This window comes from Sediminitomix flava (assembly GCF_003149185.1).
Lineage (GTDB): Bacteria > Bacteroidota > Bacteroidia > Cytophagales > Flammeovirgaceae > Sediminitomix > Sediminitomix flava.
This window is the reverse complement of the sequence record NZ_QGDO01000005.1, coordinates 173,015-288,357: the sequence shown is the minus strand read 5'-3', so window position 1 is coordinate 288,357 and position 115,343 is coordinate 173,015. Positions and strand designations below refer to the sequence as shown.

Genomic DNA, 115,343 nt, shown 5'->3' with positions numbered 1-115,343 from the left:
TAAACGGACAAGATTTATTGAACAGTAGAAAAAGTAGTCCATTCACCTATGTTTATAAACTTAAAGAGGCTGAGGCTAGAGAAGTATATACTAACACCTCTACTGAAATTGATCAATCATTTCTCCACACCTTAGTTGATTCATTTCCTACAGAAAATCCTAAGAGCCTAGAATTAGAGAAAGGACACTATATTAAAACTTATGCACGACAGGATATTCAGTTTTTTGATATCGCCTCTGTATTAGATTTTCACATAGAAGTATTCGGTAATGAGACAGATTTAATGATCAAAGTACTTGATCTAGAAGGCAATTCAATCAAACAAGTTACAGTAACTGTAGATGGGAAAAAGCTAAAATATGATGCAAAAACTAAGACTTTTACCGATAAAAAATCTAACAAAAAAGGATTACTTGAAGTCAGTTACAATAATATCACTTCATTTACCCAATTAAATAGAACTTATAAAAACTCAGCTTTCAAACGTTTTTATCAGCCTATCATCTACCGAACTCCAATAAAATACATCTGGCTGCCAATAGACTATGTGATACACTTACCGATTGATGGTGTAAAATCTATTTCGAATGGTTATCTCATTGGATCAATCTACAACACTAAACAATTCTTTGTTGATCTTTATGAAAAAACCGTGTGCCTATTCGATCCTGACTATTGTAATGGTGGGTGGCAAGATCATGCAAAAGGTTATCTAGTTTTAAACAAGCCCAAATTTAAGCCTAATAATACGATAAAACTGAAAGCTTTTCTGACCAATGAGAAAGGAAATCCTATCAATAAAAAAGTTAAAGTAGCAATTAAGAAAGGATACAATAATTATAAATATATCTCTACAATTCGTCCATATCAAAAAGGTGCATACGAATATGAATTTGAAATTGCTGACTCACTAAAACTTCAATTAGATAGAAACTATCAACTTGTTCTTCTTTCAGATGATAAGCAAGAAGATATCTATAAGTCTACTGCTTTTAGATATGAAGAATACGAACTAAAATCGATAAACCTCATCCTTAGGACAGCTCAGAAAAACCATTATAAAAAGGATTCTATTCTTTTTTATGTAAGTGGGAAAGACGAGAATGATTTGAATATTTATGATGGGAAACTAGATATTGTGGTCTTATCAAAGTCGCCTAAAGCTACTTTCGACGATCATGTCTTTGTACCGGATACATTGATGTCTTTTTCAAAAGAATTGAAAAAAACAGGAGAAACGAAAATCAACATATCCGACAAAGAATTTCCAAAAGCAAACTTCGATTATACAGTCAATGTCACATTAAGAACCTCTGACAATGAAAAATTAGAGAAGAAAAAGCAATTCTCTTATTTCTATTCCTTAAAAGAAATTCTGATTGAAGAGCAGCAAGATTCTTTATCTTTTACTTACGCTGAAAATGGAAGTGAAATACCGAAAGAAATTGATATTTATAAAGTTGACCATTTCCAAAATGAAATTTTAATTGAGACCTCGGAAACACCTTATCGATTAAAACTAGATCCTTATGCTTTTAAGTACATCGCAAAAACAGAACATTTAAATACTGAGAAGAAAATATCTGATTTAAACTCAAATTTCAATTGTTTTACCGAGCGAACTGCTGATTCGATTAGCATACAGATTCAAAACCCAAGAGAAATTCCTTTTAGTTACCATATCTATAAAGTCAATCAATTGATTGATAAAGGCTATGGTACAACTCTTGAGTTTAAACAAAAAGAATCTTCGAAAGCGAATTATTTTATTTCTGCGTCATTCATATGGGCTGGTAAAGTTGAAAATAAAATGTATTCAGTAGACGTAAATGACAGGATACTGAATTTAAATGTTGAACAACCCAATATTATTTTCCCAGGCCAAGAAACAGAAATTGAAGTAAGTGTTACAGATTACAAAGGTGAGCCAGTTGAAAATGTAGACCTTACAGCCTACGGACTGACTCAAAAGTTTAAATATACCGCACCGCAAGTCCCTACATTTGCAAAACAGCGAAAACAGAAAAAGGTCATAAATTCATTCAGAAAAGAGGATTTAAATACGCATTTCAAAGCTCCTATCAATTATACAAAATGGCAATCCAATCATTCATTAGATAGTATTGCATACTATCAATTCACATTTCCTCAAGACAGTATTTATAGGTTTGAGTATGAAACTTCAGATTCAAAAACTCAATTTGCTCCATTTGTCGTAAAAGATGGAAAATTCAAAAACATATACATTATTTATGTGGATGAAACTCCTATCTACTTTAGTTGGGCTACGGTAAAATCACCATATTCCTTTTCCATAAAACCGGGAAAACATCAAATAAAACTCCGAACATCAGAAAGGGAAATCACACTAGATAGTGTCGATTTTAAGAAGGGTAAAAAACTAATCCTTAGTTTGGATGAATCTATTAGAGGTGAAAACATCAAAAACAAGCCAAAAGGTGATCAATTAGACTACAAAGAGAAAAGACTTGCCAGCTTATATAACTTCAGATTCCGTGATAATTTTGGAGGTAAATACACACATATCACTTCAAATGGACAGACCTACTTATTAAACTCTAGAAAAAATGGACCTAACATTGCAGGACCTGTAAAGGCTTTAGTTCAACTAGAACAAATAGATGGTATTTCTCACAGTTTCTTCCACGAATCAGGTTTTGAATATGAATTCTCAGGGAAAAAAATAAAGATGAGATCAATCGATAAACCTCATTTCCCAAACAAGCTATATGAATTTGATCATACACCAGAATCTCTGTATGATGAAATTTTATACAAAGAGAAAATTGAAGCTCAATGGCAAGCTTATTTAGATGCCCTTAAAAAATCTAAATCTAAGTATTCAAACCCGAATTATACACAAAAAGGCAAAGCCAAAATAGCTTTTGAGATCTATAGTCCGACAAAAGACACCTTCAAAAAAGAGCCTACAAATATAGTTCTTCTGCGAAATGACACACCTTACTTCACTAAAATATATAGAGGTAAAGACAGAGTTCTTCACAACTTAAATGAAGGACTCTACAAAATGATATTCTTTTACCCAAACCAAGAGTATCATATCGAGGACTCTATTTTTGTGAAAGAAAAAGGACAGACAATTCTTAAGGTTTATCAACCTCAACAACTCGAAAAAGATGAGTTTAGTAAAGAAGTGAGTGACATCATTGAAAGACACTTATTTACGAATGAAGATTTTTATGTAAAAGAAGAAAAAGTTTTCAAGGAACTGAGACAATCTTATTTTGAAAACTTTGAATATACAGGTTCAGGTTATTTGGTCAGTGGTGTAGTCAGAGATTCACAAGGAGTTCTACCGGGAGTTTCAGTCATCGTAAAAGGAACTAACTTTGGTACAGTTACAAATATTGAGGGAGAATTTACGATTAATGTTCCTAAAGACTACAACACTTTACAAATAAGCTATATAGGTTTTGAAACAAGAGAAATTTTCATTGATTCTGATTTCTTTGATATATCCTTATCAGAAAACTTTGAACAACTAGAAGAAGTTGTTGTAATTGGATATGGTTCTTCAACAAGAAAATCACTTACAGGTGCTGTAGCTGGTGTATCTATAAATAGGCGAAAAGGTTCTAATATTCGAATCAGAGGACTTAGTAGTATCAACACCAACAATCAGCCATTAGTGGTGATTGACGGGAAAGTGTATGCTGGAAATATTAATAACTTCCCTCAAAGCTCTATCAAAGAAATGATGGTATTGAAAGATACTGAAGCAATAGCTATTTATGGTTCAAGAGCTTCAAATGGTGTCATTATAATTTCAACTAAAGGCCCCATTCAGTTACAAGCTACAAATGAAAATAATACCGAACTTGAAAGTGATTTTCCAGATTTATCTTCTCAATCCAATTCTCTCAGACAAAACTTTTCTGATGAAGCATTTTGGGAGCCAAAACTGATCACAAATAAAGAAGGAAAAGCCAAATTCAAAGTTAAGTTTCCAGATGATGTCACGAAATGGAATACATTCTTCTTAGCGGCAAATACTAAAAAACAGACAGGTCAAACGCAAAGTAGCATAAAGTCATATAAACCATTATTGGCTCAAACTTCTATTCCAAAATTCTTAGTAGAAGGAGATACATTAGAAGCTATTGGAAAGGTCAAAAACTACCTTCCCGATACCATGAGAGTTTCTAAGAAATTCTATGTCAATGAACATCTCGTTAATGATGAGGTTGAATTATGTGCAAAATCTTCGATCGAAAAACTTCCTGTAATAGCTAAGGGAGATAGCTTAAGTATCAAATACGAAATCTATCAAGATGATTTAGAATATTATGATGGAGAGAAAAAGAAAATCCCTGTACTCCCACTCGGACTAGAAGAGACGGAAGGCGAGTTTTTTGTTCTTAACAAAGACACAACCCTTGATTTAAGTTTTGATGAGCGCTTAGGAGAAGTAAATATTTATGCGCAATCCGACTTGATTGATCTTGTTCAAGAAGAGATAAAACATGTAGTTTCTTATCGATACCTCTGTAATGAACAGCTATCCTCTAAACTTAAAATGTTGGTCAGCCAAAAGAGAATTGATGAAGCTATAGGTAAAAAGTTTAGTCAAGATAAAGCCATCAAAAAAATTATCAGATTACTTAATAAACGAAGAAACGATCAACTGACTTGGGGATGGTGGGAAAACTCTACTTCAATCAATTGGATCTCAAATTATGCGATTGAAGCTCTTTTAGAAGCTGAGGAATCAGGCTTCAAAACTTTTATAGATAAAGAGTCGCTAAAAGACTTATACATTTGGGAGCTTGACTATGCCGCAAACATTGATAAAAGATTAAATCAATTAGAAATACTTCATAAACTAGATGCTTCAATTGACTATATATCCGAATTGGAAAAACTAGAGAAACAATTTAATGACTCTCTAAATCAGCAAAAACATTCATTGCATAGTTACCTTCGAGTTCAACGACTTAAACAAGAAGTTGATTTAGAAGTCAACTTAGATACACTCAATCAGTATCAGAAAGAAACAATCTTTGGAAATATATTCTACGAAGGAGGTCATCAATTTAATCTCTTAAATAATAATATTCAGACTACTCTTTTAGCCTATCAGATGATTAAACATCATGACAAAGACGATCAACGATTGCCTAAAATCATCAATTATTTATTAGAAAATAGAAAGAATGGTTTCTGGACTAATACTTACGAGTCTTCAAAAATAGTTGAAACAATATTAGACGGTCTTTTAGAAGATAAGGAGGAATATCATTCAGCTAAACTTAGGATTTCGGGCGGTATCAAAGAGGAAATTGAAAGCTTCCCTTACGCTACTACTATTTCCCCGAATGAGTCTATTCAAATTCAGAAAGAAGGTGATGAGCCTGTATACTTCACATTCTATCAACGTTATTGGAACAACGCTCCAGAAGCTAGAAACAATGATTTTGAGATCGTGACTTATGTTAAAGAGGCACGTAATAACCAACTTATTGCAGGGAAAGACATAAAATTGATTGCATATGTCACTGTCCATAAAGATGCAGAATACGTAATGATTAATGTGCCTATCCCTGCCGGATGTTCATATTCCTCTAAAAATATAAATAGAAGTATTGAAACACATAGAGAATTCTTCAAGAATGAGACTGCTATTTATTGCTCTAAATTGAAGGCTGGAGAATATAGATTTGAAATTGATTTGACAGCAAGATTTACAGGAAGCTTTAATCTAAATCCCGCAAAAGTAGAACTGATGTACTTCCCAACTTTCTATGCAAATGATAAAATGAAAAAGGTAATCATAAACGATGAAAATCGTCCTAATTTATAATTGAACACACCTTATTCAATTCTTCGAGCCTTACTCATTTAAATGGGTAAGGCTTTTTTATATCGAAAAGATCATCCTATCAGGGTAATCATTTCAGAGCTAAATCACGAAAAACAAACCTTTAAATATTTACAAATCAATAGCATTTAGCAAACATCTATTTGTAAATAATTCACTCTATTTCAATTAGATGTAAACGTAACATTCATTACCATTCGATTTAACATCAAATTAGGAAAATAAATCTTAAGCGAGTGATACCATTTTACTGTTTTGTGCGTCTTTCCTGTACTAATTGTACATCATAAAACCGCATAAATATTTTTAACACGCAAAAGGTATGAGTAAAAAAGACTTCAACTTACCTGCTATGACTTCTTTAGTCGGAAGCCATTACCCTAATTTGAAAAAAGTGATTGAAAACAGAGAAGTTAGCCCTTCTTTGAAAAACAGACTCCCAAGAACAAAACTAGTCAGCCTTATCGCACAACCATTTACTTGGCTAGAAAACAAAACGTACAATCAAAAAATAGATGAATTAAAAATAGATAAAGCACCAGTCTTCATTCTTGGACATTGGAGAAGTGGCACCACGCACCTTCACAATATCATGAGCCAAGACAAGCAATTTGCTTATGTAGATACTTATCATGGTGTGTTCCCAAATATTCTTTTTTCAGGATCAGCGATTTTTAAAAACTTCATGAAAGTTGCTATGCCTAAAAAACGTGCAACAGATAATGTTGAGCTTGGGGTAAACTATCCTCAAGAAGAAGAATTTGCCATAGGAAACATGTGTCCGCATAGTTTTTACAACTTTTGGTACTTTCCAAATGATGCGATTGAGTATTACAAAAAATATTTAATGTTTGAAGGAATTTCCGAAACTGAATTTGAGGAATGGAAAACGACTTATCAGAAGTTAGTTAAGAAAGCAGTTCTGAACACTGGAGGGCAACGTTTTATTTCAAAAAATCCGCCTCATACAAGCCGTGTAAAAGAACTATTGGAAATTTATCCTGATGCAAAATTCATTTTCCTAACAAGGAATCCATATACTGTTTTTGAATCAACTAGAAAGTTTTTTAGAGGAACTTTAGAGGGTATTAGCCTACAAGAAATTTCTGATGAAAAACTAGAAAACAATATTCTTGAAGTCTACAAAGGAGTACACGAAAAATATGAAGCCGAAAAGCATCTTATTCCATCAGGAAACTTGATAGAATTAAGGTTTGAAGACTTTGAAGAAGACAATTTTGGTAATCTCGAAAAGATATACAAAGAGCTAGGACTTGAAGGCTATAATGAAGCACTACCGAACTTCAAGGCTTATATCGGGGAGAAGAAAGGCTATAAGAAAAACGCTTATAACTACGCTCCTGAGACTATCGAAAAAGTAGAAAAACACTGGGGATTTGCCCTAGACCGTTGGAACTACAGACTTCAAAAATAACATCAAACTCGAATTCATCATGCTAACAAATAAATTTTACTTACCCACTTTACTCCTTTTATTTGCCGTAAATCTAGGTTTTTCTCAAGAGAAAAAAACCGTTGAAGTAGGAGATAAAATAGAAAATGTAAAAATCAGAGACTCAAAAGATAAACCTGTTGACATTCCATTTTTTGGAGAAAAAGTCTTGATGGTTTATTACTCTGACCCAGACAAACCAAGCCGAAATTCTTTTTTGACCGAAAGAATGAAAGAGGAAGAACTAAATGGAGAAGACTTCTATGGCTTTGGTATTGTGAACCTAAAAGACGCACCCTTTTTCCCAAATGGTGTAGTCAGATTTATGATCAGACAGGAAGAAAAAAAGAACGCAAAGCATAATGTTAAAATCTACACAGACCCTGATCATATTCTAAAGAAAGCTTGGAACCTTGGAGATGTAAATGACCAGTTTGCGATTATCGTAGTCAGCAAAGAAGGTGAAGTTCTTTTTTACCAAGAAGAAGAACTGAGCGAACCTCAAACGGAACGTTTCATCACATGGCTTAAAGGATATTTAGAGCAAGATAAAAGCAATTCTGCAACAATATCTACCCAACAAAAGAATACGAACAAAACCAAGAAAGGTGCTTAAACAGTCAAAATCACGAACACGATCTGTTTAAGATGACTTAACGACAAACAAATGAAAAATCTATTTTCAATTTTCTTACTCACGTTTATAGCCTTAAACGTGAGTACTTCTTATGCACAAAAAAGAGTCATTGAAGTTCCTGAGCCATTTATCGAGAAAGGAACTTGGCTTATCGGGGGTGACTTTGCATACAATACAAAATCTTACCATAATTTCGATGCCCTCTTAGGCCTGATGGGGAATACCACATCTGAGAATTACAATTTTAAAGTAAGTCCATTTGCCGCTTACTTTATCAAAGATGATATGGCGATTGGTGGGCGTTTTGTGTACCAAAGAAAGAAAAGTTTAGGCTCTAGCGAAATATTATCTGATACACCTACATCATACGATGATATTTCTCAACGATTCAGTACCAAAATATTCATGAGAAATTATTTGAGACTTGGTACCTCAAATCGTTTTGCCTTATTCAATGAAACAAGTATTGGACATTCATACGAAGAGAAACAATCAATTGCGACAATTGATGGGGAAACAAATGGTTCATTCTCAAGAATTAATGCACTAGAAATCGGTGTTAGTCCTGGTTTAGTAGCATTTATCAATGACTTTACTGCGGTAGAAGTCTCACTAAATGTTCTTGGGTTCTCAACCGAATGGGAAACTAAAACAGAAAATCAAGTGGATACTTCAACACGAACTTCAAGTAGTGCCGACTTTATGATCGACCTATTAAGCTTGAACATTGGTGTTTCTTTCTACTTCTAATCTTCAACGACTAAATAAATGAACAGAACATATTCAAAATTTTTAATCCTTACACTTTTTTTAGGTGTTATATCATCTTGTATTGAAGATAGAGTTCCTTATCCAGTTGTACTCGGAGAATTTCTAGTGTTTAATGTTGAAGGGCAAACAGAGCCAACAATTATTGATACTGAAAACCGAATTGTAACTGTTGAGGTAGCAGATGAGATTGATCTTTCACAAATTAAAGTGCTAGAATACCAAATCACTGAAGGAGCAGAAATGACTCCTGAAATAGAAGAAATCGAAGACTTTACAACTGAAAGACTGTATACAATTACCACTTACCAAGACTATGACTGGACCGTTCAAGTGGTATACGGACAAGCGTCAATCACAGCTATTGCCATTGAACACCAATATGGAGATGCGATTTTTGATGAAAGAAATCAGACTGTAAATCTATTGGTTGGTGATGAAGCTGATCTAACTAATATCAGATTAACTCAATTTGAAATTTCAGACGGAGCAACAGCTGACCCTGACCCAATGGAGATTTCTGATTTCTCAGAGCCGGTCAAAACTACGCTAACGTCTAAGTTTGGTGATGAGAGTGAATGGACGATCAATGTGAGTTATGAACCTGCTATAAAAAGTGTAGAGGTTGAAGGTGCCATAAGTGATTCTATCTATGTTGATCATCAGTTGGTAGAAATTACAATGCCAGAAGGTACAGATTTATCAAGCTTGAATGTTACAGAGGTTATTCTTCAAGAGGGAGCATCATCAAATCCTGAAATTAGCACTATCACAGACTTTAGTGAGCCTCAAAAAGTAATTATCACTACTGCATCTGGAAATACGCAAGAATGGACTATCCGAGTACAAGAAGCTATTCAAGTAGAGTTTTCTATGATGAATGATTGGTACGATACTGAAGTGAAAAACTTTATTGGCGGTCATGCAGGTTATTACCATTTACCAGGTCACGATGAAAATTCTGTATGGGGTAGCGGTGATATTGGAGCAGCAATGAATAAAATAGCAGCAAACACTATAACGCCTAAAACAGAAGGTTCTGATACTTATGCACATCTTGAATCTAAGAGTGTAATGGGGGTATTGGCTGCAGGATCTTTATTTACAGGTACAATGGAAGCGAACGGGATTATTCCAAAAACAAACTTTGGAATGCCTTTCACTACAAGACCTAGTTCCTTTGAAGTAGATTTCAAATCAGAAATGAAATCGAAAGATAATTATCAAGATGGATTCGACATCTACATAATTCTTCAGGTGAGGGAAGGTACAGGTGAAAATGAAAAACGCTACCGCTTAGGAACAGCTTGGTATCGTTCCTTCGAATCATTCTCTGACTGGCAACATTTGGACATTCCAATTCATTATGGAGAACTTCCAAACCTTCCAGACTACGCTCACATGCAGCCAAAAGTAGGTGATGAGTTTAGCCCTGAAGAAGGCTATTGGGCAGACCCGACTGCTACTCCAACTCATGCAATTGTAGTATTCAGTTCTAGCTATGATGGCGACAATATGAATGGTGTAATTGGGAGTAATATAGAAATCAATAACGTAAAGCTGAAGTACTAAATTAATTCATCAGCTCTTTGAAAACCTTGTCGACTGTTTTTTCAGCTCACAGGGTTTTCTTTTTTCATACTTATTCCATGTAACTTAAGTTACAGCATGTCATTTCTAAAAACTCGACCTTTGTTTTATCATTAATCATAAAAAGATAAAACACATGAATTTCTTTAAAGCACTATTCGGAAACAGTACTGACGTAGATATCAAAGCTCTTCTTGATGAAGGTGCTCAGATTGTAGACGTTCGTTCAAAACAAGAATTTGAGTCTGGTCATGCAAAAGGTTCGATTAATATTCCTCTTGTAGCACTTCCAAATTTTATGAATAAGTTGAAAGGGAAAGATCATCCAATCATCTTGGTCTGTGCATCTGGAATGAGGGCTTCCCAAGCAAAAGGGCAACTAGAAAGAGAAGGGTATCAAAAAGTTTATAATGCTGGAAATTGGCAAAATGCGAATGCCTAATTTTTATAGCAAACTCAAAAACAACTAAAATTCTCATTCCTTAAAGTTATTAAACTAAAAAATCGCTATCTGTTGAAGTTCTGTTATCAATTCAATCAAGTAATTCTTCTATTTTTGGACTTCAATAAAAAATAGCTTTATGAAATTAGAATATTTAATCAGCGATTGCGACGGTGTTATAGTAGACACAGAATATCTTGCAGCCTTTGTAATGGTTGATTACCTAAAAGAATTCGGTGTAGATATTTCAGTAGATTACTATTTCAATACTTGGTCAGGCACTACATTCTCAGGAATTTTAAATCATTATTCAAATGAAAGAGGATTCAAGCTTCCAGAAGGCTACATAGAGGAAATATCAAATCGTTTTGAAAAAGCAGTAGACGGAGAACTACGACCTATACAAGATATAAAAGAAGCATATACTTCAGTTCCTCTTACGAAAGCTGTTGTTTCTAATAGTTATAAATTTCAAGTAGAGCATTCTATCAAACTAGCCGATGTTGATTCTCTTTTTGAAGATCGAATTTTCTCATCGGATATGGTTGAAAACCCAAAACCAGCTCCTGACCTTTACTTGTATGCTATGGATAAAATTGGTGCTACAACCGAAAATTCAATTGTAGTAGAAGATAGCATTAGTGGTGCAAAAGCTGCTTTAGCTGCAGGTCTTACAGTGATTGGCTTTGTTGGAGCAAGACACATTCAAAAAGGTCATGACGAAAAACTGAGAGCCTTAGGTGTAAAATATATTATTGATAAAATGAAAGACCTTCCTCCTCTTATCGAACAGATACAGAAAGGTGAAGAAGTTTTAGAAGCATAAAAAATTTAACCCCATCTTTCAAAATTAAGATGGGGTTTCTTTTTAGCGCTTAGGAGATAAAGTCAAGAACTTAACTAACTCTTGAAAGTCACTTGACAACATTTTATTTTTTTCAATCCATTTCTGAAAACTATCATACTCTAAAACAGGAATTCCATTCTTTTGCGTTGATAATGGCAGTGCATAAGGTCTTTCAGAAAAAATAGCATAGACTTTATGCAGTTCTTGAGTTGAAGAAGAAAGCTCTAATCCAATTTCATCTACTTGATGGGAAGAAACTTGAAAATCTTTGGCAGAATTCAGGTCGAAAAGTAAATAGTCCTTGTTGGCATTTAAAACGGGAACTTCACCATTCTCTCCCTTCATTTTTTGATAAGGAAATAGCTGATAAACTGTCTCTCCTTCTTTGTAGAAAATCGTCAGATGTCCTTTCTTGGGTGATTTGTAATTAAGGTAAAGGTGATCTCCATCGAAGAACTGGTTAGATATACACTGCTCCTTTTTAGGACATTTCAAAGTTTCTAGCGTAAAATCTACTTTCTGAGTATTAATTTCTCTTGCCTTCCCTTTTACCTCACAAACTAAGTATAATACCTTTCTCTGGCCTTCAACTTCGACTAACCATTCAAAACTTTTTTTAATCGTTTTAACCCACTCTCCTTTCACTTCTGAATTTGTGGATTGTGTAAGTTTATGATCTTCTCGAAATTCTGAATCTCCTTTTGCTTGAATTTGGTAATGTGTATGTTGTTGAACATTTGTTCCAAAAGCCTTTGCCATGGCTTCAGACTTAGCTTTTTGCAACATATTTTCTTTTAGTTGACCAATATGGTGTTCATCCTCAATAGCTCTAATAATTTTAGAAGATACAATTTTAGTTTTCTGCGAGAAACTACTTTCCACGAAAAAAAAGTGCAGAAAAACAGTGATTAGGATTAATTTCAAAGGCATATCTCTAGATTTTGGATTTAAAGTATTCTCTATCTAAGTTATTCTATTCAGAGAAAAAGAATATTTCGTTTTCTCATCAATGAACTTCCAAACAAACTGACAATTAAGTAGTATGACTTGTCTATCATTCACAAGCTAAAAGTGTTAATAACCCATTTACTATGAAGACATTACAAAAAATACTTCTTATCGCTACTCTTCTTTATTTTGGTTGTTCCCCAAAAACGCCAAGAGCACTTTACGAAAAGGAAAAACAAGCAGCTCTTGATGAAGCAACCAGCAAAACAATGAGAGAAGCTAAAAAAGAAGCAAGACGAATCCGTAAACAAGGCTATGCAAATATGGGGGGAGATGGCCCAATTGAAAAGCAAGTAGAAGATACATGGGCGGCTAGATATACACTAGATGATACGGGTGAGAAAAAGTTTTATGTAACGACCCAAGAAGCAAAATCAAGAACTTTTGCTGCTGCGAAAGAGCAGGCTAAACAGCTTTGTTTGGCTGACTTCGCTAATCAAATTGGGAGTAACATTGTGGGGCGTATCAAATCTAACATTGCAAATGCCGAAGATTTGAAGGATGCAGCCACTGTCACTGAAGTAGTTTCTGCGTACCAAAATACAGTTTCTGCAAAACTAGGTAGAACAGACATCACTATGCTACTAAAGAAAGTAGACAAAGCTACAGGCTTAACCTATGTGATGATGTCGATGAAATACAATAAGGATGCCGCAACTAACATTGTTCGTGAGTCACTCACTCGTGAACTCAAAGAGAAAGCTGAGATGCAGCAAGAAGAAATAAACAAAATCATGGACTTCTAAAAATGAAAAGACCATTTGGATTATCATATATCCAAATGGTCTTTATTATTTATAAAAAGCTTGAAGATTATTCTACAATTTCAGCATTAGCTTCTTCTACAGGTACTTCTTCAGTAGCTTCCATTTCAGTTTCAGCCGCAGTACTAGCCAATTCTTCTGGAGCTTCACTCATATTTACTGCTTCAACTTTTTCTTGAATCAGTTGATTGATGTGTTGCCCAAAGAATGTTTCTTTAAATTGAAAACCTTCTAAGTAAGATTTCAATGTTTCTACATCGGCGTTTTCTAGTTTAGCAACTGAACCAAATTTCTTGTTGATCAAGATGGCTGCAGCAACTTCTTCAGATTCTTCTTTGATGCCTTGGTTTTTAATCCAACCCGATTTTTTACCTTCAGCACCAACAACTTCAACCCAACCTGTTTTGATATCTTTTACTGCAATAAATTCACCTAGATTGAATGATTTAGTTGATGCAGTAAGTGCATCTGGCCTTTTGTGAATGATTGATTCTTCAACAAGAACTCCTGGTTTTGCATTAAGAGCAATCCCGTAAATTGATGACCAACCTTCTTTACCATCAGAAAGTCTGACTTTATAGTATGATCTTTTCTTTTTTGATAGAGTATCTACTTCCTCTAGTCCAAGATAAGTTACAGACTCTCCCAAACTAATTGAACCTAACCATTTAGAATCTGCAGATGCGCCTTCACGAAGTGAAATCCCATCCCAAATACAAACCGCTGGAGCTTCAGTTACTTGATTTTCAGTCTGTGCTTTTTCTTCTTTCTGTACTCCACATGAAATTAGAGTGATAAAAGCGAAGAAGGGTAAGAGAAACTTTTTCATGCTAAAAAATATATTAAAGATAAAAATGATAGTGTGATTCAACTGAATCTAGTACTTATTAGCTCAAAAATAAGAAGTATTTAAGCCATTCAAAAGTAAACTTTAATTTGCTGATGATTTTAAGCTTTGTTTTAAAACTCAACTTATTTTCTAATTACCATATTTAGAATCCAAAACTACTATTCTACTCCACTTCAATTACACCTTTCATTACTACTGAAATCTTAAACGTAGAACTTAAGCCCTCAAATATCTCTTATTCCAATAGTACTTAGAATTTCATCTCAATTTAAAGAAAACTCTATGTCAGTTGAAATTAACACTATTCTAACTATTAAAAGATTCATATCATGTCTGAAAAACCATTAGTAGTAATTACGGGGGCGAGTTCTGGTATTGGGGAAGCTACAGCAAAACTCTTTTCTGAAAAAGGATATCCATTACTTCTATTAGCAAGAAGAATAGACAAAATGGAAGCCTTAAACTTACCAAATACTCTTTGTAGAAAATTAGATGTTACAGATCGAGATGCATTCAAGCTTGTCATAAAAGAAGCCGAAGATAAATTTGGCCCTGTAGATTGTTTGGTAAACAATGCTGGTCTCATGCAACTAAGTCCATTTGTCGCACAAAACCCGACTGAATGGGATAACATGATTGATGTAAATGTCAAAGGTTTGTTGAACGGCATGCATGCGGTTCTAGAAAGTATGTATGAGAGGAAGCATGGTTCAATTTATAATGTCAGCTCTGTTGCAGGAATTAAGATTTTCCCTAACCACTCTGTTTACTGTGGTACAAAGTTCTCTGTACATGCTATCTCTGATGCAGTAAGAGAAGAAGCTGGTGCAAACAATGTAAGAGTTGCAGTTATTGCTCCTGGTGCTGTCGAGACAGAACTACTTGGACATACGACTAATAATGATATTATTGAAGGCTATGAGGAATGGAAAAAGCAGATTGGTGGAGCCCTTATACCGGAAGACATTGCCCACTCAATACTCTATGCCTATGAGCAACCACAAAGGGTAAATATTAGAGAAATTGTGATTACTTGTACAGGACAAGAAGCGTAAAATAAAAAACGGGTTTAGTAACTAGGAATACTAAACCCCTTTTCCATTGATCAAAATCCTAAGCCAAATGACTAAGGATTTATCTGTAATTTTATCGAAGATTTATTCCCATTTTGAGTCTGAACGTTTAAAATATAAAGTCCACTACTTCCGATATTTAAATCTATTTTTTCTTGATTAGTCCCTTTCTCTAAAAATACATCCCTTAGAAAAACTAGTTTTCCATTCATATCATATATAGAAATCGAAGACTCTTGAGGAACGGATGAATGAATGCCTAAAATGACTTGATTATTTCTGACAGGGTTTTCAGATAATAATTCCACCTCAAAAGAAGTATCAAAACTTGCTCCTACAGAGGTATAATAATATTTATAGTCTTTAGACATATCAACCTGTTTCAATCTATAATAAATTGTTGATCTAGGTGGTTTTATATCATCATAATGATATTCCAATATTACATTGCTCTCTATTTGTCCATCTTGCTTGTTCAACATGCTGTAATTCACGCCATCAATAGATCGCTGTAATTCGAAATAATCATTGTTAAACTCTGAAAAAGTAGTCCAACTTACTTCTACATTATGCCCTTTCCTCTTTGCGCCAAAGAAGCCTAAAGTCACAGGCAGAATGCTTTCATAATTCAAGAATTCATAGCTACTGATCAATACATTACTACTTACATCATAACTAGCTCCTGGCATTTGCCCTTGTACTTCAACCCATAATTGTCTAGCTGCTTCTAAATAGATTTCATCTCTTTCTTCAGCTAGTGTCAATTTAATCTTTGAAAGTAAATCAAATAGCTCCGAAGCATTTTGGATTGAGGAACCATCTTTAAATCCTATTTCAAAGCCTTTTTCATATTCTATTGCTACAAGATTTGATGAATTTGTTGTGATTTCATGAACTTTAACTTCATTACCTATTAAGTACTTAAGGCTATTGTCGTAGCTATCAGTATTTGACTTATCTACATAAATATCTAAGACTGTCCCGTCTATATTCAGAGAATCCTTTTCATTTAATTTCCCAGTATAAACCAAAACTGACTTCATGGAAATATTAGTCCCATAGTTCTGATAAAAGCCCAATTGAAGTGGTGTGTGTAAAAATAAACCAATCGGATTATCATACTGATACCCTTCATCATTTATATCAATCGATGTAAAAGTATCATACTGCCAAATATCAGAAGTTGAAGTCAATCGAACTTTAGGAAAACCAATACTTACAATAGTTTTTGCTGAAGTTAATAACCCTCCTCCAAAATCTATTTGCACACCAATTTCTCGATCATTTCCAGTAGGATTTGCAAAAGAATTTGAGTACTTAATTTTTTCAATTGCACCTTTAAAATTAGCCCAAGATGTATTTGTAATAGATGACAAAGTTATTTTAGTAAAATCACTATTAAACAGATACTGAATATGTCCTCCTATAAGATCACCACTTAACTTTTGATCATCTTCACCATCAATAAACAATCTCTCATATCCAATGTCAAATACATGAGAAAGTTGAAGATTTATGCTCTGTATTGGAGTAGACTCGGGTGTTAAAGAAGTATTATTACTGATAGCTAGCTGCTCTGATATAAAATCAATCTGAGTTTGGTAGTCATTTCCTATCGACGAATCATCCAAATCAAGTCTATGAAAATAATACCTCGAATAGGTGTACTTTATTTCCGCTCCATTGGAAAGTAACATTGAGGTTTTCAACTCACGATCTTCAGAAATAGAATACTCTATATTATGAGTTACAGCTTTTAAAGCATTTTCGAAATCTTGTTTAGAAGCAGTTCCTTTATTACTAAAAGTCAAGCTTGAAGAAGAATTAGTTCTTGTAATTCTATTTCTACCTGAATAATTGCTTACACTAAAACTATCACCCGTTTTATAATTCAAGGTTTCTATGGTAATAGATTCAATATCCAATCCATCAAAAATATTAATGTAAAGGTCGCTACTTCCAAGAGGGACAGCTGATTTTGCCACTTCACTATAATCATTCTCTGTTACTCCTAAACCATTCAAATTGATAAAAGGGGTATTGATTTTAGCAAAAGATGCTGGACTGTAGATGATATCTCCTATCTCAAAATCATCTACTTCTTCAATAATTTCTCCTTTTATAGTTACGGATATTTCCCGAATATCAGGTGACAAAGTGCTTTCAATAGACTTATATCGAATATCATCAATAGCGCTCTCCAACTCTTGTAAACTAATATCTGTTTTAGCATTCAATTCAAGAGTTCCATTTACATTATCAAATACGAAATCGAACTTTGATTGGTCTCCATTAAAAACAAGTTCTTCAAGAAGTTTACCATCGGCATCTCTGATAGGCTTTGAAATTTCAAGATAAGCACCTTTTAAAGCTTGAAATTCTGGGTCATAAATGATTTTTGAAGAATTACTGATAGCAACCTCAAATTGTGGTTGAGTAAAAGAGTTATAAAAATCATTGATACCACTACCATCAAGTTTAATACTCAAATCTGAATAATCAACTTGAAGTTCTTTAAACTTATGTTCATTAGTACTACCTCCCGTTGAGGCTGTAAAACCTGCTACAATTTCTCCATTCCAAATTTCTCCACTCCGAGTAAAAATATCTTCAATAGAATTATTTCCCAATTGATTGTTTAGTGATTCAATTTCTCTTAAATAATAATCTAAAATTGCATATTTTTCTACCTTCGATATATCATTAATCAATCTTGTTTTTGAAAAAGAATCACTGCTATTAGCCCACCAACCAAAAAAACCAAAATCGACATAATATTGATAATTAACATCAATATTTTCAACATTTGAATGGAATGAGTCTAGAAATCCATCATCTTTAGTATCTACTAATTCTCTAAAAAAAATGTCTTTACTATTAATCCAATAATTTCTCCTATTCTGACTATTCTCTATATACTCTCTATCATATTCAGTTGCTAATTCTCTATCTAAATTATTTAAAACATTCAAGGCACTAGTCTGATCAATAATACTAGGATCCACTTCATTTAGATATTCCTCTATTAACTTAATTTCCTCAATGATATTTTCATCTTCTTGAAATGTATATGAAAAAGTTTGAAAATCCCCTAGTTCATTCATCATATTCACTGACAATAGACGGTCATTATAATTCCAGATCAAATGGATATCATACCAAGTACCATCTTCAATATCATTGGGAGTATTAGTACCAATAGTTATTTCAGTATTATTACCTAATCTATTAACCACTTCAAAACGACCATTCTTGTAAAATGCAACATGATCACCTGCGGGGTCTCCAATCTCTCCATTTTGATAAGTATCAAATTCAATAATAACCGAGTGACTTATGTTAGAAGCACCCATTGCACTTCCTCCTTGATTATTATCTCCTTCAGCAGCTGTTCCCCTCACGTCATTATGAAGTACTAACGCCATACCGTCTGCACCGCTATCTTTGTTTCCGAAGTATGCTTTCAAACGCATCTCAAAATTTCGGAACATATTCATTTTATCAGCCTTCCAAACAGCCGAACGTTGATCTCTTTGATCTTTTGTTACGATCAGTTCTTTCCCTGCTTTGTATCCACCTTGATTTTCAGAATAAATTGCAGCATCTCCCATCGTTTCCCATTGTGCACTAACCTTGGTCTTAGTCATCAAAAGTATAAAACAGGATACGACTAGTATCCTAATAAAAAATACTTTATTAGAGGTCTCTTTTCTAAAAAATAGAGTCATGTTGATAGTTTTAGTTTGTTTGTAGTTGAAGTCCTTAGAATAGGTTTTTAAATATATTTTAGCTCATAAAACCCATTCTCCACCTATTTCAAATGGTGAAATTGTATTTGTAATCTTTTTAAGATTGATTTTAGTTATTGATTAATAAATAGCTGAAATAAATTGTCTTCTTGTAAAATTCTAGAGCAACTATTTGAATGCTCAATGTTATATGGCGAAATTCGAAAAGAGTTTTAAACTTACAATAGGAATCTTCTCGCTCCCTCATGTTAAATCACATTTATTTGGTTAACACTAGATAACACCCTACGTCATATTGTTGATTTACGAACACTCATCCAGTTAAAAACTATTGAACGATTTAAACTGAATTTTATCTCATCAAATTTCAGTTAAACATTCAAGAATTATTTATATTTTTGCCAATTAGGTGATTTAGGACACTTAAATTGCATGAATGAGTGATCAAATTCTTATCATTCATGTTTTAGTAAATGAGATCAATTTCTTAAAAAATAAAGAGATAATAAATAATGGAAAAAGTAAGGGTAAGATTTGCTCCTAGTCCTACAGGACCTTTGCATATCGGAGGTGTTAGAACAGCGCTATTCAACTATCTTTTTGCGAAAAAAAATAATGGTGACTTTATTCTTCGCATTGAAGACACAGACCAAACTCGTTTTGTTGAGGGTGCAGAAGACTACATCAAAGAATCTTTAGCTTGGGTTGGTATGGAACCAGATGAAAGCCCTTGGAAGCCTGGTGAGTACGGTCCTTATCGTCAGTCTGAACGTAAAGGCATGTACATGCAATACGCTCAACAACTCGTAGACGAAGGCAAAGCTTACTATGCATTTGATACTCCAGAAGAATTGGATGCCATGCGTAAAAGATTGGAGGAAGCGAAAGTAGCTAACCAACAATACAACGCAATCACGCGTCTTCAGATGAAAAACTCTCTGACACTTTCTGAAGAAGAAGTAAAAGAGCGCATCGAATCTGGGGATCCTTATGTTATCCGTTTGAAAGTTCCTTTAAAAGAAGAAATCAGGCTAAACGATATGGTAAGAGGTTGGGTAATGGTTCACTCACATACCATTGATGATAAAATCTTGATGAAATCTGATGGAATGCCAACTTACCACTTGGCCAATGTAGTTGATGATCATTTAATGAAAATCACACATGTTATTCGTGGTGAAGAATGGTTGCCATCTGCTCCACTTCACGTTCTACTTTATCAATATTTAGGATGGGAAGATACAATGCCTAGATTTGCACACCTTCCATTACTTTTAAAACCTAATGGTAACGGAAAATTGAGTAAACGTGACGGTGATAAGCTTGGATTCTCAGTTTTCCCATTGAAGTGGACGGATCCTAATTCAGGTGATATCTCTACTGGTTACAGAGAAGACGGATTCTTACCAGATGCTTTTGTAAACTTCCTTGCATTCTTAGGTTGGTCTCCAGGTACTGAGGAAGAACTTTTCACAAAAGAGCAATTGATTGAAAAATTCTCTATTGAAAAAGTAGGTAAAGCTGGTACTAAGTTCGATTTCGACAAAGCAAAATGGTACAACCAACAGTATTTGAAAGAGAAATCTGACGAAGTTCTTGCTCCTGTTTTGAAAGCTCAACTTGATGAAGCTGGTATTTCATACGATGAAAGCTTACTTCCATTGATCTGTAGTCAATTAAAAGAGCGTATTACTTTCCAAAATGAATTCCTTTCTGCTGGTAGATTTTTCTTTGAAGCTCCTACTGAGTATGATGAAAAAGTTATTCGTAAAAAGTGGAATGATGATGCGAAAGCTGTACTTGAAGAATATGCTGAACGTTGTCCTTCTGCTGAAAAATTTGATGCAGATTCAGCGAAAAAACTATTTAGCGAAGTTCTAGAGGAGAAAGGTGTAGGAATGGGTAAAGTTATGCCTGTTTTACGAGTAGCTCTCAGTGGACTTGGCGGCGGACCTGATTTGATGATTATGCTTCAAATTTTAGGTAAAGAAGAAGTATCAAATAGAATCAAGAAGTTTATCGCTACAGTAAGCGAATAATTTTCAAATCTACTTCAACTATAAAGGGGCAATTTCCATGGAAATTGCCCCTTTATTATATCAGGTTTTTTGTTTCTTTTTCTTAGCTGCAGGGAATAAGATATTATTTAGTATGAGTCTATAACCCGGTGAATTTGGATGCAGATTTAAATCTGTTGGCTCTTCCCCTACAAAATGTCGATAATCCTCTGGGTCATGCCCTCCATAAAAAGTCCAAGTACCTCGACCAATGGTTCCATGAATATATCTAGCTTCGTTCGCTTCTTTTGTTTCACCTAAAATAATCACATCTGACTTAATCAACCCTTTTTTAAAGGCTGTAGTCTGTCCCATAAATCCTTTGATGATATTGACATGATTTTGTGTTAGCATTGTTGGAATTGGATCCCATTTTGCCGAAAAATTAAATAGTCTGAAGTAATCATTCCCTTCTCTAAGCCCTCTTTCATAAGACTGATTATCAATGTTAGAGTACTCATATTGATACGGATCCATCTTCAGCTTAAAATTATGAAAAGCAAATGTCTTCCCATAATTCAACTTTTTCTGAGCATCTGCATCTGGCGGGTCTCCGTCATACATATGATCAGTTATGTCTACACCTTCAGCTGCCAATGCAATATCATAAGTATCCGTAGCGGAACACATAGCAAATAAGAAACCACCTCCTACACAATAATCACTTATCTTTTTAACTACAGCTCCTTTCAATTCCGATACTTTACTAAATCCGTGCTTTCGAGCAGATGCCTCAAATTGCCTTTGTGCTTCTATATACCATGGCTCTCGTCCATAAGTAGCATAGAACTTTCCATATTGCCCCGTAAAATCTTCATGGTGTAAGTGTAGCCAATCATACTTAGGCAACATATCAGCCATTACTTCATCATCAAAAATTACTTCATAAGGGATTTCTGCGTATGTAAGCACTAAAGTTACCGCATCATCCCAAGGCTGTTTAGAAGGAGGGGAATACACTGCTATCTTAGGTGGAACCTCAAGCTTCATGATGTCCATATTAGCCTCAGGGCTATTGATTTGCTTTTTGATACTCACAACTTGAGCAGAAGAAATCACCTCATAGCTCACTCCTCTTATTACTAATTCATTTTCATAATCTTGCGTATACTGAAATAAAAAGCTACCTCCACGGAAGTTTAGTAACCACTCTATTTCACCACCTTTCTCCAAAACCCAGTAGGTTACGCCATAAGATTTCAGATGATTACTCTGAGTTTCATCCATTGGTATCAGAATGTAACTTGCTAGAGCTATATTGATTTGAAAACAAAGTAGAATTAAAGAGAAGAAATATTTCATTTAATAGAAGCTTAGTAAAGTTGTTTGGGTATAAAAAAGGATCATATTTCCTTTAAAACTGTATAGTTAGGCTAAATGTTAATTGTCTCTTTTTAGAATAATTGTTACTATTTCTAGGGTAAGGACTGTTCAGTTCTTATTTGGTTAAATGAGTAAGACAGAAAGTAGCATTCAGCAACATATCAATAATGTAATACAACAAAGAATACCATCCTAAATCAAAAATGATTATAGAATAGTATTCTTCTTATACTTCAAATTCATCACTCTTTCCATCAAAAGCTTCTAACATTGAGCTTATTCAATAAATCACTTCTAACCTCAAACTCAAAAAGTATAATTTTTAATACATTCCTCATTCATTATATTAATTCTTCACTGAAAATAGCTTTTATAAAAATAGCACTAAACATAGAATATGATATAACCACTAATCCAAAACCTCAAAAGTATTCCCTTTTAGAGGATCGCCACTTTCATATCCTTTCTTAAACCATTCCATCCGCTGTTTAGATGTCCCATGCGTAAACGCATCTGGAACGACATATCCTTGAGCTTGCTTTTGCAAACGATCGTCACCAATTGCATTTGCTGCATTAATCGCTTCCTCTATATCTCCCTCATCAAGAATATTTTTCATTTCATCAGCATTTTTCGCCCAAACTCCTGCATAATAATCAGCTTGTAATTCTAGCTTCACCGATAACTTATTGTACTCTTTTTTAGAAATTTTTCGAGCCTGACTATGAACTTTATCAGTTGTACCCAATAAATGCTGTACGTGATGCCCTACTTCATGAGCTATAACATATGCCATTGCAAAATCTCCTGGTGCACCAAATCGAGACTTTAATTCATCAAAAAAACTGAGATCTATATATATCGTTTCATCTAAAGAACAATAAAAAGGGCCGGTGGCAGAGTTGGCTTTTCCACAACCAGAAGTAGTGTTACTAGTAAACATAACAAGCTTAGGGTCTTTATAAACCATCCCGTGCTCTTTAAATAGTTTGGCCCAAACATCTTCAGTATCTGCCTGAACCACAGAAACAAAATTAGCCATTTGTTCTTCACGAGCTGAAGGCTTATAATTTTCATTCCCTCTACTTTTCAACTCAATCGAGTTCTCAACCCCTGTAACTAAACCCAGATAGTTTAGTGGATTTCCTCCTAGAATAAATGATAGCGCAAACGCTATAAGAATACCGACCAATGTAAATCCTCCTTTGCGTCTTCCTCCTCCTGATTCCCCACGTCTATCAATAGTATTTTTACTTTTCTTCCTACCTTGCCATTTCATCTTTCAAATAATTTATATCCTCTAAACAGGAAACATTAAGGTATATTTAAAGTTCATTGCTCGATTTATGGGGGTACTTCTTATTCGTTTATCGCCTCTTGAATCTTATTTTCCTTTAATTTTTTTGTCTAATAAGTCAATAAGTTTTAATTTAATATGTAGATTATAAAACTGAACGTACTGCTGCTATTTAAACTAAATGACTCATGAATACTGAAATTGAAATTACCACCAAGATTAGAAAAGCCGAAATTGAAGACTACCAAGAAATTTGGGAGATAATAGATGAAGTAATCCGAACAGGCGATACATATGTTTTTTCACCTTCTTCAGATAAACAAAAAATGCTCAGATACTGGTGCTCAAGTGATAAATTCACTTATGTACTCACTGTTGATGATAAAATTGTTGGTACTTTCATACTAAAAGAAAATCAGCCTGACCTTGGCTCTCATGTTTGTAATGCAGCATTTATGGTAGACCCTAAATTAGCTGGTCAAGGAATTGGTTATCAAATGGGAGCATTTGCTTTGGAAGAAGCAAAAAAACTTGGCTTTAAAGCTATGCAATTCAACATTGTTGTAAAGACCAACGAAGCTGCTGTAGCACTTTGGAAAAAATTAGGATTTGAGATAGTAGGTGAAGTACCTGAAGTCTTCAATCATGCAAAAGAAGGATATACAAGTGCATATATCATGTGGAGAAAACTTTAGTTTTCTCCTTTTTTATTCTCAAAAATAGCTTTCCGATATACTGAAGGAGCTACGTTCATCACCTTTTTAAACTGCCGATTGAAATTGGCAATATTCTGAAATCCCGACTCTTCTGCAATCAGAGCGACATTCTTCTCCGTTTTAAGTAACTCTTCACAAGCCTTCCCTATTCGATATTCATTTAAATACGTCAGAAATGAGTTTCGTGTGAGCTTTTTAAAATACCTACAAAAAGCAGGTTCAGTCATATTTACTAAAGCTGAAACATCTTCTAGTAAAATCTTATCAGAAAAATTATTAGCTACGAAAGAATAAATAGTATGAATTCTTTGCTGATCACTCTCATTCGTTATTTTCTCTTCTACAGGCAAGCCAATAAATTTGTAATCAGATATGTTCATCAACCTATTAAAAACATCTAGAAGTGTAAACAATCTGTTTTCATTTGACATATTATGAATGGCTAAAAGAGTTTTCTTAATCTCTTCAGAATCTTCTATGGAAAATGAAATCCCTCTTTTTGCTTTTTCACACAACTCACCAAATCTTTTCAATTCTGGTATATCAAATAGGTTTTTACCCAAAAAATCATCTTTAAATTGAAGTACAAGAATATCATGATGAGGGTAATCTGAATCTAATTGATAATAATGAGGAATATTTTTTCCAATCAGAACTAAATCTCCAGATTCAAATTCTTCCATGATTCCTGCTATAAATCGCTTTCCTTTTGCGTTGATTACATAAGTCAACTCAATTTCTTCATGATAATGAAAGATACCTTGTGGGCATGGTGTCGTAAACTTTCGAATACTAAATGATTGATTGGGATTACGTTCTATTTTCTCAATTACGGGCTTCACTCTACTACTTTTTTAATCCTATACAGCAAAAATAAATGCTTTAGGTTAAAAAAGTACAAGTATTGGTAAATCTTTCGTTGACTTATCGCTTTAAAGAACTGTGATATTTACAATTCAAAGAATAACACAAAATCTACTAATCACAATATGAAAATGAAATCAATTTATCTATCTGCAATTGCTGGCTTAATCAGTTTAGCAAGCTGCCAACTCCAAGGGCAAGATAAACCAAGCAATCAAAATCCTTATGAAGCTTCACCTTACGTGAAGTTGGAGCATCCTGAGTGGTCAAAAAATGCGACTATTTATGAAGCCAACATCAGACAATTTACAGAAGAAGGAACATTTAAGGCTTTTGAAGAGCACCTTCCTCGTCTGAAAAAAATGGGTATTGATATCATTTGGTTGATGCCTATTCACCCAATTGGAGAAAAAAACAGAAAAGGAGAACTTGGTAGTTACTATGCTGTAAAAGATTATTATGCCGTAAACCCAGAGTTCGGTACAATGGACGATTTGAAGTCTTTGGTGAAGAAAATCCATGATATGGATATGCACGTAATCATTGACTGGGTAGGAAATCACTCAGCATGGGACAACAAATTGACTGAAGAACATCCTGAATGGTACACAAGAGATCATAATGGAGAGTTCCGCCCTACACCTTGGTACGACTGGGATGATATTATTGATTTTGATTACGAACAAGAAGGCATTCGTGAATATATGACTGGTGCCCTTAAGTTTTGGGTAGAAGAAGCGGACATTGACGGTTATCGTTGTGATGTTGCTGGATTTATGCCAACAGACTTCTGGGATCAAGTAAGAAAAGAACTAGATGAAATCAAGCCCGTATTCATGCTTGCAGAATGGGAATCTAGAGATTTGCACCAACACGCATTTGACATGACATACTCTTGGAGTTTGTATGAAAAACTTCATGAAACTGCACTAGGTCATAAAACTGTAAATCAAGGTTTATACGAGTACTTTGCTCACCATGAAAATACATTCCCTGAAAATGCGTACAGAATGAACTTTGTGGACAACCACGACAAGAACTCATGGGAAGGAACAATGTTCTCACAATTCGGAAAAGCATTAGACGCTTCCATTGTTTTGACCTGTGTTGCTGACGGTATGCCTTTAGTTTATACAGGACAAGAAGCTGGAATGGATAAGCAGTTGAAATTCTTCGATAAAGACATCGTAGAATGGAAAGACAGCAAATATGCAGATCTTTACACTAAACTATTCGAATTAAAGCATAAAAATAAATCGCTTTGGAATGGTAAATACGGTGGGGAAATGATTGCTGTAGTGCATGATAAACCAAAATCAGTATTGGCATTCACTCGTGAAAAAGATGGTGACAAAGTTTTTGTAGCCTTCAACTTCTCTGATAAAGAACAAAAAGCTCAACTAAGTGGAAATAACCAGTACGGAGATTACACTGATTATTTCTCTGGAGAAAAAGTCTCTTTTAAAGGTGGCGAATCATTAACAATCCCTGCCTATGGATACAAAGTATTCGTAAAATAGAAATCTCTAACAAACAGATCATAAATAAAAGCCTTCCAAGCTATCCTTTAAAAGGATAGTTTAGGAAGGCTTTTTTACGTCCTATTCTCTAATCCAATAGTTTGTTATCTAGATTTTTCTATTTTATAACTAATTTTTTAGTTAAAACTATGAACTTAGTTTTAAAACTAAATATTTAGTTATACATTAGTAATATCAAATTTAGAAAGGATGAAAAAGTTAACGAAAGCAGAAGAACAAATCATGCAAGTCCTTTGGGATATTAAAAAAGGATTTGTGAAAGAGATTATTGAGCAATTACCAGATAAACCTGCTTATAATACGGTCTCTACTATTGTGAGAATACTTGAGCAAAAGGAATTTATTGGACATGAAAGCTTTGGTAGAAGTCATCAATACTTTCCACTCATTACAAAAGATGAGTATAGTAAATCACAGCTAAAATCTATGGTTTCTGATTATTTCAATGGATCATTTTCAAAGTTAGTCTCATTTTTTGCCAAAGAAGAAGATCTAAACTTGAATGAAATGGAAGACATCATGAAAGAACTTGATGAGCTAAAGAATAAGAAAAAATAAAAGACCTTAACCAATAAACATATGCTTTTATTTCTAATTAAATCCTCTCTTTATTGGGGGATAAGCTACCTTTTATACCTCACATATTTTAGTAAGAAATCTAGTTTTAAGTTCAATAGATACTTCTTATTAGCTAATCTAATATTAGGTTTACTAATTCCATTTCTTGAACTAGACTCAAACTATTGGAGTGGTCTTTTTTCTAATGAGGTGATAAAACAGGTTGAAACCACTCTCCTACTTCCAAGTGTCACTATTGGAGAGAACTTAGAAAATGGATTTCAAATTTGGACACTAGCACTTTATCTGTATGGTACGATTGCTACACTCCTAATCTCCCGATTTCTCTTTGGCATTTTTAAGTTGAAAAGTATCAGTTCTATTCCGAAAAAAACTTTTTCCCACTCGAACACAAAAGTTGTATTGGTAAAATCCGAATATGCCACATTTAGCTTTTGGGATACCGTTTATTGGAATAACCAGTATAAAATCGATTCAGAAGAAGGGACGTGTATTTTTGAACATGAATTAGCGCATATTCAGCAAAAACACTTTATCGACAACCTTATTTCCGAGCTATTCTGTATTGCTTTTTGGTTTAATCCGATGGTTTGGGTATTCAGAAAAGCTATTTCACAAAATCATGAGTTCCTTGCTGATCATGATGTTTTAAAGAAACAAGAGGAAATAACCCCTTATGCTAACCTTCTTGTCTCTCATATTTTTTTACCTCTAGATGTGCCGATCGGTCAATATTTTCATAAATCTTTAACTTTAAATCGAATTAAAATGATGAAGAACAATCAGAACTCATCATGGGCAATTAAAACAATGTCCATACTTTTTCTAACAAGTTTATCTCTATTTTTTGCTTGTGAAAACTTCCAAACAGAAGAAGAAAATGAATTACAGAAAAACATCGATAATACCGTTGTTAAGTCTGAAGCAGAATTTCAGTTAGATCCTGTTAAGGACAAAGAACTTGAAGATGTCATATTTGATATAGTGGAACAACCTGCTAGCTTTAAGGGAGGTTTAAAAGGTCTTCTTTCTTGGTTAACTCAAGAAATACAATATCCTGAACAAGCAAAAAATATGGGCGTTCAAGGTAAAGTGTATGTTGAATTTATCGTTGACAGAGAAGGGGATGTCACCAATGCCACTATCAAAAAAGGGATTGGTGCTGGTTGTGACCAAGAAGCTTTAAGAGTTATTCAAAACTCACCAAAGTGGTATCCTGCTAAACAACGAGGTTACACTGTAAATCAGCGTTTAGTTTTACCTATCAACTTCAAACTAGACGATTAATTATAACTTTTCTTTCTCAGACAATTCAGCTTTTCAGTACTCTATTTTCATAGGTGTACTGAAAAGCTTTTCGGGGCTAAAGCAAAACCCAATTTTTACTTGCTTTAGCCCGCTAGACAAACTTATTTTTTAGGCTTGACCCAATCTTCCAACTTATTGAACTATCTCTCCCAAAGATTCCTTTCACCAAGCCTCACATTTGTAGTGTAAGAAATTCAAACACTAAACAAATCTAAAAAATGAATAAGTCAGTATTTATCACAGGAGCAAATGGAGGAATGGGTATTGAAACTATTAAGAAATTAATAGATCAAAAGGTCAAACGTATTGTGATGGCTTGCCGTACTGATCAGAAAGCTGTCAATGCTCGATCTGAGGTTATTACTACTAGCAATACTTCTGATACTAAACTAGAAGCTTATGGAGGTTTTGACATGACAAACCCAACCGCGATAGAATTAGCTGTCAATTCATTACCATCTAATCAAGTCTTTGATATCGTTTTCCTTCAAGCTGGAGGAGTAATTTTCACCAAAGAGTTTCAATATATCCAGATCAGCGGATTAAAATTTGAAAAGACTATATTTCAAAATGTAATAGGACCATACATCACTCTTTTTCATTTATACCGAAGAGGATTAATTGCTCCAGATGCTCGAATCGTTTATGCGGGCGGTGAAGGTGCTCGTGGAATTCCGGGAATGATGGAAAAACCAGAATTTCAATCTACCAAAAAGCTTAGTGATTACATTTTAGGGAAAAATATACATCAAAAATACAACCCAATGTCTGCTATGGGTATTTCCAAATTGATGGGTGCTTTAATGGTTACAAAATTATCTAAAACTCTACCTCAAACTTCTGAAATATTATGGTTTTCTCCAGGTTTAACTTACGGCACAAATGGATTAGCTTCTAAACCAAAATTAGAAAGATGGTTTTTAGAAAAAGTCGGATTTGGTATGATGGCTTTATTGGGTATGGCTCAAAGTCCAGAACGTGCTGCCCAAAAATATGTAGATAGTCTTACAGCTAAAGTTGGTAAAAATGGTGATATCATAGGTGCACCTCAAGGAAAAGCATTGGGCAAACTAAGTGATCAAAAACCAATGAATTCTGCATTTACAGATCAAAATCTAATTGATGAGTTTTGGAAAATACTTTCTGAGAATTTTTCTCCAATTGATTTTAAGTCCGACATAAGGGTTTAATCCATAAAAAAATCCCAAACCGATGAATTCAGTTTGGGATTTTTTTTATCAAAAAACTTGATTAAACAGCTACGTCGTTATCACGAAGTGCATCGTTCAAAGAAGTCTTTTTATCTGTCGATTCTTTACGCTGACCAATGATCAATGCACATGGTACATTGTAATCACCTGCAGGGAATTTCTTAGTGTAAGAACCTGGAATTACTACTGAACGAGGAGGTACATAACCTTTGTAAATTACTGGCTCATCTCCTGTAACGTCGATGATTTTTGAGCTACCTGTGATCGTCACATTAGCACCAAGAACAGCCTCTTTACCTACATGTACACCTTCTACCAAGATACATCTTGAACCGATGAATGCTCCGTCTTCAATCACTACAGGCGCTGCTTGAACTGGCTCCAATACACCACCAACTCCTACTCCACCACTCAAGTGAACATCTTTACCAATTTGAGCACAACTACCTACTGTAGCCCAAGTGTCAACCATAGTACCTGAACCTACATAAGCACCAATGTTTACGTAAGAAGGCATCAAGATTGCACCTTTCTCAATGAAAGAACCATAACGAGCTACTGCATGAGGAACTACACGAACTCCTTTTTCAGCATAATCCTTTTTCAAGGCAATCTTGTCATGGAATTCGAATGGGCCTACTTCAATAGTTTCCATTTTTTGAAGTGGGAAGAAAAGAATTACAGCTTTCTTTACCCATTGGTTCACTTGTACAGTTCCATCCTCTAAAGGCTCTGCTACACGTAGCGTACCTTTGTCCAATTGATCTACAGTCTCGTTAATTGCAGCAATTGTTGCTTCGTCACTCAAAAGAGAACGATCGTCCCATGCTGCTTCAATTAGTTGTTGATTCATCTTCTGTTGCTTGTAATTTATTTTGTATGAGGGCACGAATATACGAGAAATACCATTTAAATTAAAAAATTTGATATCCGAGCTTGCCTTCAGTCTTTAAATCTCTTCATATTTGTAACAATGAAAAAATTCGCGTACAATTTGGGGATCAAGAGTTACGGACTCTTATTGAAAGCAGTAGCGCCTTTCAATGAAAAAGCCAAACTTTTTACAGAAGGGAGAAAGGATATTTGGGATAAAATAGAAACTTTTGTTGCTAAAAATGATGCACCAATCGCTTGGTTTCATAGCGCTTCCTTAGGGGAATTTGAACAAGGAAGACCCGTAATTGAAGCTTATAAAAAAGAATACCCAAATCATAAAATAGTCTTAACCTTCTTTTCTCCAAGCGGTTACGAAGTACGAAAAAACTACAAAGAAGCCGATCTCATCATTTATCTCCCGTTGGATACGGAACAAAATGCTAAGAGATTTATAACAACACTAAAGCCAACGATTGCTTACTTTATCAAATACGAATTTTGGCATCATTACCTCAGTGCCCTTAAGCGAAATAATATCCCTGTTATTTCTATTTCAGCAATTTTTAGAGAAGATCAACCATTCTTCAAAAAATACGGTGAATTTAACCGTGAAATATTAAGAAACTTTAGGCATATCTTTGTTCAAGATCAAAAGTCTTTAGACTTATTAAAATCGATTCAGATCAATAATTCTAGTATTGGATTTGATACTCGATTTGATAGAGTTCAAGAAATTTATGAGCAAAGAAAAGATTTACCAATTCCTCAAAAGTTTAGTGAAGGAAGTAAATGTTTAGTATTAGGAAGCAGTTGGAAAAGTGACTTAGATGTTATTTACACTACACTTACTGAACTAATTAAGAGCAAAAATTTAAAGCTTATCATTGCTCCTCATGAAATAGGTGAATCATCGATTCTGGAAACTGAAAAAGCATTTGAAGGTGCTAAAATCATTAGATTTTCTAATGCTACAACTGAAAATGTAGTTGATAAGGATATACTTATAATTGACAATATTGGAATGCTTTCATCACTCTACCAATATGGAGACTTTGCTTACATTGGTGGTGCTTTTGGAAGTGGGCTTCATAATACATTAGAAGCTGCAACTTATGGTATCCCAGTACTTTTCGGGAGTAAATACTCAAAATTTAAAGAAGCTCGTGATCTTGTCGAGTTAGAAGGTGCCTTCTCTTGCCAAGATGAGAAAGACTTTAAATCTAAATTCTATAAACTCTTAAATGATGATGAGCTTAGAGTAAAATGTGGAAATACTGCTAAGAAATATGTCGAAGAAAATACTGGTGGAACAGCATTAGCTATTCAGCTTACAAAAGAAATCTTGGGAGAATAACTCTCAAGATTTTTTTAAAATACCTCATTAACCCCTACATAAAATCCACTATCACCTTCTCTAGTTACACCTATATCAAACCTGATTAATGAAGGGTTATCCTTTTTAATCTGCCATCTCAACCCAATTCCGCCACTAAATCTAAATTCTTTAAAATAGTCTTCAACGTTCTCTGCTACTTCACCAAATGTAATAAAAGCAACTCCTTTAGTTCGAGGAAAAAACTGTTTACGATACTCAAATTGAGCTAGATATAAATTCTTATCCATATATCTACCCTTAAAATACCCTCGACCTCTTTCACCTCCACCATACCAAGCTAACATTTGAAAAGGTGGATTTCCGAATGTTAGTTCATTATATAATTGGGCTGCAAATACATCTTTTTCATTCAAATGGAAGTATTTACGTAAATCGATAGAATACTTATAAAAGTTAGTGCTCCCACCAAATGATTCAGAATAAAAATGTCCTTTAAACTGTAGAAATATTCCTCGAGTAGCAGCAATATCACTATCCCTTTTATCTACATTAAATACAAACCCAACACCTCTAACATCTGTTCCATTTGCGCCATTGATATCTTCTGTATCTAGAATACCCCCTTCTTTTACTTCAGTTATGTCAATATCTTGATACATAAACTCTAAGCCGAAATTCAGATATGGCGGAATACGTTTAAGCAAAGCAGCTCTTAACAACAAAGAAGTCTGATCGTAATCTTCTTCATTACTCTCTGGTGTATTTCCTCCAATTCCCCAAAAAAGGTTAGGATAAATTCGAAACTGAAAGTGACCATCTAAAAAGTACAATCCTTTCTGTAAAAATATTTTGGGCTGTGCTTCTACAATAAACTGATTTCTCAAGGTATACATCACCGCACAAAGCATTGTAGAAAACCTTGAATTGAAATCATTTTGTTTTTTCATAAAGAAAAACTGGCCTCCACCTCCTAGCGCTAAAGTTGTTTCTGGGGAATAAAAAACAATTGGCACACCAATCAACTGAACATTTTTCTGAATTGTTACCGTATCTGTGGTTGCGTAAGATGAATTTTGGTCTTCGTTTATGATCTTTTGATGTTCTTGTGCATGAGAATAAAAGGATACGAAAACTAAGATTAAAATAATTATACTCGCTCTCATACTTTTAATAGAAAAACTCATTGATAAAAATGATAAAGCCAAAATCAAATTCAATCCCTCCGATGTAGACATTGACAGGTGTAGTCGTATCAGTATTCAAGTCTGTAACATCACCCCCAGCCCACAAGGCATTAAACTCCATTCCAAAATCAAACGCAATTCCACGTCTTAGAATATGCGTATACCCAAGACCAGCTCTAAAGCCTCCACCATCCAAAGTTATTTCTTGACCTAAAGCTACCTGACCAGAATTAAAAGCATCATCTCGATCGGTAAGATTTGTATATAGTGCCGTTAACTCTACATAAAGAGCACCTGGTAAAGTTTTAGAAAAATAATAGCGAGAATATGGTCCTATCGAAATTTCTGAGCTACCCAATCCTCCATTAGCCGAATTCCCACTTCCCGAAATGATTATATTCCAACCCAATGCCCACCTTTCTTTAATAAAAATGGCTGAATTAGATTTTAGATCGAAAGTATTTGCATTTGCATTAAGATTGGAATTCTTTTCAATGAAGGTATTTGAGGTCATTGTTCCAGACAAACCCGAAATCCACATTCCTTTACGGAATGGAGTATATGTAGAATCCAATTCAGATTGACTGAATACCTCAAACGGTACTAAAAGAAGTAAAGTAATTAATATGGGTTTTAGGATAGAGTTCATAAAAGCGTTCCATTTTAGGGAATGGCTGTACTTCAATTTACTCTTTTCATTTTGACCAAATTATAATCCTAACAAGATTCACCTTATATGTAAAAAATCTCTATTGAGAAGATAAAAGTAAAGAAGAGAATTACGAAAAAATAAAACCCGATAGTCAAAACTATCGGGTTTCAAATCTTATCAGAATCTATCTTCCATTTAGTAAGCCCACTTCAAGTACATCGCACCCCAAGTAAAACCACCTCCGAAAGCTGACAAAATAATATTATCTCCTTTCTTAAATTTATCTTCATAATCAGCTAAACACAACGGAATTGTCGCACCTGTTGTATTACCATATTTATGGATATTTACAGCTACTTTTTCCATCCCTACTTCCATGCGTTTTGCTGTTGCTTGGATGATTCTCATATTAGCTTGATGAGGTACAAGGTAGTCAACTTGTTCTCCAATCAATTCATTACGCTTCATCACCTCTACCGATACATCAGCCATACTTGTTACAGCATGCTTGAATACCGTTTTTCCATCCTGGAAGAAAAACTGACGTCTGTCTCCAATATTTTCAGGAGTCAGTGGATGAGCAGATCCTCCTTGATACGTATGTAAGAAATCTTTTCCAATACCGTCAGATTTCATTACAGCATCCAAAATACCAAAACCTTCTTCATGATTTGGCTCAACTAGAGCCGCTCCAGCGCCATCGCCAAAAAGGATACATGAATTTCTATCAGTGTAGTCAATTACAGAAGACATTTTATCTGCTCCTACTACAATGATTTTCTTATAAATACCTGATTTAATAAAGTTTGAAGCTATTTCAAGTGCATAAACAAAACCCGAACAGGCTGCTTGAACATCAAAACTCATGATTGGTTTTGTTCCCAAATTATGTGCTATAATATTAGCTGTAGAAACAAACCCCATGTCAGGAGTTGCAGTTGCACAGATAATTAAATCAACCTCTTGCGCTGAAATGCCTCTTTTTTCCAATAAAATCTCACAAGCTTTGGTCGCTAAGTAAGAAGTTCCCTTCCCTTCTTCTTTTAAGATTCTGCGCTCTTGAATACCAGTTCGAGATAAGATCCATTCATCATTGGTATCTACCATTTTTTCTAGATCTTGATTGGTCAGTCGGTCTTCTGGTACCCACCCTGCTACAGCAGTTATGGCAGCATTAAAATTGTTCATTCTTAAAATGGATTACACGTGGTCAAATACTTATTCCTAAAGGAAAAGTATTTAAGTAAAGATGAAACAAATACTATCGTAATAAGACTGATGAAAAGACTTAGCCTTTTCATTATAAATCAGTTACAATCTAAAAGCACCTTGGTCTTTATGCTTTTAGAATATGATATCAAATACTTTAGTAATTAACTTGGTATAACACAATTTTAATATGCAATACTTCATAGACTATTACAATAATTATTTGTGATTTTTTAGTTATGATTACCTAACACTAAAACAAATAATCTTGTATTGAATTGCAATATAAATTGAAATCAACCTTAAAAGTAATATTTTTTTTCTTTTAGAGCCAATCATTTTTTTATTGAAAATTGTATTAAAAACATTTATTCCATTTATTTTTAGGCTGTATAAACAGATAATATCACTTTCTTAGGAACCACAAACATTAAAGAATTGGCTGAAAAAAGTAGTATTTTTGATATGATTGGTCCTGTAATGATTGGACCTTCTAGTTCTCATACAGCAGGTGTTGTTCGTATTGGGAGAATGGGAAGAAAAGTTTTGGGAAGCCAACCAACCAAAGCTCACATCACTTTTTATAACTCTTTTGCTAGAACCTATGAAGGACACGGTAGTGACAAAGCTATTCTAGCGGGCCTACTAGGGATGCAAACAGACGATAAACGAATTAAAACTTCAAAAGAAATTTGTGAAGAACAAGGGCTCGAATATGAGTTTAAACCTGTAGGCAATGCCTCTGCTCACCACCCAAACACTATTAAGTTAGTACTTACAAATAGTCAAGGAAATACGGTTGAAGTACTTGGAATTAGTCGTGGTGGTGGAATTATTGCGATTAAAGAAATTAACGGGTTTGAATGTAACTTCTCAGCAACAAACGATACGCTTATTGTTCAGGCAAAAGATAAAAAAGGAGCTATTTCATTTATCGCGAATATAATTGCAAATGACGATTGCAATATTGGAGCAATGACCGTTTCTCGTGAGGGTAAAAATAAAATGGCTTGTCAATTTATTGAAATGGACTCTCCGATTAAAGAAATGAGCATCAATTACCTTAACAGCTTAGATTGGGTGAACGAAGTCATCTACCTTTCAGCTGTAGATAAAGATTAAAACCAAAATAGATGAGTTGTTCTTTTACAACTCATCTATTCAATTTTTTAAGTATTTATATTTAGAATTAATGATTTGATTTTCAATGTAAAGAAAAGAACATAACTTTTTATAGTATGTATAAAAAGGCATTATGTTAAAAAGTATCGAAATCCAAAATCAGCAAAAGAGTTTTTCAAGAGGTGAACAATATCTTGGTGCATTTATTTTTTTACTTTGTCTGATTAGTAACCTAAGTGTCATCCTTCAACCCAATTTTGAGAAATTCTATTTTCTCAACTTCCTATCAATTGTCTTATTGATACCTGCATGGATTCTTCTTAAAAGTGAAGAAAAGTTACGACTTTCACTTACCTTAATCGCTTACTTTAACTTTGTCATTTTTAGTATTTCAATTCAGAATATTTTTGCCTCTTTATTCTTATACTTCATTATACAAACATCTTTACTTCTTCAAAAGGAAAAGAAAAACCAAGTACTCTTTTTATTCATCTCATTTATTTATTGGACCATTCAGTTTGCCTACATCAGCCCAAACCTTTTAAATGAGTTGTATAATATTCAAGTCTGGGATTTAGATGGAGGCCTATTATATCTTATCATTTTTCTGATTTACACTCACCTAGGTTTATGCTTTACTTTTAAATACTCGAACATACAATTTGAGAAAAAGCAAATCGATACTTCAATAGATAACTCAACACCTCTGAAAACAACTACTAATTCTAATCTTGACAAAGGGAATAAGAATCAGAACCTTTTCGAGTTAAATGAAGGCGTAAACAGATTATATGACATCCTAATCAATACAATCGATAAAGCAGAAATATATGATTACGTGACCAAAGAAATAGGTGAGTTTATTTCTGCACACAGAGTAGCGATTTACCTCGTTGAGAATTTTGAATCTAAGCAATTCAAATTAATGTCTGTTTTCGGAGAAAGTATAGACAATTATAATTTGGAAGAAGTAAACGGATTAATAAATGAAATCGGGAAGCTAAGAAAACCAACTCTTATTCAAAATATACCAGAGAACTACAACAGTATTTATTCTAGTCTTGGAGAAAGTAAACCTAATCATATCTGGGTTATACCACTCGTATTAAAAAATAAGACTATTGGTATATTAGAAGTTTCATCACTCTCAGCTCCTCAAAAAGAAAATGAACTTTACCTCAAAAAAGTATCAAAAAATTTAACTACTGCACTCACTTCACTACTCTCATTTAAAAAGAGTCAGCAATTGTTCGAAGAAACCAAAAGATTAAAAGATCAAGTTGAATCTAAAGAAAATGCCATCCTTAAACATATGAGTGCCTTAGACACAGCAAATTCTAAAGTAGACTTTTTAAAACAAGAGATTGATGAAACACTTAACAGCGAATTAAATTTCTTTGATACACTGGATGTTCCAATCATTGCTCTTATGGAGGACAGTACCATTAGTAGAATAAATAATAGAGCTCAAGAGCTTCTTAAAATTCAAGATGAAAAACACGAACAACTAGACACTATATTAGAAGTTAGTTTTGAAGAATTGAGTGATTTGGATCAACTTAATATAAATGTAAAAGGCCAAGAATTACTTCTGAGCACGAGACTCCAACAGATAAATTCAATTACTCCAAGAGCTCAGTATTTTCTTTACCTACAAAATGAGAGCAAAACAAAAGAGTTTAAAAATAACATAGAGTTGCTTGAAGAAATAATAAAGAACAAAGACTTACAAATTGAAAGACAAAAACAGACATTATTAAATCAAATGGAAACTACTTTGTTTTTAAAAGAGAAAGTAGATAAACTAGAGCTTTCAAACTAGCTATTTTCATAATTAGACTTTTTTTAATGAATGCTCATATTTCTATCATCGGTGGAGGTCTTTCAGGCTTATGCTGTGCTATCCATTTAAAATTATTGGGTCATGATGTCCAAGTATTTGAGAAATCATCCTACCCAAGACATAAAGTATGTGGTGAATATCTTTCATTGGAAGTATTGCCTTATCTTAATCAACTAGGTTTAGAACTGACAAACTATGAACTTCCAATCATCGATAGGCTACAAGTAAGCGGTATAAATGGTATAAAACTAAAATCTAAATTACCCTTAGGTGCCATTGGAATTAGCCGATATTTACTAGAAGAATTACTATATCGAAGGGCGTTAGAACTTCATATACCAATTCTTACAAATTGTAAGATTGATAACATCAAAAAAGTTGATAATCAATTTGAGCTAACACACAAGACTCAAACTTTTAAGACTAATATCTCTATTATTGCAGCAGGAAGAAAGTCTATTTTTGACCGTCTTTTAAATAGAAAAGCCTTTGAAATTAAGTCTCCTTTCGTTGGCATCAAATATCACCTTTCCTCAAACTTAGAGATTCCTAGCAACCTCATTTCACTACACAATTTTAGAGGTGGCTATGCTGGTATTTCTCAAATAGAAGACGGTAAGTTTAACTTTTGCTATTTGGTACATCAAAACAAGTTAAAAGCTTCAAATTCTATTCGTGAATTAGAGGAAGTAGTATTAAAAGAAAACCCAGAACTGAAATCAATTTTAGATAATAGTACTTCACTTTTCAAAACTCCACTTACAGTTCAAAATGTGAGCTTTTCTGCCAAATCTAGTGTTGAAAATGGAATCTATTTTTTGGGTGATTCAGCGGGGAGTATAGCCCCTCTTTGTGGTAATGGAATGGCCATGGCAATTCATTCGGCTAAATTACTTGCTGATGCTCTACATAAAAAAGATCTTTACACTGAGAACTCATATCAAGAAAAATGGAGAAAGTCCTTTAAAACAAGACTAAAAATAGGGCAACATTTCCAAAAGCTATTAGGACAAAATACCGTAACGAATCTGAGCCTAAGAGCTATTAAAATATTGCCCCAAAGAGTATTTGAAAATATAATTAGTCTAACACATGGAAATGAATTCCGTTCTGAATTTCTAGATATTCAACAACATACGAGCTACGAAAAAGTAGACAGCAATACCTATTAAGTCATTTGTTGTAGTGATAAATGGCCCTGAAGCTAATGCAGGGTTTATATCAAATTTATCTAATACTAATGGAGTGATTGATCCCATTAAAGATGCAATCATTACTACAGTAAATAAGGCGATAGATACGACTAATGATAGTTTTAGTTCTCCAAAAAATACAAACACAAATAAGAAAACTAAACCACCAATCAATAAACCATTAATAAAAGCAACACTTGTTACTTTCATAAAACGCTCCCAGTTCGAATCTTGAATATTTGAATTAGCCAAGGCTTGTACCACCAAAGTTGAAGATTGAATCCCTACGTTTCCTCCTGTTGCTGCAATCAAAGGAATAAAAACAGCCAATATTGGAATAACAGCTAAAGAATCTTCAAATAAGCCCATGAATTGAGCATTGATCAATCCTCCAAGTACCCCAACAAGCAGCCACGGCAATCGTCCTTTTACAATAGTTGCTATATCATCACTTTCTTCAATGTTATCAGAGATACCCGACATCATTTGCTGATCAATTTCAGCTTGCTCTGTAATTACATCGACAATATCATCAATTGTAATTCTTCCAAGTAGCTTACCTTGAATATTGATAACAGGAATGACCTCCAAGTCATATTTCTGCATGAGTTCTGCCACCTCTTCTTCGTCTTGATAGGTATGAACCATTGCAATTTCAGGTACATAAATATCTCTTATAAGCGTATCATCTTCAGCTAAGATCATTTCTTTAAGGGAAACTCTACCTAATAGCACATCGTAATCATCGACAACATAAAGAGTGTGGATTTTTTCAACTTTTTTGGCTTGACGTCGAATTTCTTCAATACTTCTCTGTACCGTCCAATTCACATTTGCCTTAACAAGTTCTTTTGCCATCAAACCACCCGCACAATCATCATCATAGTTCAAGAGTTCCAAAATATAATTGGCTCTTTCTCGGTTGTCCATTGATGAAAGTACCTCCTCACGTTCTTTAACTGACAACTCATTTAGCATATCGGCAGCATCATCTGAATCCATATGATCCATGAAGCTTGCTAACTCCTCCCCAGTGAAGTTTTTAAGAAATTCATTACGAAGATCTTCTTCTATTTCACTTAGTACATCTGCCGCTCTTTCTGCTGTCAATAAATCAATGATGTATTTACTTTCAGCGGTATTGAGTTGGTATAGAATCTGGGCTATATCCGCAGAGTGCAACGACTCCATCTCAGATACTAGGTAAGCATTCTCTTGCTCCTCTATCGCACGAGAAAATTGCTGGATATATTTCTTATTGTGTTCAAATACCATAACTATACTATTAGTCTACCCTACTATTCGTTTTAGCTTTTACTCAGCGTTCACATCTCTTCTAAAAATCAAAAAAAAACCTGACTAAAAAGTCAGGATGTAATGAAAACAATATTGTGGTTGCAAAAATAGAAATTAAATGTTGATTTAAATTGAATAAAAGTAAACTATTTTAGGCTCCTACTATAGTTTTTAGCTTATCAATATAATTTGACCATAATTCGCCAAGTTCGGCCAAGTCATCCATATCAGAATAATCGACAACACGGATAAAACAGGTTTGGGTCATTTCACTAAAATCTAGATGAAACTCAAAAAAAGAAGGGTCTTCCTCTTCTTCAAATTCAAATTTCACATGAGAATCCGCCTTCAATAAGGTTTGTTTAGCTTTTCGTTCATCTTCTTCCCAAGTAAAAATAAAAGTTTTTTTATCAGGAAGAACTTCAACTTTATCTGCAAACCAATCACCCAATCCACTACGAGTAGACAAATATGGGAACAACATTCCCACAGGTGCATTTACTTCAAATTCAGCTTCATATTTAAATTTTGACATAAAAAATGCAGATTTTAGTATCAACTTAACGTTTGTACTAATGCAATTTAGAAGAAATGATTAAAGGAACAAGGTTCAATTATTTTATCATTTTTTTAGGTCGAAGATTTGTAAATTTAAATTTAAGCCTTCATATTTGCACCGCGATTTTGATAAGGGGACGCTTTTTAGGGCGTTAGTGTTAGAAAATAATACAATTCTTAGATCAGCATCAACTTCATCACAATTGCATTATTTTAATATGGCGAGGTAGCTCAGTTGGTTAGAGCGTCGGATTCATAACCCGGAGGTCACGAGTTCAACTCTCGTTCTCGCTACAATATTTTATTTTCGTTCTCAAATTTATGGCGAGGTAGCTCAGTTGGTTAGAGCGCAGGATTCATAACCCTGAGGTCACGGGTTCAACTCCCGTCTTCGCTACTATTTTATTTTTGTTCTCATATTTTTGGCGAGGTAGCTCAGTTGGTTAGAGCGTCGGATTCATAACCCGGAGGTCACGAGTTCAACTCTCGTTCTCGCTACAATATTTTATTTTCGTTCTCAAATTTATGGCGAGGTAGCTCAGTTGGTTAGAGCGCAGGATTCATAACCCTGAGGTCACGGGTTCAACTCCCGTCTTCGCTACACAAGCCGTTTGCATTTTATTTTGTAAACGGCTTTTTTTATTTCCGTTATGCAAAATCTTTATCTACACATTGTTTTGGCTGCCGAAGATGGCACCTCAATTGTTCTTAAAAACAAAGAGCAACTTATTCATTTCACAAAAATCAGTGAGGGAAATAAAACTGAAAACGTTATCTCTCCTCTTGCAGAAGAATGGGAATTTTTCTTCAGATACTTGACTGGCTTGAAATGGGACAAACAATACGTTAATGTTGAGGGCGAAGGAGCTTATTGGTCTGTAAGTGCCAAAATTCATGATTTCAAATTTCAATCTGAAGGTACTGATGACTACCCAGAAAATTTTGAACAATTCTTAGAAACCCTATTAGCATTTCTTGGCTTAAATGAGTTCTAAAAGAACATTTCTAGAATTGCTTGTATTAATTTGTGAATCAAATAAAACTTCTTTAATTTAAAACAAACTAGGGTCACTGGACTCAATATATTGTAACAAAACCAACACTACCACTTTTTACCCCATGAAAATCAACACGATAGACGTCGATTTTTCACCTTTATATGAGGTAACCTCTAATGATAAAAATCTATCATTAAAACTTCTAGAACTGATTCATAAAAGTCTAGGAGAATTGTCCTTAAATATTAAAGAAGCATACGATACTGGCGACATCAAACAAGTTTCTCACTATGCACATAAGTTAAAGTCAAGCATTGCCTACATCAATGTTTCCGATTTTAATTCTATGCTTCTACAACTTGAGGCCTTAAAAAATGGAGGCATATTAACAAAAGACTTCTCCCCCATGATTGACAACCTAGTCAACTCATCTTCAGAGATTAAAGAAGTTGTCGCTGCCGAGATCAATAATTTGATTTAACAACTTTATCTATTGCTTCTTTTTTCAATAAAAATGGCATACATTTGCGGGCTATTTCGTTACATAATTAGTTTCTTATAACTATACTAGGAACGGATTGTGTCCGATATTTTGGGTTTGGGCTGCTGTGAAGTACCCCTAAATCATTTAATTATGAGAAAAAAAAGAATAGTTGCGGGAAAAAATAATAGTCTTATCCCGACAAATACTCCTAAAAATAAAAAGGAAGCATTAAGAAGACAGAAACAAGAAAAATCTCGTGAAAGACGCATCAACGATCGAAAAGCTTCTAGACAAAAGCACGTTGATGACAAAAACTTGATGCGACCACATTCTCCTGCTGATGAGAAGAAGCAAAATTCTCCTGATTACGATTTCAAAAAAATCAGAGAAATTCAGAAAAAGAAAAATCAGGAGCAGAATAAAGAAACATCTGCAGAAATCAGATTGAACAAATACATTTCCAATTCAGGTGTATGTTCAAGACGTGAAGCTGATGTTTTAATTCAGAATGGAGAAATTACAGTGAACGGTAAAGTAGTTACCGAACTTGGTTATAAAGTAAAACCAAATGACACTGTAAAACATCAGAATAAAGTTTTGAAGAAGGAAAAACTGACTTATGTCCTTCTCAACAAACCAAAAGGATTTATCACGACTACTAAAGATCCTAAAGAGCGTAAGACAGTAATGTCTTTGGTGAAAAATGCAGGTGAATCTCGTATTTACCCTGTTGGAAGATTAGATAGAAACACAACTGGACTTCTTCTTTTCACTAATGATGGTGAACTAGCAAAACAATTAGCTCATCCTTCTGGAAATACTCAGAAAGTATATTATGTTACGCTAAACAAACCACTTAAAGATGAAGATCATGAAAAGATCATTCATAGACAGTTTGTATTAGAAGATGGTGCTGTTGATATTGATGGTTTCTCTATCTTAACTCCAGACAAGAAGGAAATCGGTATAGAACTTCACTCTGGTAGAAATCGTATTGTTCGTAGAATTTTTGAACACTTTGGGTATGTAGTGGAAAAGCTAGACCGTACAGCTTTTGCAGGATTAACAAAGAAAGATTTACCACGCGGTAATTGGAGATTCTTAAATGAACAAGAGATCGTAAACTTGAAATTCTTCAAAAGAAAAATATAATGAAAAAGTCATCCTAAGTAGATTAGGATGACTTTTTTGCTTTATAAATGTGCTTAGAGCTTTCTTATTTATTCAATAAGAAAGTTACAGGAATGTGTAACCTTTTATTCCAAGCATTCTCAGAATGGTTTTCTCCTTCAAATTTTCTAGTCTCCCAATTACTACTGTTAAAACCATGTTTCTCCATAATTTTATCAGCTTCTAACTGGTAAGGCTCATAATATTGATCTAAAGTTGCTGTACCATAATCAAAATAAATCTTGTGATTAGTAGGGTCTGGTAAATTCGCATCTAGATACTCCATAAATTTTGCAGGAACAGGATTATCAGCCGATGGCATAATTCCTGGCCAATGCGTAGAAATACAAGCGGCTCCACTAAATACTTGCGGGTATTCGCAGATTGCATACATTGATATTAATCCGCCCATACTAGAGCCTGCTACTACTGTATTCTCCATATCTGTTTTAACAGAATAATGAGAATCGATATAAGGCTTTAATTCTTTCACTAAGAACTTCAAATAATTATCAGAATTCACTGTAGTAGAGAACAGGTGAGTATTTTCACTTCTTTTCGCTTTACTGATCAAGGAATCTTTAACCGTTTGTCCTAATGCTTCAAAAGGCTTTTGAGGAAAATAATCCGAATGTCTCTCAGCTTGAATATTCCATACTCCTACGACAATACAATCTTTAATTGTCCCTTTTTTAAGCAAATCACTTACCACTTCATCAACTTTCCATTCTTGTTTATTCCAAGTCGTTGTAGAATCAAAAAGCATCTGACCATCATGCATATAAAGAACTGCATATTTCTTACTATCAGAATAATTATCTGGTAGCCAAACATCTACATTTCTTGGTGTAATATACTTAGAATCGAAGTTTTCTAATCTTTCGATTCTTCCTCCTGCAACATTAAGAATTTGTTCTTCAGCTTGTTCCGCTTTCTTTTCTGGTGAACAAGAAGAAAGTAGGCTTCCAAACATCAATCCTGCTACTAATAGCTTTCTCATTTTCATATTTATTTTCATAAAAAAACTGATTCATTACATTTAATAAATCATGCTTGAAATCTAACACATTTTCAAAAATATTTCCCAAGCTGATCTGAAAGTTCCGAGTTAATAACATTAAAGCTTAAGCAGCTTGTTCTTTTCTAAACAAGTAAAATTTAAATATTCTTATTTTATACTTAAAGCACTACAAGAGTTCAATTCAACTAAGAAAATAGTGTTAAACGATTTTGAAGAAAGACTGAAATCATTGTTAAAAAAATCAAAAAGGCGTCAAAAAATCTTCTTTGCGGTATCAGTTTGTAAAGGCTTCTTTAGATTTGTATTCTAATTAGCCATAATCTCATATATGAAAAAGGCATTTATCTTTTTAATACCAGCTTTCTTGTTCGGGGCTTGTGAACAAGTTAGTTCTATTTTTGACACTGAAAATGAGGATGAAATCACCGTTGCAAGAGTTGGTGATCATTACCTTTATCAATCTGAATTAGACAAAATTTTGGAAGGCACGGTTGCTTCAGACAGTAACTCACTTCGTAAAAAATATATTGAAAAATGGGTTCAAAATCAGTTGGTCGTTGAGCAAGCAAAGAACTCAGAAACCATCGACTTTGAAAAAATTGATTTGAAAGTAGAAGATTACAGAGATCAATTAATGATTTATGCTTTTGAAAAACAATATGTTTCTCAAAACATGGATACCGTTATTTCTCAAGAGCAGATTCAAGATTTTTACGAAACAAACAAGGATAATTTTTTACTTCGAACTAATATCGTCAGAGGTATTTTCTTGAAGTTCCCTAAAGGTACTCCTGGGATCAAACGAGTTAAACCATTTCTTTTATCAGATAAAGAAGAAGATGTTGAAAAATTACGATCTTTGGCTTTCACTTACGGAGACCAGGTTCATTTAGATCGAAACACTTGGGTAGAACTAGATGAAATAATTTTCAATACTCCTTTCAATAATGAAGTAGGTAAACTTACGACAGCATTGAAACGAAAAAAGCTTTGGGAGGCTGAAGACGAAGATTTCACGTATTTCTTCTTAATAGATGAATACAAAATTCAAGATGAAGACTCTCCTATGTCTTTTGTTGAAAATAAGATCAAAGAAGTGCTTTTATACAAACGAAAAACAGATCTTCGTAAAAACTTGTTGAAAAACACATTTGAAAAAGCTGAAGCGAATAAAGACTATGAAATATATGAGATTAATTAAATGCCTATTTTTTGGACTGTTAATGGGTGCTTTACCTTTTAGCTCCTTTGCTCAATCGGATGCGGTAGTCGTAGATAAGATTGTTGCGAGAGTTGATAATCATATTATCCTACTTTCAGAAGTGGAGAATTCTTATCAGCAAATGTTGATGAATGGACAAGTTAGAGGTTCTGAATCAGACTCAAAATGTCAGATTCTTGAGCAACTCGTTATTAATAAAGTAATGCTTGCTAAAGCTGAAATTGACTCAGTTGAAGTTGATGCAGGTCAAATTGATGGCCAAATGGAGCAAAGAATGCGCTATATGGTCATGCAATACGGTTCTGAAGAAAAGCTAGAAGAAGTACTTGGAACAACTGTAACTGAACTTGAAGAAGAACTTAGAGAAGAAGTAAGAGAGCAAACACTTGTTCAGACCATGCAAGGTCAGATTATTAATGGAGTACGAATCACTCCTAAACAAGTGGAAGAATATTATAATACAATTCCTAGAGATAGTATTCCATTTTTGGCTGGAGAAGCCATTGTTGGACAAATTATCATTGAGCCGACAGTGAGTGATGTTGAAAATGAAAAAGCAAGACAAAAGCTTGATGCCATAAAAGAAAGAATAGAAAAAGGAGAAAAGTTTGAAGATTTAGCAAAGCTTTATTCTGAAGATTATGGTTCGGCTCGTCAAGGTGGAGACTTAGGATGGCATGGTAGAGGTGAGCTAGTCCCTGAATTTGAAGAAGTTGCACTAACTATTGAGCCTGGTGAAATTGCAGATCCCATCAAATCTGAATTTGGATTTCACTTAATTCAATTATTAGAAAGAAGAGGTAACAGATTCCATTCTCGTCATATCTTGGTAAGGCCACAACCAAATAACGATGACATCAAAAGAGCTGAAGCTGAAATGGATAGCGTAAGAAATTTATTGGTTGCTGATAGTATCACATTTGAACAAGCAGCTAAAGACTTCTCTGACGATCAAGCTACTCGTGGTAACGGTGGACTATTCTCTGATCAAACAACAGGTAGTGCTTGGGTGGCAACAGATCAACTAGACCCTGTGATTTTCTTTACAATTGATACAATGAGCATTGATAGTTATTCTACTCCTGCTCGTTACCGTTTGGAAGATGGAAGTCAAGCCGTGAGAATGATCTACTACAAAGATTATAAAAAGCCTCACTCGGCTAACTTAAAAGACGATTACCAAAAGCTTCATTCAGCGACTTTGAATAACCGAAAAGGTGAAATTTTCCAAGAATGGTTAAAGTCAGCTAGAAATGATGTATTTATTGACATCGACCCTGAATATTTAGAATGTGATTTGTTAAAAGACTTATAAACAAGTTTCTTTTCAAATTAAAAGGCGTTTCTTATTTTAGAATAGGAAACGCTTTTTTTGTACAAAAACAATGTGAAGGATAATCTTTTACTCAAGAATAGAGGAAACAAAGCACAATCATTTTTGAGACTTAGATTATTAACTATATTTTTATAGAATTACAGGCTAAAAAAGTCGTGTATCCTGAATTGAGTTCAATCCCTTAATTAAGCTTTCAATGTCAATTAACTTTCAGTCAGATAAAGAAGCAGCAGATGCTCTACATATCGCTTATAAGAAATTAAAAGAAGAAATAAGTCAAGTTATTGTTGGCCAAGACGAAGTTGTTCATCTTGTAATCACTTCAATTTTCTGTCAAGGACACTGTCTTTTGGTCGGTGTTCCAGGTCTTGCAAAGACGCTTTTAATACAAACGATTTCTAATGTTCTGGATTTAGACTTTAATAGAATTCAATTTACACCAGACTTAATGCCTTCTGATATTCTAGGTTCAGAGACTATGGACAATGAAAGAAGATTTCATTTTGTAAAAGGTCCTATTTTCTCTAATATCATTTTAGCAGATGAGATCAACCGTACTCCTCCTAAGACTCAAGCAGCTCTTTTGGAAGCAATGCAAGAATATGCGGTGACAATCGCAGGAAAACATTATGAATTAGATCGTCCATTTTTCGTTCTAGCCACTCAAAACCCTATTGAACAAGAAGGTACTTACCCTCTACCTGAAGCTCAATTAGACCGCTTCATGTTCAATATTCAATTGGACTACCCTTCTTATGACGAGGAGGTCGAGATTGTTAAAAAGACTACAGAAAACTTTAGACCTACCTGTAACAAAGTAATTAGCAAAGAGGAAATTATTTATTTCCAGCAGTTAGTTAAGAAAGTACCTGTTGCAGATAACGTCATTGAATATGCCGTAAAATTGGTCAATAAAACAAGACCAAATACACCTCACTCTCCAGAAACTACAAATAAATATTTGGAATGGGGAGCAGGGCCAAGAGCATCACAATTCTTAGTTTTAGGAGCGAAATGCCACGCACTTTTAAATGGCAGATATAGCCCAGACATTGAAGACGTACAAAGTGTTGCCACTCCTATTCTTAGACATAGAATTGTAAGAAACTTTAAGGCTGAAGCAGAAGGTTTAAGCATAGAACAATTGATTAAAGAATTGATGTAATTCGTTTTACATTCATCTCATATTTAGGCAGGAGAAATCCTGCCTTTCTTTTATTTTTATAGCTATTGAAATAACTAAACTAAAACCAATCAATAGCATTCTTTTAACCACTAACTATGAACAAAACACAAGAATTCAGCAGTCGTTGGGGACTGATATTAGCATCTTTGGGAATGGCTGTCGGAGCAGGAAACTTATGGAGATTCCCAAGACTAGCAGGTCAGTATGGAGGTACATTTATTGTTTTATGGATATTTTTTCTTCTCATCTGGTCTATCCCAATTCTACTTTCCGAATTTTCGATTGGTAAAAAATTTAAAGGCGGTGTTGTTAGTTCTTATGCACAAGCTGCTGGAAAAAAATATACTTGGTTAGGCTTTTTTATTGCCGTTTGTACGCTAGGGATCACATTTTACTATTCTGTGGTCACTGCTTGGGGACTTCGTTATTTATTTCTTGCCACACAAAATCTAGTAGGAACGATTTCAATAAATGAATCATTACAAAGTGACCCTCAGTTTTTACAACATTTCTGGAGTGACATCTCTAGTGAAAATATCAGTACTGTAATTTTACATATAATCGCATTGATTGTAGCAGGTGTAGTTCTTTACAGAGGAGTTCAAGAAGGCTTAGAAAAAGCAAATAAAATACTTATCCCTACCCTATTCGGAATGCTAATATTGATCGGCTTAATTGCAGTCAACATTGGAAATGGAATTCATGGTCTTGAATACATGTATCAAATCGATACTTCTTTGTTTAAAAACCCTACGGTTTGGATTGAAGCAGTCACTCAGTCTGCATGGTCAACTGGTGCAGGATGGGGATTGATGCTTACAATTTCGTCTTATTCAAGAAAAAATGAAGATGTCAGTTTAAATATTTTCATCAGTGGGTTTGGAAATAATACGGCATCATTGATTGCTGGCATGGCTATTATCCCTTCTGTTTTTGCACTTGCCTCAAGTGATCAGGAGGCTCTTGCATTTTTACAAAGTGGAAATTTTGCACTAACCTTTACCATTATCCCAAAACTGTTTAATCAATTCCCCGGTGGAGATTTTCTTTCGGTCTTCTTCTTTTTAGCATTTTTCTTTGCAGCCTTCAGTTCTTTACTCACAATGATCGAAATGTTTATCAAAATGTTAGATGATTTAGGCTTTGATCGAAAAAAGGCTACTGTGATTGTGATTGGAATTTGTATGGTAATGGGGCTACCTTCCGCTTATTCATTAGACTTCTTTGCCAACCAAGATTGGGTTTGGGGATTAGGACTCATTATTTCAGGAATGGCTATTGCTTTTGCTGTTCATCGTTATGGAATTTCCCTTTTCAAAAAAGAATTTATAGATGTTGACTCAGAAGTAAAATTAAACAGCACATTCTTCAGATTCACAATTTACCTTATCATACCTCTAGGTTTCACCCTACTTTGGTGGTGGATGTCACAAGGCTACAGTAAATATCCATGGTTTGATGAAGAAGGTAACTGGAATGTTTTTGATGTATACAGTAATGCCACGATTCTAACACAATGGGTTATTGTTTTTGGCTTGGGCATAATTCTAAACAATCTACTCTACAAGAAATTTGTACACAAGAAAGAAGCTGAAAAGGTCATAAATTAAATTTTTAAACTACTTTTGTATGTCTACATCATCAATTATTAGCATGATACTGATCTTTGGGTCAGTAGTAGGAAGTTTCCTATACTTCCTTTCAAAAGCGATTAAAAACGAACGCAAAAAACAATCTGATTAAACACTAACAAATGATCGTTTTTCCAAATGCCAAAATCAATATTGGCTTAAATATCGTATCTAAGAGAGAAGACGGATTTCATAATATAGAATCGTGTTTTTACCCTGTTGAATGGGAAGAAAACCTTGAAATCATTAAAAGTAATGAATTTCAGTTTACTTCATCTGGGATACACATTCCTACTGACGGAGGGAAAAATCTTTGCGAAAAAGCATATGATTTGATTGCAGCAGATTACGATATATCTCCTGTAAAAATCCATTTAGATAAAAGAATACCAATTGGAGCAGGTCTTGGTGGAGGTTCGGCCGATGCCTCTTTTTGTCTGAAACTGATTAATCAAATTTTCGAACTCGGTATTTCAGATCAGCAATTAGAAACTTATGCTGCCGAATTGGGTAGTGATTGCCCATTCTTTATTAAAAATAAACCAAAATGGGTTTTAGGCAGAGGTGAAATATTTGAAGATATCAAGTTAAATTTAAGCGGTAAATTTATCGTTTTAGTTTATCCAAATATTCATATTTCTACAAAAGAAGCCTACAGTGGCGTCATTCCAAAAGTGTCATTACATCAGACTAAAGAGATTCTTGAGAATTCCCCAATAGAGGAATGGCAAGGAAAGATTAAAAATGATTTCGAAGATGGACTTGTTAAAAAATATCCAGTTTTCGAAACAATTTCTAATCAATTAAGACAAGCTGGAGCTGAATACGTTTCTATGACAGGCTCAGGTTCTACCTATTATGGAATCTTCAAAGAAGAAACTGAAGTAGACTTCCCTAAAGATTACATTACTTGGAAAGGAAAATTGCAGTAATTTTATTTTCTTTTTAGATAGGTAAAGTTTATTAATCATAAACAAGGTAGAAGATTAGAGGGTTTAAACTAAAAAAGGAAATTATAATGAAATTATTACCACTATCAATTACAGACAAAGCTTCAAAGGAGATTCAAGATATTATGCAAAACAAAAGCATACCTGAAGACTACCAATTCAGAGTTGGAATGAGAGGCAGTGGCTGTGGTGGCGCAGGATTCTTTATCGGATTTGATACAAAAAAAGATGATGATGAAATCTATGAAATCAATTCGATTAAGGTATTGGTTGATAAAAAACATTTAATGTACCTCTTGGATCTTGAAATTGATTTTGAAGAAAGAGTTGATGAACGCGGCTTTATCTTCAATAAAAAATAATTGGTACACTTAGAATTGCCCTAAAACTTGTATATGGAAACTAGAGATGATCAAAATAAATTGAAGAATATTTATCTCCCAATCATAGTTGCACTTTGTATTTGTGCAGGAATGTGGCTTGGGAAATTCATATATAGGGATTCTAGACCTAATAGTTTTTCACAACATTCAGAAAAGCTAGATCACATACTTCAATACATTGATCAGTTTTATGTTGATTCAGTAAATGCAGATCACTTATCAGAACTAGCAATCAATCGTATTTTAGAAGAACTAGATCCACATACATCTTACATTGCACCTAAAAATTCTGAGATTGTTAATTCTCACCTTGATGAAGGTTTTGAAGGAATCGGAGTAGAATTCCGCTTATTGAAAGACACCATCAAAGTTGTAAATGTACTGAAAGATGGACCTTCATCTCAAGCAGGAATCAAGGCTGGAGACCAACTTATTTATGCCGATACTTCTCTCATTGCAGGAACAGGAAAAGCTTCAAATGAATTGGTTAAAAAGTTAAGAGGTAAGAAAGGAACCATCGTTAATCTTAAAGTAAAAAGGTATGGCGTCGATTCTCTGATTAATTATGCAATCACTAGAGGACACGTTCCGACCCCTGCCGTAGATGCTGCTTTTATGCTTGATTCGAAAAGTGGTTACATTCGTATCAATAAATTCGGTAGCTCTACTTATCAAGAATTTAAATCAAGCCTAGATCAACTCAAAGAAGAAGGAATGACGCAGCTCGTTCTAGATTTAAGAGATAATGGTGGCGGGTATTTGAGTCATGCAGTCAAAATAGTAGATGAATTTTTGGATGAAGGAAAATTAATCGTCAAAACAAAAGGAAAATACAAAGACTTTGACAGCAAAGATTACTCCACCTCAAATGGAGCATTTAAAGAAGGAAAGCTGATCGTCTTGATCAATCAATACTCAGCTTCGGCTTCTGAGATTGTAGCTGGTGCACTTCAAGATTATGATAGAGCCTTGATAGTTGGAAAAAGATCATTTGGAAAAGGATTAGTCCAAAGACAGCTAGAACTAGAAGATGGCGCACTATTAAGGTTAACCATTTCTAGATATTATACACCAAGTGGACGTTCAATTCAGAAACCTTACGAAGGAGGCAACTATGAACAAGCTCTAGGTGAAGTAAAATCAGATAGTCTTCAGGTTTACCATACTGAATCTGGTAGAACAGTTTTAGGAGGAGGAGGAATTGTTCCTGACATTGAGATTAAAGAAAAGATTGACTATTCAGCACTATATTTTGAACTGCTTCAGAAAGATCTTTTCAGAGATTTCGCGATCAAATATATCTCTAATCACAAGGCTGATTTTGATGAGATGAATCTTCAAGAATTCAGTAACACTTTTACAATTTCGAATCGCATTTACGATAACTTTATTAGCTATATAAAAGATAAAAGTCTGTCACATTCTGTAAAGATTGCTCAAAACCAAAAGGCACTTTACAAAAATACGATCAAAAGTACTATTGGTGATGTACAGTGGAATACGCAAGGTTACTATAAAGTAAAATCTGAAACAGACAATTACATCAATGAAGCTATGAATAACTGGCCAAAGCTTCAAGAGCTGATCACAAATCAAGAATTATAAGACCTTTTCTTTTAAAGGGTTAAAATATAAATGATAAATCATTAAAAGCTCTTCTTTAGATAGAAGGGCTTTTTTCTTATTACTCACCTCCCCTACTATATTGTTTATGACAAACTGAAGCTCATTTGCCTTCAATTGATAAATATTGGTGTGAGGAGTCAAAACCTTGATATACCTCAGTTGAGCTTTACCAAATGATGTTTCCAAATTTTCATAGACGCTGTTGACTTCACTATCAGAATAAAGAAGATTATACGATTTTTTTGCAGATTCAATATCATTCAAAAAGTAATACTTCGCTTCCCAAGCACCTTTTTCTTTATCAAAGAAACCATATTTAATCTGATAAACGCCATTTAATACTTCACTCTCTTTTTTTCTATATTTTTTCACAAAAGAAATATCTGTCATAAAAATATCTTGACTAGAAAAAGAAGACATTAAATTTAAATTATTGAACAAAGGTGAGTTAGTGTAAGTAGATGATGAAGATGAAACTTGGTTCCATTTTTTAGTTAGCTGACTAGGTGAATGTATTTCAGAAACAAAGAATGTATAATTCTCTCTTTCCCACATTCTTGATAATTCTAATTTTTGATAAGAGTTCAAACTTTGAAAATCCCAAACAGATTCATCTTTTTCAAGAAATACTTGCGTCACATTGCGCTCTCTTCCTTCCCAAACACTTTCCCTTAAGAACTTAGTGAGTCGGGAATCATCGTGTTTTTTACCCAAAATCGTTATTTTAAACATTTCGTGTGTCAAACAATGCTCGTAGGTTACTTCCGTAAATGAATTCAAATATGTCGAGATTGACTTAAAGGGAATTCCAAACCAATACCTCGGACGGATCACTTTTACACTTGTAGTTTTTAAGACATCAAAATCATCTCTAAAATTGATATAACTAACATTTTGAATTCGGTACCCATTAATTAAAGGTATATGATTAAATGACGTTTCTGAATTTTTATTTTTTACTTTTGATAGATATTTTTTCTGAGCTTTATTTAAATCTACTTTCTGAAATTTAGAAACACCACTGTAGTCTTCAAGTTTAATACCTTTAAAGCCGTACTTCTCTTCTAAATCCTGCTTGAGGTTAATTAATTTATCTTTTGAAGAAAATGCTCCTGTAAAAAGAAGAAACCATTGTCCAGAAGTTTCATTATGTTCTGTGTAGACAAAAGTATTGATATCTTCTTGCTCTAAAGATCGTTGCAATGATTTTATTTCTTCCACATAACGATACCTTCCTAGCAATAAAGTATATGGCTTTTCCTCATTAAACATTTCAACTGAGCTACATGCTGAAATAAAAAAAATAGCTGAAAAGAAAAAAATTATATTTTTAAGCATATATCCCTATAATTGTGTTTTGATCTTTAAAGATAAAAAATACAATATCTGATTGTATATAAGTTATAATTTATTTGTAAAAAATAGTAGCCAAATTCCATATTGCTTAAGCGATTTTTTATGTCCGAGGGTCATTATAAGACCAATAAAATTCCTTTTTTCAAAATATTCAGTCAAATCAGCTTTGTTTTGAGCTGTATATTCATGATTTATGTATTTAAGGATAAGCTAAACTCTGAAGAACTTTTCAGCCTTCCAAAACATACAAATCTTACCTTTTTGGCTATATCAGTCTTACTAGTTCCTATTAATTGGTTAATTGAATCACTTCGTTGGTACTTACTTGCACAATTACATTTGAACATTTCTTTTAAAGAAGTTTTTAAGGGTACACTTCAATCTGTTGCTTTATCTTTTTTTTCAGGGCGAATTATCGGGGATATAATAGGAAAAGGAAAATACCTTAGTAAGAATAGTCAAAAACTTAAAACAACTGGACCAACGATAGTAAACAATACCTTGATGAGTATACCAACTTTGTGTGTTGGGCTTTGCGCTGCTTTTCTATATTTCAATTCATGGACAAAGTATACTTATTTCATCTCTATCATTCTAATAACTATACTTATACTTGTTTCATTTTTAGTTATCAAGAAAAAACGGAAGTTTAAATTCACTGATTTTCTTATTCAATATTCGTCAAAAACAATTGGTAGAAATATTTTATTAGCATTTCTGAGATATACAATATTTAGTATTCAATATCTTTTCATCTTCTATTTTTTAGATGTTCAAAACTCAATTTCAACACTGATGATTGGAATCGCTCTTGTGTTTGTTTCAAAGAGTTTTGTACCTGCGCTAAATGCTATTGGTGATTTAGGTGTAAGAGAAGCAAGTGCTCATATTTTCTTTAGTAACTATGGAGTAGAAGCAAATATCATCTTCCAAGCTACATTCATCATCTGGATTATCAATATATTCACACCTGCCCTTCTAGGCATCTTTATATACCTGATAGAAGAGTTTCAGATACATAAATCAACTACTTCCGACTCTTTGAAAACCCAGAAGTAATTTGCTTCAGAAAAGTCTTCGGATACTTCTCATCTCCATCAAAACCAAGTTCAATATTTTGTCCTGGATAAGGAATGTAATCCGTCTTGAATAGATAGTCCCAAATACTTAGAGTAATCCCAAAATTCACTCCTGTCTTATAATTGCCTGGCAACGACTGAGCGTGGTGCCAAATATGCATTTGAGGAGAATTAAAAATATACCTCAGCGGACCATAATTAATATTGATATTAGCATGGTTTAGATGACCAATCATTATGGTGAAAATATGAATGTAGAAAAAATCATAAAGACCAATTCCAATAAGTGCTAATGGAATATACTCGATTGTTCTATAAACAACAGTTTCCATCCAATGATACCTTAAATGAGCAGCAAAACCCATTTCCTTAACCGAATGATGTAATTTATGAAACTCCCAAAGCCATGATACCCGATGTAATAAACGGTGTACGTTCCATTGGATAAAATCCCTTAGAGCAAACCCGATCAATAAAATTAACCAATAAGGTAAATTCTCTAAACTTATAAATACCAAATTAGAGATACCAATATTAGCTAAAGAGTCATTGAAAGCCTTTACAACTACATCAGAACTTGCATTATAAATCAGCAGAGAGAAAAGGAAAAAATTAAAAATCATATAGAAGAAATCTAACCAAAAATCTTTTCGAAACTTAGGTTGATTTTCTCTCCAAGGTTTTAAGATTTCTAATGAGAATACTAAAAGTGAAATTACTATTAAAGCATAAAAATAATTGTAAAAAGAAGGTTCTGTGATCGAGGTCCATAAATAGTTAAAATAACCAATATAACCATTCAGAAAAGTTTGCCAATAGTCGTACATGTATCATTAAATTTATCTTTCTTCTCTAATCTCATTGGAGGGAAAATGTTATCAATTTAACATTCAATACCCGATAAAATTTAAGTAAAAAAGTATTTAGCATCATTTTTGAAATAGGGTTTTAAATTTACAAAAACTAGGATCAAGTTAGAACATCAAACTTTAAAAGAATAAAACCACCGATACTATGAAATATATTTTTTACCTCTCAAGTATTCTTTGTTTATTGCCTTTCTATGGTTTTTCTCAAAATGAATTGATCGTAGATGCTCCAATTTCATCTTCTACAGTATATTTCAATGGAGCACAAGTATTGAGAAAAGGTTCATTTAGCCTTAAAAATGAAAAGACAACATTAATTTTTAAAGGACTTTCTCCAAACTTAAAAGAAAAGAGTATCCGAGTGAAAGAAGATGGCTCATTCATGGTTTTAAAAGTTCAAAGCAAATTTGACCATTTAAATGAGGTTGAAAAAACGAAAGAAGCTGAAGCCTTAACTGTAAAATTGGAAGAAGCTAGAGATAAAATTGCGCTAGAAAAAACACATATCAGTATCCTAAAAGATCAATTGGAGTTCTTAAAAACGAATAAAAATATAAAAGGTACTGATGCTACAATTAGCCCTGCCGATTATCAGTCTCTTAGTAAGATTTACTTTAACGAGATCAGCAAGACCAAACTTGACCTACTTACTAGAGAAAAAAACAGAGATAAACTTCAATCTGAACTTACTCGATTAATTGATCAGTACAATGATTTATACAAGCAAACTTACACACCTTCTTATGAAGTAAGTGTTGAAGTTGAAGGAAAAATCGGGAAGAATAGTAAAATTGAGCTTAGCTATTTAGTAGAGAATTCTGCTTGGGTACCAACTTATGATATTCGTTTTACTGACACTCAAAAACCACTCGCATTCACTTATAAAGCTGAAGTTTATCAATGGACAAGTATAGATTGGAAAAATATTGATCTAACACTTTCTAGTGCCGATACAGAAACTTATGCTGGAATGCCTCAACTCTACCCTCAATATTTGAACTTCGTAAGTACCCTACCAAAAGTCGTAGCTGTGCCCGATGAAGAAGTACTAGAAGAAGAGATTGAAATAGATTTCTTTATGGAAGATTCAGAATCTTTAGATGAGGTAGTAGTGTACGAACCAGCGCTTGATGAAGAACCTGACTTCAAATTAGCAAGTAAAACTCTTATCAATAATCAGCAGACAGCAAAAGAATATGCCGTTGGAGCAAAACAATCTTTTAAGTCTCAAAAAAGCTCAAATACTATCCAGTTTTTCCAAAAAGAATTTGATGCTGAGTACGAATATCAATGCATTCCGAAGTTGAGCGATAAAGTGTATTTAGTCGCTCTTATCACAGATGAAAATGTTTCTGAATTGATGAATGGGAAGGCAAATGTTTATGTCGAAAACTCATTTATGGGACAGACTGACATTAATACTGCTCAGTTTTTAGATACATTGGAGGTTTCATTTGGAGTTGATCCTTCTATAAAAGTACAACGAGAAAAAGTAAATGTTTACACAGCTAAACAGTCAGTAGGTTCATACATCAAACAGACATTTACCTATAAAATTTCGATGAAGAACACGAAGTCATTCCCTATTAATTCTAAAGTGATTGATCAGATTCCTTTATCATCTGATAAAAACATTGAGATTGAAGTAAAAGAGCTATCTGAAGGAGAACTTTTTGGTAATGGTTCTGTCATATGGAACATAGAGTTAGCACCTAATGAAACTAAGGAGTTAACACTTTCATATACGATCAAGTATCCTAAGAAAGAGAAAATCAATTTATAGATTTGAAATTCCTTTTATCAATAAAGCCAAAGTAAATTTATGTTTACTTTGGCTTTTTTGTTAAGGAAAAAGTCGAAAGGTTGGGGTTCTTCCGACTTTATATATAATAACAAGTGTGGTTTATTGCAATTTATTATTCCTTGTTTGTAAGGTATTTATAGAAACAATTTTAGTTTGACCTTTGTTCAGTTTTATATCAATTTTTTTATTCTCATTTCTTCCTTCTGCATTTTTCATACGTACAATAAAAGAAGAATCTGAATCCGAAACTGGTACTCTTGTATATGAAATTGACGCAGGTAAGGTTTGCCAGTTTCTTGTATCTGCACTTTCACTTGCATTCCCTACAATACTCATAAGCGTTCCTAGGCCCTCTCTTTTCTGTCCAACTTTATAGGCTGCTGCTTGTTTCATAGCAGTTCTGAAAAGTGATTTCCCCATTTCTAAAGCCATTCGTTCACTTAAAACCTTGTTTGAAATTGCATTAATATTTTGGGCTAGCTCCAATGGGTATTCTTCTGAATCAGCAATCACTTCAGCACTCGTAAATTGATTTGGTCTTACAACATATCTAGGAAATACAGCCTTCACCCAAGTCACAGCTCTCAAGTCATTGTTCCCGATATAAAAAGGAAATGACATCCCATGTTGTTTATTTACAAAAGAGACCCAACCATTTCCATTATGAACAATCGCAAAATTAAGTCCCCATTCCTGTTTGACAGGCCCCAATCCATTATTCCATATGACTATTGCATTAGCCTCATCAGCAGAAGGTCTTTCATATTCTATCCCGAACTCTTGTATATACTCATCTCTTTCCGTCCAAAGTCCACCGAGGTCAGCGGTACGTACTAAATCTTTCTTTAATTGAAGAGGCGCTGATAGCTTAAAAAGCTCTTTATATTCATTTTCATAAATCAGATAAGCATTTCGGTAAGCAATAAAGGCATTATTATAATCATTATTCGCATCATAGATTAAGCCCATCAAAGTATGAATGAAAGCATCTTTTTTATACTTTTTATCTGATTTGTATTTGTCACTTAATGCTTGCAATCTCAAATCCAACCTTCTACACTCTACTAATGCCTTTTCATAATCTCCTAGATGTACATAATTAAGAGCCTTGTAATAATGAATCATTAAAACTTCATGATCTTCCCCAAAATAGGTCGAAAGGTTAGGGTTTAGTAAAAGGGCTGCTCCTTGCTCTAAAAATTGCTTTCTTTCATCCTCAATAAAAATATATGCTTTCTCAAAATAGGTATTACTTTCCTCATATTTCCCTGCTAGAGAAGCAACAGTTCCAGCATTTACATAATACAAAAACCTATTTCTACCATTGGCATCTTTTTTCTCATGAGCTTTCATAAACTCATCGGCTGCACTATAATTTTGTGTTTCAATAGCCTTATTTAACTCATAATTTTTTTGATAGAAACTAGGTAAACTACAAGATGTAAAAGCAAATATTAGTACAGCAATGAAGGCGGTATAGAATTTCATAAGCTTGTTTGTCTGCAAAATAAAAACCCCTAAAGCAAAGCCTTAGGGGTATAACTGGTTGAAAGATCTGATAACAGATTTTTATCTTCCCCCAAGAATAATTGGGTGTTAGTTCTTTATATACTTTTTAATTTCTTTGTCACCAATCCATACAATCTCAGTTGATTCAAGATCATTCATTTCAAGATTGACTTTATAATTAACTACCTTCTCTTTTTTATAAGCATCTACAGTTGAATTGATTATTCCAACCAACATGTAATCTGCTCCTAGTTCTGAAGCTAATTTGGCTCTTGTTTCAGGACTAGAATTCGTTTGTTGTTGCTTCTTTTCTTCTCTCAATTTCTCTCTGAATAAAGCATTTTGAACGATTCTCACTTGTCCAGAATTAATCAATTCTCTTTCGATATCTTTAATGAAGTTATCAGAAGAAATGTGTTCATGGCTTTTATTAACGACACTTCCGACAATAACTACAGGAGGACGATTATGAGTTTCTTCAAATCGTCTATACCATGGCTTGCTTAGTACATCAGCACTCATCTCTTCAGCAACTTGCTTGGAATCAATATCATTCCATCTGCCACTAATATCAATTTGTTGATCTGGGGCAACTCTCGTAATTTTTCTAGAACAGCCCGTTGTAAATGCGATGATGAAAACTAAAAGGCTCGTCCACAATAGGTTTTTCATTTGTTTGTTAGTTTAAAAGTATTCGAATTAAAAATTTAAATCAGTTTTATCTTTCCTTTTGGTTTTGTCAGTCTCTTCAAGACAATTTTGTTGTCTTTCAGTTTCACAACTTTATATTTTACAGAGACTAATCTATTATTCAATGATCGTTCATCATGGATAATGTAAAGATGTTTACGATCTAGCACCCATTTTCCAGCGAGGTAATCATGATTGTTATTTTTCCATCCCATTTTCTTGTCGATGGAAAAATTTAATTCATTCCCTATCTCAATCGGGAAATCATCCATTTTTTTGGCTTTACCCAACTTCTTTCTGCTCACGTCAGTTACAGTCCACTTCTTTTTACTGAGAATACTCTCTTTTTTTAGTTGTGACTTACTTTGAGCAAATGACTCATTAATAAACAGGCTACTTAAACCGAAAATGGTTAAAAGAATAATGGTTTGTAGTTTTATATTTTTGATCATGTAGGGATATTTAGGTCTATCATCTAATCACTTTAAAAGACGTAAGGGAAGGCTAAAGAGTGGGAATTGATTTATTAATAAAATCTAATTTGGACATTAAAAAAAGCTAAAAGCACGAATGCTTTTAGCTTCTCTAATCGAATTATGTGGTTTAATTCACTCAAAATCTGAATACTACGAAAAGGTATTTCAGAGTTATAAATTATTTCTCTTTTGACTCATTATTTAATACAAAGTAATCTACAGGATCAACTTGTTCTCCTGCTTTTATCACCTCATAATGCAAATGTGGACCAGTTGAATTTCCTGAAGAACCTACAAAGCCAATCACATCTCCTTTAGAAACGTAATCTCCTACCTCTACATTAAAGCCTGAAAGCTGACTATATGAAGTCTTATAAGTTTGATCGTGACCGATAATAATCTGACGACCATGTCCAATACCTTTCCCTTTAAACTCTTTTAATATAACTCTCCCATTTGCTGTAGCTACAACTGGAGTTCCAATTTTCGCCCTAAAATCAATACCCTTGTGCATTAGTTTTTTCTTTGAAATAGGATGAAAACGCATACCAAAATGAGAAGATACTTCTACCTTTTCCATTTTTAATGGGACGATACTTGGTTCATTATCAAAGCTTGAATTCTCTATAGAAATAGCTTGAATAAGTATACCTAGTAAAGGAATAAAAAGTAGATAGCTAAATTGTTTTAGTCTTGAGCTTTTATTATTCTGAATCATTTGTACTCGCTTTTTAAGTTTGCTTCCAAAGTTTTTACTGAGTAATAAATGTTTATTCTCTACCTGTGAAAGCATTAATTTTAAATAATTAACCTCCGACTCATTTCTTGAAAGCACCTTTTGATCTGCTAAATATTCATGAAGAATGTTGAAAGAATTTTTAAGGACAAAAGCAAAAGGGTTACACCAAAACAAAATGGTATAACATTCTAGTAAGATGCTATCAAAAGAGTGGAGCTGTCGGACATGAGCTTGTTCATGTGTAATAATAGACTTAATACCATCTATTGACTTATAATTGGACGGTAAAAAAATCCAATGAAAGAAAGAGAAAGGGGCAGAAGGGTGATTTGTTAAATAAAAGGTATTTCCTTTAATTTCTGTCTTTAAAGCTGAACTTCTGATCGAAATCAACTGTCTAAATTGAATTATAAACCTTATTAAAAACAATATCACACCAAATATATAGATGACAAATAGCAGTGTACTCCATTCAAACGACATTGCTTGTGACACTTCTAATACATCTATATTTTGAGAATTTTCGATTTTCTCAAAATCTTCTATCCATAATGTATATTTCTTTAAATTATCTTCAATAGGAATATCAAAAGATACTAGTGGTCCAAGAATTGAACTTATCAGAATCAAATAAAGAATCCCTCTATTTAACTGATGGAAAGTAGCCTTCTGGAAGAGTACACGAAAAAATAGATATGGTATGGTCATCAATACACTCGACTTCCATAGAAAGTGTAAAAACTCGATCATTTTGTTTTTTTCTTTTGATCTATTTTATCTTCAACCATTCTTTTAATTTCCTCAAGTTCAGAAATACTTAAATCTTCACTCTCTGTAAAAAAAGAAGCAAAACCCGATAAAGAACCATTAAAAAATGACTTGACTATTCCTTTGAAATGTGATCCAAAATATTCCTTTTTCGACACCAAAGGATAATATTCATTTACCTTACCGTAAGTATTAAATCCCAAGAAACCTTTTTTAGTCAACACACGAATCACAGTTGAGATAGTCGTATATGCTGGTTTAGGCTCTGGAAATTGGGCTACAATATCTTTTAGATATGCTTTTTCAAGCTTCCATACATATTGCATAATTTGTTCTTCTGCCTTTGTCAATTCTTTCATGACTGCAATATAATTACTTTTGTAGTTATAAAACTATTTTTATAGTCATAAAAGATTAAAAAAATATTTGTTATTGTTTTTCAGATTCTAAAACAAAAGATTCTATTCTCCGTTTTAAAAGGATATCTCAATAAATTTCAGTCTAACAATTAAACTTTATTAACTTTTATTTGATAAAGAAGATCTAAAGCTTCAAATTTGCAATAGCATCAAGAATCTTTAAAGATACCAACCGAGCAAAAGAGCCACGGTGGTTGAAGGATGTGGTCAGTATAGACAAAAAAATGTACTCCCTTCACTTGAGGCCATTTCATTGTTTCACTTTTTAAATCAAAACAACATGGCACTTGATATAATCGAAAGAAAAACCGTAGAATTTAAAGAGAAGTTTTCCACAGAAAGCGCTCAAAAATTAGTTGATCGATTCAATTACTTAGTAGCAGATAAAGGATGGAATATAATAAAACAAGCATATATCCATACACTACAAAGTGAAATTATAAGTCGTGATCTAATTAAAGATCCAGAAGAAAAACAAATTATTGCCCACTCTATATATCATCCAATTGAATTGAGTGATGGGCATATTCAACTTGTTAGATAATAAAAAAGAGTCCTTTTAATGAATAATTTAAAGGACTCTGTTATTTAATTCCTAGATCATCATTTATTCAGACGCCCACTTAGGGTTTAATTTCAATATTTCATGATATACAGGACAATCTTTATCGTGAGCTCCTTTTAAATATCCTGTACTCATCAGAAATTCATTAGTAATCTCACCTCCTGTAAACTTGAATGTCTTTTTAAATAATTTCACCCACTCTTCTTTTGTCTTTGGGTGATTCAAGTCTAGCCAATTTTTAAATGAACCATGTTCTTTTTGTAATCCCAAAATCACATTTGCATTATGAATAGCTGCATTGACTTTTAGTTTATTCCTAATTATTCCCTTATCAGATAGAAGCCTTTCTCTATCTCCTTCTGAGTAATTTGCTACAACTTCAATCTCATATTGATCATAAGCCTCATAGAAATTCTCTTTTTTATTCAAAATTGTTGTCCAAGAGAGTCCTGCTTGATTTATCTCTAAAATCAATCTACCAAACAACTCATTATCCGATTCTAAAGGAAATCCATACTCATGATCATGGTAAAATCTATTTACATCATCTTCTTTCATCAAAGCTACAGCTTGACAATATGATTTTGGCTTTGGCTCCATCTTCTAGTATTATTATATTTTATTCTAATAAAATTATAAAATAAATAGACAATTACTAGAATTATGCAAAGGATTTAATGTAGATGATCTGAAGTGTTTTCAAAGATGTTCTGATGTTCCGTCATTTTACCCATTATAGACTTCATCACTCGAACTCTCGCCCAACGCGGTAAAAAATCAAGAGAGTAAATGAGCAGTTTTGTGAGTAAACCAGGAAGTACAGTACTTTTTCTACCTAAAGCTTTGAGTATAGGAACTCCAATCATACTCGTGGAAAGTGCCATATTCATTTTCATATCTGCTCGTTCTGAGAATGGTGTTTTAACGGGCCCAGGTGCAGCTGCTAAAACGTCCACATTATGGTCTTTCATTTCATAAGATAATCCTTCAGCTAATGATTGAACATATGCTTTACTTGCAGCATAATTTGAAGCTAAAGGAACTCCTTGAAAGCTTACCAAAGAACTTAATAATATAATTCCCCCTCTCCTTTCTTCAGCAAATCTTTTGGCGAAGTGATAATTAAGCTTTAAGACTGCAGCACAGTTTACTTGAAGCATATTTAATTCCTTTTTAAGGTCTGAGTGAATCAACTTCCCAGAAGTACCAAAACCAGCAGATTGAATAAGTAAACCAACCTCAAGCCCTTCACAAGCTGCTAAAATAGCATCTATACTAAACTCCTCTGACACATCTTTAGCCACAATCTTGACTTCTGTATTATATTTTTTCATTAGGCCATTAGCCAATATTTCAAGTTTATCGAAATACCTAGAATTCAAGACTAAATTGAAACCTGCACTGGCTAAAAGATTACTTAGTTCAAGACCAATTCCAGATGATGCGCCAGTAACTACGGCCCATTTTCCATATTTATTTAATAATCTATTTTTTTCTTTAGTAGAAAGTTTCATGGTTAGAATGAGTTGATAATTGGGGTTAAGAAAAAATAGACATAAAAAATAGCCTTTCCTCATAATTTGAAGAAAGGCTATAAAATTTTAAATGGTAATCGTAAAAGAAATTCGATTTCCCATATCGTAGGATGAAACTATCTTAAAATCCTTCTTTTGGTACTTATCTAAAATATCTTCTGCCAAATTCGGGTATTCTACTTTGGTCAAAAGTTCTTTCATTAGTCGATACTCAAAACTAAAGTCTCTCAATAAGAGCCCGAACTCTTTTTTATCTTCAAGACCTTCTTCAATATCATCTTCCCAAAACTCTAATACATAGCAGTTTTCCTGATCTTTGCTTACCATCTTATCATTATACAGTTTAGTATCGCCGCAAGATTAAGAAATATCAACGAGTTTTTCGTCCTCTTTCTCATATTTCTTGAAATAGGCTTTCGCTGCTTCAATAACAGTTTTAGAGAGTAGAATAGTTGAAATCATGGTTGGCCAAGCCATCACAGCATACATTCCATCAATCAAGTTGATCAAGACATCCAATGGGATCAATGCTGCAATAATTATAATCGCACAATAAAACCAATTGTAGTACTTCTGATATTTTGCTCCAAAAACAAAACCTGTACATTTTGTTCCGTAGTATGACATCGTAAATAATGTAGTCATAGAGAAAGTCACAACAGCAAATAAAAGAATATACTTTCCTACGTAAGGAATACCTGATTCAAATGCGAGAGCTGTAACTTCAATACCGTTTCCGCTTCCATCTTTCCAAACTCCCGTTATTAGAATCGCAAGAGCTGTCATTGTACAAACAATTACTGTGTCAATGATAGGTCCCAGCATTGCTATCAAGCCCTCACGAACAGGTTCACTTGTTTTGGCTGCACCATGCATCATTGGAGCCGTACCTAGTCCTGCTTCATTTGAAAATGCTGCTCGTCTTGCTCCAATAATTATAACTTGACCGATAGCTCCTCCAAGAACTGCTTCACCAGAAAAGGCATCAGAAAAAATCAATTCAAAACAAGGAATGATTTGCTCATAATTACTTAAGATGATATAAATAACACTAATTGAATAAACTAAAACCATTACAGGTACAAGCTTACCCGCTATATTTCCAATTCTTTGAATACCTCCTAAGATAACAAGGGCTACTATAGATAAGATAACTAAAGAAATAATTAGTTTAGGTACCCACACTTCACCTGTATAAGTCTGAGGAACAACTACCTCATACACAATTTGAGTCAACTGATTAGATTGGAATGCTGGAGTTGTACCGATCATCCCTGCCAACGAAAAAATAACAGCTAGAGGCTTCCACTTCTTACCAAGTCCTTCCATTATCACATACATAGGTCCTCCCTGTACATTTCCTTCGTCATCCTTTCCCCTGTACATAATGGAAAGCGTACAAGTAAAGAACTTGGTCGCACTACCTACAATTGCTGAAATCCACATCCAAAACAACGCACCTGGACCACCCATAATAATTGCGATGGCTACGCCACTAATGTTTCCTAAGCCAACTGTTGCTGCAATAGCTCCAGAAAGTGTTTCATAATGGTTTAACTCACCCTCTTCATTCGGGTCATCATATTTCCCTCTTAATACATCAATAGCATGTTTTAAGTATCTGAAAGGTAGAAATTTTGAAATCATCAAAAAATAAAAACCTCCACCCAGTAATAGTACCAGAAGTGCAGGTCCCCACATGGCATTACTAAAACTAGAAAGAGCTTTTTCTATGAATGTTGATTGTGTAGTAGCTAATAGTATCATTCCCTTTAAATCCATATTATATTATTCCATCGCGAATTCTCAAAAGATTTAAAATTACAATCTCTTTAGTCTTGAAACAATATTTTAATATTTTATAATATTTCAATAAATATCAAATCATAGATATTTGATTGAAATAGGAAAAACAGTGATTTAAAAAAAGGAAGAGGAATGGGCTAAAATTACTTCTAGTAAAAGTAATTCATGAGTAAGTTTTAAACTTCATGAAATAAAAAAGGCTCCTTAAATTTTAAAGAGCCTTATATATAAACTATTCTTCTAATCTGTAAATTTCCATTATTCCTTCAAGAACTTCATCCATATTGATACCCAGATCAATAATTTTACCTGTTCTTATATCAAAGACCCAACCGTGAACTGAGATTTTCTTTTTACGATAAGCCAATTGAACAGCCGCCAACTTCATTACATTTATACATTGTTCTTGGACATTCAGCTCAACCAAACGGTCATATCTTTTATCTTCATCCTCAATTGCATTCAGCTCTTTTTTATGGATACGATACACATCACGGATATTTCTCAACCAAGAATTCAATAAACCCAAATCTTGAGAGTCCATAGCTGCTTTTACTCCACCACAATTTGTATGTCCACAAATTACAATATGCTTAACCCCTAAATGATCTACAGCATAATTAATTACAGACATCGCACTTAAATCAAGGTTGGATACCATATTTGCAATATTTCTATGAACAAATACTTCACCTGGTCCAGCTCCCATCATGTCTTCGGCAGTTACACGACTATCTGAACAACCTATATATAATATTTCAGGCTGTTGACCTTTTGCCAAATCATCAAAATAGTTTTTATCGAGATCAAGCTTACTTTGAACCCACTCTTGATTGTTGACGAAGATTTTATCAATATCCATAATAGTGTAATTTGTTTGTAGTGTATAATTGATTGAAAATGAATTCAAAGTAAATAGTATCTCCATAGATTAAAATCAGTCTAGCTGTTTACTGATTTAAAGTATTCATCAATCTTTAGAGTATTAACTAATTACTTTAATCACACAAAAATAATAGTCAATAACATTGTAAATAATGACCCCTATTATCTAATTTGCGTATTTTCACATCCTTTCTGATTATTTACAGAATCAATCATCTTTTAGACTTAGAGTATCTTAAAATCCTTAATTTATACTACACCTATCAACAACAAAATATTACAATTAAGTCTCCCGAAATAAATAAATTACTGAAAATTGGTTAGTTACAGTATTTAAAATTAGAATCTAAGAGATAAAAAAAAGCCACAGTAAACTACTGTGGCTCAAAGAATCCGAAGATTCTATATCGCTAATTTGTTGTTATGCAATCTTAGTATTTCCCCCATTTGATGTAAGTCTCCAAATCTTTATCCCCTCTACCAGAAAGGTTGATTACAACTACATCGCTTGGTTTCAAGTCCATTTTATCAAGTGCAGCCAATGCGTGTGAAGATTCTACAGCTGGAATAATTCCTTCCATTTTTGAAAGCTGTACGCCTGCTTCCATCGCTTCCGTATCAGTTGCATTCAAGAAAACTCCTCTTCCCGATTCAAACAAATGTGCATGCATTGGTCCGATACCAGGATAGTCCAAACCTGCAGAAATTGAATAAGGTTCTACTACTTGCCCATCTTCAGTTTGCATGACTAGTGTTCTATTTCCGTGTAAAACTCCGAATGAACCCAAAGCAGTTGTTGCTGCTGTTTCTCCTGAATCAACACCATGCCCAGCAGCTTCTACTGCTACAAGTTGAACGTCTTTTTCATCCAAATAATGATAGAAAGCACCAGCAGCATTACTACCACCACCCACACATGCAATCACATAATCAGGGTTTTCTGTACCTTCTTTTTCCAACAATTGTTTCTTGATTTCTTCAGAAATAACCGACTGGAATTTTGCTACCATATCAGGATAAGGGTGAGGACCTACCACAGAACCAATAATATAGTGTGTTCCGTCCGGGTCTTGAATCCAGTGACGAAGTGCCTCATTTGTAGCATCTTTTAAAGTCTTACTACCACTTGTAGCTGGTCGAACTTCAGCCCCCAAAATACGCATACGTTCTACGTTTGGCTTTTGGCGCGCCATATCTATTTCTCCCATATACACGATACATGGCATTCCCATAAGTGCACAAACAGTTGCTGTAGCTACCCCATGCTGCCCCGCTCCTGTTTCCGCAATAATCTTCTTTTTGCCCAAGGCCTTGGCTACTAATATCTGCCCTATCGTATTATTTACTTTATGAGCACCTGTATGACACAAATCTTCTCTCTTTAAATAGATTTTAGCACCATATTTTTCAGAAAGTCGTTCTGCTTTATATAATGGTGTTGGTCGCCCAACATAATCTTTCAATAATTGGTCAAACTCCTTTCTAAACTCAGGAGATTCCATAATTTTCAAATAATTGGCTTTGAGTTCTTCAACATTTGGGTGCAACATTTCTGGAACAAATGCTCCACCAAAACGTCCGTAATATCCTTTATCGTCAACTTGATAGCTCATGACTGATTCTTATATTTTGAGTTTCTTGATTTCAATTTTTAATTCAGCAAGAAGGTCTACATTCTTCATTGCTGGAGTTATTTCAAACTTGCTATTGACATCCAGTGCAAATGCTTTTGGAATGTTGATTTCCTCTAACTTCTGAACATTATCTATAGCAATACCGCCACTGAGAAAATATGGTTTCTTGCTTTGATATTCATTAAGAAGATTCCAATCGAAAGTTTTCCCTGTGCCACCATGCTTTTTGCTTTGTGTATCAAATAGGAAAAAGTCGACTACATTTTCGTATTCATTCAGTTGAGAAAAATCAAAATCATCTTTTCCTAAACCGAAAACTTTAATAACCTCAACTTCATTTTGAAAAGCCTTACACAGTTCTGGTGATTCACTTCCGTGTAACTGTATAACATCCAAAGCATACTTTTGGATTTCTTGTCGAATTTCAGCCTCTGAAGCGTTTACAAAAACACCAACTTTCTTGGTGGATTTCGGAAAATCATTCTTTAGCAAATTTTCATCTAAATCATCTCCTACAAAACGAGGGGAAGGAGGATAGAAAATAAAGCCCATGTAATCTGGCTCAAGTGCAAGAACAGCTTCAATATTTGCTGTTTCTCGCATTCCGCATACTTTCCATTTCATGACTTAGAGCTCTTTCACAAATTCAGCAATTGCAGCAGCAGGATCATTGGTTTTCATAAAGTTTTCACCAATCAAAAACCCTTGATAACCGTACTTTTTCAACTCTTTAATTGTCTTCGGATCACTAATTCCACTCTCAGAAATCTTCACACAATTATTAGGAATCAACTCTGCCAAACGAATAGAAGTCTCCACACTTACCTCAAATGTTTTAAGGTTTCGGTTGTTTACTCCAACCAAATTAATGTATGGATTGAAGTGTGTATTCAATTCCTGTTCATCATGAACTTCGAGTAATGTTTCCATACCTAGGTTCTGAGCAAACTGAGCTAACTCTTTCAATCTTTGAGGAGAAATAGCTGCAGCAATCAATAAAATAATATCAGCACCGAAAGACTTTGCCTCTAAAATCTGATATTCATCAATCATGAAATCTTTGCGAAGAATTGGGCAGTCTACTACAGTTCTAGCAGCACAAAGATCATCGAAAGTACCACCAAAGAAATCTGTATCTGTAAGTACAGACATGGCAGAAACTCCAGCTTTCAAGTAACCTTCGGCAACATCAACTACTCGACTTTCTCCATTGATCAGCCCTTTAGATGGTGAACGTCTTTTGAATTCAGCAATAATTCCTGTTTTATTCGGATTACGAAGCCACTTCGTTGCAGAAAACGGTGCTTTATCAAACATCGGGCGATGCTCTAACTGAGAAACGGAAACTCTAGCTTTTGCTTCAGCTACTTCGACTTCTTTTCGTGCTATGATTTTTTCTAAGATGTCCATTTGCTATGATTTATGCTTTGATACTGATCAATGTTTCAAATTTCTCATTTGCCTTTCCTGAGAAAAGCGACTCTTTAGCTTGCTCAATTCCTTCTGCAATTGAAATTCCTTTTCCTGTGCTGATCGCAAGACCTGCATTGGCGATAACTGCACTATTTTGAGCGTCTGTTCCTTTACCCTCCAAAATAGATTTGAAAATGCCCGCAGCTTCTTCCACTGTATCACCTCCAAATAATTCTTGTTCGGTCACTTTTGGCATTCCAATATCTTTTGGAGAAAGGATGGTTTCTGTTTCATTGTTAATCATCTTAAAATCTCCTGTCAAAGAAATTTCATCATAACCATCCAATGAATGAAGAATAACAAATTGCTTATCTGTTTGCTGATAAAGATAACCGTAAAGTCGGGCGAGTTCTAAGTTAAAAACACCTACTAATTGTCTTTTCGGAAATGCAGGGTTAACCATTGGCCCAAGCATATTGAAGAATGTTTTTACACCTAACTCTTTACGAATTGGAGCTACGTTTTTCATAGCTGGGTGGAAAAGTGGTGCATGCAAGAAACAAATTCCTGCATCATCCAAACTTCTTTTTATTGTACCGATATCATTTGTAAACTCATACCCAAAATGAGCTAATACATTCGAAGAACCACAAACTGACGAAACCGATGAGTTTCCATGTTTAGCAACATTCTGCCCTGCTCCTGCCGTTATGAAAGAAGCCAAAGTAGAAATATTGAATGTATCTTTTCCGTCACCACCTGTACCACAAAGGTCAATGGCATTGTATTCATCTATTTCAACTTTTACACAAAGCTCTAGCATGGCATCTCTAAAACCTGTCAATTCCTCTACAGTAATGCTACGCATAGAATAAACTGTCAAGAAAGCAGCCATTTGACTTTGGTTATAAGCTCCTTTTGCCAAATTCATCAATACTTCTTTGGCTGTAGCTCGATCTAAGGATTTATGTTCGAAGAGTTGATTTAATATCTTTTTCATTGTATTTGAGTTTTAAGGATAAAAAATAATGGATTAGTTTTCTAACCAATTCTTGATCATTTGTTTCCCACCTTCTGTCAATACTGATTCTGGGTGAAATTGCACTCCTCTTACATCATAATCTTTGTGCTTTACGGCCATTACCTGTCCGTCTTTATCTACGGCTGTCAGTAACAAATCTGTTCCTTCCAATGAAGCTCTTTCAATTGCCCAAGAATGATAATGTGCGATCTCAAAAGCATCTTTTGCCCCCTCAAAGAAAACTGTATCTCTAGTATCAGTTTGTGTAGCCACACCTTGAATTCCGTGAAGTACATCTTTCATATTGATCAAATCAGCTCCAAAAGCTTCACCAATCGCTTGATGACCAAGGCAAACTCCTAAAATGCTTTTACTTGAACCATACTTCTTGATCAATTCAGGCATAATTCCCGCTTCAGAAGGAATTCCTGGACCTGGAGAAAGTAGAATTTTATCGTACTTCGCAACTTCTTCTAAAGAAATTTTATCGTTACGAATGACATCGGGCTCTTGTCCCAATTCTCTAAGGATATGTACTAGATTATATACAAATGAATCGTAGTTGTCCAACACCAATATTTTCAATCTTTTCATCGTCTTCTCTTTTGAATATCCTTACATCTTTTCTGCCAAATTCATTGCCGTTCTTAAGGCAGCTAACTTGTTATGCACTTCTTGAAGCTCACTCTCTTCAGATGACTTCGCGACAACTCCTGCTCCTGCTTGGTATTGCAAATGGTTATTTTTGCTTAAGAATGATCTAATCATAATTGCATGGTTGAAATCGCCATTGAAGCCCATAAAACCAATCGCACCACCGTAATAAGAACGACTTCCATTCTCATAACGATCAATCAATTCCATGGCTTTATATTTTGGTGCTCCAGATAATGTACCTGCAGGGAATGTATCAGCAACTACCTGTACGGGCACAGTTTCATCCGTCAGCTTTGCAGAAACTTTAGATACTAAGTGAATAACGTGAGAGTAATATTGAATTTCTTTGTAGACTTCTACTTTTACTTGTTCTCCATTCCTGCTCAAATCATTTCGAGCTAGATCTACAAGCATCACATGCTCTGCATTTTCTTTAGGATCTTCAAGGAGTTTTTGTGCTAATTCTGCATCTGCGGTATCATTTCCTGTTCTTCGGAAAGTCCCAGCAATTGGGTAGATAGTGGCTTGTTGATTATTGAGAACGATTTGGGCTTCTGGTGAGGAACCAAAGATTTTGAAGCTGCCGTAATCGAAGTAGAAAAGATATGGGGAAGGGTTAATGGAACGTAGTGCTCGGTAGACATTAAATTCGTCGCCTTGGAATGCTGTTGCGAATCTTCTTGAAAGAACGATCTGGAATACATCTCCACGATAACAATGTTCTTTTCCTTTTTTCAGTACTTCCAAAAATTCTTTGTCTTCAAAGTTGGAAGTTTCCTCTCCTGTTCTGTTAAAACCAAATGTTGGAACATTTTGAGAGTTGATCAATTCTGCAATCTCATCTAATCGGCTTTCTTTATCTTCGCCATAATGATGTTCCAAAATATAAAGCTCGTTATGGAAATGGTCAATAGCAATCACATACCGATAGACATTGTAATATATTTGAGGAATCTCATCTCGATCTTCATTCTCAAATTTTATGTCTTCATAATACTGAACAGCATCAAAACCCATATACCCAAAAAGACCGTTGGTGATAAACTTCCCTTGCTTATCTTCTGGTAAATCTTGCTCTGAGCAATCTGAAAAACTATTCAGAAAAGTATTCAGATGCATGACTGCATCTGAAGGCTTTTCTAGTTGACGATTTACTTTCTGTCCGTCAGGAAATGAAAATTCCACATCTCCATTCTGGACTTTGAAACTTGCCATCGGATCTGCACAGATGTATGAAAAGCTATTTTCAGTACCATGATAATCAGAACTTTCTAGCAAAATCGAATTAGCAAATCGATCTCTTAATTTTAAATACAAGCTGACAGGCGTAATCGTGTCTGCCAGCATGTATCGATAGTTGGAACGTAAATTGAATGAACTCATATATGTAAATTGCAATGAAATGTAAAACAAAAAAGGCCAACTGAGTGAACAGTTGGCCTTCTATATATCTATTATATTTAGACTCTAAATTTGGACAATAACATCCTGTTCACTCATGCTAGTATTGCTGAGTGCCACCAAAAATAGTTTGCGATATGGATGTTATTAAATTTCATGCTGCTAAAGTAGAAAAGATTTATATTTCATCAAAAAATTGAATTATTTTTTTCTGAAAAAATTTAATTATAACCTAAAAACCGGCTGCTTGCCCATCTTTTCTTGACTCTGAAGCACCATAATAGACTCCTGTCTCTTCATCATAAAGAATGGCTTGGAATCCTCCGTATCCTCCTAAACCAAATTTCACTTTATGTCCTTTCAACATTAATTCTCGGATGGTATCATAATCAAATCCCGATTCTAGAACCACAGTTCCTCCATCTGTCATGACCTCTCCTGTTGGTTCAGATGAACCTGTGTGCCTAATTCGAGGGGCATCTCCTGCTTCTTGAAGGTTCATATCAAAATCAATCATATTCATGACTACTTGCGCATGACCTTGCGGCTGCATTCCTCCTCCCATCAATCCAAAACTCACCCAAGGCTTTCCATCTTTAGTGATAAAAGCAGGTATAATGGTATGAAATGGTCGTTTATTTGGTTCAAATACATTCATATGCCCTTCTTCCAAAGAGAATAATTCACCTCTATCTTGCAACATAAATCCTAATTTTGGAGGAACCATGCCCGAGCCCATACCTCTGTAATTACTCTGAATCAAAGAAACCATATTTCCGAACTTGTCTGCAACAGTCAAATAAATCGTATCTCCATCTCTAAGTTTCCCTGCGTCTACTCTTCTAGCAGCTCGGTCAGGATTGATCAGCTCTCTTCGCTCGTCTGCATATTCTTTAGATATGAGTTGCTCAATTGGCAAGTCATTAAAAGCGGGGTCTGCATAATATTTAGCTCTATCTTCAAATGCCAACTTCTTTGCTTCTACAAAATGGTGGACATATTCCGTGCTTCCAAACCCCATAGCTCTGACGTCATAAGCTTCCATCAAATTCAAAATTTGAAGTGCTGCCGTTCCCTGTCCATTTGGAGGTAATTCCCAAACATCGTAACCTCTATAATTTGTAGAAATTGGCTCAACCCACTCCGATTTGTGATTAGCCAGATCTTCAACACTCAAGAAACCACCTTGTTCTTGTATAAAAGAGGCTATCGTCTCCGCTATTTCTCCTTTATAAAAAGCATCCCTTCCACCTTTGGCTATTTTCTCATAGGTATCTGCCAAATATGGATTTTTAAAGAACGACCCTTTTTCTAAAGCCTTTCCATTAGGCATGTAGATTTCTTCAAAATTTGGATACTTCTTAAAATACCTAGCTGATCTATTTAAATAATAACCGATCAACTCTGTCACTGGAAAACCTTCACGAGCATATGCAATTGCAGGTGAAAGAATTTCTTTCATTTTTAATGCCCCAAATTTATTATGGAGCTCAAACCAACCATCTACAGCTCCTGGAACTGTAACAGGTAAAGGTCCAAAAGCAGGGATTTTGTTAAGTTCATTACTTGCAAAGTAGTCCAAATTCAGTTTTGCAGGAGTTCTTCCACTTCCGTTTAGTCCAAACAATTTCTGATCATCGACTGACCATACAATTGCAAAAATATCCCCTCCAATACCACAACCTGTTGGTTCCATCAGTCCGAGGGTAGCATTGGCAGCAATAGCAGCGTCAATGGCGTTTCCTCCTTTTTTTAAAATATCGAGAGCCACTTGAGTCGCTAAAGGATGAGATGTGGCTGCCATTCCATTTTTAGCAATTACTTCAGATCGAGTAGCAAACTTATTGCTCGCAATTCTGTCTTGGGAAAATGAAGAAAATGAAATTGTAAATAGGAAAGACAAAAGAAATGCCTTTCGGATTAGTTTTGTAGTAAGCATAAAATTGAATTGGTAAGTAGTTAGTATGAGCCGAAAAATTCGACACTTTTATAAGTTAAGAAATGAGATAAAAATAATATAATCTTACAGTAAAAAAGTGATACTAAACACCTGAATCAAAACTATATTCTCTTTCAACTTTTGCGATTCGAGTTGTATAAGATTTATACCATTCTGATTTTCCTTTTTCTTGGGCAAATAAATGTTCTGAGTTTGCTTTCCACAATCTGATCGATTCCAAATCTTTCCAATAAGAAACTGAAATTCCTATTCCATCTCTAGCTGACTCAAAGCCTAAAAATCCTTCTTGTTCTTCAGCCAATTCTACCATTCGTGTAGCTGTATCTGCATAACCTTCAAGGTTTTCATTGATTGTATTTGTAAAAATAACAGCGTAATAAGGTGGTTCAGGAGTCTTTGCAATCATCTTTTTATATCCTAAAAGTTTTATTTACAAATAAAGAGGAAAGCAGAATTATATCAAACGTAGAGGACTCAGAATAATATAAATGGACTTTAACTAGTTGATTTAGACCAATTCATTTATTTGAAAAGTGGAATAAAGTTTAGGCTACCTCTTTTCGGAGAATAACTTTAACTTTCTATAAAACCAATTTCAAATCTACCAACTCACCTGATTATAAAAGTGAACAATACTTCGAAATACATAAAAAAGAACTTCTTCTTTAGTTTAATCATCTTTGGACTTTTTATATTTTCAAATAAAGCCCAAGCTCAGATTACGGAAGAACTATTAGTTCCTGTCGATTCTACTAAAACCTTGACAATTCCAGTAGAAAAAGTTATTTCTACCTCTCTTCAAACAACTATAAAACTCAATAAAATTAGTAAATCTCTTATCCCTGTAGAAAGAATCGAAAAGGATAAGATAAAGTCAGATTCTATTTTGGCTGTAATAGATACACTGCTATCAATTGAGAAAAAAGTCAATTTGGACAGTTTGTTATCGAGAGAACTCAACGATAAAAAAGCTTTTTGGAATGGTTATAAAGATATTCTAGATAAAGAAGTCAGTAATATACAAAGTAACATTTCAGACTTATCCACTAAAGGTAAAGCTGTAAATACGGAATATAAATTATGGATGAACACCAGTAATCTTACCGACTCTGTATATACCGATTCACTTTATAGCCTTACGATCAATGAGATGATTCAACTTTCAGATAGTGTGAGTAACCTAATTCTAGAAAGAAAAACAATATGCTTTGCTTCACTTAAAAATTTAAAACTATACTACTTCAAAGTTGATGACTTATTATCTGAGATCAATACGATAAATAAACAAAGACAGGAGAAACTCTTAAATCAAACGCACCCTTCCTTATTTGGACTTAGCTATATGGAACCATCCCAATGGGATTTTATAAGTACTTTAAAAACTTTCAAACGGAACAACTTACTTATCATCAATCATTTTTATCAAAGTAATTCTCTTAGGGTTCTTCTATTTGGTCTTTACCTTACTCTACTCATTATACTATTCATTTATCTAAATAAAAAAAGTGATTTTGAGGTCTTATCCCATCAGAATGTATATCAACGTTCTACTGCTATCATTTTAAAAAGACCTTTGAGCATAGCCGTAATCATTGCCATATTTACTTCAGGTTTCTTTTTTAGTGATCGCCCTCCAATTCTCATAGATATAAGTATAATCATTCTAACAATCCCAATACTTGATATCGTTGCTCACGTATCAAACAAAAGAGGTAAAATCTATTTAATAGCCTATGCAGTTCTTATTCTTCTAAGATTTAGTAATTATATTTTTGCTCCATCAACGGCTATACATCGCCTTACTATTTTAGCGATGGGTATCATAGAGCTATTTTTGATGTCTACGCTCTACAAAAAACTAGACATCAGTGAAATTACGAGTAAAGCATTTAATCAGTTTGTCCGATTTATCATTCTATTTCATATAATTGCTGCATCAATAGGTATCCTCGCCAATTTCACAGGGCATTTAGTACTTGCAGATGTATCAATTGATATTTCTATTACAAACACTCTAGTAGGTTTATTATTAATCATTTTTACAATGCTTACTGTCGGCCTTCTTCAATACGGTATTGAAAGTAGCTTTTGTAAAAAGTCACATTTTATCAGAAAAAGAACAAAGTTTCTGAAGAAGAATATAGAGGTCATCATATTGTTCATTACTTCTTTTCTTTGGTTTACCTACATTCTTCAAATCCTAAGAATTAATGATACTGCTAAACAATTATTCACTTCGGTATTTGGTTTTAACATCTCTCTAGGCACAACAAGCTTTAGTATTTGGAATGTCCTACTCTTTTTCTTCATCATTTGGCTTTCTGTGAAGGTCTCAGATTTAGTCAAAGCAATTTTAGAAGACGATATTTTAGATAGACTTAAACTTAAAAAAGGGGTTCCAAGAATTATCTCTGCTACTGTTAAATTCAGTTTGATTACGGCTGGAATTCTACTTGCTATTAGTGCTGTCGGAATGCCTCTAGATCAACTCACCATTATAATAAGTGCATTCTCTGTAGGTATTGGTTTTGGTCTGCAAAACATTGTCAGCAACTTTGTTTCTGGGATTGTACTTTTATTTGAAAGACCTATTCAAATAGGTGATACCGTAGAGGTCAATAACCTAATCGGAAATGTAGAGTCTATGGGGATTCGTTCTAGTAATATCAGAACATTTGACGGAGCAGAAGTCGTTGTCCCAAATGCCAACCTAATCTCCAATGAATTAATTAACTGGACTTTATCCGATCAGAAGAGACGTATTGAAATCTTTTCTGGAGTTGCTTACGGTTCTGATGTTTATAATGTAAAAGACATTCTAACAGGTATTCTCAATGAACACCCTGACATCTTACAAGAGCCAAAACCTCTCGTTTTATTCAACGATCTTGGCGAAAGCTCCCTTGATTTTAGACTTCTATTTTGGACAGGAAATTATGACCGTTGGGTCATTATCAAAAGTGAGGTTGTCTTTATGATTTATGATGCATTAAATGAAGCAAAAATTTCAATACCATTTCCTCAAAGGGATTTGCATATTATACAAGATAAAGATGATGGGGTTAAATAAATTACCTATTAATAATCTATCACTAATTAGATTCTTTTATGGTAGTGATTTAATTTTAAGGATATAAGATGTAAAAGGATTCAAATGTGTTTAGAATAGAAAACGTATTTTACTATGCCTAATTCTAAATATCTATCTTGTCCAAGTTGTAATAGCAATGATATTGTCAAAAATGGTTTAATTCATACTAAGAAAAAGCAAAATTATAAATGTAAAAGCTGCAAAAGGCAATTTGTAGAGCATAATAACCATTATGTAAGCGAAGAAACCAAAGCTATTATCAGACGCTTACTTTTAGAAAGAGTTAGCCAACGAGGAATTGCCAGAGCAACGAATGTGAGCTTGTCTTGGCTTAGGCTATTTATCAATCAAGAATTGGCAAAGATACCTAAACATTTGAATTGCAGTTTACAAAAGAATCCCAAGCTTGTAAGTACGCCAAGAGTACTAGAAGTAGATGAAATGTGGAGTTTTAAAAAACGAATAAATGTTGGGTTTGGATACTTCTAGATCGAAAAACAAGACAAGTTGTGAGTCTGAAGCTTGGTACTCGTAAAGCCAACATGGTCAAAAAACTATGGAAGTTTATACCGAAGAACCTTAGAAGTAAAATAAAGGTCTACTCAGATCATTATCCAGCTTATCAAAAGATATTGCCCGTAGAGATTCATGAAACATGTGATACTAAAAGAGAAACAAATCATGTAGAACGATTGAACTGCAGTTTGAGGAAAAGGGTGAGTAGGCTAGTTCGAAAAAGTTTATCTTTTTCTAAGAAGTTTAAATATCATCATTTAGCGATTAAATATTTTATTGCTAATTACAATCTATCCCTAAATCCTTAATTATAGCTCACTACCTCTTTTATCGTATATCTTTATTTCTGGACGGGACATATTCCATAAAGAAAAACCTCTAATCGATTTCTCGATAGAGGTTTTTTTATGCTTAAAAATGAATCTGAAATTAGTTCTGGTTTTGTTTTAGAAGTTCATTCAACTTTGGAACAACTTCAAACGCATCTCCAACAACACCATAATCTGCAGCTTTGAAGAATGGTGCTTCTGGGTCTTTGTTGATAGCAACAATCACTTTAGAAGAATTTACTCCAGCCAAGTGCTGAATTGCTCCAGAAATACCAACTGCAATGTACAAAGTAGGAGCTACTTTAATACCTGTTTGTCCAACGTGTTCGTGGTGAGGTCTCCAATCCATATCAGATACTGGTTTAGAACAAGCCGTAGCTGCTCCTAAAGTTTGAGCAAGGTCTTCAATCATACCCCAATTCTCAGGACCTTTCAATCCTCTACCTGCAGAAACTACTCTATCTGCTTCTGGAAGTAGGACATCTCCTTCAGCTTTATGAACAGAAACTCTTTCCACTCCAAAATCATTGGCTCCGTAAGCTGTCGAGAATGACTCTACGGTAGCATCTCCTCCGCCAACTTCTTCAACAGCAACAGCATTTTTAGCGATTGTCAATACTTTTTTCTCTGCATTCACATTTACAGTAGCAAAAGCTTTACCTGTATAGATACCTCTTTTAACGGCAAATCCATTAGACGTATCAGGAACACTTACAATATTTGTTACGATTGCACTATCAGTTTTCACTGCTACTCTTGAAGCAATGGCATCAACTAATGAAGAGCGAGCCATTACAACTGTGTTACAAGCCGCTTTTTCTGCTGCTTGAGCTATAAAAGATGCAGTCGCTTGAATGACACCATTATCAAGCTGCGTATCATCTGCGTGAATTACTTTTGTAGCACCATATTTTCCTAATCCTGCAAGTTCATCGTTTGAGATAGTACCCATAGCAGCTACAGTTACTTCACCCACTTTAGAACCATACACGATTGCTTCTAGAGAAGATTTCTTTACACTTCCTCCATCCGTTTCTACAAAGACTAATACAGACATATATATTTAAGTTTTTAGATCTAAGAAATAATTAATTGAATTGTGTTTAAAGCTAATTTTAGAATACTTTAGCTTCTTCTTTAAGAAGAGTAACAAGCTCATCAAGCTTATCTGCTTCTACCATTTTACAGCCTGCTTTTTCTGCTGGTAATTCAAAGCTTTCATAGCTAATTGAATTCGCTACCTCTGCTGCTGGAATTACATTCAATGGCTTTTTACGAGCCATCATAATTCCTCTCATGTTAGGAATTTTCCATTCTGCAATAGGTTCTTGACATCCAGCTACAAACGGTAGGGATACTGTTAATTCTTCTTTTCCACCTTCAATTTCACGATCTACTTTAGCTTTGTCTCCATCAAGCTCTAACTTCATACATGGAGCAATAGAAGGAATATCTAACATTTCAGCAACAAGGCCGTGTACGATACCACCATTAAAATCTGATGATTCTCGACCCATCAAGATCATATCGTAATTACCTTCTTTTGCTACTGCTACAATTTGCTTAGCTACAAACATTGCATCTGTAGGTTCTGCATCTACACGAATGGCATCATTAGCGCCAATAGCAAGTGCTTTTCTGATTGTCGGTTCAGTTTCTGCAGTACCAACATTAAGTGCTGTTACAGTACCACCTTTTTCTGCAGCAATTTCTACTGCTCTAGCCAATGCAAAATCATCATAAGGGCCAATGATGAATTGTACATCTTTAGTGTCTAGTTTATTGTCAACAAATTTTATTTTAGTTGTTGTATCTGGTACGTGGCTTATACATACTAAAATTTTCATAGTTCTATGGTTGTTTATAGTTGTTATCTAGGTTTATTCAATAAGTAATTAGTTAAATCGTATTCTTTTTATTTTATTGTAAAAGGAACACTTATAAACTCTAATTTATTATGCATGCATACTATTTTCCAAATTTTGGGTAAGGTATTTTTATAAAAAGTAGATAAAACTTTAAATCTGTACCTTTTCTAGGTTCCTTAACTCTACTTTTATTAAATCAAAAGGATAAAAAAAGTGACTGGTAAATTCGATACCAGTCACTTTTATATTTATATAATTTCATCTAGATCATTTAATTTTTCGGATTGTTGCCGACTTGAATCTACACGTTTATGTTTTCTTATGATTAAGCGATTCCCTCTATCGTAATTGATATAATTCCACGTCCAGTTAATCAAAACTACAGCCTTGTTTCTCATTCCTACCAAAGACATGATATGTACAAACATCCACACAAACCATGCAAAAGCTCCTTGGTATTTCATTTTACCAATTTCTACTACAGCTCTATTTTTACCAATAGTAGCCATACTTCCTTTATCACGATATTTGAAAGGCTTTAGCTTACCGTCTTTATTAACTAGTTTTATAATATTTTTAGCCAATAAATTTCCTTGTTGTATAGCAACAGGTGCTACCATTGGATGTCCTCTTGGAAAATCTTTTTGAGGCATAAAAGCAATATCACCTATAGCAAATACATTTTCGAATTCTTCCAATTGATTGAATTCATTTACTTTGATTCGCTTAGAAGGTTGCATAGCATCATCTACACCCTTGATAGGGTTCCCTTCAACACCTGCAGACCATATTACATTCTTAGAAAGAATTTGACTTGATTTCTCTCCCTTAGTAACGACTACTTCACCGTCAAAATTGATAACAGCAGTATTTGTCCAGACATTTACACCTAATTCTTTCAGATAACCGATAGATTTCTCGGATGATTTTTTACTCAACGCTGGCAAAAGTCTCGAACTTGCTTCAATTAAATGAATTTGCATTCTTCTAACATCTAGCTCTGGGTAATCTAATGGTAAGATGTGATTTTTCAACTCTCCTAGAGCACCAGCTAACTCAACTCCCGTTGGTCCCCCACCTACAATCACGAAATTCATCAGTTTTTCACGTTCCTCCAAATTCTTAGTAAGCAGTGCTTGTTCAAAATTTTGAAGCATTGCACTTCTTAGATCAAGAGATTGAGCAACAGTTTTCATTGACATGCTATTTGCCTGTACATCATCTAATCCAAAAAAGTTTGTCCTAGAACCAGTAGCTACTACCAAGTAATCATAATCTAGCTCACCAATATCTGTTAAGATTTTGTTTTCTTCAGCGACTACTCTTTGTACAGTTCCCATTCTAAAAAATACATTTTTGTACTTTTTGAAAATTTTTCTCACCGGAAATGAAATCGCATCAGGTTCTAAACCTGCCGTAGCCACTTGATATAAAAGAGGTTGAAAGGTATGATAGTTATTTCGATCAAAAAGGACGATTTGAACGTCTTTATTTTTCAATCTTTTGATAAGCTGAATACCAGCAAAACCAGCGCCGATAATTACTATTCGAGGGACATTTAACTGAGGTACATCGATCTTTTCCATGAGCAATGTTAGTTTGATTTCTAAAAATTTAGCTACTGTGTTAAATTATATAAAAATTCAGACCTATTCCAGAGATAGCTGTAGAATAATACAACATTAATTTTGAGTACTTGTTTTTATTTTATGATCACTAACGAAAAAAAACAATCTGAGAATGCTTTAATCATTTTCGTAAAAGAACCAATCGAAAGAAAAGTCAAGACAAGGTTAGGTAAAACTATAGGTTATGACTTAGCTGTTGAGGTATATAAAGAACTTCTCAAAGATACACTAGAAGCTGTAAGAAACTTGGAAGCAGATATTTTCATTTACTATCAAGACCAGATTGTTTCTAACGATTTATGGGATCAAATTAATGTAAAAAAGCAACTTCAGCAGACTGGAGACCTAGGTGTAAAAATGATGACTGCCTTTCAAGAATGTTTAAATCTCGGATATAAAAAAGTAGGAATCATTGGTAGTGACTGTCCTGATATTACAGGTGAAATCTTAATTAATTCTTATAATTTTTTAGAAAAATCTGATGTAACTATTGGTCCTGCTGAAGATGGTGGTTACTACCTATTGGCATTAAAAGAAATACATCCTCAAATTTTTGAAGGAAAAAAATGGAGTACATCTAGTGTGTTTAAAGACACATTAAATGATTTTAAAGAACTAAACCTAACATTTTCAACCCTACCTCCCCTATCTGATCTAGACAATGAGAATGACCTCAATAAATTCCCTAAATACAAGCAATTGGTTAATTCATTAATTCAATCTTAAATAATAATACGCTATTTTATTTTACTTGTAATATAATTTTACTTAAATTTGTTTTACATGTAATTTAAATATCGATACTATGAAAGCTAAAAAAATAGGATACTACGTTTCTACAGGATTACTTACAGCTTTGATGTTGATGTCTGCAGGGATGTATATTTTCAACAATGCAGAAATAACAAAAGCATTTGAAAGCTTCGGCTTCCCTACATACATTATTTATCCTTTAGCTGCAGCTAAGATTCTAGGCTTAGTTGCTATTTGGACAAAATTGTCGACTACACTTAAAGAATGGGCTTATGCAGGCTTTTTCTTTAACTTCACTCTTGCCGCAGCAGCTCATATCATGATTGGTGATGGAGAACAAGGCGGAGCAATTGTAGCTTTAATTCTTTTATTCACTTCATATTTTTTGGATAGAGCAGTTTTCGGAAAAAGTGAAGTAAAAAAAGAATTAGAATCAGTGGCTTAAAATTCAGTTTACTGAAAAAGAAAAGGGATTGAAACTGTTGTTTCAATCCCTTTTTTAATCTTTTCGATTATGCTTAGTGATTTGATAAGTAATCAGCAACACCTTCTCTTGTAGGTTTCATTGCATCTTTACCTTCTTCCCAGTTTGCAGGACAAACATCACCGTGCTCTTCTACGAATTGAAGTGCTTCAACCATTCTTAGAGCCTCGTCAATGTTTCTACCTAATGGAAGGTCATTGATTACGAAATGACGAACCATACCTTTTTTGTCAATCAAGAAAGTTCCTCTGTAAGCAATTGGAGCAACACCTTCGAATTGGATTTGACCGTTCTCATCTTCAACGTAGTCACCTGCCAATACATCATATGCCATAGAGATAGTTTTAGCTGTATCTGCTACGATTGGGTATTTTACACCTTCGATTCCACCTTGGTTTTTAGGAGTCATCAACCATGCCAAGTGAGACTCTTCAGTGTCAGTAGAACAACCCACAACCTTTACACCTCTTTTCTCAAACTCTTCGATTTTCTCTTGGAAAGCAAGGATTTCAGTTGGACATACAAAAGTGAAATCTTTTGGGTAGAAGAAGAAAATCACTTCATTCTTTCCAATGTATTGCTCTAAAGAAAAATCTTCAACGATCTCGTCTCCATTAATTACTGCAGGAGCTGTAAACTTTGGTGCAGGTTTGTTAATCAATGACATAATTTTGAATAGTTTTAATTTTAAGTAATATGTAAGATAACTTTCAGCTTATAAAAGTAGAAAGCTTAAAAATTGTTTTGAAATAGTAGAAAAATTTTAGGTATTCAAATTATGATTTGAAATTAATTTGTCAAAACTCTAAAGGGAATGAATTTTATATACTTTCTTCTGCTTGTTCCGATCATAGAATTCTATGCCTTTAATTGTCTCTCCATCAAAGGCTAATTCATAATCCATAAATTGAGGCGTAAGTGTTTCGCTTATATTAAGATTAATTAGACCATACTTTTCAGATAGGTTATCTTTTTTTACAGTGATAAAAATATCATTTGTCACAGGAATGATTTCTTGATATTCTTCACTAGGTGGAATAATCTCTTTACCTGACTTATCTAGTACTCCATAAAACTCTATTTCCTTTTCTCTATCTACGTACCCCACTATATACTGCATCGATTCATTATAGATAAATACCTCAATCATGTTATACTTAAAAGGAATGATTTTTTTGCCTGTATTTTTCTCAATTAAGGCTACCTTTCCTTTACCTGTCCAATAATTTAAATGCCTTTGTTCGTCTATAATATGTCTTCGGTTCTCATCTGAGACCAACAAGTATTTTTTATCTGCTACGACTTCTTTTATATAACCATATTCCAATGGGATAACTTCCTTACCTTCAAAATCTATATACCCTTGTTTCCCTCCAATCCAACTATCTTCAAAATAATCATGCACTTTACCATAAGATTCTCTCACTAGAACTTCACATGCTGTACAAACTTTAATGATTGATTTTTCTGGAGAAATATATTCAGCCGAAGGTAAATGTCCTATCATATCATAAATAAGACCTGTCACATAATGACCATCACGATCAATTAATCCCCAATGCCCCTCTTTCCGATATGCATAAGGATAAAGATTAAAAAGCTCAATACTTTCATTTGCATTGGTTGAAGTAGCCCAACTCCAAGGTTCTTCTTCAAAAACTTTCCCATCTTTTCTAGCTAAAATCAATACAGGTTCCTCAAAAGATATTAAAGGAGCGTAATCTAGTTTTTGTTCTTCTTTTAAGAATCCTCCTTTGCAAACAATTGCAATCCCATCGTTATTATACTCAGAAATGTATTCAAAAAATGGTGGTGTGATCAGAATTCCTTCTTTATCTAAGAGTCCCCAAAGTCCACCCAATCCATATTCATCACAGCCTTTACAGACTTTAGCTACATCAAATTCATTAAACTTACTGATATAATCATACTTAGGTTTTACTATCGTTTTACCTTTTTCATCTACTAAACCCCATTTCCCATTTTTTACGACTCTCGCTACTCTTCCTTCAAATTCTAAAGCAATATCATATTTTGCCTTTTTGACAATTTCTTCAGTTTGTCGATGTAGGTATCCAAACTTTTTGTAGTCTTCAGTAAATACTTGTAAATGCTGTGCAAATAGACTGTGCACAGAAAAACTAAGTAAAAAGGAAAGTATTAGTTTCTGGGTCATAACTATAATTAGAGTAATGATTTGGGAGGAAATTAGTCAAAAGACATTTTGATATTATGATCTTTTGTTCAAATTCCCTCCCAATACATTACTTAAGAAAAAGTCTTTCCTAACTTAATCCTACTTATAGTTAAGTTACTTTAGATTAAGATAGAGTATGATCTTTTAACGTATTAAAGTTATCTGACCATATTCCGTCAACATTTTACCCCGTTCAAGTTCACTTTCATACATTATGATGTAATTGTAAGTACCTGCTGGCATTTCTTTACTTCCATTTTTTCCATCCCAAGCATTGCCTTCTTCATTGGCTTCTTCTGAGTTTTCATAATTCATAAAGAAGATTTCTTCACCCCATCTATTAAATATTTTTAAGGTGATATTTAATGCGTATGCTGTCTTTAAAATAAATACATCATTTAGCCCATCATTATTTGGAGTGAAGGCATTTGGTAAGTAAACCCTTGGTGGACAAATCTCTTGAACAGAAATCGTATCGGTCATCGTACAGAAAGTCGTATCTGATTCGTCTACAACCGTCACCGAATACGTACCCGAACCTCTTCTCTCAACAGTTCGTGTTGTTTCGCCTGTATCATGCCAATAGTATGTAAAGTCATCGCCCTCGGCTGCAGATAAAGTCATGACATCTCCAAATTCAAAACAGTAGACTGTATCTGCCTCAAGTGTTTTTGGTGGAGCTTGATTAAACTTCACATTGATATCTAAAGTATTCATACAAGATACTCCACTAGCATGTTCTACCATACTTTGTACCGTGTAGATTCCTGACTCTGTAACATCTATATATGGTGTAGTTGCTCCTGTAGACCATTCATAGGTTTGAACTAATCCATCATAGTTCATAATTCGAGCATCTAAGGTGACAACCTCACCCACACATGACCTGATTTTTGATTCTAATGGTACTCTAGGAATTACTGAAACTTTGACAGAGTCAGTAGAAATACAGCCATTTTCATCCGTTACCTCAACATAGTAATAGGTATCTTCTGTTGGTGAAACTACGATCTCCTCTCCTTCTTCTTCAGTACTCCAATGATATACCTCCCCTCCACTCACATTTAGATTGATTGCATCGCCTTCACAGATATACTTGTCTTCGGAAATTTGAACTACTGGAAGTGGATATACTTCATAATTCTTAGTTAATGAATCTCGACATCCTAATTCGGAAATGGCATAAAGAACTACTTCATAATTCCCTGCCTCTTCTAGATTTAAAACTGGTTCAGATTCATCAGTTGTGTAAACCAACATACTATCTTTTCTGACTTCCCAAGAATAGGTCAATGGTGTATTATTACTTATTGTAGAAGAATTAACTAATCTGCTTTCAACTCCTAAACAAGTGTTCTCGATACTAAATAAAGGTTCTGGCGTTGGATTAACATAGAATTGCTGTTTGAAAATATCAGAACTACAACCTGTCTCATTTTCTATTCTTAACCACACTTCTTGATCTCCTGCTTGATTGAATGTTGATTCAAAATATGGTTCAGTTGTTTCATTCCATACATTACCTAGATCAATACTCCAATAGAAACGATGTGGTTTATCATAAAGCAGACTTTCACTTGCATCAAATAAAACTGCTGTATCTTCACAGTTGTCTGTTATACTTAGGACTACTTCTGGAGTTTTTATGATATAGACTTCCACCTCTTTTTGTTCAATACAACTAGTATTTTCTTGGTGGGAAATACTCGCTATTAATGAGATTTTAATACTATCACTTTCTGAACTAAATGCATTTTCAGATACTGAAATTTGGTTACGAGAAAGATTAGATATAGAATTTATACTTCCACCTTTCACATCTACAATATCCCAATTAGCAATAAAGCCCGAAAGCGTATTGTCAATCATCGAAAGGGTGATTCCTTCGCCTTCACAGATAGAAGTTGTATCAGCCACTACAAATTCAGGAAGTCTATAGAAGACTACATCAGTTTCTAATGTTTGCTTACAGTTAGGACTAAAGTTATTCCATATCTCAAGTTGATACCTTGTGGTTAGCGTATATACATTATCTGGAAACTCAGGACTGGTCAGTAAAATATTTGAAGTTTCAGATAGCGTGTCTGAATATGAAATGATATGCTCTAAACCATCATTATCTTCAAATCCTTGTATTTGCGTCCAACGATAAGAGAAATTAGAAACCTCCTCCATTCCTAAAGGAACCAAGGTTATTGAATCACTATAACATATTTGATATTCATTATTTATGAAGGCATTAGGCTCTCTGATGAACGTTCGTGTATATACTGAATCAGTTACACACATCGCATTTCCATTTCTAGATACCATTAAGCTATAAGATGCTGTAATTTGCGCTGTTCCTGTTGGGAAACTATCGATATCTATTTGGATTGCATTATTTGCTAAACTAGTTTTAGAAACCCAATTTGTTTCAGTATTCAAATCTGTCGATTCTTCAACTTTAGTCCACTCAAAACTATAGTTTTCTGGCATGTTTTCACCAGGTGTAAATGAGTAACTTGTTTGCCCACAAATTGAATCTTCATCTTCAATAATCGATACAGCTCCTGCTCTTTGAATGGTGAAGGTAATTTGCTCTGATGCTTGACAAGAAGGTAAATATGAATTGAAAACTAATAATTCATAAGTAGCAGTAATCTCACTAATATTACTAGAAAGTTCATCATCAAAGCTTACGAATAATTGTTTCTCATTTAGGCCTTCTTCAAGAAGAGTTACATCATCTCCTTGATCAGTTCTAGCAACAACTTTACGCCATTGATAAGTGTAGCCTCGTACATCTTCGTCCTCTATTGGGAAAATTGGTACTGCTGCTACCGAGCAGAAGTTATTTTCAACTTCTATCAATTCCACTGTTGGAGTCCTTGCGAAAGAAACTGTGATTGTATCAGATGCCAAACAAGAAGTAGAATTTTCATTCAATACCTGTAATTCATAAGTACTTGTTACAATGGCTGCTCCCATCGGGAAAACCGGATTAGATAGGTCAATACTAGGTAAACTCAAATCCGTATTATTTAAGCTAGTTACACCTGCTGTGTCTGTACTCAAGTTGACTTGTACCCATTGATAATCGAAACCATTTAATACATCTTCATCAAGACCGAGAGTTATTTGATCATCCTCACAAACAATTCTCTCATCAGAATTTAAGGTAACAGAAGGTGTTCTGTTAAATTGGATAGAAATCTCTTCTATGTCAGAACATGTAGTTGATTCACTGTTCTGAACTTCAAGTCTGATGATCGCATCAATTACATGACTATTCGAATTGAACTGATTAACATTCACCGAGATACTTTCTGAACTTGTACTAGATAACTGAATTGTACCTCCACTTTGCGAGCTAATACTCCAAGAGTAATCGTAACCCATCATTACTTCTGAACCAAAAGGATTAATGATTTTTGTTTCCTCACAATCTCCTTCTACTACAGCAAAATTAATCTCTGGAGTTCTGTAGAATGTATAGGATACTGTCTCAGTATTACTACATGAATTGGAGTTCGTATTTTGAGTTGTGAGTGTCACCTCAAAATCTATTTTATGAGAAGCACTATCAAATGAAATTATATCTGCTTCAAATGACGTTCCTTGCCCTGTCGTATTAATTTGTCCTCCTACTATTTCATTTTCAGTCCAGTTATACGCAATTCCTTCAATCATATCACTTTGTGGAGTAAAAGTAATTTGATCATTACAATCAGCTGCACTTGCAATCACAATTTGAGCGCTTGGGTCTCTGAACAATCGAACTCTAATTGTATCTGAAGTAGTACACGATGTCGATTCTGAGTTTTCAACATCCAACCTCATAAGTACTTCTATCACTGAAGAGCTTGCCTCAAAATTATCAACAGTAATCTCTACTTCTTTAGTCATATCATTTGAGACACTTACACTTCCACCTTCTTCCTCCACTTTCACCCAAGTATAATTAAAACCTGAAATATCTTCTGAGCTAGAATTAATACTGATTTGATTCGAACAACTATCGCTACTCAGATATTCAGGTTCAAAAGCAATTGATGGTGTTCTATAAAATACGGAAGTATATTGTACTGAATCAACACATGAAAGACTATCAATACTATTGTTTGCTGTAGTCAGCGCAAATGTAATTTCAGCTTTGTGACTTCCCGTAGAAAAATCAGCTTCTGTAATGCCAAAGCTAAGATCCATCATATTTACTTGAGTAGAATCCAATGTAGGATTAATACTTAAGCCAGAACTACTTTGAATTGACCATGAATTCTCATACCCCGCAATGCTTTCATCTCCAAATGGTTTGATCAATGTTTGAAGTCCACAATCAGCAATTGTCTCACTCAAGTTTTCAAAGCTTGGTTTTCTGATCATGATCGCTGAATAATAAGCCCCTATTGAACAACTGTCATTTTCGAGGTTATGTGATTCGGCTCTCAAATCGATGTTCAAATAACTTGAACCGTATGGGAAACTAGGCTTATCTAACTGAATCGTTCTATCTTGAGAATCTAAAGTGTGATCAACTGTTCCTACCTCTGAAGTATTTGATAAAACCTGTTCTACATACCAGTCAAAACTATAGCGATCTACTCTACTTTCATTTACTCTAAGGCTTAAAACTTCATCAGAACATGATAAAGTATCAGCTACTGCTAAACTTATATCGGCAGCCCTATCAAATCTCAAACTGATTGTATCTGAGCTTATACACGTATTTGTAGATGTATTCTCGATTGAGACTCTATACACTGCTGTAAAACTTACAGCTGACATATCAATTGTAGAAGGTCTTGATACTTCTAAATACTTTCCTTGTAAATCGGATGTAACAGGAATAATACTATTACCTAGATCATCATAAGCTGTATCTAACTCCCACGTATAATTATAATCCTCTACAAAGTCGATATCAGGAGTAATTCTCATTGTTTCATCCAAACATGAAGGCGTGTATTCTACCATCAAGTTCACTTCTGGAGATCTTAAAATTGAGAATTGAAGCGTATCAAAAACTTGACACTGAGTATTCAAACTATTTTCAACACTTAGAACTAAAACAGCATCTAGTTCACTTACTTCTTGAGGGAAGCTATTGAAGACCAAGCCAAGTTGATAATCATTGAGGTCAGAAACTTGGTCAAAGCTATATGTATTTCCATTTTGATCGGTAAGACTCACAACGTCCCAAGTGTAATTATAGTTTTCGTTTTCATCTTCTACTGGCGACACCAAAATGTTATCAGAGGAACAATACTGATTGTTTTGGCTAAAAGATAAGGTCGGTGTTTTGTAGAAATAAATATCGATCACATCTGAAGCACTACAAGTAGTTGAAGAACTATTCTGTACAACTAACTCAAACTGTGCATGAATTTCAGTTTCATTACCATTGAACGATATCGCTTCAACTTCGAGTGTATGTGCTGTATTTAAATGATCCGTCACGATATTTCCTCCAGTAGTAGAAATATTCCTCCAAGTGTAAGTAAACCCTCCAACACTGTCTTCTTGAGGGAAAATTGAAATATGTGAAGAACATGAATCCCCTCCAATATATGCTGATGCTAACTCAACTTTTGGTTGTCTGTAGAAAATCAATTGAGCAGAGTCCAAATCACTACAAGTTGAACTAAAACTATTCTCAACATTCAACATCACATCCATTGAAACCCAAGAGGCACTCGCAGGGAAACCAGCACTATCCACTAGAATATCTAAGTTATACTGATTCAAGTCTGAATTTTCAATAGAAATACTTGAATTCTCTCCATCCGAATTAAGAGACTGAATAGACCAAGCGTAGTTGAAATCAGGAATAGAATCCTCCACAGCACTGATTGAAAGCATATTCATACAACTGGTCAAACTATCAAAAGCCAATGTTGCCTTCGGTGTACGATAGAATGTAAGCGTTGAATCTTGAATATCTTCACAATCTGGAGAATCATTATTTTCTACTGTCAACCTAAAATCTAGGTCAATTTTAGCATTCAATGAATCATAGTAGTTTACTATAAATCTAACATCTTGAGCTGCCGAATTATCGATTGAAACTTGTCCACCATCATCATCTAAAATATCCCATTCGTAATCGAATCCAGCAATCAATTCCGATCCGAACGATGTGATTACAGCATTTTCATCACAATCGGCTTTTGTGATATCGAAATTGATAGAAGGGACTCTATGAATTCTAATATCAACTTCACTACTATCTTGACATGCTGTTACTTCATTTTCAGATACCACTTTAAAACGAGCATCTATAAAGTGGTTACCATTATCAAATGATGGACTGCTTACTTCCAAACTATCATAGCTTGTATTCCCTAATTGTAGACTACCACCACTTATACTTTCCAAGTTCCACTGGTATTCAAAACCAACTACGTTTTCAGTATTTGAGGTTAGAACAACAGCTTGTTCACAGGTTTGAAGATCAGATTGCGCTAAAATATCTGGTGTTCTGTAGAAGAAAACATCTATCGTATCTCTAGCACTACAGGTCAAATCTGATTCATTTCGCACCATTAATTCATATCTGGCACGCACTACAGAACTCCCTACATTGAACGTATTTACATCTACACCTAATTGATATACATCAAGATTAGTAAACTCACTTACACTTCCACCTTCTTCTTCTATTTTACTCCATGAATATTCAAAATTAGAAATCTCAATTTCTTGTGGACGAATATTAATCTGATCGGAACAGCTATCATTACCTACATAACTTGAGACCAAATCAACTTCAGGAATTCTATAGAAAGTTAGGATTACAGAATCAGTACTACTACAATTACTACTTTCTGTGTTTTCCACATTTAGGAATGCAGCAAAGGCAGCTGTTGTCGTTTGCCCTGTAAAGTCACTATTCTGAATAATAAAACTCTGGTTATATGCATTTGTGGCAGCTTGCATTGATACTGCCGGAGCTGTCCCTGTATCAACCCTAACATCCGATCTTGACCATTGATAAATAAATCCTGAATTTTCACTTTCGATAGGTCTTAACGCTAATTCATTACCTGCACAAGTATCTCTTTGTACAGCAAGAATCTGAGCCGAAGGTGAACGATGGAATATAACCTCAATCGTATCCAAATCAGCACAGGTCATTTGATTAGCATTACGAACCTGTACTTCTAGGTTTGTAATGATTTTATGAGAAAGAGAATCAAAATTTGTAACACTTAGATCAATATCTTCTAAAGTACTATCATTTATAGCTACAGAACCACCTACGCTATTCAAGACTCTCCACTGATAAGTATATCCCGAAATATTTTCAGATTGAATTGCATCAATTTCTGCTAACAGATCACAAGAATCTAGATTCAAAGCAAAATCAATTTCTGGGATTCTAAAAATCGACTCGCTAACCAAGGTATCTACCCAACAATTGGTAGATAGCGCATTTTCTACTCTTAAATTATATGTCAAATCGATTTGCGAACTACCATTATCAAATGTGAGCGTTTCAATATTCAAACTATCGCTCGTCAAAGCAGAGGTTTGATATGTTCCTCCTGTAGACGTTTGCAATGTCCAAGTATAATTGAAATCGGATATGCTTTCAGAGTTAGCAAATAGGTCTATTTCATCATCACAATCATCTCCAATTTTAGAATAAACTACCTCTGGAGTTCTATATAAATTCACAGAAATCGTATCACGATCAGCACATAAAGTATCAGCACTATTTTGAACTAATATTTCAAATTGTGCAGTGATTTGAGCACTTCCATTATCAAAAGACGAAGACGTAACTTCTAATTCGTAACCACTCAAAAGAGTATCTAAACTAATTGTACCACCATTTACTGAAAGGGTTCTCCATTTATAGTTGAAACCTGTCACCTGTGCTTCAGTTGGAGCTAGTAATAAACTATTACTACAACTATCATTTGCAGTTCTTGTAAATGCTAAATCGGCATTAGGGGTACGGTAAAAGTTCACTGAGACAGTATCTGAATCAGTGCAACTTCCTGACTCAGAATTTTCAATATGAAGTACATAAGTCACACTCACTGTAGAAGTCGTAACTGGAAAATCTACATTAGTCATATTTAAAGAAAGCTCGTAGTTAGAGGTATCACTTACTGAACTTAAAGCAGTCAAACTACCTGCATCTGTGTTCATTGCGATTTCCTCCCAACGATAATTAAATCCACCTACAGAATCTTCTACGGCACTTAAACTAATTACGTTATCTGCACAATTCGAATAAGTAGAATTAGCTATCTCAGCTTCTGGGATTCTATAGAATACAACTGTAGTATCCGATACCTCATCACAAAGTGCTAAATCTGGATTTGACACCCTTACTTCATAATCTGCCTCTAGCTTATGAGCTGTATTATCAAAACGATCTAGCATCACATTGAGGTTTGCTGAAGTTGTATCTGTATTAGTTACCGCTCCTCCTGTTTCTGTCAGTTTTGTCCAAGTATATTCAAAGCCAGTAATTCCTTCAGCGTTGATTGCATTTAAGGATATATCATCCTCACAGTTATGTGCTGACACAAATAAATCTATGTGCGGAGCTCGTTCTATGATATAGGTGATTGTATCTGTTTCTGAGCATGTGGTTGAATTATTATTTACAACTAAGACACTGTAAGTAAGCTCTATCTGATGACTTCCGCTATCAAAGCTTGAAGCTAATACTTCAAAATTCCAATCAGAACTATCGCCTAATGCGGTCACTGTACCACCTGTTACACTTTCTTGTTTCCAATAGTAATTAAAGTTACCTATTGAATCCTCATCCAAAGTAAATTCAACGCCTTCAGTACAAGAGACCATTGGTGTTGCTTTGGCTTCAACTTTTGGGATTCTGTAGTAAGTCAAGACTGCAGAATCTGTATCCAAACAGCTTGTTAAAGAGGTATTCTGAACATCTAATCCAACTTTTGCATATGCTACGGTTGCTTGACCAGAGAATGTCGCATTTACAAAACTTGATGAGAATTGATAGCTGTTCAATCCATTATGTTGAATAGCCAAATTATCTCCTTGATCACTTACTACTGTGCCTACTGACCAAATATAAATCAGACTATCATTTGCTAGTTCTGTTGGCGAAACTTGAATTTGTCCATCTGAACAAGCAAACAAACTATCTGCACTGATAGAAGCATCTGGTGTTCTATAGAATTTGAAAGTCAATGTATCAAGATCGATACAACTTGGATTATCTGTATTGGTAATTGATAAGGCTACAGAAACATCAATATCAAAGGACAATGAATCAAAGGATTGCACCCTAATATCAGTTACTTCACCTGTTGGATTTGTGATTTGAACACTACCTCCTTCATCATCAATTAACGTCCATAAATAAGTATATCCACTAACTGTTTCTCCGCCTATCGCATCTACTTGAGATGATTGGGCACAATCCAATAAATCTAATTGAATATTTGCAACTGGTGTACGGTGAATTCTCACCATCGTTGATGTGGTATCTTGACATGACGTTGAGTTCGCATTTTCTACATCCAATTCAACTGACACGTCGATAAACGAGCTACCATTTGCAAATGAATCCACTGAAACAGCTAAACTATCATCAAGATAGTTAGTATAACTTACACTTCCACCTAAGACATTTATCACATCCCACTCATAATTAAATCCACCAACTGACTCTTCAGTGATATTCAATACAAAGTGTTCAGAACAAGCTGACTGATCTAAATTTAAAACCAAATCAGGTGTTCGATAGAAAATAACCGATAGGGTATCTCTTTGAGTACAATTTGTGGTAAATGAATTACCCACTATTAGTTCTACTTCTACTTCCACCTCAGAACTACCTATAGCAAATGAATCCAAAGCAACATCTAGATTATAATCTGTAAGGTTATTGACCACGCTTACAGCTCCACCTGTGGTATCTAGTACTGTCCACTGATAATTGAAACCGTTTACTTGAGCTTCATCGGCTTGGAATGTCGCCATAGACGCACAGCTATCATTTCCTGCTCTTGTTACCGTAAGATCAAAGTCTGGGATTCGGTAATAAACAAAATTGATAGTATCTAAGTTTGCACAACTAGTAGATTCAGCGTTTTCTACACTCAACTCATAACCGAAAATCATACGAGCCGCGTCAGAAGGGAAATCTACATTTGCAAAAGTAGTTTGAAGCTCATAATCAGATAATGAATTCTGATTGATTTGCTGAGAAACAACAGACTGATCCGATTGAATTGATATTTGCCTCCAAGTGTAATCAAATCCTCCTATTGAGTCTTCTTGAACACTCGCTACTAACGAACTATCTGCACAACTAAATAAACTATCTGTAGCAAAAACTACACTTGGTGTTCTATAGAATACAACTGTAGTATCATGAGCAATTGAACAACTATTTTGATCAGGATTTTCTATATCTAAATGATAGTCTACAGTTACTTTATGCGAAAGTGAATCAAAATTAGAGAGATTGAGATTCAAAATTTGACTTGTTGAATCAGCAGTTGAAACTTGTCCTCCAATAGTATTTGTTTTTGACCAAGTAAAATTATAACCCGAAATAACTTCATTGGATATTGGATTTAAAGCTGCTGTATCTGAACAACTGTCTTGAGCAATGTTGTAGAAAAGTTGAGGTGTTCTATAAAATCTAACGGCATAATTCTCTGTAATTGGACATGCATTTACAGAATCATGCATCACATCCAATTGATAAACTACATCTACAAATGTACTCGCTGAATCAAAAGAAGTCACATTCACAACTAGACTATCTTTGTCGGTTACTCCCATCGAAACAGAACCACCATTGACAGATGTTTGAGACCAAGTATAATTAAAACCTGAAACTTCTTCAGGTGTTGAATGTAAAGTAAACTCAGATGTACAGGCAAGAGAATCTACTGTTGCAACTATAAAAGGAGGTCTATAGAATACAATATCAATCGTATCTTTTACAGTACAACTCCCACTCAGGCTATTGGTGATTTCAACCTCTATTGAAGCTTCTATAATAGATTCTCCAGTATTGTAAGAGTCTACAGAGACTTCTAATTCATAATCATCATTTATCCAAAGTGTATCTACACTTCCACTATCTACTTCTACAATACTCCATGAGTAAATAAATCCACTAACCTTATTTTCCATCGGAGTAATCGTCAACTCCTGTGCACATGAATCTGAATTATCCCATGCAAATGACAAACCTGTTTCTGGTATTCTATAAAATCTAGCATTTACAGTATCGACAGATACACAACTATCTGATAAGCTATTTTGAATGTTAATCTCATAAAGTCCTTCAACGAATAATTCTTCTCCACTAAAAAGATTATTGTCATAAGATAAATCCAACTCATATGAATTCCGATTACTCTCGTAAATAGTCGTTTTAGGTTGATTAAGATTGTCTTCCAATTGGATTCTTGACCAATCATACACAAATCCACTATTATCACTTTCATCAGCAGAGAATGAAAGTGTATCACTAGCACAAGTATTCTGATTATCAGCGCTAGTAAAAGCATTCGGGATTCGTTTTAGCACGACAGATGTATCTTGAATATTTGTACAACCAGATGCTATATTTTCAACTTCAAGACTTAAGAAAACTTCTATTGAATGCGAAAGACTATCATATAAATTTGGCGAAACACTTAAATTTTGAAGAGACAAATCTGAATTCTGAACACTACCGCCTCTCAAACTGTCAATACTCCACTGATAATCAAAACCTGCAATCGTTTCGTCACCAAATGATTTAAAAACTATCTGCCCATCACAAGAATCTCTTTCAATAGTTAGGTCAATTAAAGGCGGTCGGTAAAAAGTATAGCTTAATGTATCATAGTCATCACAATCATTGGCTACTAGCGTATTGATAATTGCAACTTCATATGTAACATCAATCTGTGTACTTCCATCAGAATAATCATCTACCATTACTTGAAGCTCCCTAGTAGAATCTCCCATGATATTAACCGTACCACCCGATAAAGCTAACTGATTCCATACATAATCAGCATTCATTAAAGTTTCATTCGCAGATGTAAACATCACATCTTGATCACAAGTACTACCTGTGGTCATCACCATAGTCTCTGGTGTTCTATAAAAACGAATATCTACAGTCGAACTATCTACACAGCTTACAGACTCCGAATTCCAAACTTTTAATTTGAAGGTTGCTTCAATATCTACTTCTCCCATTGCAAAAGAATCTACTTCAATCAATAGTTCTCTAGCACTCAAGTCTGAAGGAAGCGTGATATGACCTCTATTTTCTGATACTAATGACCATTCATAAATAAAGCCTTTTACTGTGTCTTCCAAAGGGAAAAGGGTTGCTATCTGAGCACAGGTATCGTTGGCTACTTTCTGATAAGTAAGGTCAACAATTGGTGTACGATAAAACTTTACTAAGGTATCTTTGGTAACCAAACAACTTGAATCACTTACATCTACAGGATGAGCAACACTTAATCTAAAATCTAAATCAATGACTGAAGTATCAGAAATGAAATCTGAATTCGAAATACTAAAGTTCAGATTTTGAAGTGTATCATTCCCTGCCGTGATAGATGGCGTACCATCAAAACCATCGAAACTTGTAATTTGCCATAAATAACTAAAGCCATTTACAAGTTCAGCTCCAAGTGGTGCAATATTTATTTCATCACCACAAGCTGTTAGATCATCTGTAAAATCAATCTCAGGCGTACGATAGAAATACACATCATAGATTTTTGAATCTTGACAAGAAGTCCTAAATGTATTTTCTATCTCAGAACGAACTTGAAGGAATATCTCAGATTCTCCATTCGCAAAAATGGTATTACTGATTGATAAATTGACATTTTGATTATTTAGCTGAGTCGCTAAACCAGATTGAATTAAAAAGTCTGCTTCAGAAATACTCGCTCCAGTTAAACTTCCATCAACAATAGACCATTGGTAATTAAACCCTGCTCCATGAGCAATTGTGATGGAATCTCCTAAAGGTTTAATATCTACTTCAAGATCACAGAAGTTAGCTCTAGTAATTGAATCATTTAGGTATACTGGAGTTCTATAAAAAGTCATAGAGGTATCTAGAACTGCTATACAATTCAACGAGTCTTGAACATTGGCCATCGTCAACTCATAAGTCAAAACCACCCTAGTTTCATTTTGCCCGAAAATGTTGCTAGGGAGAGCAAAACCTACGTTGGCATTCTGATCTTCATTTGTAGGGTCTGCTACTAAAGCATCTAAAGGAGTATTTCCATCTGTTCCGGTCACATTTGTTGCAACCCAAGAATAGTTAAAAACTCCAGTATTTATATCCGACTGTCCCAATGGGAAAGCAGTAAAATCATTGGAACACGAATCTCCATTGTAGACTATTTCATAATCATCAAAATAAGGCGTTCTCAAAAGATCAACATCAAAGGTTCTGGTAGATGTTGTACCATATCTACTTGTTACTCTAAGAGTTGCCGTAAAAGTTGTATCGTTTAAATTATCAGGTGTTGCATAATAATGAGTTGGACTTTCTCCTAAATTCATTTGCCAGCCAGTACCGTCACCAAAATCCCAATCAAATTGGTTATCTGTTCTATTTTCTAATGAATCAATCGCATAATCAACCAATACACTAAACTGAGTAGAATCTCCGATACAAACATTTGTAATTTGAACAGGGTCAATAATTGGCTCAGGAGCAAGATAAATTCTTGTTTGTACAGAATCTTGACAAGCTCTATCGTCAATTGCAGTAAGCGAAATTACAGTCTCTCCGTATTGATTTATGTAATTACTAGTGACTGTAGCTAATGGCGTTTGAGCAAACAGATTATTCCCATCACCAAAGTCCCAATTAATTGCATTAATATTTATTCCTGGAGCCTGATGAGTAGATTGATCTTCAAACTGAACAGTCGCTTGATCATTAACCAACCTATACACTTTCTGCCCTGTACCTACTCTTAATGTATCTTCGGTTGTTACTACATTTAATGCAGGGTCTGGATTGACATAGAATGTGAGTGAAAGTGTATCTTGAGTAAAACAAGTTGGGTTTGCAAGATTGCTGACCTTCAAATTAAGCTGTACTGTTGTAAGTGAGCTATTTGCTAAAAATGTAGGATTACTAATTGTTGGTTCATAGATAGAAGTATCACTGATACTTATTGTCTCTCCTGCCCCATCAGTTGGGGAAGAAAAAATGTCAGTAACTGTCCATTCATACACAAACCCATTTACTGTAGCTTCACTTGGTGAAACATCTATCGAACCATCTTCGCAAAGTGGTGATCTACTGATATGATTAAGATCTGTAATAGGTGTTCTATAAAACTCTACTGTTATTTCAGAAGAGTCTGCACAAGTCATACTTTCTTTGTGTACTGCAACTAGCTTGCATCTTACTTGAACAATTGAAGATAAAGAATCAAAATTATCTACTTGAATAGTCAAGTCTTGGTCTGTCAAATTATTCTGAACACTGACCGTACCTCCTACAGCTGAGACCAAAGACCAAGTATAGTCATAGTCTATTGCTTCATTTCCAAAAGGTTTTAATTCAGCTTCCAAACTACAACTTCCACCAGCTTTCATTTCGGTGAGATTGATATCTGGTTTTCTGTAAATTGTATAATCATAAGTTTCAGAATCAGTACAAGTTGGAGAAAGACTATTTGTTGAAAGAAGTGTTAGGCTACCTGTAATTTTTGTACTACTGTTATCAAATGCGGTAGGTTCAATCTCTAGGTTCTGAACATTCAAATCTAAATAATCCACTGCACCTCCAGTTGGCGCAGTTGTTTCTGACCATACATTTGTGAAATCAACAATATTTTCTGTATCAAATGGTGTAAACTGTAAGGTGTCATTCACAAGAGCACAGAACAATGAGTCTTGATTTGTAATTTCTGGTGTACGGAAAAAGTGTACTGTTACTGAATCTCTATCATCACAACCCGTATTTATTCCTTTAAAACTTCCATCATTTCTTACCCTAAGAGCATATCGCATTTGAGCATGTGCACTATCTGGGTCAAAACTCGTTACCTCAGTATAATAATCCTGATTATTGGAAGATCCAGATGTAACTACTCCTCCTGACATACTACCAGGTACATTACTCCATTGATAGGTATAGCCATTAACGACTTCTGTACCAAGCGGCATGATGGTATAAGATGTATCACAGTCAGAAACCCCAATTGAGTCCGCAAATAAAATATCTGGATCTCTATAAATATATACTGAATCACTTAAGGTTATTGTACAATTAGAATTTTCAGAGGTATCAATTACCACCAAATCAAAACCTACTTCAAGAAATCTTGAACCCGAATCGTAGCTAACCGCATTTACATCAAAAGAGTGTGTGTTGAAAGTATTTCCTACACTGACATTTGCTGCTCCTCCATTAACTTGTTGAATTGTCCACAAATAATCAAAATTTGCATTCAAAGCACTTCCTGCTCTTGGTGAGATTGTCCCACTCCCTTCACAAATAATTTTTCTAAAATCACTTCCTTCAGTAAAATTCGATTCGATAGCTAAGTTTGGAAATTCATGTACTTCAACATCTTTTTGTAAAATAGTCGCACAATTTCTTTCCGTTACGGCAGTTAAAGATATCGTATAAGTACCTGCTGCTGTGTATTGATGTGTGAATGGATTTCTATTGGTTACAACAGAAGTATTTCCATCTCCAAAATCCCATTCAAATCTCACAATTTCATTCGTACTCGCAGTTAATGGCGGAATAAAACTTGAAAGGTTAGAATTATCAATTGTGGTGTTATTCGTGATTAAAAAGTCTTCACCCACACAGGCTTCTAATGGTAAATTGTCAGCTTGTCTCTCAGCTACAAAATCCATTACAGGAAGATTAAAAAAGTAAACAGGGATGTTTGTCAACGAATAAGTATGCGTACAATTCTTATTTGTAGTAACCCGAAGACTAACATTGTATTGCTGATCTAATGACTTCCCTGCTGCTTGGTAATCATAAGTAATTGTTGAGGCGAAAGTGGTGTAGGTCGTATCATAAGTACCATCATTATCAAAATCCCATTCCCATGTATCAATTTCATCGCTATCTATATCCGTTACCGATGAAAGATCTGTAAACTGAATGCCATAACTGCCACACACATTCTGATATGTAAAATCAGCCACAGGTATAGGAGTCACTACCAATTGATCTTGGAAAATATGCTGACATCCTTCATCTGAGGTCACTCGAAGTCCTACCATATAAAAACCAGCTGCTCCAAAGTTATTATTTACAGAGACTCCTGTTGCATCATCGTAAGCACCATCATTATCTAAATCCCACTCATAAGTAGCTATTGAAGTTCCTGTAAAAGGCGCAAAGTTGGTCCCCGAAGCATCTAAGTTTAAAACCGTTCCTTCACAACGGTTTGTGATAGCATTTGTAACTTGGAAGAAAGCTACAGGGTTAGGATCATAGTCAACATTAAAGCTTTGTACTTGCTCACAAACTACCTCACCTGTAATATTGTTAGTTGCATCATTTTTATCTGTATAGTCCGCTTCTATCCACACTCGAACAGAGTAGACTTTTGGTGTATCATCAGGATCTACAATCCAAGGGTTTGTTGCTGCGGTTGCAGCATCACCAAAATTAATTGTAACAGTAGGTAAATCCCCACCATCAGCACTTGAAACAGCCGTTCCATTCACTGACCATTGGTAGTGAAGTGTGGAGTTATAAGTATAATCTGCACTATCAATATTTACAGTAGAAAAATTTGTATCTGTGATATCTAGACTGAATTGCCCTTCTGATGTACATCGGGTTACATCAGAAACGGTAAACTCTGGACAATCCAAAACTGTTAGACTGCCCGAATAATCAGCAGGATAATCACAACCATTTTCATCTCTGAAAGTTAGCGACGGCGTATATACTACTTGGTTATTTCCTGCTGGTACGATGTATTTAAATGTCTGAACTGAATCTGTTCCTAACTGTCCATCTCCTGATGCCCAAACATATTGCGTTTGTGTGATATCAGTATTAGGATCATCGATTGGGAAAGCTGTTAAGTTTACAGCTAAAGAATCCAAGGTGTTTACATCATAAAATTCATACCCAATATATCTATCAAACTCAAAACTCCCTTGTGTTCCTCCTACAGTAATTGTAAGAAAATTAGACCAATCTGAGATACAAATTGTTCCATCATCTAATTGATCTCGCACCCTTAATCTAGCTTGGTATGTTCCTGGTCTAGCATAATAATGTGCAACTGATCCATTTCCAGAATTCACAAAAATACCATCTCCAAAGTCCCATTCCCATAAATATGGATCTATAGATTTAAGACCGCCAAATCCATCAGGTACTTCTCTTCTTAAGGTATTTCCTGTTAAGTCGTTCGCTAAATCTGTGAAGTTCACAAAATCAGGACACATCAAAACATTATTATCAACAGTAAAATCTGGTTCTGTGACTTGAATGGCAGGAACAGTAAATGAAACAGTATCTTGGTCAGAGCAACCATTTTCATCAGTGACTACCAAGATAAAATCATACATTCCATCACTTAAGACAAATTCAAAAGGTGCAAAATTATTTCCAACAGCTGCAGCTACTGGAGTTGATGTGCCTGTACCCGTATCGTACATATACCAATCGAAGGTTGCTGTAAATGGATTGTATAAATCATCCATTGATAGTGAAATATCGATTTCTGTAGTAATATCATCACAGCCATATTCAAAGGTCACATAATCTGCATCATTCCCTGTAAACTCTACATTTGGTTTTGTAATTATAATTTGTTCAGTCCTTGAGTATGTACAAATGCCATTATCAACGGCTAGTGTTACATCATAAGTGTCGGATTGTGGCATCTTTGAACTGTTAAATACATAATTATCCACTGAGGAAATCGGAGTGCCCGTACCAGTTTGTACAGTATCTGTATCTACAATCCAATACCAATTTATACTTGATGAAGAGGTTACAAAGTTTGTTAAATCAAAATCAACATCTGCTCCCACACATGCTGCTGTAGGTACATCCAAATCAAAACTAACACCATCTACTCTTACTGAAGGAAGTGTTATTGTGTAAGAACAGCCATTTGCCAAAATCATATCAAGTGTTCCTGTATAATTCCCAGGAACAGTAAAGTTGATTGTTGGGGTGGAGAAAAAGTCTGTAATCGTTACTGGAGTTGCTTGGTCTCCTTGAATTGACCAAGTGTAAGACACTGCATTCGTTACTGAAGGTGTATAAATCACCCCCTCTCCAACACATACAGAATCATCCGAGACACTCACTGATAAGGTTGGTATTGCAGGTGGCATAGTCGCTTGAAAACTTTGCGTAACCTCACAAAATGGTGGCGGTGTAACTGTTGGGACTGATGTTGTATCTATAATAGTTAAGTCCACATCAATAACTGTACTTGCTGGTATATCCCCCTGAGGTAAGCTTCCAAAAATTGGAAAGTCTCCATTTTCCGTTGGGTCTTCTGTTAGGTTCGAGGTTGTTGTCGAGTATGTTGAAATACTTCCGCCATCATTGAAAGTAAAATCCCACATGTACATTCCATTAGATGGCATGCCAGTTGAAATATTATCTACCTCTATGCTTGTAGGATTACATGCATCGGTTGTAAAACTCATGATCGGATTTGGTCCTACAATTGTTAAAATACCCACTTCAACTAATGCTGTAGAATAACAACCATTGGTATAAGACCTCAAGGCAACATCTATAGTTGTTCCATCAGCGAGTCCATTGTATATCGTTGTGAAATTTCCATTTGGGTCTGTAGAAGCTACATAATTACCGTCATTTAAAACACTCCACTCATACGTTACAGGCATGGTGTATCCAGCTGGAACAGTTGAAGTATTTGTAAATGTGACCATACTGTTATTACAAATATTCGGCTCAGGGTAAGCTGTAAAACTTAAGGTTGGCTCCACACCTACATTGATTGGAAAGGCTGATGAAGTAACTTGACAAGGTGCATTCATTCCTACTGAATCTGAAATCACAGTAACGAAGGCCTCATACTCACCCCATGCTAATCCAGCAAAATTAAGATTGTCAACTGTTGTGGTGTCAGAATAAATAACAGTTGAAGTATTTAAATCCACGATTTGCCATTCATAAGAAGCAATTGAAATTCCTGTGGGAAGCGCTCCCCCATTCCATCCAACAGTAGCATTTAATGTTCCTCCAAAAGGCTCACATCCTTCATCATCACCAGAAATGCTCACATCTAAATCTGCTGTTTCTACATCTATTTCATCAAGAACACAATTAGTTGCGGGATCTCCAGAATCAAAAACAATTTGAATGGTCGACATTCCACTATTCGATAACGTCAACTGCACAGAATCTTGATTATGAAACTGCTCTGTTGTTTCTCCTTGAATTCTCCAGAAAAAGTTGTTAAGATTTGTCGTATTTACAATCTCGACATTTACCAAATAAGGGTTAGAACAGAAATTTAGGTCATTCGTTACAATCTCAATTTCTGCAGTTGGTACGGGTGGTATCGTTACATTTTCAGAATAAATACATGAATTATCATCTACTCCAAGCACTGAAATACTAACCGTTCTTGTGATTGTACCTAATGTTGAATTGCTAAAGTCATGTACAACATTATCCCCAATATTAGCTACTAGACTATCCCCATCTCCAAAATCCCATAATATTTGGTATCCAGCAAAAGTTGTTTCATCCAATAAAGGATCAAACGTAATTTCATAACTATTACAATTGGTCGATGGTAGTGTAAAATCAAAACCATCCGTAATCGTATAATGATTTAAAGCTAAAGAGTTTGTAGTACTTCCTTCACAATTTTGAATCCTACCTACTACCGATGGCGTAAAACTTAAACCATCTGCTATATTATAAGTATGGCTTACAGTATCACCAGAGGCTGTATTTCCATCTCCAAAATCCCACGTATATGTGACACTATCATTACTGATAAGCATTCCATTTTCATTTCTAGCTTCTCCAATAAAGTCTACTGTCACAGTATTCCCACAAAACAGCTCTTGCGAAATAGACATACTTACATCAAAATCATCTAAGATAGTGATATAGCCCGTTCTACTTACAATAAAATCACAACCATCTTGAGTAATTACACGCATGTCTACATCATAAACACCAGAATTATTCAGCGTCACAGAAACAGGTGCTCCAGCTAGACTCGTATCTCCTTGAAAAGTCTGATTGTCTATTAAGTAAGTTACTTCATCAAAAAGATAAGTAGTGTCATCTACAACCAATTGGACTGTTGTACCGACACAACCCGATGTCACATCCGCTTCAAGCGATACATTAGGAACATCAAAAACTTCAATGAAATTAGTAGCGGTAATAGTTGTAGGTGTACCGTTATAATCAAAGTTTGCTGTCACAGTAAAAATACCAGTAGCATTATACTGATCGAAAGGACTTGCAAGTGTTGAGCTATTCCCGTTACCCAAATTCCATGAGTAATTCGTTACTGTACCTCCTTCAGGGTCAATACTGAATTGTATTGCAACTCCCTCACAACCACTTATGGAGTTTGATCCATTGTAAGTAGTTTGAGTCCCAGAAATATCAGCTACTAATCTCTGGGCAAACGACTCATTGTGGTTTGCAAAAAGGAGAAGAATGAAGAAAATATATAAAAAGTTTTTTTTCATAGCATTACTGCGTTTAGTGAGCTGAACCTCTGATTAAGAAGATGGAACTGGACAAGGCAAATACATCTTTTTATGATGAGGCTTTTTCTTGTAATCTTTGTTGAAGTCTAGTGTAAATGATAGTGAGATTTCATGCGATCCCGCACGGTCTGTTGGTAATTCTGAAACAGTCAAGTCATAGCTGTATGTAAATTTTGTAAAGCCAAAATGCACTCCACCCATAAAGGCTACTGCATCATTATTGGCGATATTATTATTGATCATTTTTATAGGTAATCCTCTGTACCAAACTCCAGCCATCAGGTGGTCGTAATGTGTGTAAACCCCTATGCTCAGCTGCTCATTTCCACCTTGATGTTTATAGTGCATGGTAAGAGTTACTCGTCTTCTTTTATACTTCCCAGCGAAATAATGCTTAGAATGTTCTAATGGAATTACATAGCCAAATTCCAACGAAAACTTCATAGGTACTTCAAAGTCACTTCCTAGCACATTCACTTCGGGTTTGTTTACATGATGGAAAGCCATTCCTGTCCAAAAGTGAGGACTATACAATACAAATCCTGTGTGTACATCTAGAAAGGTAGCTTTCTGACCGATAAACTCTTCTTTCGAATTATTTCCTGTATGCCCAAAGGTTGAGAGCTGGTCTCCGAATACAAAATGATTATAATTTAAATCAAATTGTCCCCCTCCTACTTGAAGCCCCAAACTCATTTTCACCTTATGATGAAAGTGAACTAAATACGATGCACCAATTACGCCATCAAACTGACCTATCGGTTGATCAGTGTTAGCTCCTAACTCATCTTTCTTGAGTAGCATCCCAACTGAAATATCTTTTGCAGGAAAATATGTATCAAATGAGGCCATCATCGTACGAAAGTTGGCTGGTAGTTTATACCATTGATTCCTGTAATTCACCACTGCTCTACCATCACCTGTTGCCCCCATAAAGCCAGGGTTTAGATATATAGGAGCTGAATAAAACTGAGTTAGCTGTGGGTCTTGGGCTTTCACTTTCCCAACTGTCATCAATAATAATAGTATAGCTAGGTAAACAGTCGAATTCAACTTAGAACATAGGTAGAACAGAGCGTATGATTTCATTCAGGTTAACAATTGGTTCCATTACACATAAATCTCAATACGGTATAATAGCTATTAGTATTCAAAACCGACTTTAGCGCTATGCAATGATTTGTGAGGCTAAAAAGCTTTTTCATGAAATCTTAACCAATAGGAATGATTCTTTACAAATTTCAGCTAACCTATCTAATACTCTTTATTTCTAATTTTAAGTTCAAAAAATGAAAAGCTTAAACAAATACTAAAAAGTTCTATTTAAGAATTAGTACTTTTACAACAATGAACATCTTCTGAAGGTCACACTTATTCAGTTATTCATCAATTTCAATTCATTGATATGATCATGTGCGATTCTTTTGAAAGATTTTATTTAATCAGAAATCTATTTTGAAGTTAGAATGAAAAGAACAGTCAATAATATTTTTATAACATGTAAGCTTTTCTGCTTTTTATTAATTTCCTTTCAATCAACAGCTCAGATTATAACTTCTGAAGACTCACTACTTTTTGAAAAAGCTTGGAAAAACAAGCTTGAGTACTATGCTGGAAATCCAGCAGAGAAACCTAAAGGAGAAGAAGTCATCCAACTCGCTAGAACATTTTTAGGAACACCTTATGTAGCATCTACTCTTGAAGGAAAAACGGAAGAACTTAGAGTATGTTTGAAAGGGCAAGACTGTGTGACATTTGTAGAATATTCTTTGGCTCTTTCTATTACCTCTCCGACTTCTAAAAATCCGATAGAAGCATTCACGGAAAGTTTAGAAAAAGTGAGATACAGAAATGGTAAATTAGACGGCTATGCCTCCAGACTTCATTATTATACGGAGTGGCTTTCTGATAATAGTAAAAAAGGTTTTATAAAAAATAGAACACAAACTTGTGGTGGAGAATATATTGACGAACGAATCGATTTCATCAGTAAACACAGAGATAGCTATCCAGCATTAAAAAACGATATTGTATATGATAGCATTCTTACTATAGAAAATACTATCGCTGAATCTCAAAACTCTGAAAAGCCTTCCGATTTTCATTATTTTATTCCTAAGGAGAAAATACATGAAGTGGAAGATTGTATCAAAAATGGAGATATTATCGCACTTTGTACTTCCATTGAAGGATTAGATATTAGTCATGTTGGCTTTGCATTTCATAAAAATGGACGTCTACATTTTATGCACGCCTCTCTAACTCATAAACAAGTAGAAATAACTGATAAGCCCCTTTATGAATACTTGAAGGGAATTAAACATAACACAGGAATAAAAATTGCTGAGGTATTAAATCAGTAATTTCACGCAATAACAAATTATATTATTCTAATTTATTTTCGATTTACTAAGAATCATAAAACTAAAATCATGAGAAGCTTAAACCTATTATTTATATTCTTTATTACAATCCCGACCATTTTTGCCCAAGAAATACATACCGTAAGCAACAACCCAAATATTCCCGCGACTTTTGATAATCTGCAAGATGCCATTAACCAAGCTAAAAGCGGTGATTATATTTACGCACATCCATCATCTACAACTTATGGCGAAATAGAAATTACTAAATCGATCAAACTTATTGGTGGTGGTTACTTTAACAATGCGAATCAGTATGATGGTCTCGCTTCTAAGATCACTGAAATTAGAATCTCACCTGATGCAGATCAAACTACTATAGCTAACTGTTTTATAGATAATATGTATTTCGAGGCTCTTGGAAGCTCAAATACAGATTTTACAGCATTAATTATTGAGCACAATTATATTGGAAGAATAGACTTCTATCCTATTAACTCGAACTTTGGAGGAGATTTACTTTTTCAAAATAACATTATCACAAATACTGTATTTAATAATTGGTCTTCCATTTCTCCGAGTGCAGAATTTCGTTTCTCAACAAATATTTTAGGTAGGATTGCAAATGCAAAAGGGAGCAGTATCTTAATTAAAAACAATATCTTCAACCCTGTTCTTGCACTAAATACAACAGCTTTAGAAAATATCAATGGTGTCTTTCTAGCAAATAATATTTTCTATGGCTATGAAGAAAGAAATTCAATCGGAATAAATAACACGACAGGATCGCACTTTTATAATAACCTATGTTATCAAACTAAAGATAGTTTCAATAATGGTGACAATCTTCAGACTGATAATATCAATGATAGTAACCCTTTATTTCTAGTTCAAAAAAATTCCTTTTCCAACCTTTCTGATATCATAGCGAGTAACTTCAGATTACAATCAGGCTCTCCTGCCCTTGGTACTGGAACAGGCTCTGAAACAGCTAATATTGGTATTGCAGATAGTTCTGATGGAAACGCACCTTTTGATCCTGCTCAAAACTATGCTTTTCCTAGAGTTAATTCTGTTCAGATCACAACTCCATTAATTAGTAACGATCAACTTGAAATCACAATAGAAGCAAACTACCCAAGTTATACCGAATAACAATCTTTCATTATGAATCAAAAAATCATCTTTAGTTTCATATTGTGGGTATTTTCTTCAATGTTGTACGCACAATCTACAAGTGCTATACGCCAAGCTGAATATTTTATAGATATTGACCCAGGTGTTGGAAACGGACAAACGCTAAACTTTTCAGAAGACTCAAGCTTTGTGAAAGAAAATTTCACGATCAATACAGGAAATATTGAGAGTGGTTTTCATACACTTGGAGTTAGGGTAAAAGATGAAAATGGAATTTGGAGTCTTTCTAGTGTAAGTACATTTTATAAATCAGGATTGCAGTCCACTACAGATCCTAAACTACTTACAGCCTATGAATATTTCATTGACACAGACCCTGGTATTGGCAATGGACAAAGAGTTACTCTAAACAGTCCGACACTGAATGTAAATATTACTCCTAATATAGATTTATCTGAATACTCGACTGGTAAACATAAAGTAGGTATTCGCTTTCTTGATGAATCAGGAAATTGGAGCCTTACATCATCTGTTTTTATCTTTAAAACAAGTCCTATATCTCAACCAACATCAAAAGATATTATTAGTGGAGAGTACTTTATATCAGACTCAGACCCTGGTATTGGCAATGGTATTCCATTCACTTTTAATACTCCATCGCAATCAGTTTCAGAGATACTTCAAGAATCACTTGAGGAAACATTGGACCAAGGCAGATACTTTGTCCACTTTAGAGTTAAAGACCAAGGTAACAAATGGTCATTAACCAAAACTGCTAATTTTGATGTTTGCGGTGATAGTCTCCCTGTAGCTGGTTTTACATTTGAAAAACAAAATGAGTTAGAGGTTACAGTAACCGATCAAAGTAAATTCAGCTTTGACTATAATTATCACTTTGGAGCAAGTAATAGTGGTAGTAATGAAATTAATCCTTCATTCACTTATAGCTACGGGGGTGAATATACGATTACTCAGATTGCTGGAACGACCTGTGAACTAGATACGCTTAGTCAAACAGTTGAAATCTTTGCGCCTAAATTTATTAGTGGGCAAAGTATCAGTGTAGAACCCTTTGAAGAAGACGGCGGTTCTCAACTAATCGTTGAAGACCTAAATACTGTCTTTGAAATGTATGGAGACTCTGAAGCAACGCTAAACTTTGAAATTATAAAACAAAGTAAATTCAATTATACTTTAGAAAATGCACAGCTTACTTTAGAGCCTATTCCTGGAGCATATGATAAAGGCTATGTAGATTTACAAATTACAGGACCTAACAATATTTCTGTAGAATACAGAATAAATGCGAATATCAACCGAATTGATAAAAAACCTGTAGAAAGTAATTCAAATCCACTTCCAAATCATTATGATCTTAAACAAGGAGCTCTTCCAATTACAGTAACACAAGACTTGAATCAGCATTTTTCTGATCCTCATAAATTACGTCTGAGTTTTTCTGTCACCTCATCAAACGCTGAATTGGTTATTCCTGAATTGACTATTGGTGAACAAAACAAAGATGGTTCTTTCCAGACCAAATTAGATGTTATAATATCGCCATTATTTACTGGTGATGCTACAGTTGAAGTAACCGTATCAAATGGTGTCGAAAACTTTGAACTAGTAAAACCAATTACATTTAATGTTGAAGTCCAAAATGATCCACCTTCAATCGTTAATGGAAAAAACATTAAGGATATGGAAGTCAATCATGGCTTCTCAGAATTTATTGTAGATGATCTAAACGCAATGTTCAGAGATCCTGAAGGAGATGTTCTCTATTTTAAATTAGAATCTGATGTATTTGGTGCTACACTTCCTTATGAGTATGAAATTGTAAATGACACAAAAGTCTACTTGTCCTTCCCATATCAATTTAATGGTATTTTGGATTGTAGAATTATTGCAAGTGATGACCCTAACTTTAAAGTAGGAAGAACTGTAACTGATGAATTTACAGTTTCTGTGAGAAACGACATCAATAATCCTCCTAGGCTGAAAGAAAATGAGTTCGTGATGTGTGTAGGTAGTACATTAAACATCAACTACAATGAAATTATTGAAGATGATACAGCTACACCAGATGCGATTACAACGGTAACAAATATCAAATCTGTAAAACCTAATACTATAGGTATTTCTGAATTTGACCTTAGTTTTGATGAGGCTAGTAATACTATTTCAGTCTCAACTGACTTAACAGCTTATGCTGTAGTCACATTGGAAGTTGAAGCGACAGACGAAAGTGATAATAGTTCTACCTCAGAAATCTATATTACATTGGCTGGAGCTTCCGTTTCAAAAGGTCAAAACAACATTCTTACAGCCTCACCTGCGGACACTTATCAATGGTATAAGGATAATGAAGTTATCGTTGGAGCAACTGATGCTACATATAATGCTTCCGAAGAAAATGGTTTATTTCATGTTGAAATTCAAATTGGGGATTGTAGCCATACTTCTACAAAAGTTGCGGTAGGTGAAATCACTAGCGTAGATGATGATTTTGTAAAAAGTAACTTTAAAATCTACCCTAATCCTACTGAAGGAAAGCTAAGTATCGATATTCTTCATCTAAATAATTCGTCTTTAACCATAAATCTTTTCCATTTAACAGGGAAACAACTTTTGCATAAAAGTTATCCTCCATCCTCCTCTATTGAATTAGATCTCCAAAGTTTGATTTCTGGAGTCTATATTTTAGAAATTATAAATGATGGAAAAAGAATTACTGAACGAATTATTAAGAACTAAAACAATAAAAAAACTCCCATCTGGGATAAACTAGATGGGAGTTTTTTATTATTCTTTATCTACATCTCCAAGGCTTTTACCTTCATGATGTTTATATAGTTTGTGTTTACTAATTCCAATGATCTGAGAAGAGTAAATACCAGCATGACCCGAAAATACAAAACTAATCACACAAGCTATAGCTATATATACTCCATAATTTGCTCCAAATAACTCGATTCCCATTGCTGCACATGCTAATGGTGTATTTGCTGCTCCTGCAAAAACAGCAACAAAGCCCATTCCTGCAAGCAAATCTATTGGCAAAGGAATAAAAGCAGATAGTGCATTTCCCAAAGTAGCACCAATAAAGAATAATGGCGTAACCTCACCACCTTTATAAGCGGCTCCCAAGGTAATCCCTGTAAAAATTAATTTACCCAACCAATCATAAGGAGCTAGCTCTTGTGTAAATGCAGCTTTGATCGTTGGCAAACCCAAACCTATGTAACGTGTTCCAATATCAGGATTAACACCAAAATATAAGGCTGCAACTGCCAATGCGACAATGACACCACCAACAACTGGACGTAAAGGAGGAAACTTGATTTGCTTCTTCAAAAATGTGCCCCAAGTATGAGTAAACTTTGCAAAAAGTCTTCCTGCGAAACCAAAGAATATACCTGCAATAATTGCATAACCTATATGCACAAGTGGTATTTCATGATGAGGGTCTCCTGCTATATGGTAAACAGAATGAGAAATGTATAAATAATCATGAGATATCAATCGGCAGAAAAAGTCTCCAAAAGTAGCTCCAAGAAAAGCTGGGATAATACTATTATATTTCATTTTCCCCATTGAAAATACTTCCATCCCAAATATAGCTCCTGCTAGTGGCGTTCCGAAAACAGACCCAAAACCAGCAGCCATACCAACAATCAACACTGTTCGTCTATCTTCTTTATTTAGCCTTAGCCATTTTGTAAACTGATCTGAGATTGATGCCCCCATTTGAATTGCTGTACCCTCTCGACCTGCAGATCCTCCAAAAAGGTGAGTCATCACCGTTCCAAAAAGAACCATCGGAGCCATTCTAAATTTAATGATTTTTCGAGGTGAATGAATTTGGTCAATAATCAGATTATTTCCAGCTTCTACATCCTTACCATAGAAATGGTACAACAAACCTACAATCCCACCTCCAATCGGAAGAAATGCGATAATCCATAAATGAGTTTCTCTCCAATCTGTAGCCCAATGCAAAGCCCATAAAAAAATGGCAGATGCAGCACCCGCCAATAGACCGATTACAAGTGTAATACAAATCCATTTAAGCAGATAAAGAAATACTGGATACCTCTGATGAAATTTCTTGAGAAAGGAAGAATTGAATAACTGCTCTAGATTCGCCCCCATAATAACAACACAACTTTAGTTTATATATAAATTTTTAAATACAACGCACAGCCTTAAGTTGAGAACAACAAAAGGTCATAAAAAAGTAAAAATAACTAAAGTAGGAGTCATCAGCCAAGCCAGTTGGCATTTAAAGCGAACCCCATCGCTTATCACAAAAATAAAGCATCACTTCTACAAAATCTCCTAACAAAAGAAAATATCGTCAAAAGCATCTAAACGTAATGCGACATTTTTTAAAATTTTCGCTAAAAAATTATGTCTTCGTCAAATACTATCATCAACTGCTCAAAAGTACGATTTAAAGGGGTTTTATGTATGT

81 protein-coding genes, 4 tRNA genes and 2 riboswitches (1 of these 87 cut by a window edge) are annotated in these 115,343 nt (G+C 34.4%); of the genes, 44 read left to right on the top strand and 41 right to left on the bottom strand.

Annotated features, from left to right (window positions below; translation table 11 throughout):
* The 7 genes from BC781_RS18640 to BC781_RS18610 all read left to right on the top strand — a co-directional run.
* Positions 1 to 5,843, top strand: the 3' portion of a protein-coding gene (locus tag BC781_RS18640; RefSeq protein WP_109620641.1) for a carboxypeptidase-like regulatory domain-containing protein. 79 nt of this gene lie to the left of the window's left edge; the window shows 5,843 of its 5,922 coding nt (coding positions 80-5,922); the start codon falls outside the window, past its left edge; it ends in the stop codon at positions 5,841 to 5,843.
* A 340-nt stretch (positions 5,844 to 6,183) separates the two neighbouring features.
* Positions 6,184 to 7,296, top strand: a complete 1,113-nt coding sequence (locus BC781_RS18635) for a sulfotransferase family protein (RefSeq protein ID WP_109620639.1) — start codon at positions 6,184 to 6,186, stop codon at positions 7,294 to 7,296.
* A 19-nt stretch (positions 7,297 to 7,315) separates the two neighbouring features.
* Positions 7,316 to 7,930 (top strand): YtfJ family protein, encoded by a 615-nt coding sequence (locus tag BC781_RS18630; protein WP_109620637.1) that lies wholly within the window; start codon positions 7,316 to 7,318, stop codon positions 7,928 to 7,930.
* A 51-nt stretch (positions 7,931 to 7,981) separates the two neighbouring features.
* Positions 7,982 to 8,701, top strand: coding sequence for a hypothetical protein (locus BC781_RS18625; RefSeq protein WP_109620635.1), 720 nt, complete (start codon positions 7,982 to 7,984; stop codon positions 8,699 to 8,701).
* A gap of 18 nt (positions 8,702 to 8,719) precedes the next feature.
* Positions 8,720 to 10,291, top strand: a complete 1,572-nt coding sequence (locus tag BC781_RS18620) for a PCMD domain-containing protein (RefSeq protein ID WP_109620633.1) — start codon at positions 8,720 to 8,722, stop codon at positions 10,289 to 10,291.
* A gap of 154 nt (positions 10,292 to 10,445) precedes the next feature.
* Positions 10,446 to 10,751 carry a rhodanese-like domain-containing protein gene (locus BC781_RS18615; RefSeq protein ID WP_109620631.1) on the top strand — a complete coding sequence of 102 codons (306 nt, stop codon included), beginning with the start codon at positions 10,446 to 10,448 and terminating at the stop codon, positions 10,749 to 10,751.
* Between the two features lie 139 nt (positions 10,752 to 10,890).
* The gene (locus BC781_RS18610) at positions 10,891 to 11,577 is read left to right on the top strand and encodes an HAD family hydrolase (protein ID WP_109620629.1); all 687 of its coding nucleotides are present in this window, start codon (positions 10,891 to 10,893) and stop codon (positions 11,575 to 11,577) included.
* A gap of 42 nt (positions 11,578 to 11,619) precedes the next feature.
* On the opposite strand, the gene BC781_RS18605 is transcribed toward BC781_RS18610, so the two are convergent.
* Positions 11,620 to 12,528 (bottom strand): hypothetical protein, encoded by a 909-nt coding sequence (locus BC781_RS18605; RefSeq protein ID WP_109620627.1) that lies wholly within the window; start codon positions 12,526 to 12,528, stop codon positions 11,620 to 11,622.
* A 161-nt stretch (positions 12,529 to 12,689) separates the two neighbouring features.
* Between BC781_RS18605 and BC781_RS18600 the strand changes: the two genes are divergently transcribed.
* Positions 12,690 to 13,352, top strand: coding sequence for a hypothetical protein (locus BC781_RS18600; protein ID WP_109620626.1), 663 nt, complete (start codon positions 12,690 to 12,692; stop codon positions 13,350 to 13,352).
* Positions 13,353 to 13,419: 67 nt separating this feature from the next.
* Here BC781_RS18600 and BC781_RS18595 read toward each other — a convergent pair whose 3' ends face one another.
* On the bottom strand, positions 13,420 to 14,199 hold the full coding sequence (locus BC781_RS18595; protein WP_109620623.1) for an SH3 domain-containing protein: 780 nt from the start codon (positions 14,197 to 14,199) through the stop codon (positions 13,420 to 13,422).
* A 350-nt stretch (positions 14,200 to 14,549) separates the two neighbouring features.
* Between BC781_RS18595 and BC781_RS18590 the strand changes: the two genes are divergently transcribed.
* The gene (locus tag BC781_RS18590; RefSeq protein WP_109620621.1) at positions 14,550 to 15,275 is read left to right on the top strand and encodes an SDR family oxidoreductase; all 726 of its coding nucleotides are present in this window, start codon (positions 14,550 to 14,552) and stop codon (positions 15,273 to 15,275) included.
* Between the two features lie 71 nt (positions 15,276 to 15,346).
* Here BC781_RS18590 and BC781_RS18585 read toward each other — a convergent pair whose 3' ends face one another.
* Positions 15,347 to 18,940 (bottom strand): lectin-like domain-containing protein, encoded by a 3,594-nt coding sequence (locus BC781_RS18585; RefSeq protein ID WP_158281523.1) that lies wholly within the window; start codon positions 18,938 to 18,940, stop codon positions 15,347 to 15,349.
* Positions 18,941 to 19,551: 611 nt separating this feature from the next.
* On the opposite strand from BC781_RS18585, the gene gltX reads away from it, so the two are divergent.
* Positions 19,552 to 21,081, top strand: coding sequence for a glutamate--tRNA ligase (gltX, locus tag BC781_RS18580; protein ID WP_109620618.1), 1,530 nt, complete (start codon positions 19,552 to 19,554; stop codon positions 21,079 to 21,081).
* Between the two features lie 60 nt (positions 21,082 to 21,141).
* Here the strand turns inward: gltX and BC781_RS18575 are convergent, their stop codons facing one another.
* Both BC781_RS18575 and ypfJ read right to left on the bottom strand, forming a co-directional pair.
* Positions 21,142 to 22,401 (bottom strand): asparagine synthetase B, encoded by a 1,260-nt coding sequence (locus tag BC781_RS18575; RefSeq protein WP_109620615.1) that lies wholly within the window; start codon positions 22,399 to 22,401, stop codon positions 21,142 to 21,144.
* Positions 22,402 to 22,831: 430 nt separating this feature from the next.
* Positions 22,832 to 23,701 carry a KPN_02809 family neutral zinc metallopeptidase gene (ypfJ, locus tag BC781_RS18570; protein ID WP_109620612.1) on the bottom strand — a complete coding sequence of 290 codons (870 nt, stop codon included), beginning with the start codon at positions 23,699 to 23,701 and terminating at the stop codon, positions 22,832 to 22,834.
* 206 nt (positions 23,702 to 23,907) lie between these two features.
* Here ypfJ and BC781_RS18565 point away from each other — a divergent pair, with 206 nt between their 5' ends.
* On the top strand, positions 23,908 to 24,414 hold the full coding sequence (locus tag BC781_RS18565) for a GNAT family N-acetyltransferase (protein ID WP_109620610.1): 507 nt from the start codon (positions 23,908 to 23,910) through the stop codon (positions 24,412 to 24,414).
* Here BC781_RS18565 and BC781_RS18560 read toward each other — a convergent pair.
* Entirely contained in the window at positions 24,411 to 25,277 is an 867-nt protein-coding gene (locus tag BC781_RS18560; protein WP_109620608.1) for an AraC family transcriptional regulator, read from the bottom strand. The two genes, BC781_RS18565 and BC781_RS18560, sit on opposite strands and share 4 nt — an antisense overlap.
* A gap of 153 nt (positions 25,278 to 25,430) precedes the next feature.
* Between BC781_RS18560 and BC781_RS18555 the strand changes: the two genes are divergently transcribed.
* The 4 genes from BC781_RS18555 to BC781_RS18540 all read left to right on the top strand — a co-directional run bounded on the left by BC781_RS18555 (position 25,431) and on the right by BC781_RS18540 (position 29,917).
* Positions 25,431 to 26,819, top strand: a complete 1,389-nt coding sequence (locus tag BC781_RS18555; RefSeq protein WP_109620826.1) for an alpha-amylase family glycosyl hydrolase — start codon at positions 25,431 to 25,433, stop codon at positions 26,817 to 26,819.
* A gap of 210 nt (positions 26,820 to 27,029) precedes the next feature.
* The gene (locus BC781_RS18550; RefSeq protein ID WP_109620606.1) at positions 27,030 to 27,398 is read left to right on the top strand and encodes a BlaI/MecI/CopY family transcriptional regulator; all 369 of its coding nucleotides are present in this window, start codon (positions 27,030 to 27,032) and stop codon (positions 27,396 to 27,398) included.
* A 21-nt stretch (positions 27,399 to 27,419) separates the two neighbouring features.
* Positions 27,420 to 28,706, top strand: coding sequence for a M56 family metallopeptidase (locus BC781_RS18545; RefSeq protein ID WP_109620604.1), 1,287 nt, complete (start codon positions 27,420 to 27,422; stop codon positions 28,704 to 28,706).
* A gap of 239 nt (positions 28,707 to 28,945) precedes the next feature.
* The gene (locus BC781_RS18540) at positions 28,946 to 29,917 is read left to right on the top strand and encodes a Rossmann-fold NAD(P)-binding domain-containing protein (protein ID WP_109620602.1); all 972 of its coding nucleotides are present in this window, start codon (positions 28,946 to 28,948) and stop codon (positions 29,915 to 29,917) included.
* Positions 29,918 to 29,978: 61 nt separating this feature from the next.
* On the opposite strand, the gene BC781_RS18535 is transcribed toward BC781_RS18540, so the two are convergent.
* Positions 29,979 to 30,791 carry a 2,3,4,5-tetrahydropyridine-2,6-dicarboxylate N-succinyltransferase gene (locus BC781_RS18535; RefSeq protein ID WP_109620600.1) on the bottom strand — a complete coding sequence of 271 codons (813 nt, stop codon included), beginning with the start codon at positions 30,789 to 30,791 and terminating at the stop codon, positions 29,979 to 29,981.
* Between the two features lie 120 nt (positions 30,792 to 30,911).
* On the opposite strand from BC781_RS18535, the gene BC781_RS18530 reads away from it, so the two are divergent.
* A complete protein-coding gene (locus tag BC781_RS18530) occupies positions 30,912 to 32,168 on the top strand; it encodes a 3-deoxy-D-manno-octulosonic acid transferase (protein ID WP_109620598.1) in 1,257 nt (418 codons plus the stop codon).
* A 14-nt stretch (positions 32,169 to 32,182) separates the two neighbouring features.
* On the opposite strand, the gene BC781_RS18525 is transcribed toward BC781_RS18530, so the two are convergent.
* The 3 genes from BC781_RS18525 to BC781_RS18515 form a co-directional block, all read right to left on the bottom strand.
* The gene (locus BC781_RS18525) at positions 32,183 to 33,313 is read right to left on the bottom strand and encodes a BamA/TamA family outer membrane protein (protein ID WP_158281522.1); all 1,131 of its coding nucleotides are present in this window, start codon (positions 33,311 to 33,313) and stop codon (positions 32,183 to 32,185) included.
* A 4-nt stretch (positions 33,314 to 33,317) separates the two neighbouring features.
* Positions 33,318 to 33,983, bottom strand: a complete 666-nt coding sequence (locus BC781_RS18520) for a hypothetical protein (protein ID WP_109620594.1) — start codon at positions 33,981 to 33,983, stop codon at positions 33,318 to 33,320.
* A gap of 198 nt (positions 33,984 to 34,181) precedes the next feature.
* Positions 34,182 to 35,174, bottom strand: coding sequence for a beta-ketoacyl-ACP synthase III (locus tag BC781_RS18515; protein ID WP_109620592.1), 993 nt, complete (start codon positions 35,172 to 35,174; stop codon positions 34,182 to 34,184).
* Between the two features lie 459 nt (positions 35,175 to 35,633).
* Here BC781_RS18515 and sdaAB point away from each other — a divergent pair, with 459 nt between their 5' ends.
* The 3 genes from sdaAB (at position 35,634) to BC781_RS18500 (ending at position 39,332) form a co-directional block, all read left to right on the top strand.
* Positions 35,634 to 36,317 carry an L-serine ammonia-lyase, iron-sulfur-dependent subunit beta gene (gene sdaAB / locus BC781_RS18510; RefSeq protein ID WP_109620590.1) on the top strand — a complete coding sequence of 228 codons (684 nt, stop codon included), beginning with the start codon at positions 35,634 to 35,636 and terminating at the stop codon, positions 36,315 to 36,317.
* 133 nt (positions 36,318 to 36,450) lie between these two features.
* Entirely contained in the window at positions 36,451 to 38,139 is a 1,689-nt protein-coding gene (locus tag BC781_RS18505; RefSeq protein WP_109620588.1) for a GAF domain-containing protein, read from the top strand.
* Between the two features lie 26 nt (positions 38,140 to 38,165).
* Positions 38,166 to 39,332 carry an NAD(P)/FAD-dependent oxidoreductase gene (locus tag BC781_RS18500; RefSeq protein WP_109620586.1) on the top strand — a complete coding sequence of 389 codons (1,167 nt, stop codon included), beginning with the start codon at positions 38,166 to 38,168 and terminating at the stop codon, positions 39,330 to 39,332.
* Here BC781_RS18500 and mgtE read toward each other — a convergent pair.
* Both mgtE and BC781_RS18490 read right to left on the bottom strand, forming a co-directional pair.
* Complete coding sequence (mgtE, locus tag BC781_RS18495) at positions 39,279 to 40,628, bottom strand: magnesium transporter (RefSeq protein ID WP_109620584.1); 1,350 nt, start codon at positions 40,626 to 40,628, stop codon at positions 39,279 to 39,281. The two genes, BC781_RS18500 and mgtE, sit on opposite strands and share 54 nt — an antisense overlap.
* 172 nt (positions 40,629 to 40,800) lie before the next feature.
* Positions 40,801 to 41,184 (bottom strand): START-like domain-containing protein, encoded by a 384-nt coding sequence (locus BC781_RS18490; protein ID WP_109620582.1) that lies wholly within the window; start codon positions 41,182 to 41,184, stop codon positions 40,801 to 40,803.
* Positions 41,185 to 41,427: 243 nt separating this feature from the next.
* Between BC781_RS18490 and BC781_RS18485 the strand changes: the two genes are divergently transcribed.
* From BC781_RS18485 to BC781_RS18455, 7 genes are all read left to right on the top strand, one after another.
* A tRNA-Met gene (locus BC781_RS18485) sits at positions 41,428 to 41,501 on the top strand.
* 29 nt (positions 41,502 to 41,530) lie between these two features.
* Positions 41,531 to 41,604 (top strand) — tRNA-Met (locus BC781_RS18480).
* Between the two features lie 27 nt (positions 41,605 to 41,631).
* Positions 41,632 to 41,705, top strand: a tRNA-Met gene (locus tag BC781_RS18475).
* 29 nt (positions 41,706 to 41,734) lie between these two features.
* Positions 41,735 to 41,808, top strand: a tRNA-Met gene (locus tag BC781_RS18470).
* 49 nt (positions 41,809 to 41,857) lie between these two features.
* On the top strand, positions 41,858 to 42,202 hold the full coding sequence (locus BC781_RS18465) for a hypothetical protein (RefSeq protein ID WP_109620580.1): 345 nt from the start codon (positions 41,858 to 41,860) through the stop codon (positions 42,200 to 42,202).
* Positions 42,203 to 42,326: 124 nt separating this feature from the next.
* The gene (locus tag BC781_RS18460) at positions 42,327 to 42,686 is read left to right on the top strand and encodes an Hpt domain-containing protein (protein ID WP_109620578.1); all 360 of its coding nucleotides are present in this window, start codon (positions 42,327 to 42,329) and stop codon (positions 42,684 to 42,686) included.
* A gap of 153 nt (positions 42,687 to 42,839) precedes the next feature.
* Positions 42,840 to 43,841 (top strand): pseudouridine synthase, encoded by a 1,002-nt coding sequence (locus BC781_RS18455; RefSeq protein ID WP_109620576.1) that lies wholly within the window; start codon positions 42,840 to 42,842, stop codon positions 43,839 to 43,841.
* Between the two features lie 64 nt (positions 43,842 to 43,905).
* On the opposite strand, the gene BC781_RS18450 is transcribed toward BC781_RS18455, so the two are convergent.
* Positions 43,906 to 44,859, bottom strand: coding sequence for an alpha/beta hydrolase (locus BC781_RS18450; protein ID WP_109620824.1), 954 nt, complete (start codon positions 44,857 to 44,859; stop codon positions 43,906 to 43,908).
* 349 nt (positions 44,860 to 45,208) lie between these two features.
* On the opposite strand from BC781_RS18450, the gene BC781_RS18445 reads away from it, so the two are divergent.
* The 7 genes from BC781_RS18445 (at position 45,209) to BC781_RS18415 (ending at position 53,193) form a co-directional block, all read left to right on the top strand.
* Positions 45,209 to 46,081, top strand: coding sequence for a hypothetical protein (locus BC781_RS18445; protein WP_109620574.1), 873 nt, complete (start codon positions 45,209 to 45,211; stop codon positions 46,079 to 46,081).
* Complete coding sequence (locus BC781_RS18440) at positions 46,068 to 47,417, top strand: peptidylprolyl isomerase (protein ID WP_158281521.1); 1,350 nt, start codon at positions 46,068 to 46,070, stop codon at positions 47,415 to 47,417. Before BC781_RS18445 ends, BC781_RS18440 begins: the two co-directional genes overlap by 14 nt.
* Before the next feature lie 217 nt (positions 47,418 to 47,634).
* Positions 47,635 to 48,603, top strand: a complete 969-nt coding sequence (locus tag BC781_RS18435; RefSeq protein ID WP_394342340.1) for an AAA family ATPase — start codon at positions 47,635 to 47,637, stop codon at positions 48,601 to 48,603.
* Positions 48,604 to 48,719: 116 nt separating this feature from the next.
* Entirely contained in the window at positions 48,720 to 50,234 is a 1,515-nt protein-coding gene (locus tag BC781_RS18430) for a sodium-dependent transporter (protein WP_109620570.1), read from the top strand.
* Positions 50,235 to 50,377: 143 nt separating this feature from the next.
* Complete coding sequence (gene ispE / locus BC781_RS18425; protein ID WP_109620568.1) at positions 50,378 to 51,187, top strand: 4-(cytidine 5'-diphospho)-2-C-methyl-D-erythritol kinase; 810 nt, start codon at positions 50,378 to 50,380, stop codon at positions 51,185 to 51,187.
* 86 nt (positions 51,188 to 51,273) lie between these two features.
* Positions 51,274 to 51,567 carry a HesB/IscA family protein gene (locus tag BC781_RS18420; RefSeq protein ID WP_109620566.1) on the top strand — a complete coding sequence of 98 codons (294 nt, stop codon included), beginning with the start codon at positions 51,274 to 51,276 and terminating at the stop codon, positions 51,565 to 51,567.
* 33 nt (positions 51,568 to 51,600) lie between these two features.
* Positions 51,601 to 53,193: a S41 family peptidase gene (locus tag BC781_RS18415; RefSeq protein ID WP_109620563.1), complete on the top strand. Its 1,593-nt coding sequence runs from the start codon at positions 51,601 to 51,603 to the stop codon at positions 53,191 to 53,193.
* Here BC781_RS18415 and BC781_RS18410 read toward each other — a convergent pair.
* The gene (locus BC781_RS18410; protein WP_158281520.1) at positions 53,188 to 54,486 is read right to left on the bottom strand and encodes an SPOR domain-containing protein; all 1,299 of its coding nucleotides are present in this window, start codon (positions 54,484 to 54,486) and stop codon (positions 53,188 to 53,190) included. The two genes, BC781_RS18415 and BC781_RS18410, sit on opposite strands and share 6 nt — an antisense overlap.
* Positions 54,487 to 54,672: 186 nt before the next feature.
* Between BC781_RS18410 and BC781_RS18405 the strand changes: the two genes are divergently transcribed.
* Entirely contained in the window at positions 54,673 to 55,629 is a 957-nt protein-coding gene (locus BC781_RS18405; RefSeq protein ID WP_109620559.1) for a lysylphosphatidylglycerol synthase domain-containing protein, read from the top strand.
* Here BC781_RS18405 and BC781_RS18400 read toward each other — a convergent pair.
* Entirely contained in the window at positions 55,598 to 56,476 is an 879-nt protein-coding gene (locus BC781_RS18400) for a sterol desaturase family protein (protein WP_109620557.1), read from the bottom strand. The genes BC781_RS18405 and BC781_RS18400 overlap by 32 nt on opposite strands.
* A gap of 187 nt (positions 56,477 to 56,663) precedes the next feature.
* Here BC781_RS18400 and BC781_RS18395 point away from each other — a divergent pair, with 187 nt between their 5' ends.
* Positions 56,664 to 58,301, top strand: a complete 1,638-nt coding sequence (locus BC781_RS18395; protein ID WP_109620555.1) for a DUF4139 domain-containing protein — start codon at positions 56,664 to 56,666, stop codon at positions 58,299 to 58,301.
* 120 nt (positions 58,302 to 58,421) lie between these two features.
* Here the strand turns inward: BC781_RS18395 and BC781_RS18390 are convergent, their stop codons facing one another.
* The 5 genes from BC781_RS18390 to BC781_RS18370 all read right to left on the bottom strand — a co-directional run bounded on the left by BC781_RS18390 (position 58,422) and on the right by BC781_RS18370 (position 62,863).
* Positions 58,422 to 59,810: a COG3014 family protein gene (locus tag BC781_RS18390; RefSeq protein WP_109620553.1), complete on the bottom strand. Its 1,389-nt coding sequence runs from the start codon at positions 59,808 to 59,810 to the stop codon at positions 58,422 to 58,424.
* Positions 59,811 to 59,918: 108 nt separating this feature from the next.
* Positions 59,919 to 60,503 carry a penicillin-binding protein activator LpoB gene (locus BC781_RS18385; protein WP_109620551.1) on the bottom strand — a complete coding sequence of 195 codons (585 nt, stop codon included), beginning with the start codon at positions 60,501 to 60,503 and terminating at the stop codon, positions 59,919 to 59,921.
* A gap of 35 nt (positions 60,504 to 60,538) precedes the next feature.
* On the bottom strand, positions 60,539 to 60,973 hold the full coding sequence (locus BC781_RS18380; protein ID WP_109620548.1) for a hypothetical protein: 435 nt from the start codon (positions 60,971 to 60,973) through the stop codon (positions 60,539 to 60,541).
* A 202-nt stretch (positions 60,974 to 61,175) separates the two neighbouring features.
* On the bottom strand, positions 61,176 to 62,486 hold the full coding sequence (locus BC781_RS18375; protein WP_109620546.1) for a M23/M56 family metallopeptidase: 1,311 nt from the start codon (positions 62,484 to 62,486) through the stop codon (positions 61,176 to 61,178).
* The gene (locus tag BC781_RS18370; protein WP_109620544.1) at positions 62,483 to 62,863 is read right to left on the bottom strand and encodes a BlaI/MecI/CopY family transcriptional regulator; all 381 of its coding nucleotides are present in this window, start codon (positions 62,861 to 62,863) and stop codon (positions 62,483 to 62,485) included. The genes BC781_RS18375 and BC781_RS18370 overlap by 4 nt, the downstream gene beginning before the upstream one ends.
* A 201-nt stretch (positions 62,864 to 63,064) precedes the next feature.
* A riboswitch (SAM-I-IV-variant riboswitch) is annotated at positions 63,065 to 63,157 on the top strand.
* A 46-nt stretch (positions 63,158 to 63,203) separates the two neighbouring features.
* Here BC781_RS18370 and BC781_RS18365 point away from each other — a divergent pair.
* Entirely contained in the window at positions 63,204 to 63,467 is a 264-nt protein-coding gene (locus BC781_RS18365; protein ID WP_146201731.1) for a hypothetical protein, read from the top strand.
* A 63-nt stretch (positions 63,468 to 63,530) separates the two neighbouring features.
* On the opposite strand, the gene BC781_RS18360 is transcribed toward BC781_RS18365, so the two are convergent.
* The 13 genes from BC781_RS18360 to BC781_RS18300 all read right to left on the bottom strand — a co-directional run bounded on the left by BC781_RS18360 (position 63,531) and on the right by BC781_RS18300 (position 76,206).
* Entirely contained in the window at positions 63,531 to 64,088 is a 558-nt protein-coding gene (locus tag BC781_RS18360; protein WP_211323879.1) for a DNA-3-methyladenine glycosylase I, read from the bottom strand.
* Between the two features lie 74 nt (positions 64,089 to 64,162).
* Complete coding sequence (locus BC781_RS18355) at positions 64,163 to 65,002, bottom strand: SDR family NAD(P)-dependent oxidoreductase (protein WP_109620540.1); 840 nt, start codon at positions 65,000 to 65,002, stop codon at positions 64,163 to 64,165.
* 87 nt (positions 65,003 to 65,089) lie between these two features.
* On the bottom strand, positions 65,090 to 65,350 hold the full coding sequence (locus BC781_RS18350; RefSeq protein WP_109620538.1) for a hypothetical protein: 261 nt from the start codon (positions 65,348 to 65,350) through the stop codon (positions 65,090 to 65,092).
* A gap of 33 nt (positions 65,351 to 65,383) precedes the next feature.
* On the bottom strand, positions 65,384 to 66,790 hold the full coding sequence (locus tag BC781_RS18345; RefSeq protein ID WP_211323877.1) for an alanine/glycine:cation symporter family protein: 1,407 nt from the start codon (positions 66,788 to 66,790) through the stop codon (positions 65,384 to 65,386).
* A gap of 271 nt (positions 66,791 to 67,061) precedes the next feature.
* On the bottom strand, positions 67,062 to 67,691 hold the full coding sequence (locus tag BC781_RS18340) for a carbonic anhydrase (RefSeq protein WP_109620816.1): 630 nt from the start codon (positions 67,689 to 67,691) through the stop codon (positions 67,062 to 67,064).
* A 454-nt stretch (positions 67,692 to 68,145) separates the two neighbouring features.
* Positions 68,146 to 69,327, bottom strand: a complete 1,182-nt coding sequence (gene trpB, locus BC781_RS18335) for a tryptophan synthase subunit beta (protein ID WP_109620536.1) — start codon at positions 69,325 to 69,327, stop codon at positions 68,146 to 68,148.
* Between the two features lie 9 nt (positions 69,328 to 69,336).
* The gene (locus tag BC781_RS18330) at positions 69,337 to 69,972 is read right to left on the bottom strand and encodes a phosphoribosylanthranilate isomerase (protein ID WP_109620534.1); all 636 of its coding nucleotides are present in this window, start codon (positions 69,970 to 69,972) and stop codon (positions 69,337 to 69,339) included.
* 3 nt (positions 69,973 to 69,975) lie between these two features.
* A complete protein-coding gene (gene trpC / locus BC781_RS18325) occupies positions 69,976 to 70,758 on the bottom strand; it encodes an indole-3-glycerol phosphate synthase TrpC (RefSeq protein ID WP_109620532.1) in 783 nt (260 codons plus the stop codon).
* 10 nt (positions 70,759 to 70,768) lie between these two features.
* Positions 70,769 to 71,761, bottom strand: coding sequence for an anthranilate phosphoribosyltransferase (gene trpD, locus BC781_RS18320; RefSeq protein WP_109620530.1), 993 nt, complete (start codon positions 71,759 to 71,761; stop codon positions 70,769 to 70,771).
* A gap of 33 nt (positions 71,762 to 71,794) precedes the next feature.
* The gene (locus BC781_RS18315) at positions 71,795 to 72,367 is read right to left on the bottom strand and encodes an anthranilate synthase component II (protein WP_109620814.1); all 573 of its coding nucleotides are present in this window, start codon (positions 72,365 to 72,367) and stop codon (positions 71,795 to 71,797) included.
* Positions 72,368 to 72,397: 30 nt separating this feature from the next.
* Entirely contained in the window at positions 72,398 to 73,822 is a 1,425-nt protein-coding gene (locus BC781_RS18310; protein WP_109620528.1) for an anthranilate synthase component I family protein, read from the bottom strand.
* A gap of 250 nt (positions 73,823 to 74,072) precedes the next feature.
* Positions 74,073 to 75,779: a gamma-glutamyltransferase gene (gene ggt / locus BC781_RS18305; RefSeq protein WP_109620526.1), complete on the bottom strand. Its 1,707-nt coding sequence runs from the start codon at positions 75,777 to 75,779 to the stop codon at positions 74,073 to 74,075.
* Positions 75,780 to 75,882: 103 nt separating this feature from the next.
* Positions 75,883 to 76,206, bottom strand: a complete 324-nt coding sequence (locus BC781_RS18300) for an antibiotic biosynthesis monooxygenase family protein (protein ID WP_109620524.1) — start codon at positions 76,204 to 76,206, stop codon at positions 75,883 to 75,885.
* 219 nt (positions 76,207 to 76,425) lie between these two features.
* Here BC781_RS18300 and BC781_RS18295 point away from each other — a divergent pair, with 219 nt between their 5' ends.
* From BC781_RS18295 to BC781_RS25880, 3 genes are all read left to right on the top strand, one after another.
* Entirely contained in the window at positions 76,426 to 78,870 is a 2,445-nt protein-coding gene (locus tag BC781_RS18295) for a mechanosensitive ion channel family protein (RefSeq protein WP_109620522.1), read from the top strand.
* 114 nt (positions 78,871 to 78,984) lie between these two features.
* Positions 78,985 to 79,380, top strand: a complete 396-nt coding sequence (locus tag BC781_RS18290) for an IS1/IS1595 family N-terminal zinc-binding domain-containing protein (RefSeq protein ID WP_109620520.1) — start codon at positions 78,985 to 78,987, stop codon at positions 79,378 to 79,380.
* Between the two features lie 20 nt (positions 79,381 to 79,400).
* Positions 79,401 to 79,715 (top strand): IS1 family transposase, encoded by a 315-nt coding sequence (locus BC781_RS25880; protein WP_394342339.1) that lies wholly within the window; start codon positions 79,401 to 79,403, stop codon positions 79,713 to 79,715.
* 121 nt (positions 79,716 to 79,836) lie between these two features.
* Here the strand turns inward: BC781_RS25880 and BC781_RS18280 are convergent, their stop codons facing one another.
* From BC781_RS18280 to BC781_RS18270, 3 genes are all read right to left on the bottom strand, one after another.
* A complete protein-coding gene (locus BC781_RS18280) occupies positions 79,837 to 80,793 on the bottom strand; it encodes an electron transfer flavoprotein subunit alpha/FixB family protein (protein WP_109620516.1) in 957 nt (318 codons plus the stop codon).
* Positions 80,794 to 80,851: 58 nt separating this feature from the next.
* Positions 80,852 to 81,583 carry an electron transfer flavoprotein subunit beta/FixA family protein gene (locus tag BC781_RS18275; RefSeq protein WP_109620514.1) on the bottom strand — a complete coding sequence of 244 codons (732 nt, stop codon included), beginning with the start codon at positions 81,581 to 81,583 and terminating at the stop codon, positions 80,852 to 80,854.
* Between the two features lie 269 nt (positions 81,584 to 81,852).
* Entirely contained in the window at positions 81,853 to 83,190 is a 1,338-nt protein-coding gene (locus tag BC781_RS18270; RefSeq protein WP_109620512.1) for an NAD(P)/FAD-dependent oxidoreductase, read from the bottom strand.
* 123 nt (positions 83,191 to 83,313) lie between these two features.
* Here BC781_RS18270 and BC781_RS18265 point away from each other — a divergent pair, with 123 nt between their 5' ends.
* Positions 83,314 to 83,958, top strand: coding sequence for a TIGR04282 family arsenosugar biosynthesis glycosyltransferase (locus BC781_RS18265; RefSeq protein WP_109620510.1), 645 nt, complete (start codon positions 83,314 to 83,316; stop codon positions 83,956 to 83,958).
* Between the two features lie 79 nt (positions 83,959 to 84,037).
* Entirely contained in the window at positions 84,038 to 84,430 is a 393-nt protein-coding gene (locus tag BC781_RS18260; protein WP_109620508.1) for a DoxX family protein, read from the top strand.
* Between the two features lie 73 nt (positions 84,431 to 84,503).
* On the opposite strand, the gene BC781_RS18255 is transcribed toward BC781_RS18260, so the two are convergent.
* The 4 genes from BC781_RS18255 to BC781_RS18240 form a co-directional block, all read right to left on the bottom strand.
* A complete protein-coding gene (locus BC781_RS18255) occupies positions 84,504 to 85,136 on the bottom strand; it encodes a peroxiredoxin (RefSeq protein ID WP_109620506.1) in 633 nt (210 codons plus the stop codon).
* A 138-nt stretch (positions 85,137 to 85,274) separates the two neighbouring features.
* Positions 85,275 to 86,645 (bottom strand): WG repeat-containing protein, encoded by a 1,371-nt coding sequence (locus BC781_RS18250; protein ID WP_109620504.1) that lies wholly within the window; start codon positions 86,643 to 86,645, stop codon positions 85,275 to 85,277.
* Positions 86,646 to 86,810: 165 nt separating this feature from the next.
* Positions 86,811 to 107,345, bottom strand: coding sequence for a PKD domain-containing protein (locus tag BC781_RS18245; protein WP_109620502.1), 20,535 nt, complete (start codon positions 107,343 to 107,345; stop codon positions 86,811 to 86,813).
* A gap of 33 nt (positions 107,346 to 107,378) precedes the next feature.
* Entirely contained in the window at positions 107,379 to 108,455 is a 1,077-nt protein-coding gene (locus BC781_RS18240; protein WP_109620500.1) for a PorP/SprF family type IX secretion system membrane protein, read from the bottom strand.
* A 377-nt stretch (positions 108,456 to 108,832) separates the two neighbouring features.
* Here BC781_RS18240 and BC781_RS18235 point away from each other — a divergent pair, with 377 nt between their 5' ends.
* The 3 genes from BC781_RS18235 to BC781_RS18225 all read left to right on the top strand — a co-directional run bounded on the left by BC781_RS18235 (position 108,833) and on the right by BC781_RS18225 (position 113,623).
* The gene (locus tag BC781_RS18235) at positions 108,833 to 109,729 is read left to right on the top strand and encodes an N-acetylmuramoyl-L-alanine amidase-like domain-containing protein (RefSeq protein ID WP_109620497.1); all 897 of its coding nucleotides are present in this window, start codon (positions 108,833 to 108,835) and stop codon (positions 109,727 to 109,729) included.
* Between the two features lie 69 nt (positions 109,730 to 109,798).
* Entirely contained in the window at positions 109,799 to 110,884 is a 1,086-nt protein-coding gene (locus tag BC781_RS18230; protein WP_109620495.1) for a hypothetical protein, read from the top strand.
* 12 nt (positions 110,885 to 110,896) lie between these two features.
* Positions 110,897 to 113,623: a T9SS type A sorting domain-containing protein gene (locus BC781_RS18225; RefSeq protein ID WP_109620493.1), complete on the top strand. Its 2,727-nt coding sequence runs from the start codon at positions 110,897 to 110,899 to the stop codon at positions 113,621 to 113,623.
* A gap of 48 nt (positions 113,624 to 113,671) precedes the next feature.
* Here BC781_RS18225 and BC781_RS18220 read toward each other — a convergent pair whose 3' ends face one another.
* Positions 113,672 to 115,021 carry a voltage-gated chloride channel family protein gene (locus tag BC781_RS18220; RefSeq protein WP_109620491.1) on the bottom strand — a complete coding sequence of 450 codons (1,350 nt, stop codon included), beginning with the start codon at positions 115,019 to 115,021 and terminating at the stop codon, positions 113,672 to 113,674.
* 94 nt (positions 115,022 to 115,115) lie between these two features.
* Positions 115,116 to 115,180, bottom strand: a riboswitch (Fluoride riboswitch).
* Between the last annotated feature and the right edge of the window lie 163 nt (positions 115,181 to 115,343).

Coding starts and splice junctions, on each gene's coding strand:
- BC781_RS18635 (WP_109620639.1), top strand. CDS start 6,184: ATGAGTAAAAAAGACTTCAACTTACCTGCTATGACTTCTTTAGTCGGA.
- BC781_RS18230 (WP_109620495.1), top strand. CDS start 109,799: ATGAGAAGCTTAAACCTATTATTTATATTCTTTATTACAATCCCGACC.
- BC781_RS18245 (WP_109620502.1), bottom strand. CDS start 107,345: ATGAAAAAAAACTTTTTATATATTTTCTTCATTCTTCTCCTTTTTGCA.
- BC781_RS18625 (WP_109620635.1), top strand. CDS start 7,982: ATGAAAAATCTATTTTCAATTTTCTTACTCACGTTTATAGCCTTAAAC.
- BC781_RS18375 (WP_109620546.1), bottom strand. CDS start 62,486: ATGATCGAGTTTTTACACTTTCTATGGAAGTCGAGTGTATTGATGACC.
- BC781_RS18575 (WP_109620615.1), bottom strand. CDS start 22,401: ATGAAATATTTCTTCTCTTTAATTCTACTTTGTTTTCAAATCAATATA.
- BC781_RS18440 (WP_158281521.1), top strand. CDS start 46,068: ATGAGATTAATTAAATGCCTATTTTTTGGACTGTTAATGGGTGCTTTA.
- BC781_RS18535 (WP_109620600.1), bottom strand. CDS start 30,791: ATGAATCAACAACTAATTGAAGCAGCATGGGACGATCGTTCTCTTTTG.
- BC781_RS18350 (WP_109620538.1), bottom strand. CDS start 65,350: ATGGTAAGCAAAGATCAGGAAAACTGCTATGTATTAGAGTTTTGGGAA.
- BC781_RS18220 (WP_109620491.1), bottom strand. CDS start 115,021: ATGGGGGCGAATCTAGAGCAGTTATTCAATTCTTCCTTTCTCAAGAAA.
- BC781_RS18280 (WP_109620516.1), bottom strand. CDS start 80,793: ATGTCTGTATTAGTCTTTGTAGAAACGGATGGAGGAAGTGTAAAGAAA.
- BC781_RS18410 (WP_158281520.1), bottom strand. CDS start 54,486: ATGTTTAATGAGGAAAAGCCATATACTTTATTGCTAGGAAGGTATCGT.
- ypfJ (WP_109620612.1), bottom strand. CDS start 23,701: ATGAAATGGCAAGGTAGGAAGAAAAGTAAAAATACTATTGATAGACGT.
- trpD (WP_109620530.1), bottom strand. CDS start 71,761: ATGAAAAAGATATTAAATCAACTCTTCGAACATAAATCCTTAGATCGA.
- BC781_RS18620 (WP_109620633.1), top strand. CDS start 8,720: ATGAACAGAACATATTCAAAATTTTTAATCCTTACACTTTTTTTAGGT.
- BC781_RS18500 (WP_109620586.1), top strand. CDS start 38,166: ATGAATGCTCATATTTCTATCATCGGTGGAGGTCTTTCAGGCTTATGC.
- BC781_RS18310 (WP_109620528.1), bottom strand. CDS start 73,822: ATGAGTTCATTCAATTTACGTTCCAACTATCGATACATGCTGGCAGAC.
- BC781_RS18270 (WP_109620512.1), bottom strand. CDS start 83,190: ATGGAAAAGATCGATGTACCTCAGTTAAATGTCCCTCGAATAGTAATT.
- BC781_RS18600 (WP_109620626.1), top strand. CDS start 12,690: ATGAAGACATTACAAAAAATACTTCTTATCGCTACTCTTCTTTATTTT.
- trpC (WP_109620532.1), bottom strand. CDS start 70,758: ATGGACATCTTAGAAAAAATCATAGCACGAAAAGAAGTCGAAGTAGCT.
- ggt (WP_109620526.1), bottom strand. CDS start 75,779: ATGCTTACTACAAAACTAATCCGAAAGGCATTTCTTTTGTCTTTCCTA.
- BC781_RS18525 (WP_158281522.1), bottom strand. CDS start 33,313: ATGAGAGCGAGTATAATTATTTTAATCTTAGTTTTCGTATCCTTTTAT.
- BC781_RS18275 (WP_109620514.1), bottom strand. CDS start 81,583: ATGAAAATTTTAGTATGTATAAGCCACGTACCAGATACAACAACTAAA.
- BC781_RS18545 (WP_109620604.1), top strand. CDS start 27,420: ATGCTTTTATTTCTAATTAAATCCTCTCTTTATTGGGGGATAAGCTAC.
- BC781_RS18345 (WP_211323877.1), bottom strand. CDS start 66,790: ATGATACTATTAGCTACTACACAATCAACATTCATAGAAAAAGCTCTT.
- trpB (WP_109620536.1), bottom strand. CDS start 69,327: ATGAGCTATCAAGTTGACGATAAAGGATATTACGGACGTTTTGGTGGA.
- BC781_RS18490 (WP_109620582.1), bottom strand. CDS start 41,184: ATGTCAAAATTTAAATATGAAGCTGAATTTGAAGTAAATGCACCTGTG.
- BC781_RS18265 (WP_109620510.1), top strand. CDS start 83,314: ATGATCACTAACGAAAAAAAACAATCTGAGAATGCTTTAATCATTTTC.
- BC781_RS18225 (WP_109620493.1), top strand. CDS start 110,897: ATGAATCAAAAAATCATCTTTAGTTTCATATTGTGGGTATTTTCTTCA.
- BC781_RS18260 (WP_109620508.1), top strand. CDS start 84,038: ATGAAAGCTAAAAAAATAGGATACTACGTTTCTACAGGATTACTTACA.
- BC781_RS18505 (WP_109620588.1), top strand. CDS start 36,451: ATGTTAAAAAGTATCGAAATCCAAAATCAGCAAAAGAGTTTTTCAAGA.
- BC781_RS18565 (WP_109620610.1), top strand. CDS start 23,908: ATGAATACTGAAATTGAAATTACCACCAAGATTAGAAAAGCCGAAATT.
- ispE (WP_109620568.1), top strand. CDS start 50,378: ATGATCGTTTTTCCAAATGCCAAAATCAATATTGGCTTAAATATCGTA.
- BC781_RS18365 (WP_146201731.1), top strand. CDS start 63,204: ATGGCACTTGATATAATCGAAAGAAAAACCGTAGAATTTAAAGAGAAG.
- BC781_RS18360 (WP_211323879.1), bottom strand. CDS start 64,088: ATGGAGCCAAAGCCAAAATCATATTGTCAAGCTGTAGCTTTGATGAAA.
- BC781_RS18590 (WP_109620621.1), top strand. CDS start 14,550: ATGTCTGAAAAACCATTAGTAGTAATTACGGGGGCGAGTTCTGGTATT.
- BC781_RS18290 (WP_109620520.1), top strand. CDS start 78,985: ATGCCTAATTCTAAATATCTATCTTGTCCAAGTTGTAATAGCAATGAT.
- BC781_RS18405 (WP_109620559.1), top strand. CDS start 54,673: ATGTCCGAGGGTCATTATAAGACCAATAAAATTCCTTTTTTCAAAATA.
- BC781_RS18340 (WP_109620816.1), bottom strand. CDS start 67,691: ATGGATATTGATAAAATCTTCGTCAACAATCAAGAGTGGGTTCAAAGT.
- BC781_RS18355 (WP_109620540.1), bottom strand. CDS start 65,002: ATGAAACTTTCTACTAAAGAAAAAAATAGATTATTAAATAAATATGGA.
- BC781_RS18430 (WP_109620570.1), top strand. CDS start 48,720: ATGAACAAAACACAAGAATTCAGCAGTCGTTGGGGACTGATATTAGCA.
- BC781_RS18530 (WP_109620598.1), top strand. CDS start 30,912: ATGAAAAAATTCGCGTACAATTTGGGGATCAAGAGTTACGGACTCTTA.
- BC781_RS18555 (WP_109620826.1), top strand. CDS start 25,431: ATGAAATCAATTTATCTATCTGCAATTGCTGGCTTAATCAGTTTAGCA.
- BC781_RS18385 (WP_109620551.1), bottom strand. CDS start 60,503: ATGAAAAACCTATTGTGGACGAGCCTTTTAGTTTTCATCATCGCATTT.
- BC781_RS18585 (WP_158281523.1), bottom strand. CDS start 18,940: ATGACTAAGACCAAGGTTAGTGCACAATGGGAAACGATGGGAGATGCT.
- BC781_RS18395 (WP_109620555.1), top strand. CDS start 56,664: ATGAAATATATTTTTTACCTCTCAAGTATTCTTTGTTTATTGCCTTTC.
- BC781_RS18250 (WP_109620504.1), bottom strand. CDS start 86,645: ATGACCCAGAAACTAATACTTTCCTTTTTACTTAGTTTTTCTGTGCAC.
- BC781_RS18520 (WP_109620594.1), bottom strand. CDS start 33,983: ATGAACTCTATCCTAAAACCCATATTAATTACTTTACTTCTTTTAGTA.
- BC781_RS18615 (WP_109620631.1), top strand. CDS start 10,446: ATGAATTTCTTTAAAGCACTATTCGGAAACAGTACTGACGTAGATATC.
- BC781_RS18455 (WP_109620576.1), top strand. CDS start 42,840: ATGAGAAAAAAAAGAATAGTTGCGGGAAAAAATAATAGTCTTATCCCG.
- BC781_RS18630 (WP_109620637.1), top strand. CDS start 7,316: ATGCTAACAAATAAATTTTACTTACCCACTTTACTCCTTTTATTTGCC.
- BC781_RS18415 (WP_109620563.1), top strand. CDS start 51,601: ATGGAAACTAGAGATGATCAAAATAAATTGAAGAATATTTATCTCCCA.
- BC781_RS18595 (WP_109620623.1), bottom strand. CDS start 14,199: ATGAAAAAGTTTCTCTTACCCTTCTTCGCTTTTATCACTCTAATTTCA.
- BC781_RS18300 (WP_109620524.1), bottom strand. CDS start 76,206: ATGATTGCAAAGACTCCTGAACCACCTTATTACGCTGTTATTTTTACA.
- BC781_RS18330 (WP_109620534.1), bottom strand. CDS start 69,972: ATGAAATGGAAAGTATGCGGAATGCGAGAAACAGCAAATATTGAAGCT.
- BC781_RS18400 (WP_109620557.1), bottom strand. CDS start 56,476: ATGTACGACTATTGGCAAACTTTTCTGAATGGTTATATTGGTTATTTT.
- BC781_RS18550 (WP_109620606.1), top strand. CDS start 27,030: ATGAAAAAGTTAACGAAAGCAGAAGAACAAATCATGCAAGTCCTTTGG.
- BC781_RS18605 (WP_109620627.1), bottom strand. CDS start 12,528: ATGCCTTTGAAATTAATCCTAATCACTGTTTTTCTGCACTTTTTTTTC.
- BC781_RS18380 (WP_109620548.1), bottom strand. CDS start 60,973: ATGATCAAAAATATAAAACTACAAACCATTATTCTTTTAACCATTTTC.
- BC781_RS18540 (WP_109620602.1), top strand. CDS start 28,946: ATGAATAAGTCAGTATTTATCACAGGAGCAAATGGAGGAATGGGTATT.
- BC781_RS18445 (WP_109620574.1), top strand. CDS start 45,209: ATGAAAAAGGCATTTATCTTTTTAATACCAGCTTTCTTGTTCGGGGCT.
- BC781_RS18460 (WP_109620578.1), top strand. CDS start 42,327: ATGAAAATCAACACGATAGACGTCGATTTTTCACCTTTATATGAGGTA.
- mgtE (WP_109620584.1), bottom strand. CDS start 40,628: ATGGTATTTGAACACAATAAGAAATATATCCAGCAATTTTCTCGTGCG.
- BC781_RS18450 (WP_109620824.1), bottom strand. CDS start 44,859: ATGAGAAAGCTATTAGTAGCAGGATTGATGTTTGGAAGCCTACTTTCT.
- BC781_RS18240 (WP_109620500.1), bottom strand. CDS start 108,455: ATGAAATCATACGCTCTGTTCTACCTATGTTCTAAGTTGAATTCGACT.
- BC781_RS18420 (WP_109620566.1), top strand. CDS start 51,274: ATGAAATTATTACCACTATCAATTACAGACAAAGCTTCAAAGGAGATT.
- BC781_RS18465 (WP_109620580.1), top strand. CDS start 41,858: ATGCAAAATCTTTATCTACACATTGTTTTGGCTGCCGAAGATGGCACC.
- BC781_RS18515 (WP_109620592.1), bottom strand. CDS start 35,174: ATGAACAATTTTAATGCTGCCATAACTGCTGTAGCAGGGTGGGTACCA.
- BC781_RS18610 (WP_109620629.1), top strand. CDS start 10,891: ATGAAATTAGAATATTTAATCAGCGATTGCGACGGTGTTATAGTAGAC.
- BC781_RS18370 (WP_109620544.1), bottom strand. CDS start 62,863: ATGAAAGAATTGACAAAGGCAGAAGAACAAATTATGCAATATGTATGG.
- BC781_RS18255 (WP_109620506.1), bottom strand. CDS start 85,136: ATGTCATTGATTAACAAACCTGCACCAAAGTTTACAGCTCCTGCAGTA.
- BC781_RS18435 (WP_394342340.1), top strand. CDS start 47,635: ATGTCAATTAACTTTCAGTCAGATAAAGAAGCAGCAGATGCTCTACAT.
- BC781_RS18390 (WP_109620553.1), bottom strand. CDS start 59,810: ATGAAATTCTATACCGCCTTCATTGCTGTACTAATATTTGCTTTTACA.
- BC781_RS18235 (WP_109620497.1), top strand. CDS start 108,833: ATGAAAAGAACAGTCAATAATATTTTTATAACATGTAAGCTTTTCTGC.